Source organism: Mucilaginibacter sp. Mucisp86, from assembly GCF_047324315.1.
Classification (GTDB): domain Bacteria; phylum Bacteroidota; class Bacteroidia; order Sphingobacteriales; family Sphingobacteriaceae; genus Mucilaginibacter.
Window position 1 is genome coordinate 1,325,737 of sequence record NZ_CP168503.1, and the last position, 115,343, is coordinate 1,441,079.

Sequence of the window (115,343 nt, forward strand, 5' to 3'; positions counted from 1 at the left end):
AAAACCAAACAATAACCATAACGGGCTTTTTAGGTGGCTGCCTCACCGGTGCCCTGATGGCAAAGGACTTTGGCTTGCCCGTACTGATTGCCCCTGGCTTATTATTGATTATCTGTTACCTAAGCACTACCCGGCAGGCAGCCCGGCAGTTACAGTAAGCTTTGGGGTATCAATCTGTAGCCTCTACTTCGGGGAGAGACGTAAAATACAATACATGGACACGTCCAGAAATTCGACACAAAACATTACTGGTAACGAGACTGTTACACCCTAAGCAAAACCTAACCGGTAAATTTGAACAAAGCCTCCAGCAATATGAACCAAATTAAAAGAGAAGACATCAAACAGGAAGTGTTTGACCTGTACGATGATTATGCACATAATCGTCTCGACAGGCGCGCTTTTATGCAAAAACTGTCCTTGTATGCAGTAGGCGGTTTAACGGTAACTGCATTGATGAGTTTCATGATGCCCGATTACCATTCAACCGCAGAAGTGAAATCTGATGATCCGCATTTGAAATCAGGCTATATCAACTACCCCTCACCCAAAGGCGGCGGAACAATTAAAGGCCTGCTATCAGAGCCTGCCGACGCAAAGAAAAAATTGGGAGGCATTGTAGTTGTTCATGAAAACCGGGGACTAAACCCATATATAGAAGATGTAGCCAGACGCGCCGCCCTCGCCGGCTTTATTACACTTGCTCCCGATGCGCTAAGTCCATTGGGTGGTTACCCCGGCAATGATGATGAAGGGCGCGCCATGCAAGCCAAAAGGGACAAGGGCCAAATGGAAGAAGATTTTATAGCTGCCTTCGAATACCTGAAAAACCATAAAGACTGCAATGGTAAAGTGGGTGTTGTAGGTTTTTGCTATGGCGGAGGAATTGCCAATATGATGGCCGTACGTATTCCCGACTTGGCTGCCGCTGTTCCATTTTACGGAAGTCAGCCGGCCCTTGAAGATGTTCCTAAAATTAAAGCGCCGCTACAGCTGCACTATGCATCACTGGATACCCGCATTACAGATGGCTGGCCGGCCTATGAAAAAGCCTTAAAAGAAAACGGCAAAAAATATCAGGCTTTTATTTATGAAAATGCCAATCATGGTTTTCATAATAACACTACTCCACGTTACGATAAAGCCGCAGCAGAATTAGCCTGGAAAAGGACAATTGATTTTTTTACCGAATATTTAAACTAAAGGCCGGATACCCGGCCTTTTTGTTATTCAGTAATATTGTATAAGGGAAGATACCTTATTCTTTTGGTGTATCTTCTTTATCTTCCTCTTCCCGTTCTACAGTTATGGTACATTCTGTAACCAGGGCGGCCAGGGTGCCTACAGCAGCAAATACCGGTGCCAGTATCATCCCAAAAAGGCCTACGCTTAAAGGAAAAGTCATTAGCTCTTTACCATGTTTATCAGAAATGGTGATCCTGCTGGCTTTACCTTCGTTAATTATTTCTTTTATCTTTCCCAATAACGCTTCACCGTTAATTGAAAATGTTTCTTTGGTGCTCATGTTTTTTCTAAGTTTTTATATTTAGATGAGCACGCCGGCAGCTTGTTACAGGTTCTGCTAAATATGACACATCAAACCGAAGGCACCTCCGGTACACTTTACCCAGCCTGCTACAAACTCACTTCCACTTTTTTTCCGGTCTTAACGGCGAGATAAATGGCATCAATAATCTTAAGGTCTTTTACAGCTTCTTCGCCGTTCACAGGTACAACTGGCTTCTTGTTATTAAATATAATTTCACTCATCTCATCCATTTGAACGGTTTGATGGGTGGTAACAGGCAGGTTAAGCTCTCCCAAGTGGGTACGACCTCTGATTGGCCCGTAACCGGTAGAAGGCTGCATTTCGGCAAAGCCTTTTTCTCCATCAAGGAAAAAGCGATCGAGATTGTTCATATTGTAGGTGGACAGGCAAGAAGCTACCGCCCCGCTCGGAAAGCCAAACTGAAACTGGATAGTTTCGTCAACTCCTTCCTTAAATTTCACCGGATCGGTTTTGGTTTCCTGTGCGGTAACCCATATCGGTTCTTCCCCCGTCATGTAACGTGCGCCGTTGATAGCGTAAATGCCTATATCCATCATTGATCCGCCGCCGGCCAGTTTTTTATTCAGTCGCCATTGTGTAGGATCGCCAATGGTAAACCCGCATTGTCCCTGAAAAAACCTGATCTTTCCAAACTCCCCGCTTTGCCGCATCCTGATCACTTCAAGCGTTTTGGGTTCAAAATGCATGCGGTAGCCTACCAGCAGTTTTACATTGGCCTTTTTGCAGGCATCAACCATTGCCTGTCCCTCCTGCGCATTAACCGCCATTGGCTTCTCGCATATAGCATGTTTACCTGCCGCCGCTGTCCTGATCACAAAATCATGGTGCAGCCCGTTTGGGGTAATAACATATACGGCATCGATATCCGGATTATTTTTTATGTTATCGAAATTCTCATAGTTGTAGCAGTTTTTTTCGGGGATACCATATTTACTTTGCCATGCCTTAACTTTTGATGGCGTACCACTGACCACGCCTACCAGTTTAGCTTTGGTACATTTCCGCATAGCCTCTGCAACCATAGTTCCGTAACCTCCAAGCCCCAAGATGGCCACACGTAATAGTGGGCCGTCATAAGGTGGTTCAACATTATCTGCTCCTGCTGCCCAACCCGAAAGCGGGGCAAGCTGCAGGGCCAGGGCAGATAAGCCCAGTTTCTGCAAAAAATCACGACGAGAATTCATAGGTATGTTTTTGGTTGATGACAATTTACATATTTCCGGGAAAAATGCACCTAAGTCATCTGATTTTTACAGGGAAGCAGGGTTTGCTCTTAAAAGGTTTCAACAAAATAAAAAATGTCATTTCGACGAACCAAGGTGGAATTTGTGCGCAGGAGGTGAGGAGAAATCTTCTACGCCCTGCTTTTACAGCTATAGTTGTAGAGCCTGATGTAGAAGATTTCTCTTTCGCTCCACCACTCAGCCCGCCCTTGCTCTATCGAAATGACATTTCCCTTTTTTAAAATGTGTACACAGCAGTTCGAGAGGGGATTTTAAAAATCCCTTTCCCCTGCTTATTTCATTACATCCCTTTAGGCTGATTTGCCGGTTTAACTGCCCAGTTACTCCCCGGTTTATCATTCATATATATTTCAAGTTTGCCGCCGTTCCTGATATCGCTGTAACGGATAAAATTATCGGGCATTATTTTGCCATTCAATTTCACTGCACTGATATACATTGATTTCGGACTTGATTTATGGCAAATGATCTCAAACTTTCTTTCATTTTGAAGTGTAATAACAATTTTATCAAACAACGGCGAACACAGCAGGTACTCGCCCGAAACCGGGTTTACCGGGTAAAAACCCATCGATGCAAACAGATACCAGGCCGACATCTGACCGGCATCATCGTTTCCTCCCAAACCACCGGGACCATCGCTGTATTCGGTAGCTAAGATCTTGCGTACGGCTGCTTGTGTTTTCCATGGCGATGGCGTATAATTATACATAAAAGGAATCTGGTGCCCCGGCTCATTGCCGTGCCAGTATTCGCCCTTTTCAAACAGGCTATCTAAAGATTGTTCAAGCTTTTTTGTACCACCCATCAGCTTTGCCAAACCAGGCACATCCTGCGGCACATAAAACGTGTATTGACGTGCGGTGCCTTCTGTAATATAAGTTGCCTTTTTATCCGGATCAAAGGGAGATACCCAACTGCCATCAAGATGTTTACCGCGGACAAACCCCGTTGACGGATCAAACACATTGGTATAATATTTTGCCCGTTTGCTAAGCGCCGTATAATCGGCAGTATTTTTTAAAGCTTTTGCAAATTGCGCCAGCGCATAATCATCGTAAGCGTATTCCATGGTACGGCTCACCTGTTCCATTTTGTGGAAGGCATCACGTACACTATCTTCTAAGGGGATGTACTGATATTTCAAATAACTATCCAGTGCCCTGCGGCCTTTGCCTTCCACATAATCGGCCCTGTTAGCAGGCAGTTCAAAAGCATTACGCCTTAAAATCTGGTAAGCATCCTTAGCATCAAAATCAGTAATTCCTTTTAAATATGCCGAACTGATCACCGAAACTGTATGATCGCCGATCATTTCGGATGTATAGCTGTTCCAGCACGGGAATACAGGCATCCAACCACCTTGCTTACCTTTCAGGATCAGTGATTTTGCCAGGTTATTGATCAAAACCGGATTCAGGATCTCAAACAATGGCAATTGCGCCCGGTAAATATCCCACATCGAAAAATCATCATAATAATTACCGTTAGATAATTTTTCGATCTGGTAATTACCAGAAAACCGCGGATACTTGCCATCTACATCATTAAAAAGGCGCGGATGCTGCATGGCGTGATAAAATGATGTATAAAAGATCCGTTTATCCTGTTCGCTGTTTGTTGAAATGCTTATCTGCCCTAAAGCTTTTTCCCATCTTGATTTGCTTTTTGCTACAGCCCTCTCAAAATCAAACCCGGGCATTTCGGCTTGCAGGTTTTTGCGTGCCCCGTCCAAACTGGTAAACGATGTACCTATCCTTATGGTTAACTTTTCGCCTTTGTTGAATTTGAACCCTGCATAAATGCCCGTGCCTCCGTCGTTTTTGATACTATCGGCAGTAGATGTTTTATCGCCCGCAAACGTGCCTGTTTTACTCAAACTCCGTTCAAACCTGATCACAAAAAAACCACTGAAACCTGCGCTTTTGCCCCAACCCTGGTAAATGCGGTGCACCGGGTTATAGCCCGATATTTCACCGGTTTGTTTATCCACTTTTACAAAACCTTCATGATAATCACTATTGGCTTTGATCAATAAATAAAGGCTGTCGGCCTGTTCCATGGTAAACTGCATCATGCCGCAGCGTTCGGTGGAGGTTACTGCGGCATTCACTTTATATTGATTAAGGTTTACGCTATAAAAGTGCGGCGACGATAGTTCATCGGTATGTTTAAATGTCGCGCTATAATTAGTTGTTTTTAGTTTACCTGTGATGGGCATAATAGTGAAGCTGCCATAATCCTGGGTACATGAACCACTTAACCAATGCGAACCCCGCAGGCCGTTAAATACACTGTCTTTATAATAATAAGGGGGCACGCATTTAGTTTCGCCACTCTCGGTTTCGGGAGTCCATTGCGTCATTGCAAAGGGTGCGGTAACCGCGGGAATGGTATTGGCAAACCGCGTATCAGCCGCCTGGCCATGTTTTAGCGCCGAAGCTGTGGTAGCAATAGCTGTACCTGCCATCGGCTGTACATATTTAACCAGTTTTTGGGCAAAAACCGGCCGCGGAAGTACTAACAGCGCTACAGCAATAAAGTAATTTGTTAGTTTGGATATGAAGTTCATTTTAAAACGGCGTTAACAAAAAATTTCGTGGTAAAATACAGCAATCATTGTTAATTGTTACCTGCAAATAATTAAATAGTAGAATTTGAGATGAGCTACTCAAAAAAGGACTTAATATTATTCCAAACTGTCCGGCTATCTCCGGGTAATTTAAAATAACGGCAAATCCAACTGGGGGTATGTCTAACTGAAGTCACCATTTGTCCGGTTCATACATCACCCCCTTTCATAATCTGGATGGCGGCGTACTTTTGTTATGCCCAACGATGAGGAATGCATCTAAAGGTGAATTTATTAAACAAACTAATCTTGAAAAACATGAACAACGAAACAACCTTCAGCCGCCGCCGCTTTCTTGGTATTACCGCACTAACAGTTGCAGCAGCAGAATTAGGCGGTCTCGGTTTGCTTAAAGCCGAAACCAGGCATACTGATTCATCAAACCAACAAAATAACCATTTGTCTACCGCAACCTTCGATACCATTAAACAGGTAAAAACAAGCCTGCTTGATATTGGGTATGCAGAAAGTGGCCCGGCAACCGGACAGCCTGTTATTCTGCTTCATGGATGGCCATATGATATACATAGCTATACTGAAGTATCAGCTATACTTGCCAAAGCCGGGTACAGGGTAATAGTACCTCATTTACGCGGGCACGGCACAACACAATTCCTTTCGGCACAAACTTTCAGGAACGGGCAGCAGTCAGCAATAGCAACCGATATAATCGCACTGATGGACGCCCTGAAAATAGACAAAGCAATTATCGGCGGGTTTGACTGGGGCGCACGTACCGCTAACATTGTGGCCGCCTTATGGCCCGAACGCTGCAAAGCAATGGTTTCGGTAAGTGGTTACCTGATAGGCAGTCAGGAAGCTAATAAAAAACCGCTGCCTCCAAAAGCTGAGTTATCATGGTGGTACCAGTTTTATTTTAGTACCGAGCGCGGCCGCATGGGGTATGAAGCCAACAGGCGCGATTTTAACAGGCTTATCTGGGAAACAGCATCACCCAACTGGAAATTTGATGATGCAACCTTTGCACAAACAGTGCCATCATTTGACAATCCAGACCATGTTGACATCGTGATCCACAATTATCGCTGGCGCCTGGGACTTGCCGAAGGTGAGGCAAAATATGACGAAATGGAAAAAAAGCTGGCAACTGCTCCTCCTATCATTGTGCCCACCGTAACCCTCGAAGGCGATGCCAACGGAGCCCCTCACCCTATGCCAGCCGATTATGCAGCCCGTTTTAAAGGTAAATATGCACACCATACCATTACCGGAGGTATAGGCCACAATTTGCCGCAGGAAGCACCCAAAGCCTTTGCCGATGCGATTATCGAGGCCGAAAGCTTTGCAAAATAACCCTGATGACGCAGAGCATCAGGGCCCTCTGCGCGAGACCCTGAGTAGACAAAAACAAAACGTACAAAGCTTAAAGCTGATGATTGATCATAAATTATAAAATCAATTAATAGGCTTTTATACAACATTCTCAAAATTGAAACACTAAATATAATGGAAACAATAACAGTAATTGACGTTACCAATAACGCGCAGATCAATATAGACAAAGTACTATACACAGGTAAAGTAAAAACAACCGGTGGCCGTGAAGGTGCATCCAAAAGTACCGACGGGCGTTTGGATGTAAACCTGTCGACCCCGGGCGGGCCGGGCAGCGGGACTAATCCCGAGCAACTATTTGCAGCCGGATGGTCGGCTTGTTTTATCGGAGCAATGAGACGTAACGCCGCAGGATTGCAAATTGCCATTCCAAATGATACCGCTGTTGAAGCCGAGGTTGACCTGGCAACAACCGGCGAGGGCAGTAACCTGGCCTTTAGCCTTCAGGCACGCCTTCATGTATATCTTCCCGGCCTTACAAACGAACAAGCTCAAACTGTTGTAGCAGCAGCACATCAAACCTGCCCATATTCAAAAGCCACACGTGGCAATATTAATGTTCATATTAGTGTTTCTGTTTAAGAGCAGGTGCAACAAAAAATATCAATAAACCGGCTACAATATACCCTTCAAATTCGGGTTATGTTGCAGCCGGTTTTGTTTGCGTCCCATTGTGGTGTCGTGCAGATTTAATTAATCATGAGTAAATCCCCATTTAACTACATTTAACAACGCTTATTTTTATCTAACACATACATCTTTCAGGAATAAATAAATAGCTTTATAACATCAATTAGTTATACAACCTTCCTTAACGCTATCGAACTATGAAAAAACTTTTGTTCCTGCTACTCGCCGCCTTTCCTGCATTTAGTTATGCGCAAAAAGATTCGATATTGGTACTATCAGATGTACATGTACACCTGGACACAACATGGAGTACCTTTTATCATACAGACACAGATTCCTCGCTCTTTTTGTCGGCCATCAACAATATTAAACCGGGGAAATACCCATTTATCATTATGCCCGGTGATCTGCTTAAACATAAAGGTCATAGCAAGCAGGTAATGAAAACAACGTTTGCCTATATTATTAAACATGTCCAGAACATAGATAAACGCGCGATCATGCTACCTGCATTAGGAAATAATGATTGCATGGCACATAATATACCCAACGCTGAGACTTATGACGTTTTCTATAAATCCCTGCTCAAACCAATCGATCAGAATGGGAAAATAAAAAAGACATTTTATAAAGGAGGGTATTACGCTTACGAAAAGAATGACCTGTCAATTATTGTATTAAACACGGTGCTTTTTATGAGTGAAAATAAAAACCTGGCACCGGCAGCGCAAGCTGAATTAAAATGGCTGGAATACAAATTAAGTACACTTAAACGCAATCAATCGGTTTGGCTCGTTTATCACGTCCCTCCGGGCATCGATCGTTATTCAAAATCGCCCTCATGGCAGGATAGCATTCAGTTGGCGTACACACGCATTATAAAAAAGTATGCTTCGCTTATCAAATTTCAACTGGCAGGGCATACCCATATGGCTGACGTTAAATTAATGATCAATAACGGAAAGCTGCTCTCCCCTGTTGTGATAGCCCCGGGCCTCGATACACGGAACGGAAATAACCCAGCCTACCAGGTGATGCATTATAATAAACAGGATAAAAAGATAAACGAGATAAATACCTATTATACCGATTCCATAAGTAATCTTAAATGGCATTCCTTTACTTTCAAAGATCTTGGTTTTAAATTCCTGCTGGATTGTAACCACGGCAGCAGTATAGGAACCGGGTTTGTTAAGCATTACACTATAGATAGAGGCACAACAAAGTCTGCAGACGGATCAACCATCGCCTGGAATGAAGATTTTTGCACGACATCGAAAATAGACCATTGAGGCTTCAATGAAATGAATATACTATTTTTTCGTCCACTCAAGGTCTCTCATAGATTTAAGTTGACCCACAAAATCAATGGTCAAATTGGGTAATGTGCGTGAGTTGAACCCCTCTGGGGTTCGGGAACGGGTGTGACGTTTGTTTCTACAAACCTTTTCCCCCTCTGGGGATTTTTATAATTTAATAAACAGGTATTAATTGCCCAGGGATAGGCGCACCAGAGTTATAAAAGGTTTGAAATACCCCTGGGTAAAACAAAACGCCTTGCTGATTAAACTACAAAACATTTTTGTGGGTTAACTTAAATGTGCGAGAGCTCCTGATGGGATAAGAACATAATTACAATTTTGAACTATCTTCAAATTGTTCACCGTTTACCAAATAAAGTTCACATCTCTCATTTTAGGGATTTCCTAAAACGAAAAGGTTCAATAGCTTTGCTATCTAACAAAGAAGAACAAATTACTATGGAATACACAAAAACCTATATTGCAAAAGATGAACATATAGACGTGCAGGAAATTATGGATGGTTTATATTATCCATTTTATATGGAATATTGCAGGCACGATTATATCAGGGAAATACTGGGCTTTGATTTTGAAATCGAAGCTAAAAACGGTATTTACATGGTACTATCAAACTATAGCATCAGCTTTTTGAGGTCATTAAAAAAGGGGGACGAATTTAAGGTTACCTGCACCCTTTATACCGATAAAGGTGGTTTACCAAAACTGCATTTTAAACAATCTATCATATGCAATAATAAGGTGATGACTAAAGCCCTGTTTACAGGCACCTGCGTACCGGCAACCGGGGGCAGACCCTATTTACCTGCATCAGTATTGGAAAAGATAAAAGATGCACCTGTTCTTGAAGACTAAACTCCTGCACCGTTTTATACAAAAAGAGGCTATCCTTATCGGATGGCCTCTTTAATATTTTATAGATTCATGTGCTTTGTAAAACCGGTTTTGCTTTGCAACGCCAGTTTGTTACTTTTTACAACGCAGCTGGCTTTGCGTATGCTGCAGGATAAAGTTTACGGAACATTACGTAAGTAACCGTTACCATAATAAATGCAACGATAGCATCTATGGTAGCAAGAAAATTGAGTACGGCTATTTTAGATAAAAAGGCAAATATGATATCGAAGAAAATACCGGCAAATACCCACTCTTTTAACCTAAGGAATTTGTTGGGGGTTAAAAGCACCGCAACACCTGAAAGCTTAGCAACACCAAGGATATAAATAAAGTGTGGAGGGTAACCTAATTTTAGGGTGATATCCCATACAAACTGGTTTTTGGTGAGTTCTCCAAATCCGCTTGCGGCAAACCATAATGAAGTTAATGCTGCTCCTATCCAATAGATTGTTTTTACTGTTTTTGTTGTCATGATCGTAGTTTTTATTTTGTTTGATGACTCAAAATTGTAGCAAAAACAGCAAAAACCTAAGTGCTTTCAGAGCGAACCAGACAAATGGACCTTCCATCCAGACAATCTTAAACCTGAATACGTTATATCATTGATTCACTTTGGCTTACAAACGTAAAAAACCCGCTTAAAAAAGCGGGGGCTGAATGAATGCCTTCTCTATGATATTAAAAAAAACAAACCTATTTGTTCAGCAACTTGACTCTGATCCCGGCATTAACAACGGCACCATCCAATGGGGCATAAATGTCTTTGAAGTTGGGGTTGGTTAAACTTCCGGTATAGATACCGGCCCACCTGGTTTGGCGCTGATCGGTCAGGTTTTCTGCATTTACGAAAATGTCGAAGTGCTTCCACATCTTCTGTACCAGTAAGCCAAAGGTGGTATAGCCCTTACCAGTGGTACCATCCGACAATAATTGCGGCGCGGTATAAAAACTCTCGGCACCAAAACGGCAAACACCTTCTATCTCATAAGTGGCATCAAAACTTAGTTGATTTTTGGGTGTTAATGTTTGCGGTATGCTTAAGCCGTTAAAATGAGTTTTAGTATCCGTATAGGTATACCCCAGGTAAAACACCAGTTCGTCCATCACCAGTTTGATATTGGTTTCGGCTCCCTTTGAGTTTAAATAGCCCGGGCCATTAATAAAACTGTTGTTTTGCAAAATGAGCGGCCTATTTACACGGGTAAAAAAGAACAATTGATTAACATTAATAAATGCTTCATCGCCCAGCGCACTACGGTAATTAAGATCACCGTTTAAACCATATGACTGCTCAGCCCGGGTAGCACCAATATTCAAGGGCTGAATATGCCTATAGCCCTCCTGTTCGCTTTCATCATTAAACAACGATGGCATCTTGTAGCCTAAGCCACCACCTAAACGACTGCTCAACCGGTCATTGACCTTAAATAAAGCGTTTACTCTTGGCAAAATAAATAAACCCGACGATGGCTTTGCAGGTGCGGGGGTATTGTCATCCAGCCTCAAGCCGCTCTCAAGCGAAAACCAGCTATTGGCCTTAAAGGTATTTTGCACAAACGCCCCTAAAGTTGTTAAATCATAATTGAAGCTGCTTTGTGATGGTTGCGCTGTAAAATGATCCGTAACTAAATTTACACCGGCTACCCATGAGGCTTTTTCGCCATTGCGTACGTAATTTAATTCGCTAAATGAAGATAATTGCTTCCCTTTAAAGTCGAACCCGGGCTCACTTAACGTCCGGTCGAAATAGCCAAGGGCGTTCTTAAAATTAATGCGGCTTTCCCCGTTTATTTTATGAGTAAAGGATAAATAGGTTGAGAAACGCGTTGTTTTATTACGCTCAAAATACTGATGAATACCATTCGGTTTGCCGTCGATCACCTGCATATCGCCGCCGAACCTGTTTTCAGCGGTTAGGTTAACCCCCAACCAGCCCGAATTACGGTCATCCAGGTACAAAAACACTTTAGGGTTAATGCTGAAACGTTTGGTTAAGGGTATGGCACTCAATCCGGTACCTGATGGGTCATACGCACCGTTATAGTTATAAGAACCAAAGATAGTTGTACCTATATGCTGCCATTTCCGGCTGTAATAGCCGCTTGCATCAGCACCTTTTGCACTTGTACCGTTAAGCATAAAAGTTAATTCCGGATCTTTTTCCGGCACTTTGCTAATCAGGTTAACTAAACCGGCTATGGCGCCGCCGCCATAAAGCGTGGAAGCTGAGCCTTTGATGAATTCAACCTGCCTTAAATTGAGCGGGCTGATCTGTAATAAGCTCAGATTACCGGAAAAACCTGAGTAAAGCGGCATTCCATCCTGTAATAACTGTGTATACCGGCTATCCAGGCCCTGGATACGAAAACTGGCATTGCCGCTTACCGCCGAAGTTTGTTGAACATGGATCCCTGTTGCTTCGCCCAGCAACATCTTAATATCACCAGGCCTCATGGTACTCTTTTCATCCAGCTCCTCTAAGGGCAGCGCTTCAATCCGGGTGGGGATGTCGCGCAAATTTTGGTTGGTGCGGGTAGTTTGAACAGTAACCTCCGCCAGCTCACCTCCCGACGGCTCTAACCCTATAATTAAAAGCTTTTCGGAGTGCTGTGCAGGAAAGCTGTAAACTTTTTCGCTTTTAGTAAAGCCTACATAGCTTACCTCAATCTCGTATTTACCATTGGGGATATTGGTTATGGTTATTAAGCCGGCGTTATCGGTGCTTACACTGATCTTCAAATCAGGAATGGTTACGGTAGCGCCTATTAATGCACTTTTTGTTTGATTGTTGATCACCTTTGCCACAAAGGTATTTTGTGCCATTACCCAATGCGACAATAGCATACAAAGAAATAGCATGAAAACTCTTTTCATGAATATATAAATAAGTTAGCCATGGCATAGCTATGGCTTGCATAAAAAATTGATGGATAAAAAAACAGAAAAACCGATCAGGCTATCGGTGGCCTGAAATACTGATCGCGGTATTCTGAACTATGATAGCGGGGACGATAAATTGGCTCATCAGCCAGCTGTTGTCCGGTATCGCTAAGAAACAAGATGGTATGCTGAAGGAAAAAAATTGACAATGTGGCCTGATGCTGAAACTGCAAAGCATTTTCATTCCTGGGCTTTGCGTCATTTGCATTGTTTCCGAAAAGCTCTTTGCCGTGAAGTAAATAATCACCTACAAAATCACATATATCCGGCTCACCTGCCTTTACCTCACAGTATGACCGGTACATTGCAGGCAGATCCTGCATGAGCGAAAAATCACTCAAGGGAAAAATGATGCTTCCTGCTAAAAAATAGCAGGCCAGCAAAATCCCGGTGATTGAAACCCTCATGGGGCAAAGATAACAAACCTAATATTTATTTCGGCTGATAGAAAAACTTGCAATAAACACAATATAATGCCCCCGGGGCTGCACATAATTCGAACCAACTGATGGAATAACAGAAGGGTTAGATTCAGTCCCTTTTGGGTTATAAAAAATTAATTCTTTACCCTGTTCTGCTCACTTTCGGCACCACTGGCATCGTGCTGTCGCTGGCCGGATATGGTTTTCCCAAAACGGTAACTAAGCGATATCACGCCGGTACGGGTGTCACCCAGGTTTCGCCAGTTAGCCTGGGTTTGATTTAAGTTATTGATTACGCCAGTGTTTTTAAACGTATAAAAAATATCATTTACCACCAGTTTAAGCGTAGTTTTTGCCGAAAGTTTTTTAGAAACAGCCGCGTTCACTTTGCCCCTGCTGCCCATTACAAATTGTGCGCTGGTAACCTTGCTCTGGTAACCGCCATCCAACTGAATTGTCCAGTCGTTAGGCAGTTTAAAGGTAAAGATAGGCCTGATGAAGAAATATGTGCCCTTACTATCCAGCAAACCGGTATAAAAATTACTTACCGAATGGATTTGGGATACCCTTCCGTTAATATGAAAGTTAAGCCATTTGGCAGGATCAAATGTACCATCGAACGAAAGCGTTTTGATAGTATAGGTGCCAATATTACCGGGGCGGCTGTAGTAAATACCGTCAACAATTTCAATGGTTTCTTCTACATCATCTCTCGATCGGCTGTAGCTCAACGTTGTAGTGAACCTGTTTTTATAAGTGTGTGCCAGCTCAAAGTTATCTGTAAATGTAGGCCTTAAGAAAGGGTTGCCGGTATAGTAGGTGAACTTATCAAGCGGTGAAAGAAACGGGTTAAGATCCTGATAATAAGGACGGTCAATACGGCGGCCATAGTTCAGGCTCAATTGGTTCCGGTTAGCGGTATCCAGCTTGTATTGCAGATAAATAGTGGGGAACAGGTTGGTATAATTGCGCTTAAAGGCCGAATCCAGCTTTTGAGCGTTGCCCAGTTGATGCCCGTTTGATATGGTATTTTCCATACGGATACCAGCCTGTACCGACAGTTGCCTATAATCCTTAGTTGCATTGATATAAGCGGCATTGATGTTTTCTTTGTAGATAAAATGATTGGTTTTGCTATAATCCGGAGTCATGGTCCCTCCAGCAGAATAAAAGTAATCGGCAATATTGTCTGTATGGGTATAGCTTGATTTTAAGCCGGCCGAGAGTTTCACACCATTTTTCAGCGGATGATCGTAGTCTGTCTTAGCCGAATAGATGTGAATATGCGCTGGAAGCATCCCTGTCAGTACCTCGTTGCCAATCAGCGTGCCATCGGGCAGGAAGCTGCTGTTGTTAAATAATTGGTTATTATTGGTGTAATAGTCGAGATAATCAAGATCTGCAGAAAATTCATGCCCGTTTTTATCAAACTGGTGGCGATAGTTCAGGTTGGCGCCTCCATTTTTAAAAGTGCCGTGTTGCTGATTATGGGCGATAATGGTTGAGTCGGGCTGATTAGCCGCATTTGAAAACTGACTGGTTACCGGGCTTTTGGTATTGTATGGATTGTAAATACCGGTAAGGTTAATACCGATAGTGCTTTTATCGGAGATATAATAATCGGCACCAATTTTTGCAAAATAATTGTAGCTCTTGCGCCTGATATAGGAGTTTTGAATAAAGTTAGAGGTAATATTACCTTGTGCATTTTCAAAGTGGCGGTTGATATCCAAATCGCTGAAACCGTTGCCATTATTGAAACTCAGGTTACCAAATATGTTTACCCGGTTGTTACGGTAATTAAAATTGAGGCTGTTATTGGTTTTGGCGTAGCGCCCCTGGGTATAATTAAGGTTAAGGCTGCCGTTGAAACCTTTAACCTTATTTTTCCTGGTGCGGATATTGATCACTCCGCCATTACCGGAAGCATCATATTTTGCGGGCGGATTTGGCATGAGCTCAATCTGGTCGATGGCAGCAGAAGTTAGTGATTTAAGGTAATTTTCCAAATCCGGGCCTGAAAGGTACGTAGGCTTATCATCTATAAATATAGTCACTCCCTTTCCTTGTAAACTTATGGCAGCATTTTGATCAACGATAACGCCCGGCGCTTTCTCCAATACTTCAAGCGCGGTGCTGCCGCTGTTGCTGATCAGGGCTTCGGGGCTGATGATCGTCCTGTCTATCTTTTGCTGTACAAAAGGCCTTTGCGCACTTACGCTTACTTCTTTAAGCGCCGTGCCTGCCATCTGCAAAATAACAGGCTCCAAAACTTTATCCTGCTCCAATTGCAATATGCCTGATTGATATCGTTTATATCCCATCATGGTAACCGATAGTTTATAACTGCCCGGTTTCACTTTGAAGCTATAAGCCCCTGAAGCATCGGCAATGGCAGTTTTAACCAGGGCAGAATCCCGGCCATTGAGCAGATAGGCCGTTGCGCCGTCCAAAGGTTTATTATCCGCACCCATCACTTTACCGCTAAGGTTAACGGCGATGTTTTGGGCCGATGCAAAAGTTGAGGCAATAGTTATCCAGGCGACTAAAAAAGCCGCAATTTTTATTTTCATCATAAGGTGTATGGTTAAGTTTTAAATGCTGATCATATGTTCATTTATGGCAATAGTTATCCTGCTCATGCTTTAGCGCATAAATCAATTACTGTCGATATTGTATTTGTAGGTTATTGCGGCTGATCGCCGGCTGCCGTTTGTTCAGAATAGTTGAACATCCAGGCCCAGCTTCCCTGCTTACCTTTTTCGGGTTGCTTTACGTATGCTTTCTTAAATTTCTGATAAATGTCGTCGGGTATCCTTTTGCCGTTAACAATAAACTCTGTATCGCTTAATTTAAATGAGGTTAGTTCATCGCGGCTATGAATAATACCTTCGGTAATGAGATCATCGGTTAGCTTAGCCCGGTTAGAATCATCATGATAAGCTTTGTAATTGGCCGGATAAGGATTAACAGCACTATAATTTGCGGCTGTGGTATTATAAGCCTTACTGCTTGCATCATAAGCACTCAATGTTGGTTTAAGGCTGCCAAGGTTTCCATTAAGCTTCCTTAAAGCTGGCTGCCCGGTCGTATTGCCGGCCGCCCAATTGGCATTTATTGGGGTTATCGGATCAGCCTGCCGGGCCCCCTTTGCTGCCTTTGCAACATAGGCAACAGGTGCAACTACCGGCTTGCGTTGCATTTCCTTATCAACAATAAGCAAAAAAGGTGCATATTCATCAGGCCGTATAGTTTTGCCATTAACCTGCATGGAGGTAATTCTTTCATATAATGAATTCACCTGGTATAATACACCATCCATCTTGAGCAAGCGGGTTTGTACACCGCCATTAGATAAGGTTAGGGAAGTATGGTCGCTAACCTCATCAGGCCGGTAGATCCTGAACGGCGAGGTATCATACTGTGTTTTATAGGAAGTATCCTTTGCCGCCGACGAAACCGCATGTACATTTTTTTCAACGCGTTTGCGCCTAACAGGATTAACCGGCGATTTTGTTTGCTTGCGAGGCGCCAGCGCCGCTTTACCGGCATGCACCATCTTGTGAACTAACTGATCTATGTTTTCCCTGTTTGAAAAAGCCGTTGTGAGCAGGACTGTCGAAACCAGGGCAACAGCCAGCATTGACCGTTCCATTACGTTCAACGATTGATTATTATTAGAAAGGATCCGCTTTACCCGACCCATCAGTTGATTTTTGCTGCCACTAAGCGCCATCGCATAAGCAGGCGCGGCCAATTGGTATTCCTGACAAGCCACCAGTGCTTTAATATAAGTGACTTTATTAGCGGTATGCTTAATCACAATATCGTCGCAGCAGTTTTCACGTTCGGCACGGATAAGCGAGACTATCCATAGTACAGCGGGATTAAAAAATAACACCACCTCCATCATACTTACCAACAGGTTCATGATATAGTCGCGGCGGCGGATGTGTGCTAACTCGTGCACCAGGATGGCTTCGATCTCTGCCGGGGGCATGGCTGTGATTAGCCCTGCCGGGATCAGGATCAGCGGTTTTAGATGACCTATAACCATGGGCACTTTGGCTATTCCCGATTCGGCAATGTTAACCAGGCGTTTAATACCTAATTGCAAAGCCAATTGTTTTACCCGGCTTTCCCAATCCTTGCTTACAGCCAGGATTTGACGGCGACGCAGATAGTAAAGGCCCTGTAAACCGGTCATTAACTGCAAGGTGCGCACCATCACCACCAAAAACCAGATAAAAACAATGCCATTAGAATGCTCATTTAAAAAACCTGAGATAGCTTTATAATCGCTTGGTTTTGAACCGGATTGAGGCTGCGCAATAACATTTGCATTGATGGTGATCTGCCGACCGGCTACTGACGTTGCCTTAAGCGCCTTTTCCTGGTTTAATTCGTATACAAAAGTGAATGCAACTGTGCAGGCAAAAATTGCCAGCCCCGCTATTAATAAATTATACCTGTTTGCCGGGCTCGAACGCCGGGTGCAAACTATAATGATACCCGCCAATGCAGCAAGTAATACGCCCTGCCACAGCGATTGGATCAGCGTACTGCAAAGTGCTTTAACCAGGTAATCGGGCATTGCTTTTACAATGGTAACATCCATAACGATTTGGTTTACTGAATTAGTTATTCTTCCAGTTTTTTAAGCAGGTCTTTGATCTCCTGCAATTCCTCCTGCGAGGTTTTTTTGTTCCCTAATAGCTGCATCACCAGTTTACCGGCCGAGCCTTTATACATGGTATCCACAAACTTATCCAGCAGATGCGCCTTGGTTTGCTGCTCCTCCTCTACTACACTGTATATGTGCTTCATCTGGCTTTCATCGCGTTTCAGGATACCTTTATCGGCCATGATTTGCATGAGCTTTAACGTTGTGGTGTAGTTTACACCCTTTTGCTTCAACAACTCATCATTTACCAAACGTACAGTTAAAGGGCCTTTTTCCCATAATACCTGCAGTATTTCGAGCTCAGATTTAGTGGGTTCTATCGGTTTGTTTGGTGTATTCATATCTATCTCCCAAACAAAGGTAGAAAAGTTTTCGTACGAAACAAATATTAGTTAGGAAATTTTTCGTAGGTTTAAAATAACAGGGCCATTAGCTGAAAGTTAATGATAACGAGGAAGTTTTAATGTCGAGCTTTTAGTATTCGATTAATGAAATTTCAAATCTATTTTAGTTTCGACACACTTTTTTATCACTCTGAAAGTTACGGGCATAAAAAAAGCCCCACAAACATGTGAAGCTTTTTCGCTCCTGAGGCTGGGCTCGAACCAGCGACCCTCTGATTAACAGTCAGATGCTCTAACCGGCTGAGCTACTCAGGAATCTAATCCGGTTGGGGATTGCAAAAGTATAATTTTCATTGATATTTCACAATTTTATTCAACTTGTTATTGACATCATATTACCTGTGCTAACAATTGAGCTACAAGCCGCTGAAAACATGCAGGTTTACTTCTCTCCCTATAGTTAAATCTTCCTATGCCAAAAACAATTAAGCTAACAGCGAGAACATTTATTGATCATTAGTGAATTTAGCAATTAACTCAGAGGCTTCATCAACAGCTACTGGGGAGAGTTTTGGATCCTCTCTGTTAAATACCTTTTTACATAATCTCTTAATTTTTCCGCTCAAGCGGTAATAAAGATATAAGAAAGAGATAATACAAATTAACAGGATAAAAAGTGTGTCTATTTCGAAATAAAAAACATCACTTTTTAAACTTTTGAAATCGTTAATCCACTTAAGTATTGCTGCGCCGATAATAATTAATGGAAAAATCAGTACGTATATCCAGTATATAAGTGTTGTTAGCCATGGCATGTCATTGAAATAAAACTTCCCTTCCCGTGTTATTACCGGACTGGTTAACTTTTGACACAATTGATCTTCCAATTGATGAATATATTTATATAACCGCTCAACTGTTGTATTAACCTGAAAATAAAGCATTGAGGCCCATAACAACGCAAACGTGATAATATTACTAATAAAATTAAAGTTGATATGAATGTCGCCTATTTTGTTTTTAATAACCACTGCAGCTATTTGTTTTGCATTATCCGGACTGGTTAATTGCAAGGAGAATACAGCTATTATAATAAGACAAGTTAGGGTATATGCAAACCTTTTTTGTAGTGCTTCCTTAATCTGATCGAACGTATCCTTATAATGTTCGTATAAAATTTCAAGAGACTTTTCTTCCATTTTTGCTTTGCTTTAATGATATGGCATTAGTAAACCGTTGTTTTAGCAATAGTGAGCTTCTTTTTAATCTTACTTATTTCGGGATCATCACTCTGAATTATCCCCTCTTTTTCAAGGCTTTCTATGTCTTTTTGCAAGGCATCATTAAAACTATCAAAAAATTGCGAGTTGCCATAGTGGGTATCATTAGGAAAATAGAGCTCTGATAAGCTTTTCGCATATTTATTAATAATTGCCTCCGCATCGTTATAACGTTTTAAAACTATCAAAGCAACAGCGAGGCTTTTTTGGGAAATTAGTTCCGAATTGAGATTTGAAAAAATTGTTTTTATTCTTTTCTCGTTAGAAGATTTGAGCGCTGTTTGCAATGCGCTTTCAAAATCCTTGCTAAGTATTTGATACCAAACAATCTCACTTGAAATTAAAGCTCTATTGCCATTATTTATTGCAGAGGTATCTATATTCAGCAGGTGTTGGCATTTTTGTAATCTTTGTATAAATTTTTTATAATCTCTGCCCCCCGCCTTATAATCAATAGCATTAACTCTTAACGTTATAATGCTATTATTCTCTACGTAATTTCTGAAACCAATGCTACTTAAATTTTTCATTTGTTCATTAAGCCGGGTAATTGTATCCAACCGACTTCTTTTAGAAGCGTTAGATCGTGTTGTATCGCTTAATAATCTAAAATAACTCCATACAGTTCGCTCGATGTCATCCACGTCCTCGGATTTCTTTACATCATCTAATGTAATAAGTCCTGTTGTCAGTCCGTCATACAAAGACAAATAGGGTTTACTGGAAGAATTAAATGCCTGCGTAGCGTTTTCGTAACCAGGGCTTAACTGCCAAACTTTCAAGCCTAAAGTTGAAATTGTGATAATACTATTGTTAATGAAAACTGCAGAATAAAAACCGTCGACACTAAGTTTGCGCCCTTTGAGATAGCTACCGCTGAAGGCGTATCTGATGGCGTTTTTCCTGTCACTCAAATCATATAATATGCCGCCCCATGAACCATATAAAAAAACGAAATGCCCATCGGGAGATATTATAATTTTCGATGGTATATCTCCTCCAAATGTTGAAGGTAAAGAAATTGGGTTTGGTGGTGTTTGGTTACTATCCACCGTATTAAAAAATTTAATTTTATATCCTCTTGTTAGCACAGCTGCTAGTCCACGCTTAGATATATCAACATCTAAAATACCGTTATCCGGGCCATTGCCCTTTGCTTGAATAAGCAGTTCCGGCTTCCTGTCCTTGGCAAACTTTAGTAGGCCTAAAGAACCATCCTTCCACCCCAATATTACACGGTTACGGTATAAATCCGATTTCATAACCGTTATTTGTCCCAGCGGCATGCTGGCTTCTATCGGCATGATATTTAAACCATCAACCGTACATTTATACAAACTATATCTTGCTGTATCATACAGCATTTTTTTTGAACTTTCCGTTGCATTTTTGGCACTGCCCGATCTTGCAAATATGATCTGCCTCTCACCTGGTAAAAAGCAAGCTAAAGAAAATCGACCTTTAAATGGCGCGTCCACACTTTTAGTTTTTGCCGGAACCAGGCCTCGCTTATAAATTTTTTGCGACGAAAAAAAATAAAACATCTGCTGTTCCTTGTCATAATAATTATCTTTTATAGCTAAAGGTTCAAAATCAGTAGTATAAGCTCGGCGCACATCAGCAGCCAATGCGTTGTAATCTAAATATTGAATGGTGTCAACGGCTTCTAATTTTTTGCCTGCAAACCTATAGCGATAACTCGTTCGGGCATCGGATAAAACCATCGTTAATGAATCTAAAAGATAAATGCTTCCAGGGTATGAATATGAATATCTGCCAATTGAAAACTGCTGTTGATAGAATCGGTAATTTTTTAAAATATTTTGGGATATATTCTTAACTACCTCATTTGAATCTATTTTTAAAGCCATAACAGACCGTGCGAGGGCCAGATTTGTAGTTATGTTGCCTGAGTCGGCCAGGGCACTCACAGCTATATTTAATGATTTAATTATTCGCGCTGTATCTGCCCTTTCCTTTTCATTTAGGTCGTACAGATAATAGGGCTTCAGCAGTTTTATTGCCTTCTTCTGCAAATCCAACGATAGGCCGTTATAAAACTTCGAAAACGTTATTCTAAAAGAAGCTGATGCATCCTCCGCAGCCCGTTTTTGGTCCCGCACCTGTATGATAGCTATCAACAAAATCAACCCAATAATACCTCCGGCTACTGAAATTATTCGCCGGGTAAAAGTACGGCGCCTTTCTGCCGCCTCTTTTTTAACTGATTGTTCAGCTTTGTCCTCTTCTGCCGTTAAATAGTCTATATTCTTCTTGTAAAGCTCCAGTTTTAACTGCCTTATTTCTGTATCCGACTTTTGCTTATCCTCTTCATCAATTTTCTGATATCGCAATGCCCAATATGCATTGTGCTTTTCCTCATCTCTCCATCTTATAAGACCGTTCAACAGAAAACGCGATAAATCTTCACTATTCTTACGTCGTTCATCCAGGCGATTATAACGGTCGGCATTTTCGGCTTCTTGTTTTGCCCAGTCTTTTAACCGCAACCAGTTGCGCATTAAACTTTCGTGAACAATATCCAACATTATGAACCTGTGCAGATCCGTATCTGGTGGCGGCATAATAAACGATGTTCCCACTGCCCTAAATTCATTAATCACATCGTTAATTTGGCTGGTATCGCTTGTTATTACCTTAGCAATGTTATAAATATTAACAAGTTCGGTTGGCCGCCTACCTCCCTTTTCTTCAGACGAGGCATCAGTTAATGCCTGAAATATTATTTTTGCGATCTCCTGCTTTTCGGATAACCCATCTTTATTTTTAGGGGCGTCCTTGCCAATTTCCGTAAATACTTCTTCTGCATGCCATTCTATTGCTTCCTTAATGCCACCAATTTTCTCATAGTCGTAATTAGTTATCCTTTTATTTTCAGGATGATTGGCAACAGCATATTTAAAAGTGCGCATAAGGGCATGCTGCAATATGGGTAATTGGTCCTGGTTATCCTTTGCGCTGCCATTCTCTATTTCATTAACCAGCATTTCTGTTAATGACTGATCAATCTCCCAGCCGCTTCTTGTTATAGGACCGTTTATTACCTTCCTAACCTGGTCGCGTTCCAACTGCGGAACAAGATATTGGCTCTTATTTATGTCTTCGGGTAAGCCTCTAAATTTCACGCACTCACCTAAAAACTCCGACCGCATGGTGGTTACCAGGTATATATTGGGATTTAAGCCGGATGAAGCTTGCCTCAGTAATTTGACAAAATGCTGCTCTATGTCGCGCTTACTGATGTTTTTGCTCTTTAATTCCTTTCTGTCAAATCTGAATAATTCCTCAAACTGATCGATGATGATCAGCAATTTTTGCTTTTCATGAAGTAATTGGTCAAATACCTCCAAAATACCGAAAGTAGATTTCTGAAGCAGTACTTCCAGCTTATCAGACTTTTCAAGTATTTCCCGCTTGTAGCGCTCATTTAAATTTTCACCTTCAGGATACTCGGGAAAATCAATGTTTGCAAATGCAACAGATAGGTTTTTTATAGGATCCCGTCCGGGTCTGCATATAACAATTTTCCAATCGCTGCCTGTATTGCTAATTCGCCCGCCAAATAAAGCCGGGATGAGGCCGGCACGAACCAGCGATGATTTACCGGAGCCTGAACTTCCTAAAACGGCCAAAAAATTATTGGTATCCAGCCTTTTTAGCAACTCTTTCACCTGGTTATCTCTTCCATAAAACAGTTCGTGCTCGGTGGTTTTAAATGGACGCATACCCGGAAAAGGGCATTCAGCAATTGCCTCAGGAGATAACTGTATAAGTTTTGATCCTTCATACTGCACTCTCCAGTAAAACTCATCAACTTCAAATGGAGGCTCATTTTGATAAAGGTCGTTGTCGGCGTCAACCGATGAGGTTTGAGATGAAACTTTTATTTCAGATGCCATGACAGTTTGATGAGTTTTTAAGGTTAGTGATAAACTGATCTACATATTGCCTTATCAGGCCTTCCTCCTGCATTACTAAAAAAGCCTTATTGTTTACGTCCCGTTCCAACTTATCTATCTTATCCGGATTATCTATATAAACTGCCCTTGAACATCGACTAAACATTTTCTGAATCTGATCTTGCCAATGGCAGTACCAGTTAATGGTTGAATTACCATAAAATATAATTACACCTTCAGATATGTTTAGATAATTTTCAATAACATCGTTAGTATAGTTAGGCGGAGCAAAGTCGCTAAGTATCTCACCTCTTCCTTCCAGTTCCCGCTTTAGTTTTATTCTGATTGGCGACCCATGATCTTTTTCAAAATCATACATCATAAAAACACTTAATTTCGGCAGGAATATTTTCTTTTTGTTATCAATTATTTCCTGGCGCTTAATTTCGTTCACTTTAATATTGTCCGTCAAATCGCTTGGTAAGCCTTTGATAATGGTACATGCCTTCATTTCTGCAGGTAGCTTATCTTCCAGATCCGGCGAACTGAGCCAGATCAATGAAGATTTAAACTCCGAATTTTGAGTGTTTTTAAATGCAAAATCGAACATGCCCCGCTCCGCGCCATCATTTATTTCATTTTGTGATGTAAAAATGTGTACAGTATAAAGGGAGTTGGCCATCTCCTCTTCAAATTTGGCTTCATCAAAGGGCTGAATAAGCGTGAATTCCCAACTCTGATATTTTTTTTCCCGTTCTATTTGGCTAGCCAATGCATCGGCCAACATAAGCGCAATATGTGATTTTACCGGCGCCAGCAGTATCTTCTTTTGATAATTCTCCTGCTCCCTTATCGTAATTGCCTGCTCCTTTTGCTCAAGCCCTTGCCCCGATACTTCATGATCTTCCCCAACAATGCCAAAATTATTTATTCGTACCTCGCCTATCAGTGCAGTTATTTTGCGTTGAAATTCGGTATAGTACCTGTCAAGCTCGTGCGTAAGATCACTAAAAAAGGTGCCTTTTGGAAAGCCCTGGAATACCATTACCTCATCAAGTTCGTCGAGGATACAATGCCTTACAAAAACAGGTACTAAATAACATTTGCCAGCCCGGTGTCGGTCAAGAGCCTGCTTCAATTCTATTTCCTGAATATATCTTGATGAAAGAAAGTCAATACTGATTAGGAACAATACGATGTCTGCTTCATTAAGGCGAGCCTTTATAGTTTGATCCCAGCTTTTAGCCAAGCCAAGTTCACCATCGTCCCAAATGGTGATATTTTCATGTTGGGCGTACCTTAACCATTTCTTTATGTCCAGCAAATAATTTTTATCCTGAGACGCATAAGAAATGAATATTTTAACAGCATTTTTCATTTGTGCCATGATATTAAGGTTATAGGTGAATAAATTTTACGATATAAAACCGTATTAATTCTGAAAATATCTATAAGGTCTGATTCAACTTTTTGGCAAACTCTGATGATGCATTAAATCCAAGTCCATAAAAGCCCGGACCGGGTCACGCTTTTATCAGAATAATCGTCTCGGAAAATTTGTGATAAGACTTTCCAATTGATAACGCTTAGGTTATAAAGCTACAAAACGCCATATTTAATAACAAGGGATTTATAAAATAAATATCGAAAAAATACTACATAAAACATTGATAATCTTTAATATAACTAATTAACCAACAGGAAATAACAAGAAAAAAGACGATATATATTTTCCAGGCAGATAATATTTATTCTTTCGTTAAAAATTTAAACCAACGGATATCCTAACTGACATACACACTGAAGATCAATCGTTTACTATAAGTCTGTTCGATGCTATACCAATGCCTTGATATAGCACCAAAAGTTCACCCTGGACAACCTATAACATTAAGCCGGCAACACGAATGAACTTCTTAATTATATGGAAGAGTTAACAGGTAACAATAATTACTGAAATGAGGCTGTATCATAAATCAAATTGCCCCCTGGTGTTTTGTTACCTATGAATTGAAATTTAGCCGATAATATTTATCCAAAATGGGGGTTACATGTTTTTCAACAAAAACACAATCAATTAACTGATTATAAAATATATAAGTAAATATTAACCCTAAATTGTGTTAACCCTGTTAACCCCCTTTTTTAGTAGAGTTAATCCAACCAAAACCATATATCGTTTAAGTAGCTGAAAAGAAAAGAGGCTGATCATGGTGATTTATGATACAGCCTCGTTTATCAGGTATACTAAGCCCGCCCCCAGTCCGCTTTTTAGTCAAGCTTTTTCCGCAGCCATTTACGAACCGGCTCATCATACCATTTCAAAGTGATATACGCCAGGATAACTGCCCCTATCAAAATAGCTAAGGCATAAGGCCAGGCCTGTACAATAGTTACACCTTTATGATTGCTGATCCATGCCACATAAAAATAAACCAGCGGATAATGAACCAGGTAAAGCGGATAGGATATATCACCCAGGAATTTGCATATCCTGTTTTCTTTTTGAGTTTGTATCACGCCGCTGGCGCCAAAGTAAACGATAAGCGGGAAAACAATAATAATGCAAACTGATTCATAAATCCCGTTCATCCAAAGATGATTGGCGCCGCCGATGCGCGGCATGTATAGTACGATAGCCACTAACAAACTACACCACAAAAATGCATTTTTAATGCGGGTAGGTTTTACCACGCGTGAAAGCAACAGGCCGGCAAAGAAAGGGTATATTGTACGGGTTAACCCTACGCGTACCTGTTCTGCATTTAAAGTCCAACCACCGCTAACATCTCCATTAGTTATAGCCATATGCGCCAGTGTTACAGCTGCAATGCAAACTAATACTGTCAATGTTGTTTTTGAAAACTTTCTGATCCAAACCGCATAAAGAATATTGGCGATGTACTCAAAAAATAACGACCAACCTACACTATTCATAGGGTGCATCTCTTCCCAGCCACGTATATCAAGCGATAAAGGCACCGGCAGGATGGTATAACCAATCAGCATTACCAGCAGCATTTTCCACACAGGTACAGTATGGATAAGCGGCCATATAGTAGAGTCGGTAAAATAGAATCCGATAGCGCCCAGGGTCATCCCCAAAACCACCATGGGTTGAAGGCGCTCTATCCTGCGCTTAAAAAAACTGCCAACTGTCATTTTATCCCAGCGATCGTCATAAGCGTAGCCTATAACAAAACCTGATAACAGGAAAAAGAAATCGACAGCCAGGTAGCCGTGATTAACGATGATATCCAGGTGACCAGTCCCCAGCGGTTCGGTTAGGTGAAAGGTAACTACGATAATGGCTGCAACTCCGCGTAAACCATCCAATATCGGGTAATGTGGTTTAGTACTTAAGTTGTTATTATTCATTTTACAGGATAAAAGAATAGGGCGCTGATATTATAAGAGCCACATACAGTCCTGTCAATCTTAACAGAAAAGCCGTATGTGACTCTTAAATATTTACCCGGGAAATTACTTTGCGTTCAGTTTATCAGCCAGCATTTTCATATAAAAGCCACCTACTACACTCCTTGCTTTAAAGTTTTCCCTGATACCTGTATTTGAATCATAAAAATCATTGAGCGGCACACGTGACGGGGTTTCCAAAGCGTGGATATAAAGCGGCTTGATCAATGCTTCGAACTGATCCTTTTGAGGAGCAAAAGTTGCTGTCCAGGCTATCCAATCGTTCTTGGTATATGCTTTACGGCTATCCAGCGGAATACCGAACTTATTTATTTTAGTAAGGTAATACCGGGTTTCGGTATCATACACTTTCTGAGGGAATAAATGCAGCCCCAGCACCTTGTCCCAAACCAGGTTATATTTCTGGCTCCAGGTATCTTTGCTATCGAAAGTGAGCGCATAGTGATCGCCTGCATCAGCCATCTTTATCCACTCAGGTACCATGCCTTCGGCTATGGTGCGATATTTTTTAGCAGTTTCCGTTTCACCTAATGTTTCGGCCATTTGTGCATAACAAGCTATTGCAACAATGGCTTTTACCGATAAGTTGGCGTTACGTGCCAAATGTCCGGCAAAATCATCTGTACATAACTGGGTTTTCGGATCCAAACCTTCTTTGGCAAGGTAATCAACCCAGGTAGTTAACGTTTGCCAGTGTTTTTTTGCATAACCGGCATTGCCTTCCGCTTTGGCAATAGCAGCACAAAGGATGATCATGTTACCAGATTCCTCTACCGGCATTGGCTCGCCGTAAGTCTGCCCGTTGGCCTTTGGATAAGTGCCCAGATCGTGCGCAGCCCATGGGTGCGGATATTTGCCTGTTTCACTGAAATGAAATATCCCGTTTAACATGCCCTGTACCAGTTCCGGGGTATAGATAAGGTATAACGGGGCAGATGGGTAAGTGACATCAACGGTATTAATAAAGCCGCCGCTATTATTTTCTTTGGATAGCCATAAGGTTTCACCTGCAGGGCTTTTTACCAGCGCATGCGCAGCAATGCTTTGACGATAGGCCAATACGCACAAATGGGCATATTCTTTTCCTCCCGAGCGTAAGGCGTCCGCATAAACCTCTTTATCAAAGGCACTACACTTTTGCATAACAGCCTGGTATTCATTCAAGGCATCGGTCAATTCGCCTTCAATGGTAGCTTTACCCGAGTTATTCCACCATGGCCTTAAATTGGTATTGAAATACTGTACCGAAACCCCTTCGTCATAACCTAACTCAACAAAACGCTCAACAGCGGTTTTACCAACAGTGCCGAAAGGAACAATCGTATTTAATGAAAGTGAACGGCCTTTAGTTTCGGTTGATAAAACAGATCCCTTCCTGAATGCGTCGGCGGCTTCGCTGCCTTTGGTAATAAATTGAACCGCTCCTGCAGTTTTTGGCGTAGCTGCATAAAAATATCCCCAGTCTATACGCATATCATCGCCTCCCTTTTGAAGAACAGGCTGCTCAACAGTACCGGTTTTCAAGACTGAAAGCCTGGCAGTAACATATTTTTGTGCACTAACTGCCTGGGTAGGCTGATAGACTGCGATATCAGATGACGCACCGAGAAAAATCTTTACAGCGTGATTTTTTCCGTCGTTTGCATTCACTTTATAAGTGATATACGAAACCGGACGGGATAATAAATTCAGGTCATTCAACAACAGTGGTGAAGTAAATGTTAGCTGAAGATCCACTTTTCCGGCGGCGAAATTGTAAACGGTTTGCGTTGCCTTAACTTCTACATTTTTTTGTTCGGCCAGTGATATTTGAGCGGCATTGTCTTTCAATTTATCAACAAGGCCAAAATCTAAAAAGCGGCCCCCCGCCGAATTAGCGAGATGGATGGCAATCACGTTCTGCCCTGCATTAAGTGCGCTTTTATTGACCGGATAATATTGAAAACTACTTGTCCAGCCTTTCTTTTCGTAAACCCTGGTGCCATTCAGAAACACCTCAACATTATCGTCATGGTTCAGTTTCAGAAAAAGTTCATTAATGGCAGAGACCGAGTTAGGATTAAAAGTCCGCCTTACCCAAATGTCGTCCGATTTCCATAGCGTTTTTATGCTCTTCTCATCGTCGCCAATCGGTGCCTGTCCCGACTTCCAGCCGGTAGTACCATATTTTAACGAGGTCCAGTCGCCCTCTGGCTTATTTTCTGTATAACTAACGTTATAAGCCGCTTCATCAGAAGCGTTTAATATTGTTTTATATTTGGTTTGCTCTTTTCCCAGGAAACGATAAATCTTCCCATCCACATTAATCAGCCCCAATAGTGAGTGTTCGGCCCCTGTCCAATGTGTTGTGGTAGCGTTGTTCAGCTGATCGGTGTTTGACCAGATGCTAAAGTAGGTGTTGTGAGTGATCAGCGGATAAGCAGGTGCTTTTCTTTCCTGTGCCTGCATAGTACCGGCCGAATATGCACAGGCCAGTACGACCAATGACTTAAGTCGGTTAGATTGGTTCATGGATAGTATATAATTGATATTTTATTCAAATCGTAAAAGTAGGTAAAAGCATTGCCCGGATATCTTCATATTGTATCAAAGTGGGCGCATATTGTCTCATTTTCGCATGTTTCACTCAAAACCCGGGGGAGTTTACCGGGTTACAGCAAAAAGCTATGTGCATCAATTGGCAAGATAATAAGCTTTGAGATTAACGGTTTCCCATTCATTTATAGTAAGGCATTCTATAATTTTGATTTCAGCCTGCTTAAACCTTCTTGTGTAATATTCAAATAATTAGCCACCAATCTGTTGGGTAAACGTTTTATAATTTCAGGGTTTTCTTTAAGCAGTAGTAAATAGCGCTCGGTAGCATCATTGGTAATAAAACTCATCAACCGGTTGGTATTTATCACGTAGGCGTATTCCAGTTGATGGCGATAGAACTTTTCCCATGCGGGCAATGTTTCTACCAGGTGGTAAAAATCCTTCCTGTCCATATAAAGCAGCTCTGAATCCATTACAGCTTCAATATATTCATTCGAAGGGTTTTCGGTAATAAACGACACCATCGAAGATGATGCATCATTTTCAAATATGATCCTCCGGGTAACTTCTGTGCCAACGTCCTTTATAAAATAAATCCGCAAGCAACCCTTCACAACAAAATACATCCTGTTTGACAAACCACCTTCGTGTAATAAAATTTCTTTCTTTTTAACCGTACGCGATTTAAAATATGAAAGGATCAACTGCAAATCTTCATCACTCATTTTAACCTTTTTCAGGATGTATTTGGCCAATGCTTCTTTCATAAATATGCAATAGAGTTTATTACCTGATAAAATTATGCGTTTTGCTTAAAGAATTTGGGGTAAATTAACAACGCGGCAAACAACGCAATAAATGCGTTTATCAAAAATACTTTATCAAAGCCATATGTTATTGACTGTGGTGAACCGCCCATTTTTGAGGTACCCGACACACCCGACAAAACAGCGAATATAACCCCAATAACTGTTGTGCCGGTTATTTGCCCTAAAATCCGCGATAACGACAGAAAACCACTGAGCAGCCCGCGCTGGTCTGGCCGCGCTACTTCCATAACAACGGTGTTGTTAGGCGTTTTAAAAAAGTTTAACCCCAACGCAATTATTCCTATCCGCCAAAGGTAACCTGCAATATTTTGAGCCGGGGTAATTGTACTCATGCAAAAGCATCCAATTGCTATAGTAAGTACAGCATAAAACATCACATTTTTTGCACCATACTTATCTGCAATTTTACCTGCATAAATACTTAGCGCAACAGTTAATAAAGGCCCGAAAGACATAATTAATCCAACCTGTACCAGGCTGTAATTGGCTGCTTTTGAAAGATAGAACGGCGGCAATATTACTGTAGTAATAATTACTGTGTAAACAAGTACCGTACCAAGCAGATTTTTACTGATAAGCCTGTTTCTAAAAATAGCGACATTTATTAACGGATGGGTTATCCTTTTCTCCAATTCAATAAATGAAAATAAACCAACAACAGTAATTGCTAATAATATTAAAACTAAAGGGTTGCTAAAACCACTTTTTTCAATCATTGTCATACCAATACAATAGCACGATAAGGTTACTGCCAATAAAACTATTCCACCCCAATCAATAGAGATATTTTTTTTAATGGCAGGGCTCAATATATACTTGTAGCCCAATCCGTAAGCTACTATTCCAAACGGAACATTTACTAAAAACATAGACTGCCACCCAAAAGTAGAGAGCAATATGCCGCCAATGGTTGGCCCGCTTGCAATGCCCAGTGCGGTTATCGTTGATAAAATACCCATTATTTTGCCAAGCTGCTTTTTGGGCGTAAGCTCGGTTGCAATAGCCATACTTAAGGCCAATATTAAGGCTGCCCCCAAACCTTGTAAACCGCGAAATACGATAAATAACGTTGCGTTGTTTGATATGCCACAAAGCAGGGACGCCATTGTAAATATTACAATACCCGCCAGGTACAATTTCTTTTTACCTACAATATCGCCAAGCCTGCCTACAGCGGTAATTAAAGCGGTAAGCACAAGCAGGTAGGCCAGTACAAACCACTGCGCCGCGGCAAAAGTTGTTTTTAGCGTTTTGATCATGGTTGGCAATCCTACGCTCACAATACTTGTGTCAAGGTTCATCATAAACAAGCTAATGGAAATACCGGCAATAGCAATGTTCAGGTTGGCTATATTGTGGGTAGGCTTTTCTTCAATATCGATGTTATGTAAGGTTTCTAATGTTTCTGTTTTCATGCTACAAAATTGAAAAGCAGAAAATGAATAAACATTGATGTGTGTTAAAAAATGGAGGAAGATGGAAGTTATTTTAAATCCTGCTGATTTGCTGATTTACGAGATGAAAAGAACAAGAATCTGTGTCATGATTGACCGGCGTTGGCACGTATATTTCTCCTAACTTTTGGGGCCGGTCCTCCGGAATCACACTTTTGAGCAAAATATTATGGCATAAAAAAAGCCTCACAGACATGTGAGGCTTTTGCTCCTGAGGCTGGGCTCGAACCAGCGACCCTCTGATTAACAGTCAGATGCTCTAACCGGCTGAGCTACTCAGGAATCTAATCCGGTTTGGAGTGGGGCAAAGGTAAAAACTCGTCGGATATTTCACAATTTTTATTCAAAAAAATTTCAAATATTTTTTACCTGCTTTTTTACCTGCTGATTTCCTGGCATTTATCATTCCACCACATACTACAGGCTCTTCAACAACTGGTAAATTTCCCTGCAGATCTTGTTTTTTCCACTATTAAGCTCACAAAATCTGCCTGCATAATGTTTTAACTGATGAAAATTGGTGTTACAAATGGGCGCTGATGAATGATTATCCCTTAATTTTCGCAATATTTGCGGCGAAAAAATATAAATATCTTTACATGAGTTTGTTAGTTATTGGCACTGTGGCGTTTGATGCCATTGAAACCCCTTTTGGTAAAACCGATAAAATAGTAGGCGGCTCTGCAACTTTTGCAAGTTTGGGCGCTTCTTACTTTTATGATAAAATAAAAATTGTTGCTGTTGTTGGCGATGATTTTCCGCAGCACGAAATTGAAGACCTGCAAAAGCACAATGTCAATACTGAAGGTTTACAGATAAAAGAGGGCGAAAAATCATTTTTCTGGAGTGGCCGATACCATAATGACATGAACAGCCGCGATACCCTGGTTACCGAGCTTAATGTACTGGAAGCTTTTGATCCAATCATCCCTGACAGCTACCAGGATTGCGAATACCTGATGCTGGGCAATCTTTCGCCGCAGGTGCAGCAAACGGTTATCAATCGCCTTAAAAACCGCCCTAAGCTTATTGTAATGGACACCATGAACTTTTGGATGGACATCGCCCTTGATGAGCTTTTAAAAACCATCCAAATGGTTGATGTTTTAACCATCAATGATGCCGAGGCCCGCCAATTATCAGGTGAATTTTCACTGGTTAAAGCTGCCCGCAAAATATTAACCATGGGCCCTAAATACCTCATCATTAAAAAAGGCGAGCATGGTGCTTTATTGTTCCATGAAAATCAGATCTTCAGCGCCCCTGCCCTTCCGTTGGCCGAAGTATTTGACCCTACGGGCGCCGGCGATACTTTTGCAGGTGGCTTTATTGGCTATATGGCCAAAGTGGGTACCGTTAACTTCAACAACATGAAAAACGCCATCATCTTTGGTTCGGCACTGGCCTCATTCTGCGTTGAAAAATTTGGTTCAGAAAGATTAAGAAACCTTAGTGAAGAAGAGATAGCCAACCGCATACAGGAGTTTGTTGGTCTTGCTAAATTTGAATTGTAACACCCCACCTAAATCCTCCCCAAAGGGGAGGACTCAAAAAACATATTAACTCGTTCCTCCCTCTCCTTTGGAGAGGGCTGGGGTGAGCTGACCGACCTTTTTAAACTTCTCAAATACCGTTTCAGTATGCGGGGCATCGGCAAGTTCATCTGTCAGGTCCTGGCCCGCCCAGTGCTCATAATGTTTACCGTTACGCCATAAACGGCTTTCAGTAACGTCATAAATATCGCCTTTATAAGCCACCCAGATCTGGGGTTTATCCTGACCATTACGCAAGGCCAGCTGCGATTTAGTATATACTGGCAGCTCAATCATCAACTTAACTTTCGTTGTTTAAAGTACTCAAAGAAACCAATATTCATGAGCAATAAAGCCATCAGGTAAAAATGATCCTCAAATGGGATAGTACCAACGCGTTTCCCAATATTCTCGGCATTGTTATACAGCACAATGGGTATGGAGGTTAATATGCCATTTACAATATAAAACGGCAAAAGGGCCACAAAATAGGCCAGGTAATACCGGTTAAGCCAATCGGCTTTAAAAACGTACTGGATCAGTAAAACCAATACCAGCAATAATCCAAAAGTAACCGTGGTGTAAAGCCGGTCGTGATAAAATATCAGCATTAAAATAGCCAGTAATATCATCAGGCTGCTTATAATACTTGTAAGCCTGTATGGCATCAGCCATTTTACATAATAATTAAGGCAGGCATAAATGAATATGCAGGAAAAAGGCACTGTTAAAAAGAACAGAATTTCCTCTAAAGGCAAACCGAAAAACTTAATACCGATAATGTATGCCGAATTGAATGACCATACCCCCTTAATGGTAAAAAGCACGTCCCAAAACAAAAAAAACAAACCGGTTATGGCCATGCCCGGCCATATAAACTTCCAGCTTTTGTAAAAAGCTACCCTTTTATCAAACGAAAGCATCACCGGAAAAAAAACCGTGAGCAAATTGATCAATAAATAGGCGTGTCTCACGTAAGTTCGGTTAAATGTTTATTAAGGATTTGGTTTTGGGCGGGTGTACATCTTTTTGAATGGATCAGGAATTTGATGATCGCTATGGTCAATTCCTTATCAGCAGAGCCGTAATTCTTTTTATCCAGCTGCGCTATGATGTCTTCACTATCTACTGCAAGATCTTTGTTAAACCCTAAAATTGAAGGCACATTATGCTCGATGGAGAAGCGCATAAACCGGATCTCGATATTATGCGGATCGGCAGTTACGGCCTGTTTAAATACCTTCTCTGATCTGTTAAGATACTTTATTTTAGAATAGGGGTTCCAGGCATGTTTAGCTTTTAAGGCCAGTAACGCACCCACAAAGCCGTTCACAATGCCACTTTTTTCTTTAATATGATCAAGGCTGTTATACAATGAGTCGGTTAGCTGGCTTTTATCAATGGCAATAACCATTTGTTTGCGCAGTACTTTAAGATTAGGTTCTTCGGCTTTAACTGATTGCACAACGAATACCAGCGCCCAAATATTGGCTATAAAAAATATCTTTCTTAACATTAAATAGCATTTAATTTTTGCTGCAGCACAGCTTTGACATATAAACTCATTTTGCGCGCATCCGATACCCTGATGCGTTTTTGCAATATGACGCTGGCAGGTGTATAACTTATTTTTTTAAACAACTGCAGGTAGTAAATATAAGCAATATAAACTCCAAGCCGGGTGCCTACCGGTAAACGCTTAATACCTTCCAGTGCCTGGTCGAAGTCGTGTTTAATTTCGGCTTCAATGGCCAATTTATCCTCTTCGGTAAAATTATTGAAATCAATCCCCGGAAAATAGGTACGACCGCGTTCGGTATAATCGGCCTTAACATCGCGCAAAAAATTCACTTTCTGAAAGGCTGCACCCAGGCTCCTTGCATTGGGAATAAGCGACTGATACAAAGCATCATCACTGGTAAATATCCTTAAACACATCAATCCGATAACTTCTGCCGAACCGTAGATGTATGTTTGATAGGTATCCTTATCATATGCCTTATTATCCAGATCCATCGCCATCGACCTCAGGAAAGCCCTGATCAATTCATGATCGATATGATACTGATTTACAATCTGCTGAAACGAATGAATAACCGGGTTAGTGCTTATCCCCTCTTTAATAGCACGAAAAGTTTCATCGCTAAACCTTTCAATCAACTGCTGCTGATCATAATTGTGAAAAGTATCCACAATTTCATCGGCATAACGCACAAAACCATAAATGGCATAAATTGGGTACCGGAACCTTTTATCGAAGGTTTTAATACCGAGACTGAATGAAGTGCTGTATTTTTTGGTTATCAGTTTACTGCATTCAAAACATGCTTCATCGTATAGGTTCATCATTGGCCTTTGCGTGGTCATTTGTTCAAAAGTACAAATTCAAAGCCGGATTGTTTTTTAATGAGCCTAAAACAATTTGCTTACCTTGGGCTTCACATTAAACATGAACAGCAGCAAGCATATTATTGTTATAGGTTCGGGCTTTGCAGGTTTATCGGCAGCCTGTGTTTTGGCTAAAGAAGGATATAAAGTTACCATACTGGAGAAAAACGATCAGCCCGGCGGCCGCGCCCGGGTTTGGGAGCAGGACGGCTTCCGGTTTGATATGGGGCCAAGCTGGTATTGGATGCCCGATGTGTTTGAAAACTTCTTCGCACTGTTCGGTAAAAAAACTGCCGATTATTATCAACTTAAAAGACTTGATCCCGGCTATCGCATTTATTACAGCCAAAACGAAATATTGGATGTACCTGCAAACATGGTCGAACTCGAAGCCCTGTTTGAACAAACAGAACCGGGCAGCAGCAAAGCATTAAAAGCGTTTTTAGCCCAGGCGGAGTATAAATATAAAGTTGGCATGGGCGAATATGTTTTCCGCCCCTCCCACTCCATCACTGAGTTTATTGATTTAAATCTCATCAAAAAAAGCTTCAGTATTCAACTGCTTACCAGCATGAGCAGTCATGTACGTAAGTATTTTAAAAACCCCAAACTGGTTAAGTTGCTTGAGTTCCCGGTATTGTTTTTAGGTGCTACCCCACAAAATACCCCGGCCATGTACAGCATGATGAATTATGCCGATCTATCGCTTGGAACCTGGTATCCCATGGGCGGGATGAACGAGATAGTAAAAGCGATGGTAAACCTGGCTACCGAACTCGGGGTTGAAATTAAATTGGATACTGAGGTTATAAAGATCAACGTAAAAGATAAACAGGTTGATACTATACAAACCAATAAAGGCCTATTTACTGCCGATATGGTAATTGCCGGGGCCGACTATGAACATGTTGACCAGCATTTAATTGATGCGCCTAATCGTAATTACACAAGCAAATATTGGGATAGCCGGACCATGTCGCCATCGAGCCTGCTGTTTTATATCGGCACTAATAAAAAAGTGCCGGGCATACAGCATCATAATTTATTTTTTGATGAGGATTTTGAGCTGCATGCCAAAGAAATTTACACTTCACCGCAATGGCCAACCGATCCATTATTTTACGTATGCTGTGCTTCAAAAACAGACAGTACCGTAGCTCCCGAGGGAGGAGAAAATCTGTTTTTCCTGATGCCAATAGCTCCGGGATTAAATGATGATGACGCCATCCGTGAAAAATATTTTAACCTGATGATAGACAGGTTTGCCCACATTACCGGGCAGGACATCCGCGATTCGATAGTGGTGAAACGCAGCTATGCATTAAATGATTTCAAGGCAGACTATCACTCATTTAAAGGCAACGCCTACGGTTTAGCAAACACACTTGCCCAAACCGCATTTTTTAAACCCGCCATGCGGGCCAAACATATCAGCAACCTGCTGTATACCGGCCAGCTTACAGTGCCGGGGCCGGGTGTGCCGCCGGCTATTATATCCGGGCAGGTAGTGGCTGCGGAGGCGATGAAGAAATTGCCGATTAAGTGCAACTCTTGATAAACACTAAAAAACATGTCATTGCGAGCGTAACGCGGCAATCGCATGGAAGTATAGCCGCTCTGTATAGCATGCGATTGCCGCGTCGCGCCATGCTCATTCCCGTTTGGCTCCTCGCAATGACATTTTTGTTTATAACAAAAAACCCGCCTCATGGGGCGGGTTTCCTATTATATGTATATGATGGAGTTTAATTGAACATTAATTCTCGGCATAAACGGGTTTGGCGATTCCGTTATCGTATGCTTTAAGGTTTTTCTTCAGCAGCTTGCGTGCTACGTGAATGCGGGTTTTTACAGTACCGATCGGGATATCCAGGTGATCGGCAATTTCATGGTATTTATGACCTTCAAAATACATGGTGAAGGGTACATAATAATCTTCGGGCAGCCTGTCTAAAGCTTTTTTAATATCATCCATTACAAATTTAGCTTCGCCCTGGTTTTTGGTTGAACTGAATACCAGGTTTGGTGATGAAATTTCATCACTTTTAGTAACGAAGGTGCTCATTTTAACAAAACGGCGATAGTTGTTGATGAATGTGTTTTTCATGATGGTATATAACCATCCTTTTAAATTGGTGCCTTCCTTAAACTTGTTGTAATAAGTTATGGCCTTCAACATTGTATCCTGGACAAGGTCGTTAGCATCGTCTGCGTCGTGCGTGAAGTGTAAAGCGTATGATCTTAAAGAAGTCGCCTGACGTAGTACAAGGGTGTTAAACTCAATCTTTGTCATTTTGTTAAAGTTTTGTGTTAACAATTAGACAAGCATGATGCCACTAACCTAAAGTGTGTAGTAAAAACTCCACATTTAAATATCAGTATTAAAATCCAACAATTGTGTATTTTTTACACTTTAATTACAATTACCACACTGAAAAAGAGAAAGTTACGATCAAATAAAATAAGAAAACAAACTTATTAAGCGGTCATTTGTAACAGGAATGTTATCCAGAACAAATTTTATTTAAAACAAAAATTCACTTTAAATAAAGTTATTTAACTAATAATATTAACCTCGCGTTGTAGTGTAACGCCAAATTTAGTGTACACACTGTCTATGATTTGCGACGAAAAGTTATACACTTCCTGCCCGGTAGCGCCCCCATGGTTCACCAATACAAGGGCCTGATTCTTCCATGTTCCTGTGTGGCCAACAGTTTTTCCCTTCCATCCGCATTGTTCAATGAGCCATCCGGCAGCCAGTTTTACACCACCATCGGCAGCAGGATAGTTGACCACATCCGGAAATTTAGCCTGAACCACAGCAAATTCTTCAGCACTGATCACCGGGTTTTTGAAGAAGCTGCCGGCATTACCAATGGTTGAAGGATCGGGCAGTTTAGATACCCGGATGTGTGCTACCACCTGCGATACATCTTTTATAGTAGGGTTTGAAATCCCTCTGTTTTGTAGTTCCTGTTCGATAGCACCGTACCTCGTATTGATGCTGGGTACCAGCGAAAGATGAAATTTTACAGATGCTATAATATATAGTCCTTTCAACTCTGCTTTGAACACGCTTTCGCGGTAACCGAATTTACAATCCTCTTTGTTGAACTCCCTGAAAGTACCGGTGGCTATTTCAAAAGCGCGACAGCTATGAAAAACATCTTTCAGTTCCACACCGTAGGCACCTATATTTTGAATCGGCGATGCCCCCACAGAACCCGGAATGAGGCTCAGGTTTTCGATACCCGCATAACCGTGGTCAACACAATAGTTTACCAGGCCGTTCCATACTTCACCGCCCCCAACTTCCACATAAACATCATTATGACTGATGCGGTGCTCGATACCCCGGATATTCATACGGATCACCAGCCCGTCAAAATCATCAACCATTAACATATTGCTGCCGCCGCCAAGTATCAATCGCTCCGTTTGCTGCCATTGCGGGTCGGCAAACAGTTCTGTTAGTTCATCTTCATGGGCTATTTCTACAAAGTAGCGGGCGCGGGTATCAATACCGAAAGTGTTAAAATTTTTGAGGGATACGTTTTCCTGTATTTGCAGCATGGTTTTTTTATGTCGAATTTCGGATGTTCGATTTCGGAATTTTGATTTCCAAAGCTCTTCAGCGCAAAAGTAATTAAAAGATGATGATTGTTTTGATTTGGGATTTTGTCTGAACCTGGATTAAACGGATTTAGGGATTCATCGGATTACTTTTACGCTCTGTTAATTCTTAAATCCTGTAAATTCTGATTCAGACAGTTTTCTCGCAAAGGAGCCAAGCCGCAAAGGTTTTCTTCTTAGCGCCTCTGCGTCTTTGCGCGCCTAAAATAACCTCCTTGCATTATAAATATTCAATCTCACTAAACCACACCCTACCCCATCAGCGAAATCAACGTAATCATTCAAAAAATCAACGGTCAACCGTTAAAATTTGTTAAATATTTTTCAAACCCCTTGCAAATACGAAAATCATCGTAGATATTTGTACGAAGAAATTCGTAATAAAGAGAGACAGATGGAAATTAAACCAACAGAAAGCGAACTTGAAATTTTACAGGTGATCTGGAAAAAGGGCCGGTGCACTGTACGTGAAGTTCACGAGGAGCTTGCTAAAAACAAGGATGCCGGTTACACCACTACCTTAAAACTCATGCAAATTATGCATGATAAGGGAATGGTTGAGCGCGACACCACTTCAAAAACCCATGTTTACAAAGCTTTATTCACAATGGAGCAGGCGCAAAGCAACGCTCTGGATAAAATCTTGTCTACTGTATTTAAAGGCTCCACTTCCGATTTGGTGATCCAGGCGCTTGGCCAGCACCGCGCATCAAAAGACGAGATTGACGCTATTAAAAATTTTTTGAATCAATTTGATCAGGACAAAAAATAAACGTGATGGAAAATTTATTCTATAATATAAGCCAGGTGTTGGGCGTAACTATTCTGCAATCGTTATGGCAGGGTTTGTTAGTATGGTTTGCCTTAAGGTTAGTGTTTATTTGCAGGCCGCAATTATCGGCCATAAAAAAGCACAATTGGGCCATGGGCGCCATGCTTGCCATAAGCGCCTGGTTTATATACACGTTTATCCATCAGTTCAGGCTGCACGAGTGGATCAATTATACATCTGCCAATGCGCCATCTCTATTACCACGTTTCTACCTGCCGCTGCATGAAGTAGCAGCCAAACCGCGAAGCAACTATTACGAATACGTTATAAAAGGCTATCTGCCTTATATATCGGCCCTTTACTTTGTTGGTTTGGTATTTAACCTGCTTAAAGTAAGCTTAAGCTGGCAAAGGATCAGCCTGATAAAACGTACCATGGTACCTGCCGACAGGCTGCAGGACTTTGCCGATGAGCTTTGCCAAAAGCTGGGTATTACTAAAAATGTGTGGGTAAACTTTAGCCGTATGGTTGATGCCCCCTGTATGATTGGTTTTTTAAGCCCTATCATTTTGTTGCCGATAACCCTTACTACATACTTATCGGCTACCGAGGTTGAAGCCATTTTACTGCACGAGCTATCACACATTAAACGCAACGATTACCTGCTGAACCTGATGCAGCAATTTATTTCCATACTGTTATTCTTTAATCCCTTTGCCCAATTAATTAACCGCATTATTAACCAGGAGCGCGAAAACAGCTGTGATGATCTGGTTGTGGCAACAACACAACAACCGTTAATCTATGCGCATGCCCTCCTTAAACTGGAGCAAACCAGGCAACAGCATTTACAGCTGGCCCTGGCTGCTAACGGCAAAAAATATCATTTATTAAACAGAATTGAACGCATCATGAAAACCAAGAAACCTATAGGCAATATCCGCCACCTGCTTGTGGCCATTGCTATAATGACTGCCGGCGTTAGCAGCATTGCCTGGCTAAACCCCACCATAAAAGATGGCAAACTAACTGTTAAAAAGGTTAGTGCCCCTGCTGCCTTACATGCCATATTTGTAGAAGACACTACCCACAAGGTTAAAACAAAAAAAGCAGTAGCTTATAAAAAGAAAACAACAGCCGAAATAGTTAAGGCTAAACAACGTCATGATTCTTTTAATTACGACGGCTTTAATGATCCCGAACTTGAAAAATTAAGTGCCGAAGTAAGCAAACAAGGCGAATTAATTGGTAAGTACTACGCCAGCGACGATTTTAAAAAGCAACAGGATATGCTTGAAGCAAAAAGCAAAGCATTGCAGGCTTATTACAACAGCGATGGCATGGAAAAAATGAAGCTCGAAATGGAAAAGATGGGCGAAGATTTCCAAAAGGAATATGGCGAAACATCTGAAAGCAAAAAAACAAGCGAACAGATGGGCGAAATTGGCCGCAAAATCGGCGCTTACTACAACAGTCCCGACTTTAAAAAGATGAATGAAGAGCTGGAAAAAAAGTATGGCATTCCGCATAACCGTGGCTACAATAGCTATAATGACGACAGAGATCCTAATTACAAAAAATACCAGGACGAACTGCAAAGCAAGATCCCTGCTGATGTTAAAAAGCAAACAGAACTGTTGAAAACGTTGGGCCAAAAGATCCGCAGCCGTTATGATTCGCCGGAGTTTATTGCCAAAAGGGAGCGCATGCAGGCCATGGGCGATAGCATGAGGTTAGCTTACGATAATCCTGATATGAAAAAGCTACAGGAGGATATGAAAAATATCGGCAAGCAAATGCGTAGCTTTCAGGACAGCCCTGAAATTAAAGCTGCCCAGCAGCGCCTCAAAGAAGCCAGCAAAAAATTACAGGATTATATGAAAAGTCCGGCCTTTAAGCAAAAAATGAAACTGTACCGCGATAAAATGGATAAAGACTTTGATTACAAGTTTGACACCGACGACAAAGAAGACGTAAAAGCCGACACAGCTACTAATTGATGTTAAGTCAGAAGCCCTAAGTCCTGCTTCGACTTTGAACTTTGGACTTAAGGCTTTCGACTCATCTCAACAAAGACTAAATAAATTAGCAAACAGTATTAAAAAATATTTTTTAAAGAGCCTTAATTTGTAATTTAGTGTCCTCAATAAAATGAGGACACTTTTTTTATGCTTCAAAAGCTAACCATTAATAACTATGCGCTTATCGACAACCTGGAGATAGGTTTTGATAGCGGTCTGAACATATTAACCGGCGAAACCGGTGCAGGTAAATCTATTATATTGGGTGCCTTATCACTCATTTTAGGGCAGCGGGCCGAAAGCAAATATTTTTTCAACCAACAAAAGAAATGCGTTATTGAAGGTACGTTCAAGATCAGTGGCTTTCATTTAGCCGATTTTTTTGAAGATAACGACCTGGATTACGAAACGGAAACCGTGCTTCGCCGCGAAATTTCTGCCGATGGCAAATCCCGTGCTTTTGTGAACGATACCCCGGTTAACCTTACCGCCTTGAAACAATTGGGTGAAAAACTGATCGATATCCATTCGCAGCATGCTACGCTGGAGATCAACGATCCGGAGTTTCAGTTATTGGTGGTTGATTCGGTTGCCCGTCATTCGGATTTGCTGTTTGATTATCAAACCAAATTCAAGGCATATAAAAAGTCATTAAGCAAACTTAACCAGCTCATCGCCGAAAATGACAAAGCCAAAGCTGATCTGGATTATTTCCAGTTTCAATTTGATGAGCTTGAAAAAGGCGTCCTTGTGACCGATGAACAGGAGTTACTTGAGCAGGAATTAAATACCCTTAACAACGCAGAAGAAATAAAACGCGCCCTGCTAAACGCCAACTACCTTTTACAGGATGGCGAAGCCGCTGCGCTACTCCAGTTAAAGGAAGCGGGGCAGGCTTTAGGCTCGATAGAAAAATATAACCCGGCCCTCGCCGAACTTCACCAGCGCATCAGCATCACTATTATTGAGCTTAAAGATGTCGCCGCCGAAATAGATGCTATTGAACAGCATACATTTGTTGATGAAGCCCGCGCCGAAGAGGTGAACAATCGCCTCAGCATGATCTATAATCTGCAAAAAAAGCACCGGGTAAGTACCATTGCCGAGCTATTGCAGATCCAGGAAGAATTATCAGAAAAAATACAGCAAGCTCTTTTTGGTGACGAAGCCATCGAAAAACTGCAAAAACAAATAGCTGCCGATAAAGCCAATTTGGAAAAACTGGCGGCAGAATTATCAGCCAATCGGCAAAAAGCTATCCCGGATATTGAAAAACAGGTACTGGCTACGCTGGCCGAAATGGGTATGAGTAACTCGAGTTTGAAAATTGAGCAAACGCCCCCCCCGCCCCCTAAAGGGGGTGCTGATAGTCCTAAAGCCATGCTTACGGCTTCGGGGACTGATAATATCCGTTTTTTGTTTTCGGCCAACAAAGGGCATGCTTTGGCAGAGATGAGCAAGGTAGCTTCGGGTGGTGAGCTTTCGAGGTTGATGCTGAGCATCAAATCCATTGTAGCGCAATACACTGCTTTACCTACCATTATTTTTGATGAGATTGACACCGGTGTATCCGGCGAAGTAGCTAACAAGGTTGGGCAGATCATGGAACGCTTAGCACAAAACCTGCAGGTAATCACAATCACCCACCTGCCGCAAATTGCCAGCAAAGGCCAAAGCCATTATTTTGTTTATAAAGATGATAGCGAGGCTGCTACATTTACCCGTATCAAGCAATTGAGCAATGACGAACGCGTATTGGAAATTGCCAAAATGCTAAGCGGAGACAAGCCAGGCGAAAGTGCTTTGCAGAATGCACGGGAATTGCTGAGTATATAATCTCACTCAATTAAACATATAACCTAAACCGCAATGAGATTATTTTTGTGTGCGATGATGCTTTTGGCTTCGTTTAAGTTATTGGCCCAGAAAAGTAAACCTGATACAGTTATTAAACGGGATACCATTAATATTCGGGGATACATTTATGACAGAATGGGTAGGCCCATTAAACACATCGGTTTAGAATCAACCAACCCCTGGATGGAAGCCCCTTCATGGCACGTTGGCGCTACCACTGATAGTAGCGGCTATTTCGAATTAAAAGGGGCTAAGTTTAATGATACGCTAACTTTTGAAAAAAGTGTATTGTACAATACCGTACCTGTTTATAATAAAGGTAGCAGGTATATGATCATCTACCTTGCCTCGCTGCCTCCTATAGATATAACGGACAAAAAACCTATTGCCGTTACCGCTGTACGTAAGCACCGGAAAATAACGCCATCATTTGATGTGATTTATAGCACTGCTAATATTGATAAATTTAGTTTTCAAGCGCCTCCCAAATTTGAAGGCGGAAACGAGCATTTTATTGAACTGATAAAACAGCAGTTGCATTATCCCCAAAAAGCCATTGATAACAACATTGAGGGATTGATAACGGTTGGTTTTCAGGTTGAACGTGATGGCTTTCCGGTTAATTTTAAAATACTGAAAGGCATAGGTTACGGCTGCGAAGAAGCTCTGATCAACATCATAAAATCCCTCTCCTGCTGGCGACCGGCTATTGAAAACGGCCGACCGGTTGTGGCAGCGCAAACTGTTTCGGTTGAATTTATACTAACTGATAAATAATTATAACTTTGCCCTAATTATAAAAACTTAACAAATGGCTTATAATTTATTAAAAGGCAAAAAAGGCATCATATTCGGTGCACTAAATGAGCAATCAATAGCCTGGAAAGTGGCACAACGCGCTGTACAGGAAGGTGCTGAAATTGTATTATCAAATGCCCCTATTGCTTTACGCATGGGCGAACTCAATAAACTGGCCGAAGAATGCAATGCGCCGGTTATTGGTGCCGATGTTACCAATGGCGATGATATCAACAATCTGTTCACTAAAACGCTTGAACACTTTGGCGGTAAGGTTGATTTCATCCTGCACTCGATAGGTATGAGCGTTAACGTACGCAAAAACATTCCATACTACGAAAACAACTACGAATTTACCCACAAAGGGTTTGATATATCTGCATTAAGCCTTCACCGCATTTTGCAAGCGGCTATGAAACATGATGCTATTAACGAATGGGGGTCGGTACTGGCTTTAAGCTACATCGCTGCCCAACGTTACTTCCCTGGCTACAATGATATGGCCGATAACAAAGCGGTATTGGAAAGCATAGCCCGTAACTTTGGTTACGAGTATGGTATGGCTAAAAAAGTACGTGTTAATACCATTTCTCAGTCGCCCACCCGCACTACTGCAGGTTCAGGTGTTAAAGGCTTTGACGGCTTTATCGAATTTGCCGAAAAAATGAGCCCGCTGGGTAATGCCGATGCTGATCAGTGTGCTGATTACTGCGTAACCATGTTCAGCGATCTGACTAAAATGGTTACTATGCAAAACCTGTATCACGATGGTGGTTTCTCGTTCACCGGCGTAACCCAGGCAGTTATTGATCAGATGGCTAAGTAATCTTAAAATATATCTTTAAACAAAAAAGGAGCTTTGCGTATTGCAAGGCTCCTTTTTTTGTTAGTACGATTAAATTACGGTACTAATACTATTTTAAGTTTTAATGGGCCGGGAATACCGTTTCCTGTAGGCACGCTTCCATCAGCGTTTTGCGCATCAATATACAGCGTACCTTTGGTATATACAAACCTATAGCTTATACCACCATAAACATCCGGCAATTGTTCATAAGTACCATTATCTTCCAGGTATACTAATACAGCACCATGATTATTATAATAATCGGTGATTTCAGGCACCGCTAAGGTAGTGGTATAACCGTTGATACTATTGTCAAGTACAAAATTTGGAGTGGTGTCAAAAATGGTAGTAGCGCTTGGACTGGTGGTTACATACTCCTTTTTACACGATGTTGCGGCAAGTACAATAGTGCAGCAAATTAAAGTCAAGATTTTTTTCATAAAGTATTGCGTTAGTTATTATAACTGTATGAACAAATTTTTGTTCAAAGGTTTAAACGTTTTTTAAATTATTTTATTTCGGACCATACTTTCTGAAGATTTTTCATGCCGCCATATTGCTTAACTAATATTTCATGTCCCCTCAAGGTCTCTCGCAGAAGGACCCTGAGGAACGACGAATCTGCATACCGTAGACATCAGGGTCCTCTCCGAGAGACCCTGAGGGAAGGTTGGATCATACTTTCTGAAGATTTTTTATGCAGCCACATTGGAAAACTAATATTTTAGTTTAAATTTAACTATGCGTAAGTCCTTGTTGTTTTTATTGTTACTATTACCCATAGGTAGTTTGGCCCAGGTAAAAATTACCGGAAAGGTAATTAACATGACCGATACCAAACCCGTACCCAATGCCAGCGTATTTTTAAATAACGCCCAAGTGGGCAACAAGACAGCCGATGATGGCACGTTTACCCTAAGCAATGTGAAGCCTGGTAAATATGATTTTATCATATCTATAGTAGGTTATGAAACTTACACCTATAGCCTGCAGGCCGGCAATGTAAATATCGACCTCGGTACAATCAGCATTATTCCTAAAACCTTTCAACTTAATGAGGTAAAGATCAGGCCCGATCCTAACCGCGAAAGATACTACGCTATTTTCAGGCAACAGTTCCTAGGTAGTTCTGAAAACGCTGCCCAGTGTAAAATACTGAATTCGGATGTGCTGGATTTTGACTACGATGATGTTACCCGGATTCTAAAGGCCACATCTCATGATTTTATGGAGATTGAAAATAAAGCACTAGGTTATCACATCAGGTATAAAGTAACCAACTTTAATTACAATCCTGCAAAGGCAATGTTATATTATGAGGGGATGTCGACCTTCGAAGATCTGAAAGGCTCCGAAAAACAAAAACGTAAATGGCACAAGCAACGGCAATTAGCTTATCTCGGTTCAAATATGCATTTCTACCGGGCGGCTATCAAGGATAGTCTTACAAGCGAAAACTTTGTGGTGATGCACCTGATCCGTAAACCCAACCCTAATTACAAAGGCGGACCGAATAATAAATACCTTCAAAGTCTGATCAACAAGCCGCTGGACAGGGCCGACTTTTTCAAACTGACAGATCAGGAAGGCTTATTTGCCATAGGCTATACAGACTGCCTGTATATCATGTATACGAAAAAAGGGCAGGATCCATCAAGTAGTGTTGTCCAGGCCTTTAATATGCCTAACAACGCCACCACCATCGTTTCCTTTGATGAACCCACCGTCTTTTTCGACAATAACGGTATAGTTGTAAATCCGCATGCTGTTGTTTATGAAGGCGACTGGGGCATAAGCCGCGTTGCCGAAATGCTGCCGGTTGATTATGAACCGGTGGTGGAGAAGAAGTAAGGTCTGAACTCGAATTAAACGAATTAAGGGAATTTGCTTTGCATTCTACCCATTCATTTAATTCAAAAAATTCGAGTTCTGACAAAAACAAAAGCCCCGTTCCGAAAAATCGAAACGGGGCTTTAATATTATTTACAGTACCGCAAAATTACTTTTGCTCTTCCTGCTCAGGTTTTTTGCTTTCGCCTTTTCTGTCGGTGATTTTGATCTCTTTGGTCTCGGTATCAAAATCAACTACCATCACATCTCCTTCGGCTAATTCGCCTTTAAGGATTTCCTCGGCAATTGGGTCTTCCAGGTATTTCTGGATAGCACGTTTAAGCGGTCTTGCACCAAACTGCGAATCGTAACCTTTATCGGCAATGAAATCTTTAGCTGCTTCGGTAAGCTCAATTTTGAAACCTAAGCCATTTACACGGCTAAACAGGTAAGCAAGCTCGATATCGATGATCTTGAAGATCTCTTCTTTACCTAATGAGTTAAATACGATAACATCATCAATACGGTTCAGGAACTCAGGTGCAAAAGCACGTTTCAGGGCGTTTTCGATAACACCGCGCGAGTGACTTTCGGCCTGTAAAGTTTTAGCGTTGGTGCTGAAACCTACACCCTGACCAAAGTCTTTCAACTGGCGGGCACCGATGTTTGATGTCATAATGATGATAGTGTTCCTGAAATCAACCTTACGGCCTAATGAATCGGTAAGCTGACCTTCATCCAATACCTGTAAAAGAATATTGAATACATCAGGGTGAGCTTTTTCGATCTCATCCAATAAAACCACCGCATATGGCTTACGACGAACTTTTTCAGTTAACTGACCACCTTCTTCATAACCTACGTAGCCCGGAGGCGCACCTACTAAACGAGATACAGCGAATTTCTCCATGTACTCGCTCATGTCAATCTGGATTAGGGCATCTTCAGTGTCAAACATAAAGCGGGCAAGCTCTTTGGCAAGCTCGGTTTTACCAACACCTGTAGGGCCTAAGAAAATGAATGAACCAATTGGTTTTTTAGGGTCTTTCAAACCGGCACGGGTACGTTGTATAGCACGGGTTAGCTTTTTGATCGCATCATCCTGACCAATGATCTTGCTGGCAACGGTATCGCTCATGTGCAACAGTTTCTGACTGTCGGCCTGGCCAACACGTTGTACCGGGATACCGGTCATCATTGATACTACTTCAGCAACATTATCTTCGGTTACAGTGTAACGTTTTGATTTTGTTTCGGCTTCCCAAACAGCTTTTGCCTGATCAAGCTCCACTAACAAATTCTTTTCGGTATCACGTAACTGTGCAGCTTCCTCGTATTTTTGACTGCGAACAACTTTGTTTTTCTCAATCTTGATCTGCTCTATCTTTTGCTCAATATCCAAAATGTTTTGAGGCACGTGGATATTGGTTAAGTGAACACGTGAACCAGCTTCGTCAAGCGCGTCGATAGCCTTGTCCGGTAAAAACCTGTCGGTAATATAACGGGTGGTTAAGTTAACGCAAGCATTAATAGCTTCAGGAGTATAAGTAACACCGTGGTGTTCTTCATATTTATCCTTAATGCGGTTCAAAATCTCAATAGTTTCAGTCGGCGTAGCCGGTTCAACCATTACCTTTTGGAAACGACGGTCCAAGGCACCATCTTTTTCAATATACTGGCGGTATTCATCTAAGGTAGTTGCGCCAATGCATTGTATCTCTCCCCTCGCCAAAGCTGGTTTAAACATATTTGATGCATCAAGCGAACCTGAAGCACCACCAGCGCCTACTATAGTATGGATCTCGTCAATAAATAAAATTACATCAGGTGATTTTTCCAATTCGTTCATTACCGCTTTCATACGCTCTTCAAACTGGCCACGGTATTTGGTACCGGCAACCAATGAGGCTAAATCAAGTGTAACTACACGCTTATTGAACAATACACGTGATACTTTGCGCTGAACAATGCGTAACGCAAGACCTTCGGCAATGGCCGATTTACCTACACCCGGCTCACCTATTAATATAGGGTTGTTCTTTTTACGGCGCGATAGAATTTGTGATACCCTTTCGATCTCTTTTTCACGACCAACAATAGGATCAAGCTTACCATCTTCGGCGGCGCGGGTTAAATCGCGGCCAAAGTTATCAAGCACCGGTGTTTTTGATTTAATGTCAGATACTTTTTTAGGCTGACTAAATGACTCTTCTTCTTTAAAGTCGTCATCGCCACCTGTAGGTGATCCCGGCATTTCGTCAGTAACGTCGTTTTTATGCGATTCAACTTCGCCTTTAAATACCTCGTAGTTCACATTGAACTGTACCAGGATCTGTGAGGCAATGTTGTCCTCATCGCGAAGGATAGACAACAGCAGGTGCTCTGTACCAATCACATCGCTTTTAAATATTTTGGCTTCCAGATAAGTTATCTTCAATACCTTCTCGGCCTGTTTTGTTAACGGGATGCTGCCGATATGTACGTTTGTTCCAATAGTTCCCTTTACTGCATCCTCAACGGCGCGGCGAAGTTTTGCGGTATCAACGTTCAATCCCTTCAGCAATTTAATTGCTACACCATCCCCATCGCGGATAAGCCCAAGCAAAAGATGTTCAGTACCTATATAGTCATGCCCAAGACGTAATGCCTCTTCCCTGCTATATTGAATAACATCCTTTACCCTCGGCGAAAATTTAGCTTCCATATATACCTTTCTAATTATTGAACGCCCTAATGTATAAATTATGTTTTTACAAATTACGACGCCTGTTTACTTTCATCAACAATATTGCCAACATTTAGAGCTTTGCAGAAACAGACATTGTAATGATACGCAATGTATCAAAGTTTGGCATCAATCAACAGTTTTTATCTGAAAAGCCCGCTAACAAGCATTTTTTTTACAATATACGAACGAAACTTACCTGTTTGATATAAATATCCTAAAAAAGTTTAAACAAATTTCAAATATTTAATAACATTTCCACCTTTTAAGGCATTTCGTCATAAACATGACAATTAGGCATTAGCCTGTAATTATCGTCATATAACTATATACGGCTAACACATTATGATGGTTGTGTATCTTCGTTTAAGGTTCAATTAAATTTAAATTAACATTATAACTCCAAAATCAGTTTAAAATTACTACTCCTAATCAATTAATCTGAGGCTTCCTTTTCAGCTATTTTAGCCATATTTGAATTTCTATTTATCGATCAATTATAATGGCAGACGAAAAGATAATTTTTTCAATGGCAGGGGTTAGCAAAGTTTATCCCCCGCAAAAAACAGTATTAAAAAACATATACCTGTCGTTTTTTTACGGCGCTAAAATTGGCGTTATCGGCTTAAATGGCTCCGGTAAATCGTCGTTGCTGAAGATCATTGCAGGTATTGATAAAACCAATATAGGCGAGGTTGTTTTTTCGCCGGGCTATACCGTAGGCTACCTGAGCCAGGAACCGGAGCTTGATCCGGAAAAAACTGTGCGTGAAATAGTTGAAGAGGGTGTTGCCGAAACCACCGCCTTACTGAAAGAGTACGAAGAGATCAACGAGAAATTCGGTCTTCCGGAGTATTATGAGGATGCCGACGCCATGGAAAAACTCATGAACCGCCAGGGCGAATTGCAGGACAAAATTGATGCTGTAAATGCATGGGAACTGGATAGCAAACTGGAACGCGCAATGGATGCCCTTCGTTGCCCTGAGCCGGATACCAAAATTTCGGTATTATCAGGTGGCGAGCGTCGCCGTGTGGCTTTATGCCGTCTGTTATTAAAGGAACCAGACGTGCTATTACTCGATGAGCCTACCAACCACTTAGACGCTGAATCTATTGATTGGCTGGAGCAACATTTACAACAATATAAAGGAACAGTTATAGCAGTAACGCACGACAGGTATTTCCTTGACAACGTTGCCGGCTGGATTCTCGAGCTCGACCGTGGAGAAGGTATCCCATGGAAAGGAAATTATTCCTCATGGCTCGATCAGAAAGCCAAGCGTTTGGCGCAGGAAGAAAAGAGCGAGAGCAAACGCCAGAAAACCCTGGAGCGTGAGCTGGAGTGGGTACGCATGGGACCAAAAGGCCGTCACGCCAAATCAAAAGCCCGATTAGGCAATTACGAAAAACTGGCATCCGAAGAAACCAAAGAACGCGAAGAAAAACTGGAGCTGTTTATTCCGCCAGGGCCGCGTTTAGGTAATGTGGTAATTGAAGCCAATGGCGTAAGCAAATCATATGGCGATAAATTATTGTTCGACAACCTGAGCTTTTCCTTACCTCCGGCTGGTATAGTGGGTATCATCGGTCCTAATGGCGCGGGTAAAACCACACTGTTCCGTTTAATTACCGGGCAGGACCAGCCGGATGCCGGTACTTTCCGCGTTGGTGAAACTGTAGCCCTGGGTTATGTTGACCAAATGCATGACGACCTTGACCCTAATAAATCTGTTTGGGAAAACGTAACCGGCGGTTTGGAAACTATCATGGTAGGTAATCGCCCGCTTAACTCAAGGGCATACGTATCTAAGTTTAACTTTAACGGCGCCGATCAGCAGAAGAAAGTAGGTGTACTATCGGGCGGTGAGCGTAACCGTGTTCACTTATCTATCACCCTTAAAAAAGGATCGAACGTACTGCTGCTGGATGAGCCCACCAACGATATCGACGTAAATACCTTACGTGCTTTGGAAGAAGCCCTGGAAAACTTTGGCGGCTGTGCCGTAGTGATCAGTCACGACCGCTGGTTCCTTGACCGTGTCTGTACGCACATCCTAGCCTTTGAAGGCAACTCACAAGTTTACTTCTTTGAAGGCAACTATTCTGATTACGAAGAGAACAGGAAGAAACGTTTGGGTGACATAGCGCCTAAAAGGATTAAGTATAAGAAGTTGACGGCGTAAAACTGCCGCAGGTTTAGCGATAGCGTAACCCGTGGTATAACACACAAAAGCTTTCAGCTTTATAATTGCTGCGGGTTATATTAACTTGCAGCAATTTTTTGTTGAACTCAATTACCTAAACGTTGACAAAATTCAAATCGGTTTTAAAAGCCCTCGATATAACCGTCGAAAATACTTTTTTCACGATTGCGTTTTTTACCGGCATTACTCTAACCTGTTTCGAGATAGGCTTATACAGGCTAACCTTTATCAATTTCTCTATTCCATTTTTTATCTGGGTACTTTCGGGGCTTTCCGCAACACCATTTCTTTTTAAAATCTTACCCAGGTATTTAGCAATTGACTCTTTGTTTAAACAGCTTGTATTTAACATACTGACTTGGGGAGGCATAGTACTTTACTCATTTATGGCGCTTAATTTTTATTGCACCGATGCAAACCCCACGTCGCTTTCATTAATAATAAATGATAAAGGCATATTAGCCAAAGGCCGTTCAGGGTGTGGCGAACCTTATGTTATTGTCAAACATGACAATTTTGAAAAACAAATCGTACTTCCCTGCGGTACATCAACAGATGGGTTCAAAACCATTGATTTAACTTTACGCAAAGGCTTGTTCGGCTTTGATATTATTGAGCGTAAAACCTTATCTAAATAATAAAATGGAACAACTTGAGCTGCTATTAAACAAATACAAGTTTGAACTAAGGCCTAAACCTCTGGAACAGGGTATTTTGGAAGCTATCCCCTTTCAATTGCCCGACGATTACAAATTTTACCTGGAAAATTACGAAGCGTTTGAAGGTTCTATAGGCAACGAATATGTACAATTTTGGAAGACCGATGAACTTTTAGAAGCAAACCAGGGATATGGTATTGCGAAATATCTCCCTAATGTTTTTGGCATAGGAGGCAATGGCGGCGGCGAATTTATAGGTATTGAGTTTTTAAGCAACAGGTATCATCGCATAATTCTTTCCGACTTAGTGAGTCTGGAAGAAGAATATTTTATAGAGATAGGCACGTCTTTTCAGATATGCTTATCCGATTGGATAATGGCAGAGAATGGTTTGACTAAAATAGAACAATAAAGCCACTTAAAACAGGGTGGCTTTAATGTTTATGCATGATACCAAAACTTACTTTATCCCGTAATGATCATTCATCAGTTTCTCAAATAAACCACCCGGCAAAATAGCTTTCAACGTGGGTACAATGGTCTGCCCAACCTGCCCTACCAGGTAACGGTGTTTAGGGCTTGATGAACCTACTATCGAAACCAGCTTTTTAGCTAATGATTCAGGGCTTGGGGCGATGCTTTCGTCTTTTTCCATAGCGGCAACGGCAGCATTGTACTCGGTTTCCAGTTTATCGTTTTTGATAGGGAATTTAACTTTCGCGCGGTTCTGGCTAAAGTCTGATTTAAAGTCGCCTGGGTTAAGCAAGGTTACTTTAACACCGGTGTTGCGCAGTTCCATTCTTAAACTTTGCGAATAACCTTCAATAGCATATTTTGAGGCGCTATACATGCCCTGGTATGGCAAACCGAATAAACCGGCCAATGAACTGATGTTAACGATCAATCCCTGGCCTTTCTCGATCATACCAGGCAATACAGCCGAGCTAACACGGATCACGCCAAAAAAGTTGACTTCAAACTGCTGCTTGGCACTTTCAACTGGCATAGCATATGCCGGACCGGTTACGCCGTTACCCGCGTTGTTCACCAATACATCAATTTTTCCCTCGGCTTTAATAATGGTATCAATAGCTACCTTTACCGAAGCATCGTCGGTAACATCAAGCTGAACAGGTTTAAATGATACGGATTTCATACGGTCGAGATTACGCGACGAACCGTAAACCGTATGGCCTGCTGCCTGTAAGGCATTGGCACAAGCCAGGCCGATACCAGAAGATGCTCCTGTTACTAATATTACCTTTTTCATTGTTGTAAGGGTGAGTTGTTTTGTTTGATTGTTTATTGGTTTGCTTGTGCCGTTTTTCGGCAGCGTAAAGATGTGAATTTATATCCCAGCAAAACAAGGGGATAGGTTAAAAATAATGTTGGCTACATGAAAAATTCACTAAAGGAGAAAGAACCAATAAAAATTGTCATTTCGAAACGAGGAACGAGTGAGAAATCTTGTACGCCCTATTAAGCCGACAAGCAAGGCCGCTTTGCCACGCGTACAAGATTTCTCTTTCGCCCCGGCGCGCTATCCCTGCCCCGCTCTATCGAAATGACACTTTTTGAGTTTGCTTTTATTACTCTTACCCTTCTTTTATCCCCTCCTCGCCCGGAGCATGAATTTCCCGCAGTGACAATGGAATTAACTTTTTAGTTTTCAAATATGTAACTCCAACGATAAGCATGGTCATACTACCACCAAAAATTACCGATGGAACAGTGCCCAGCAGTTGTGCGGCAGTGCCCGATTCAAAAGCACCGATTTCATTTGAAGAACCGATAAACATCTGGTTAACCGCCGATACCCTGCCACGCATATGATCGGGCGTTAAAAGCTGCATCAACGTACCGCGGATAATCACACTGATACTATCAAAGGCACCTTCAGTAAAAATGAATAACAGCGACAAATAAAAATTAGTGGATAAACCAAAACATAAAATTGACAAGCCAAAGCCGGTTACGGCAATAAGCAGGTTACGCCACGGCTTGCCCATTGGCGAAAAACGCGTCATCACCAGCATGGTCAGCACCGCTCCCAATGACGACATAGCCCTCATGATGCCCAATCCCTCAGCACCTACCTTCAATATCTCGTTGGCAAAAACCGGCAGCAAAGCAACTGCACCACCAAAAAATACCGAAAACAAATCGAGACTCATAGCGCCTATCATCATCTTATTGCTGAATACAAAATGGATACCTTCTGAAAGACTTTTCCAGATACTTTCTTTAGGAACATATTGTGCCGGATATTTTCTGAGCATAAAAACCAGCACTAATGATACCAACAGCAAAAACAGGATACAGCCAAAAACGGCGGTAATGCCTGTTAAACCGGGTACTATCTTATCGGCATAACCATATATCAGACCACCTGCGGCCGGACCCAAAATAGAGGCTACCTGCCAGCTACTGCTACTCCAGGTACTACCATTAGGGTATAATTCTTTAGGGATACTGTTAGCATAAATGGTAAAAGTAGCCGGGCCATAAAAAGCGCGGGCCACACCATTACAAAATATCATGGAGTACATGATAGGCACTATCCATGCTGCATGAATAATATTGCTCATGCTTTTGAGCGTAACAGTAAACATAACCAGCGATGTCAGTAAAACGCCGCTAAAGATGAGCAAAAGCATTTTTCGCTTTTCAGACTTATCGGCGATATATCCGCCGTACAAAGCAATACCAATAGCCGGAATAGCCTCGCACAGGCCAATGTAGCCAAGCGCTATTTTACTATGGGTGATGCTGTAAATATAAAAGCCGAGGACTACGGCCTGCATGGAATATGCAAAGGTGAAACAAAAACGCATGCCTATGTAAGATCTGAAATCTTTATAACGCAATGCTGCAAAGGAGTCTACTTTCCGGGGTTTACTATCGCCTTCTTCGGTCACTATTTATTATTTTTTAGATGTGCCGCAAAGGTAGTAAAAAAAGAACCTTGATTAATAGGATTAGAGGATTGCCATGAGACGAAGACTTACGAAGTTTTAAAAACTTCGTAAGTCTGGGTTCGACGGTAACTGAGTATCATAGCCATCCTTTAATCCTAAAAATCACGATTACAACCCGTGCTGATCTATCAAATAAATTAATGCTGCCATGCCTGCCGCGCCAAGTTCAAGCTCGCGTTTGTTTACGTTTTCAAAAACGTCTTTAGCGGTGTGGTGCAAGTCGAAATAACGTTGCGAATCCGGGCGGAAGCCGATCAGCACTACGCCCGGCAAGGCTTCCTTCATCGGTTCTATATCGGTACCGGCACCGCCAATGGTCAACTTGTCAACATCGTAAGGTTCCAGTATTGATTTAAAGTTATCGTTAACTTTTTTAATAAAATCTTTTGATACATCAGCAAAGCTGAATCCGCGTGGCGTAAAGCCGCCTTCATCTGTTTCAATTGCTGCGATGTGCTGCTCCTTGTTTTGAGCAGCCAGTTCGGCATATTTGGTGCCGCCTTTATGGCCGTTCTCTTCGTTCATGAAAAGCACCGCACGTACCGAGTTTTTAGGTTTGTATCCTACGGTTTTAAAAATGCGTAGAACTTCAACCGACTGCATTACGCCTGTCCCGTCATCATGTGCGCCTTCGGCCAAATCCCATGAATCAAGGTGGCCGCCAACGGTGATAAACTTGTTGGGATTTTCAGAACCGGTTATCTCGCCAATTACGTTGTATGATTTTACATCGGGCAACAGCTCACAGTTTTGTTTAAAGTAGAATTTAGCAGCCGGGAATTTTCTTAGCTTAAGCATAGCACTCAGCTTATTGGCCGCTTTTGTAGAGATAGCCGCTGCCGGAATGATTTTGCTGCCAGGAGTAGCCAGTGTAGCGCCTGTATGCGGGTAATCGTCAATAATTTCGGTAAGGGAACGTACTATTGCACCAATCGCGCCAAGTTTGGCTGCTACAGCAGGCCCCATAAAACGCTGATCGCCGGCATTGCCGTAGGCTGCCCCCGTTTCAATAAAGCGAGGGTCAAAGGCGCGGTTAAAGAAAACGATCTTTCCTTTTACCACATTTTCGCCAAGGCTTTCCAGTTCCTTGATACTTTTAACTTCTATAACATTGGCAGTGATACCGGCTTTTGGTGTAGCTATGCTCATGCCCAGGGCAACAATAGGCACCGGGATGCGGGTTTTGCCATCAATAATGGCAGCTTCTTCTTTTGCTCCGCGAACCCAGTGCGGCACCATCACCTCCTGCAAATAAACCTTATCAAAGCCATAGTCTCCCATCAGCTTTTTGCTCCAGTCAACAGCTTTTTGCGCATTGGCCGAACCGCTGATCCGTTGGCCTATATTTTTACACAGGTAATGCAGATTTTCATAACATTGGCCGTTAACCAATGCTTCATCGTACATTTTTCGGATAGTTAAGGAATCCTGTGCTTTTACCTGAATACACAGCAACGCAGCAGCAGAAAATAGTAAGGAAAATTTCTTCATATATAAATAGTAAGATCAGTTTTAACAAATGTACTATTTGAGGGGCAAAGGGCGAAGGGCGGCGAAGCTTATTATTGAAGAAATTGGCGGTGATCCCGTTCTGTAGACAGTATTTCATAATAGACATATCTAAAAAATGTCATTGCGAGCGCAGCGTGGCAATCGCATGCTATTACAGGGCGGATTTACTTCTGTGCGATTGCTTCCTACCACGCAATGACATGCGGCTTGGGGTTATCAGTTTTATTTAAAGCCGCTACGATATCTTATCCCAGCTCAACCCGGCATTCTTTACTTCAAAGGCATGATGCAAAATCTGGTTTTCGGGATGGGCCAGTTGCGGGTCTTTTTCAAATATGGTTTCAACACACTTGCGCACCTTAAAAAGCAGCTCCTGATCGGTAGCCAGGTTAGCCAGCTTCAAATCAACCACACCACTTTGCTGGGTGCCTTCAATATTGCCGGGGCCACGCAATTGCAGATCGATCTCTGAAATTTCAAATCCATTATTGGTTTTCACCATAGTATCCAGACGAATCTTGCCATCATTACTCAGTTTATGACTGCTCATCAAAATACAATAGGATTGCTCGGCCCCCCGCCCTACCCTGCCCCTTAATTGGTGCAGTTGCGACAGGCCAAAGCGTTCGGCATTTTCGATAATCATTACAGAGGCATTGGGTACATTCACGCCTACTTCTATTACAGTAGTGGCTACCATGATCTGCGTTTCATGCTTGATAAAACGCTGCATTTCAAAATCTTTATCGGCAGGTTTCATTTTACCATGCACAATACTCAGGCGGTAATCAGGCAGCGGAAACTCGCGCGACATGGCTTCAATACCATCCTCCAGGTTTTTAAGGTCGAGCTTTTCACTTTCCTGTATCAGCGGATATACCACGTAGATCTGCCTGCCCAATGCTATTTCCTGTTTCATAAAACCAAACATGCGCAAACGCTGGTTTTCATAAAAATGAACAGTTTTGATAGGCTTACGCCCGGCCGGCAACTGGTCAATTACTGATACATCAAGGTCTCCATATAACGTCATAGCCAGCGTACGCGGGATAGGAGTAGCCGTCATTACTAAGATATGCGGCGGGACAATATTTTTACGCCATAGTTTCGAACGTTGCTCAACACCAAAACGGTGCTGCTCATCAATCACCACAAAACCAAGGTTTTTAAACTGCACTTTATCCTCAATGAGGGCATGTGTACCAACCAGTATCTTCAGATCACCATCTTCAAGTTTCTGGTGTAAAATCTTGCGTTCTTTTTGCTTGGTTGAACCTGTTAACAAAGCTACCTCAATAAAATCATCACCAACCAGGCTTTTAATTGTTTGATAATGCTGGGTAGCTAAAATCTCGGTAGGCGCCATAATACAGGTTTGAAAACCGTTATCAATAGCTATCAGCATGCTCATCAACGCCACCACAGTTTTACCGCTTCCCACATCACCCTGCAACAGGCGGTTCATTTGTATACCGCGCTGTGTATCCTGCCGAATCTCCTTCAATACCCGCTTCTGCGGATCGGTAAGGGTAAAAGGCAGCTTGTTATGATAAAACTCATTGAAATAATGCCCCACCTTATCAAACACATTTCCCTTAAACTTTTGGGTATGCAGTAGTTTATTCTTAAGCAATTTAAGCTGAAGGAAAAACAGCTCTTCAAACTTCAGGCGGATCAATGCCTCATTAAGCAACGTAGCATCGCCCGGGAAATGAATGTTCCGGTAAGCATCGGCCCGGTTAAGCAACTTAAACTGGTTGATGACATATAAAGGCAGGTTTTCGCGGATATCTTTAGCATGCAGATCAAGCAACACTGCAGTAAGCTTTTGAATCCCTTTAGTATCCAGCGAAAACTGCTTAAGTTTTTCTGTAGAGTTATAAACAGGTTGTAAGGAAAGATTACCCTGCTTTTGAGCCCCCGGCACATACAGTTCCATTTCGGGATGCGCCATCTGGGGCATCATGTTAAAAAAGCCGGGCTTGCCAAACAGTATATAAACCTTACCGGGGATGATGGTCTTCTCTATCCAGTTAATACCTTTAAACCATACCAGCTCAATAATGCCAGTATCATCTTTGGCCTTTACCACCAGGCGCCGGCTTTGTTTTTCACCTACAATGTCTTTGCTTACAATACGGGCCAGTACCTGTACATAAGGTAGCTCCTCCCGTATTTCCCTTACCTTGTAAAAGCGGGTACGATCAATATACCTGAACGGGAAATGGCGCAGCAAGTCTTCGAATGTATGCAGCTCGAGCTCCTTTTTCAAAACCTCGGCCCTCGACTGGCCTACACCTTTTAAATATACAAGTGGCGTTTGAAAAGGGTTCATTGATTAACTGTTTAACCTTTCGCTGTAGCGTTAGCGTAAAATTTTAGTTGATATAACTTTAAGTTCGATCCGGATGCAGATGTAGTCTGAACCCGAATTTATGGAATTAAAGAATTATTAGAAAGCGAGTAAAATTTCTTAATTAGTTTAATCAGGTCAGACAACAAAAAATGGCTGTAAACTGCCTACTCTAAACTATAAACTGAATTTGGGCATTCCTGTGGCCGGGCTATACGCTCATACGCCTGCAGGCCTTAGGCTCAGGCCGGTATCCGCTCCTATCCCTAACGCAACCCGGGTGATAAAAAGCCCTCCCTTTCGGGGAGGGTTGGGTGGGGTTTATTTAACTGCAATAACCGAGATCTCCACATTCACTCCTTTAGGTAAAGCGGATACCTGGATAGTTTCGCGGGCCGGAAAATCGGCAGTAAAATAGGTGCCGTATACTTCATTAACCTGTACAAAATTTTGCAGATCGGTTAAGAAGATACTTGTTTTTACTATGTTATCGAAACCTAAACCGGCTTCGGTTAAAATAGCTTTGATATTCTCCATCACTTGTGTAGCCTCAGCTTTGATGTCGCTGCTAATAAGTTCGCCACTTAGCGGATCGATAGGGATCTGGCCCGAAACAAATAAAAAACCACCAGCTAAAGTAGCCTGGCTATATGGCCCTATTGGGGCAGGTGCATTGTTGGTATTGATGATTGTTTTCATTTTTTAAGTATAAATACCTGTACCAGTTTCCAGATGATCCCGGCCAGGAACATAATAATAGCCAGTGCATTTATAAAATGCATCACCCTCAAATTAAAATTGTCGGGGCGGTTCGGATCTTTTTTCCTGAAGAAATACATTACACAAACTTACATAAAATTTCGCCGCTGTAAACCCATACTTATTATATAAGGTACAACTATAAAACACAAAACCTTATAAAAACAAAGAAGGCTCCGGGTTATCCGGAGCCTTCGCAAATAATATTTAATCAGATATTATTTCTTTTTGAATTGAACACGACGGTTAAGTACGCGACCTTCTTCAGTTGAGTTGTCAGCAATTGGGTTAGTTTCACCGTAACCTTTTACTTTCACTTTCTTAGCATCAACACCAGAGTTAACTAAGTAAGTTTTTACTGAGTTAGCACGGTCTTTAGATAAAGATAAGTTGTGAGCAGCAGTACCTTCAGATGAAGCGAAACCGTCAACTTCAATAGCTGAACCAGATGAACGTAAGTCAGCTGAAGTAGCATCTAACACAGGGTAAGATGAAGTACGTAATACTGAGCTATCAAATTCAAACTGGATGTTTGAGTAAGCAGCAGCAGCTGGAGCAGCAGCAACAGTATCTTTAGGGAATACGATAACGCAACCAGAACCATCAACTACGCTACCTGCAGCAGTACCTGGGCATTTGTCAAACTGATCAGCAACACCGTCACCGTCAGAGTCTTTTTTCAGGTCGTTAACAGCAGTTTCAACGTTAGCAACACGGCCTTTTAAAGCTTCAACTTCCTGACGTAAAGCTGCATCATACAGTTCGTCATACATCATAGCTACCGGGTTAACCCACTCTAATACTGGTTTTGATTTTGAACCTAAAGTAAAGGCTAAACCAGCATAAGCATATGAGTAGTGGTCTTTAGTTGGATAAGATTTGTTGTAACCGTCAAAGTTATCAGCATCAACATAAGTTTGAGTATAACCCAAATCTAATGCTACCGCATCGCTTAAACGGAACTTAACACCAGCACCAACTGGAACAACAAACTCTTTTACATAGTGGCTGCCACTAGATGTTGGGTTATGGAAATGAAATTCATCAGCACCTACCCTGGTTACTTTTGGATCATAAAAAGCCATACCGGCACCACCTTTTAAGTAGAAGTTAACTGCGTTTTTACGACGGATGAAATCGATGGTAGCAACGTTAACTACAGCACTTAAGCTTGCTTGCCAAAAGCGGGTGTCATAAGATACGTAATCGCCTGTTGCAGTAGGAGCAGGGTCATTTTTACCTTTAACTTTACCGCCAGTAACATCTAATTGTAAAGCGAAAGAATGTGCTAACTGCTCTTTTAAATAAATACCGTAGCCATAGCTAACAGAATGAGAGTTAAAATCATTGTTACGGCCACCGGTAGCAATAACTGGTGAAGTAACACCACCATTGATACCAATGCTAAATTTCCTGTACTGACCTAAACCACCAAATACCTTAGCGGTTTGGGTTTCAGATGACGTTGTAGTTGCTGTTGTTTTGGTTGAATCGGTCTGCGCTTGAGACAAACCAGCAACCATCAAAGAAGCAAATGACAATGCGACTGTTTTCTTTAATGTAGAATAATTCATAGTTTTTAAGATTAAACGATTTTAATTGTGATTTTTTTCAAATTTAGTAATTATGTTTGAATCCATGACCAAACATTGTTCCAAAAATTGTAATAGTTACACAAATAACTAAAAAAAAATGATTTAATAAAATAATCACCCGATAAATATGAAATATCTGCCGATCAAAAATAGCTTATTTACAAATAATAGAAAAAGTTTCGTTTCAAGAACAAAACCCAACTCAATCGCTATTTTTCATGCCAATGACGAATTTCCTCGCAGTGGTGACCAGGCTTTTATGTTTAAGCAAAACCCCGACTTTTTTTATCTGACAGGCATTGATCAGGAACAAAGTATCCTGGTTTTATACCCCGATTGTCCTAATAAGGCATACAAAGAAGTACTTTTTTTAAGACAAACCAATGAACACATCGCCATTTGGGAAGGTCACAAATACACCAAAGAAGAAGCGCGTGAAGCATCCGGTATCGAGAGTATTTTTTGGCTGAGCGAGTATGATACTATACTTCACAGCATTATTAACTATGCCGAAAATATATATATTAATACCAACGAAAATGATCGCTATACACATACCGTCCCCTATCGTGACTACCGGATGTATGAGGCACTTAAATTAAAGTACCCGCTCCATAATTATACACGCTCGGCACCCATTTTACGCGACTTGAGGGTAATAAAATCAGACATAGAGATTGAGCTTACGCAAAAAGCCTGTGACATAACGCATGACGCTTTCGTACGCGTTTTGAAATACACGAAGCCCGGCGTAACCGAATACGAAATTGAAGCGGAGATTATCCATGAATTTATCAGGCAGCGGGCTACAGGCCACGCCTACAATCCAATCATTGCTTCGGGCGCCAATGCTATTGTATTGCACTACAATGATAACAACCAGGTTTGTAATGATGGCGATATAATACTACTTGATTTTGGCGCCGAATATGGTAACTATAATGCTGATATGACCCGCTCGATACCGGCCAACGGTCGTTTTACCGCACGTCAGCGACAGGTTTATAATGCCGTTTTAAAGGTGATGCGCGAAGCTACAAAACTCATTGTTGCAGGAACAATACTGAGCGAATATCAGGACGAGGTTGGCAAGATCATGACCAACGAGCTAATTGGACTGGGCTTACTTGACAGACATGATGTTGAAAAACAGGACAAAAACGCACCACTGTATAAAAAATATTTCATGCACGGCACCTCTCATCACCTTGGGCTGGATGTCCACGATTACGCAAGCAGATATAAGCCTTTTGAAATTGGCAATATATTAACCTGCGAACCAGGTATTTATATTGCAGAAGAAGGATTGGGCATTCGCCTTGAAAACAATATTCTCATTACCGGTAATGGCAATATTGATTTAATGGGCAACATTCCGGTTGAAGCAGAACATATTGAAGAGATAATGAACAGCTAATAATTTACATTAAGCTTATATAAATAAAATGGCCGGATTTGCTTTCCCTTTACATTAAGCTAATCAAATACTATACATAGGTATCCACAAAACTATACAGGTTAAAATTATCGCCTTCTAAGGCTTCAGCTATATCAAGCTGAAGCTTTTTTTTGTCTATTCCCGCCATCTTCCTTTGCTCAATAAGTTTGTATACTTTTTCGGTCAGCAATAATTTACGCCTGTGGTTTTGTTTTAAATTGCTTTGTTGTATAAAGGTAGCTATATCAGCTATCCCCCGGGTTTGTGAAGCTATAGTTTTAAACACGGGCGGTTGCCCATTAACATTATGTCCAATAATTTTTTTTAAATTATTGGCAAACACGTCGGCTCCCTCTCGGTCGGCTTTGTTAATAACAAAAGCATCTGCAATTTCCATCAATCCCGATTTAATGTGCTGAATCTCGTCGCCTGCTTCAGGCACCAATACAACCAGGGTAATATCTGCAAGACCGGTAATTTCAATTTCAGACTGGCCAACGCCCACTGTTTCAATCAGCACGTAATCAAAACCGGCTGCCCTTAATACATCGGCCATCTCAATAGTCTTTGCCGATAATCCACCTAATGAACCCCGCGTGGCCAATGACCGGATAAAAACATCCGGATGGTTAAAATGCGTGGCCATCCTGATCCTGTCGCCAAGCAGGGAGCCAAAATTAAAAGGCGAGGTTGGATCAATAGCCAGCACAGCTATTTTTTTTTTCTCTTTTAAAAATATATCGATAATACCGTTTACAAGCGTGCTCTTACCGGCCCCGGGTGGCCCAGTAATACCAATGACCGGGCAGCTTTTATCAAATTTGAGGCTTTTAAGCAAGGCTTTGCTGCCATAAAGATCATTTTCAACAACAGTTAAAGCACGCGCAATTGCACGAAAGTTTAATTGACCGATGCTATTTTGATATAAATTCAACGCAAATGATGATAAAGTTCAAATCTATTCATTATGTAGCAAACACTTTATAACAATATTTAAACTATCCTATATGGCTATTAGCTCATTTATTACTTGCACGATATATAGCTAACATAAGCAGCTAATATTTAAGCAAAAGGCTAATACTTGAAAACTATAAATTATTGATCAAATAAATAAGATATCTATAAACCACCTTCAATAAAAGATACAGATTAAACATAACAATGATATAAAATTACATTAACCCTGTAACAGATTTAATCTTATCATTGCAAATTAATGTGTAGCATTTTATCAATCTGCCCGTATAATTCATTAAAACAATGGCCGATATCAATCATATAAAAACACCGCACATCTTAATAAGCAGGGTTGACGCCATTGGCGATGTTGTACTTACTTTACCCGTAGCAGCATACATTAAGCAATTGTTCCCAAAAGCCACGGTTTCATTTTTAGGCCGTACCTATACGCAGCCGGTAATTGATACAATGGCTTCGATAGATGCATTTATAAATTACGATGAGTTAAAAAAACTCTCCGAAGCACAACAGATCGAATATCTGCAAAAACAAAACGTAGATGCAATTATTCATGTTTTGCCCAATAAACATATTGCCAGGATAGCAAGACAGGCTGGTATTAAGCTCCGGATAGGAACAACAAACAGGGTATTTCATTGGTATACCTGCAATAAGCTGGTAAAATTAAGCCGTAAAAAGTCGGATCTGCATGAAGCACAGCTCAACCTGGTTTTATTAAAACCACTGGGGCTTAAGCATGTACCATCTTTAGCAGAAATTATATCTCATAATAATTTTCATAGTAAAATTGAACTTACCCCGGCTTTAAGTGCAATACTTGTAAACGATAAGTTTAACCTGATTATTCACCCAAAATCGCACGGCAGCGGCATGGAATGGGGTCTGGATAATTTTGCCGAATTGATACACATCCTTCCACCCGAAAAATTCAACATCATTGTAACAGGTTCTGAAAACGAAAAGACATTGCTTGCAACTTGGTTAAAAACACTTCCGCCAATGGTACAAGATATGACCGGAAAAATGTCGCTGGGGCAATTAATAACTTTTATAAGTAAATCTGGCGGGCTTATTGCTTCAGGTACTGGTCCGCTGCATTTGGCCGCCCTGACCGGGATCAATACCCTCGGATTATTTCCCTCGTTAAGGCCAATACACCCGGGCAGGTGGTCACCTGTTGGCAAAAAGGCAGGCTATATTGAAAGCGGGACAAACAATTTACAAACAATTACGCCGTTTATGGTGTCAGAGAAAGTTAAAACATGGATATGAATAAACCTCGCGTATTGGTAACGTTTGATTCGATGCAGTACCCCAATACAGGCTTATTTTATTTTGGAAGAAGCCTGGGAAAAGCACTGATAAAAGAAAATGAAGATTTTGATTTGAGTTATTTTTTATATGATGCTACAGCTGATTTTGATAACGATGAGGTGAAGCGGCATTTCCGTCAGAAATATCATAAGTTCTTTTTCATAAACCGGGATAGTATAAAACTTTTCCATTTTACCGATCAATTTTCAAGACTAAAACCCAAAAAAGTACATAGCAAGTACAAAAAGATCATGACCATTCATGATATTAATCAGATACATGAAAATATCGGCGAAAAAAAGTTAAAGCATTATCTTAAAAAACTGGGCGAACGTATTAACAAATGCCATCGGATAGTAACCATCTCGAAATTTGCAGCCAGGGATGTTGTTACTTATTTCCCCCAGGTAGCTAATAAATTAACTGTAATTTACAATGGTGCCGATAAAGTTGAATCGCCTGACGGCCACTTACCCGCATATCACCCTACACGCAATTTCCTGTTTACTATAGGCATTGTATCTGCAAAGAAGAACTTTCATGTTTTACCTGCTCTATTGGCCAATAACAACCTTGAACTCATTATAGCCGGAATAAAAACTCCATACGAAGATGAAGTTATGGCAGAAGCAAAAAAATATGGCGTGGAAAGCAGAGTGAAAATAATTGGAACAATATCAGATAATGACAAAGCATGGTATTACAAACACTGTGAAGCCTTTGTTTTTCCTTCCATAGCTGAGGGTTTTGGCCTGCCGGTAATAGAAGCTATGCACCATGGCAAGCCGGTTTTTGCTTCAACCCACACTTCGTTACCCGAAATTGCAGGGGATTGCGCTTACTTTTTCCCAAGTTTTGATGGCAAGGAGATGCAAAAAGCATTCAATGATGGCATGCGACATTTTCGTCAACATAACCCATCGGAAAAAATTAAGGCTCATGCACAAAAATTTAACTGGGATGAAACGGCAAGGCAATATCTGCAGCTTTACAGCGAAATGCTTGATGAAGAATAACCAGCTACATAGTCAACAGCCGCATCAAATTTATCCAACACTTTTATCCAGGTGTAATTTTCAGCTACATATGTTTTGGCCTTTTCACCCAGATCCGCAATATTTGTATTACTGCTGAAAGCTGTTTGAATTGCCGCTGTAAAAGTTTCCTGGTTGTTATACAGGAACCCAGCCCCGCTTTTATCAATATGATCTTTAATAACTTCGCATTTTTCATTGGCGATAACGGGGATGCCATAAGCCATGCTTTCAAGCGTTACTAATGATAAGCTTTCAAATATTGAGGGGATTACCAACGCCCTGGCATTTTTGAGCAGATTAAATTTAATATGCTCATCAACAAAACCGGTATAAATTATTGACGGGTGTTCCGTAACGGGCATAAATGCCCTGCCTACAAACACAAGTTTAATGTCATTGTGAGTATTGGCCTTAAACTTTATAAAGTTGCTGATAAGTTCATCACAAGCTTTGGCAACCTCTATACGCCCGATATAAATAATATAATTTCCGGCTTGTTTAATCAAAGCTTCGGCATTGGGGCTGGATTGTAATGCAGGCACTTCAATTCCAACCCCAACAACATCCGAATAAATAGCCTCGTTATCAAAAAGTTTGTTAACGAAGCGCTTTTCGCTTTCGGTATTATAAAGGATGGCCTTAGGCAGTTTAAAGAAGCTTCTAAAAAATTCGAGATATATCGGTGGCTCGTCGTGAGCAGTAGGTATCAGTATAGATTTATGGGGAGCAACTGAAATACCTATTGCCGTAGGGTAATACAAATAGGTAAAAAAGATAAAAGCATCATAATTTTCCTGGTTTGCTTTCAAAAACGTGATGAGCTCGGGTACATAAGGCCCCTGCTCATTTATCCACGCTAATTCGTTTTCGGCCCGGGATTTAACTTTGGTTAATTTTTCAAAGTTTTTGAGCTGCCCGAAATAGCTGAGCAACTTTTGATACCTCTTTTGTTTTCTCTTCCGTAACCTGCGCCCTGCGAGTTTAAATTTTTTTAAGTCCCTTGGGTGTTCAACGCCAAAACGAGTCACTTTAACGCCATTTATAAATTCGGTGCCGGCAGTATACTCATTTGCCCATGACATATAATCTTTGGCACAGGTAGTAAGCACCTCAACATTAAAACGGTCGTTAAGTTTTTCGGCAACTAAACGGCAATGGTACTCGGCACCGCCATTAACCTCGATGCCATACCGTTGAACAATAAAAGCTATACGTTTCACTAAAATAATTGTGTTTGGTCAGGATTGTAAGGTATCATAAAAATTATTCTGGGCTTCCTGCCGTTCAAGGTTTTTAATGTGCATCAGGCAATACTTCTCATTTTTGCGGGGCAAATAGCAGCTTTTTTCAAAGCCATAAAGTTCTTCATGTACCTTATTTTTCCATTTAATATGCCCGTTTAACTTGAGGATTCTAAACTGGTAATCCGGAAAATTAACGCGGTTAAGTTTATCAACCGTCCAGTTCCATTTTTGTATATGCGCTTCTGTAAGCCCCTCAACAATATTAACCCTCGGCACCAGGAAGCAATCGCAATCGCGCTTTCGGTGCAAACGCTTTTTTATACGTTTGATGAGCGTTTTTTCAGGTATTTCATCAGCATCTATCTGAAACAGATAATTGCGGGATGCATTTTGTACCAGGTTATTTTTAAACGATGCAAAATCGCCATTAAGCTTTGCCTTTAAATGTAATACCTGATGCTTATACCTTTCAATTACTGCGGTAGTTTTTTCATCCTCGTTAGTAATATCCTGCAATATTATTACCTCATCATTTTTATCAATGTTTTTGAGCAAATGAGCCAGCAATTTGTTTAATTGCTCATGTTCATTACAAACGGTTACGCCGTACGATATGCTTATTTTATTTTTATAAAAACTGAAAAACATTATTTCCTTTTGATGAGCAGGTGTTGATAAGTTGCAAAGTTAGCTATCCTGATCCGGAAAATATGCTTTCTGAATATCATATTGCCCAATCCTAACAGCTTGTAAATTATTGCCGCTCGTTTCTGCCTTTTGCGGGTAATTATGCTGCTCAAATTTTCGAGGATATCCAGCGAATGCGCACCAAATTTCTTACCATCAAAAAAAACAAGGATGTCATTTTCCTTTTTTTGATGGTATGGCTTTATCTTATCATTTAATTTGAACAAAGTATTTCGTTGCTCGCGATCAATATATTCGTTAAAACCGCCATCGATATAAACAGCAGCACAAAGTGGTTCTATTTTTTCAAGCAGTTCTGTACTTCCATTTTTTACCACAAACCCTATATCATATTTTATTTTTACTGCCGATGAATTTCTGAAGCCCCATTTCCTAAAAAAATTACGATTGGAATTTCGTTCAATCTGCCTCGTTCTGTTCTGATATTCGTCTGAAAACCGGGATGTTTTACTAACAAAGTGATAACACAAAGCATTAACGGTTACAGATCCTGTTAGCCCAAGCAACCCCAGCCTTATAATCATATCGTCATCTTCACAAAACATCGGGTTGTATAAAGGATCAAAGCCACCGATATCCAGCAATGTTTCCCTCAACATACAAAAGAAAAAAGTTGTAGCATCATTTTTAACATCAGGCTGGTTCTTGTTTTGAATATCTGTAGCATACTCATAAAACCCTGCAATATCAAAGGTGTTAATGTCAGCTCCGAAATCTTTTACAAGTTTGCCAGGCCTTTCATCATCAGCAAAAACCGGGGGCTCAACAGTTGTAAATTTGGTGATCTTTTGTTCCGATATACTTTTCTCCAGATATTCAATAAAATTGGGAGCAATTATAGCATCGTTATGTAATAAGGCAACGTATTCTTTTGTTGCTATTTCAATACACTTGTTATAGGTATCTGAAAATGTCTTCTCTTCATCTGAACAGTAATACCTGACATTGCTGTCATTCAAACTATCCAACCATAAATGAGTTCCATCGGTACTATTGTAACTTGTAAAAACAATTTCAACATCAGGATAAAGCGCGCGGGTTGTAGCATAAAAGTTTTTACTGTAGTCTAAATTATTCTTAAGTCCTACCAGTAATGCTATATTATTATTCATTTTTTTAACGTTGATATGCCTGATGTAATTAAGCACAATCTGTGATAAAGGTATAACAAAATCGGATAGTTTTTGACAGGCCCGGCTCCGTCAGCTATAGGTATTATTAAATGCCCCCGGGCAGCTTCTATATTTTTGATCGTTTTAATTACTTAATTACTATTAGCTTTGCACCTTTAAAGTTATTTGATGAAGATATATTTCAGGCTTCTTTCCTTTGCACGACCTATAGGTAAATTCGCAGTCCCTTACTTTATATGTACTTTATTTTCGGTAATATTTAATACCCTCAACCTTGCCTTGCTGGCGCCATTGTTAAAAACAATTTTCGACCCCAAAACTGCCCAGGTAGTTACCAAACCAGAAAACTGGTGGAACCCGTTAAAAGATTTCGACTATTTTGCGCATGAGGCTAATTTAATTTACGGGCCGCTGGGTGCGTTGAAATTTGTCTGCGTGGCTATAGTTGCTTCGGTATTGCTAAGCAACCTGTTCCGCTATTTTTCGCAGCGGATTATGGAAAACCTGCGGATATATACCCTGCTTAATCTGCGCCGCACGGTTTTCAATAATGTCATGAACCTGCATTTAGGCTATTTTAGCAATGAACGCAAAGGCGATATCCTTTCAAAAATCTCTGCCGACGTGCAGGTTGTACAATTTTCTGTTACGGGTACTTTGCAGGTAGCCTTTAAGGAACCATTCCAGCTGATAACCTATCTTGTATTCTTATTTGTAATATCGGTTAAGTTAACACTGTTTTCTATGTTGATAATACCTGTATCGGCATTTGTGATATCAAGGATAGTTAAGCGCCTTAAAGAGCAGGCTGCCGAATCACAGCAAACCTACAGTAATATGATCAGTAATCTTGATGAAGCCTTATCGGGCATTAAGATCATAAAGGCATTTAATGCTGTTACATTTATCAAAAATCGTTTTGACCGCGAAAACAAGGAATATTCAAGAATTACCCGTTCTATGGCGAAAAGGCAGCAAATGGCATCGCCGGTATCTGAATTTTTGGGGGTATTAATGGTTGCCGGTATTGTGTTATATGGCGGCTCGTTAATTATCAAAGGTCAAGGCACCCTATCTGCCGATAATTTCATTGTTTATATTGCTATGTTTTCACAGGTTATGCGTCCGGCAAAGGCTATATCTGATTCTTTTAGTAATATCCATTCGGGTATTGCCGCGGGTGAACGTGTGTTGGCACTGATTGATGAAAAACCACTAATTGTAAATGCCCTCAATGCAACAGAACTTACTGGCTTTGAGGATAAGGTTAAATTTGAAAACGTATCATTTGCGTATACTGTTAAACCCGGCGCTAAACAAATAGCAGATGCCGGAAAGCCTCAGGCTGACACCGAAAAATATGTATTAAAAAACGTTAATTTCGAGATCCAGAAAGGAAAAACAGTAGCCCTCGTTGGGCCTTCAGGTGGTGGAAAATCAACCTTGATGGATTTGCTACCCAGATTTAGCGAACCACAGTCGGGCATCATTTCTATTGATGGTAAAAACATTCAGTCTGTTACGATGGAATCGTTAAGGTCATTAATGGGTATAGTTAACCAGGAGTCTATTTTATTTAATGATACTATTTTCAATAATATAGCCTTTGGCAAACCGGATGTAACTATAGAAGAGGTTGAGGCTGCGGCACGCATAGCCAACGCACATAATTTTATTATGGATACGCCAAACGGATATCAAACCAATACCGGCGACCGCGGCACAAAACTATCAGGCGGTCAGCGCCAGCGCATCTGTATAGCCCGTGCGGTGTTGAACAATCCGCCAATCATGTTATTAGATGAAGCAACATCGGCATTGGATACCGAATCGGAAAAACTGGTGCAGGAAGCTTTGAATAACCTGATGCAGAACCGCACCTCGCTTATTATCGCGCATCGTTTAAGCACCATACAAAATGCAGATATCATTCTTGTTCTGGAAAATGGTTGCATTGTTGAACGGGGCTCACACATCGAGCTATTACAAAACAATGGCCTTTATAAAAAACTGATAGATATGCAGGCATTTAACAGTGTGGAGTAAGTTCTAAGGACTAAGTCGAAAGTTTTAAGTCATAAGTCATATTTCCCCGGTGGCCTCTACAAGTTTCAGTTAACCCACAAAATTCACCAAACTGAAATTTCAGTAGGAGGCACCTATGGAGCCAAAAAACGTATTCTTTTAGAGCTATAAACACGTGGCCCCGCTGGGGCCTGCAATGTCTTATATGTAAACTTTTTTTAGGACGAGACAGTTTGTAGCATAAATATCCCTTTGGCCCAGAGGGACAAAACTTAAATCTACAAGAGACCTTGAAGAGACGAAAGTTATAAGTTCAGGTATTGATTTAATTATATCCGATAAATCTCAGCCTTAAGACTTAAGGCTTAATACCTCAAACTTAATACTCCCCTACCGATAACATGACCAGCGTACAAGCGTACTCTGTTTCAATGCCTTTTTCATTCGCTTTACGCCGCAACTCGGTATTTTCGGTTCCGGGATTAAATATGATCCGTTTGGGGTTTGTATTCAATATATAATCATACAACGGCGGCTGGTTTTGCGGACCAACGTACAGCGTTATGGTGTCAATATCATGATGTATTGTTTCGGGCTTTTCAATAGCTACGCCGGCCACCACGCCTGTTTTTATACCAACGTTAACAATAGTATGCCCGCGTTCAACTAAACGGGTAGCCGCAAAGTTGGCATACCTGCTGGTATCGGGCGTTGCTCCTAATATTAATGTTTTTTTATTAGCCATTGATCATCCTGTTTAATAAGGCAATTTGCGCGGAATGATAAATATGGTGCTGTATCAAACCCGCTACCTGGTACTCGTAAGTTTCGCCGGCCTCATCAGCTCCCGGTTTACCGGCAACAATTTCGCTCCATCTTTCTTCCGGAAAATTTTGGATAAAGCCTGCCAGGTTTACATTCACCAGCTTTATATCTTCAACAATCCATTTCCATTTTTGTTCGTCGGGCAGCCCGGGCTCAGGCCAGTCACCACGAACCGGCAGTTGGGCATCCATACCGTTCATGCGGTCCATTACTTCCTCAGTCCAACCGGTCATGTGCAAAATAATGGCGGCAATATTATGCACCGAGCCTGTGGGCTTTTCATAAGCTGCTTCAAAGCTGATGCTATCCACGATAGCATAAACCGAAGGACCATACCATGGTTCGCCCGACAAAACACTTTGAAGCTGGTTAAATAGTTTTTGAGATGTGGTCATGATAATATTTTTAAAGCAGCAGTTGCGCAGTTAATCCCATCAATAGCAGCAGAAATTATACCACCAGCATAGCCGGCACCCTCTCCGCAGGGAAATAATCCTGAAACCTGCGGGTGCTGTAAGGTTTCTCTGTCGCGCGGAATTTTTACCGGAGACGATGTGCGCGATTCAACACCAACCAAAATTGCTTCGTTGGTATAATAACCTTTCATTTTTTTACCGAATACAGGCAGTGCTTTGCGTAAGCGCTCGTTGATCCACCCTGGTAAAACTTCTTTCAGTTCAACGCTTTTAGTACCGGGCAGGTATGAATTAACCGGCAAATCAACCGATAAACGGTTCTGCACAAAATCAACCATCCGTTGTCCGGGAGCTACAAGGTTACCACCACCGGCTGTAAAAGCTGCCTGTTCAACCTGTTTCTGAAAGTTGAGCATTTTAAAGGGATCATTGTCATCGCCGGCAACATCTTCCAGGTTAATTTGTACCACCGTGCCTGAATTAGCAAAAGGATTGTTCCGTTTAGATGGACTCCAGCCGTTCACCACAATTTCACCTGCTTCTGTTGAGCAAGGCGCGATGATACCACCGGGGCACATACAAAACGAAAATACTCCACGGTCGTCAACCTGTTCAACCAGGCTGTAATACGACGGTGGCAAATCGGGACCGCGAAATTCGCAATGATATTGTGCGCGGTCAATTATTTCCTGTGGATGCTCTATCCTTACACCCAAAGCAAAAGGTTTGGCCTCAATCAGGATATTTTGGCTGTGCAACATTTCAAACACATCCCTTGCCGAGTGACCTGTTGCCAGGATCACAGCGTCAGACATTACCTTTTCGCCTGTTGCTATTTTAACACCTTTAATTTTCCCAAACTCAACCAGTAACTGGATTACTTTGGTGTCAAACAGAATCTCTCCCCCGGCATTCAGCACGGTTTCGCGCATAGCGGTGATGATCTGCGGCAGTTTATTGGTGCCTATGTGGGGCCGTGCATCAATCAATATATCTTCGGCGGCTCCATGTGCTACAAACATTTTTAACACCTGGTTTACATCGCCGCGTTTGGTTGAGCGGGTATACAGCTTGCCATCTGAATAGGTACCGGCCCCTCCCTCGCCAAAGCAATAATTTGATTCGGGGTTAACAATACCTTGTTTATTAATATTAGCCAAATCCCGGCGGCGTTGTTTAACATCTTTGCCACGTTCAATAACAATTGGTTTTAATCCAAGCTCAATACATTGCAGGGCAGCAAATAACCCGGCAGGGCCCGCGCCTACAATAATTACCGGCCGGCCAAATTGTACATTGGGATAGTTGACGGTAAAAACTTCGGGCTGATAAGCCTCCTGCATAAAAACCTTCACCTGCATGCGGTAAACCACACGACGGCCGCGTGCATCAATAGAACGCTTTAAAATTTTTAATGCAGTAATATTTTTCAGGGGGATTTTAAGTGCCGATGCTGCCAGTTGTTTTAAAACTGCTTCATCCTCGTGCTGTCCGGGCGGGCAAACTATCTCTGTTTCTTTTGTCATGACTGATGCCGGGTTTTTATCCCGGATGGTGCAAAGTTAAGAAAAAAACTGCCCCCAGCCCCCTAAGGGGGAGCTTTTGACAGGCTATTTTACCTGCGCTGATTCTCACCTTGTGGCTGTATCATAAATAACTATCAGGCTATTTTTTCCTTATTCAGTTACTCAGGCGATATCGTTTTGGGTTGGATTGACTCTACTTACAAGGGGGGTAACAGGGTTAACAGAATTCAGGGTTAACATTTGCATATATAACTAACAATCAAATGATTATGCGTTTTTTTGTCCAAAAAAGTGTTAACCCCCATTTTGTATAAATATTATCGGCTAAATTTCAATTATTCCCCCCGTTTTAATGATGTTCAATATGCTCAAAACCGTTCGGCTTTGCACAATGACCGTACGCTATCGGACAGTTTTAAAATCAAACAAAAAATAAAACATTAAAAATCAGCAACTTACAAAATGGCACTTAGATTGGCATGCACTCCATGTATTTAAATAATAAAAATATGACTACCGCCGACGAACGCTTACACACAATATGGAATGGCTGCCTGAGCAACGACAGGAAAAGCCAGGAACAATTATACAGGTTATTAGCGCCCCGCATGCTTGCAGTTTGCATGCGTTATGCAACCGACAAAGACGAGGCACAGGATATATTGCAGGAGGGATTTATAAAAATGTTCCGCAATATGAAAAACTATCGTGGCGAAGGCAGTTTGGAGGGATGGATCCGCCGCATTATGGTGCATTGTGCTATATCACGCTACCGCAAATTAAAACCAATGGTTTTGGTTGATGATTTTGCAGCAGAGGAAGCTTCAGCAGTACCAATCAGCAGCTCATATAATGATAATGGCCTTGAAGCTAAAGACCTGATGAAACTGGTACAAAAATTACCAAAAACATATCGTTCTGTTTTTAATATGTACGCCATTGAAGGCTACTCACACCAGGAAATAGGCTCATCGCTGGGTATGAGCGAGCTGTTATCGCGCACTACCCTTCACCGCGCCCGTACATTGTTAAAAGATATGGTAGCCAAACTAACCATGCGCGAAGAACATTGCCTGGCAGGATAAGCCGGTTCTACCATTAACCTTATACAAATCATTTACAAAGCTACAGCCCCTGATGGGGCTTTCTGCTTTTATAGGGGAAGCATGGACTCAAAATTTCTCATTTTCCAACAAACTGCATCTAATATTAGCATCCCCGGTCCTGAAAACAACCCTGACACTTAGCACATTTGCCACCAGAACAGCCTTACTGCAGTCATCGCAAAATTTCTCATATCTCACGTCTCATATCTCACACCCTTTCATAATTTACCGAAAAGCCGTAACTTGACACCTTGTCAGCAGCTCAGGCCTTTTGTAACAACGGTACGTGATTTGCACTCTAACCCAAAACATCACAAAAACACACGAAAAACAAAATGAAAAAGTTATTCTCAGTTATATTAATCATAGCAACAGCTATGTCGTTAAGTTCATGCAGCTATAACAGCATGGTTAAATTGGATGAGTCTGTTAAAGCCAAATGGGGTGCTGTACAAAGCGACTACCAACGCCGCAGCGATCTGATCCCTAATTTGGTTAATACTGTAAAAGGTGCCGCCAATTTTGAAAAAAGCACGCTAACTGCGGTGGTTGAGGCACGTTCAAAGGCAACTTCGGTACAGGTTGACCCCAATAAGCTTACGCCCGAATCAATTAAAGCTTTTCAGGCATCACAAGGGGAGCTAAGTGCTGCGCTTGGCAAATTACTTTCTATTACCGAAAACTATCCCGACCTGAAATCGAACTCTAACTTCCATGACCTGCAAATTCAACTGGAAGGTACCGAAAACAGGATCAACGTATCGCGTAAAGATTTTAACGATGCTGTTCAGGAATACAACAGCAAGATCCGCTCGTTCCCGGCCAACATTACTGCCAAAATGTTCGGTTTTTCTGAAAAGGGTTATTTCACCGCCGAACCAGGCGCCGATAAAGCCCCTAAAGTAGAGTTTAATTAATTTGATGGGATTACACCGATTGTTTTGTTTTTTTGATTACACCGATTTTTCCTGGCAAATCGAAACAATCGGTGTAATCAAAACTAATCGGTGAAATCATAATTAAAATATATGGCTGTATTTAACGAAGAGGAACAGCAGCGCATCCGCAAAGCTATTGAAGATGCCGAGCACCGCTCATCGGGCGAGATCAGGGTTTGTATCGAAAAGCGGTGCAGCGAGAATGTTCTTGACCGTGCTGCAAAATATTTCCAGCAGCTCAATATGCATAAAACCAAGCTCAGGCATGGCGTGCTCGTATACGTGGCTACTGTCGACCGTAAGTTTGCCATCATAGGCGATGCCGGTATTAACCAGGTAGTCCCCCCCGATTTTTGGGATACCACCCGCGACGATATGCTCCAGCATTTTAAATACGGCGATATTGTTGAGGGAATTGTTACAGGCCTTAAAATTGCCGGTGAACAGCTACAAAAATATTTCCCTCATCAGGATGGTGATCAAAACGAACTACCGGATGATATAGCCTTTATGGATGGCGATTAAAAATTAAAAACATGTTCAAAAAATTTATACTGTTTTTCGGATTTATACTTTGCGTTGTTGCCGCAATAGCCCAGGATTTTCCGGAACGCTCTAATACCCTGGTTACAGATTATACCAACACCTTAAACCCGGCCGAAAAACAGCAGTTGGAAACCAAACTGGTTGCTTTTAATGATTCTACATCAACTCAAATTGCTGTAGTGATCTTAAAATCTGTTGGCAACTACGATATTAACGACTATGGAGTTCAGCTGTTACGCAAATGGGGCATAGGTCAAAAAGACAAAAACAATGGTGTATTGATGCTTGTTGCCATCGGCGACCGTAAAATGAGCATCCAAACCGGCTACGGCGCCGAAGGCGCCTTGCCCGATATCGTTACGCAGGACATTATCCAAAACGACCTTAAACCACACTTTAAGCAAGGCGACTATTATGGCGGACTTGATGCCGGTACCAATAGTATCATCAAAGCCATGAAGGGTGAGTATAAGGCGGCAAAAAAACAAAAGCAAAGTAATGGCGGTCCGGCCGGTTTTATATTTATTGTTATAGTTGTAATTATCCTGATCATTGTGTTCCGTAATCGCGGCGGCGGTGGCGGCAGGCAGATCATCGGTCGCCGGGGTGGCGCAAGCCCCTTCTGGTGGTTCCTGGCAGGTAACATGCTTGGCGGAGGAGGCCGGAGCAGCGGCGGCGACTGGGGCGGCTTTTCCGGTGGCGGCGGAGGTGGTGGCTTCGGCGGTTTTGGCGGCGGAAGCGGCGGCGGCGGCGGTTCAAGCGGCAGCTGGTAACCATTGATTGGTTAGATTGATTCCGTTGATTTCGCTGATGCTATCACACAAACAAAATTATCTTAACATCACATTTACTTTTATTCATTATTTTTCGATCATTGATTTTAGTTTGATCTAACAAAATCAAAATAATCATCGAAATCAAAACATCAACGGTTAAATTAATGAGCAAAGATCTCACCTGGAAACTACTTTCATCATCATACATCCATAAAGGCCCCTGGGCTACCCTCCGCATCGATAAATGCGAAATGCCCAACGGCAAAATAGTTGAAGATTATTATGTGCTCGAATATCCCAACTGGGTTAACGCGGTAGCCATAACCGAAGACAACAAGGTGCTGATGGTAAAACAATATCGCCATGCTGCGGGTATTATTTCGCTCGAAATTCCGGGCGGCGTAATTGATGCCGGCGAAGAGCCAGTTCATGCCATACGCCGCGAATTACTGGAAGAAACCGGCTACCAATTTGACGAATTTGAACTGATCTGCACCGTATACGGCAACCCGTCCACTGCCAACAATCAAACGTTTACCTACTTTACCAAAGGTGGTAAGAAAGTGCAGGGCCAGCACCTCGACGAATTGGAGGACCTGATTGTTGAAGAATATACCATTGAACAAGTAAAACAACTGTTGCTCAATAACGAAATAAAACAGGCCATGCATTGTGCCGGTTTGTTTTATGGCATGATGAAGCTGGGAGTGATGTAGCATTACTCCGGGCAATTATCCTTCCGCCGGGTATCAACTATGTAAATGATCTTCCAGCCGTCGGCAGTTTTCATTAGTTGAAAAACATCGACACCGCAATGGCTGTATTTATCATCTAAATAAAACTTATATGGCGCCCAAACGCTGGCCAATGGGCCATCAATCTTGATATCGGTAAAGGTTATACGTTCATCATAAATATCTTTATGCGGGGTACCGATCAATTTTATAAAGTCATTAGGATTTTCGATCTCTAAAGCTGTGGAGCCATCTTTTTTATTGGCCACACTATGAAATGCAATTCCTTTAGCAAAAGTGGATCTAAGCATTGTGCTATCGCCCTTACGCATAGCATTAAACATGGTGTTGATGGTTTGCTTAATAGCCTCCTGCTCCGTTTGCTGGGCGGAGGATTGGAACGACAATAAAGTAAATACAGCGAGGATAAATTTTTTCATAGCTAAATATACCTTATTTGCAATCAAGTTGATATGCTGATTTAATCATTTGCCGATAACAGAAAACAGCAAAACAACTCAATTTAGACCTTCTTCATTTTTAAACTGCGCTGACATTTAATATGAAGGCCTTCACTACTTTGCGATAAACAAAAATCTATCAAATGAAAAAGTTACCCTATTATATACTTGATGTATTTACCAACCAACTATACAAAGGCAACCCATTGGCGGTAGTGAGGTGCGAAGGCGAGCTGGAATTATCTCAATACTATAACATAGCCCGCGAATTCGGTTATTCAGAAACATCCTTTGTGTGGTATTCTGACGCCGAAAAGTCACTTAAGGTACGCTCATTTACCCCGGGTAATTACGAGGTTGGAGGCGGCGGTCATAATTTCCTTGGGGCCGTATCATTGGCCTTATTACAAGGATGGGATATTTTTAGCGGTCAGGGTGATGAGCATTGGGTAACCATGAAGAATGAAAAATTACCTGTTGTCATCAATGAAGAAAATGGCCTTATATTGGTAGCGGTAAAGCAGCAGGCTGCGAAGAATCTTGGCACTATTAACCCGGAAATCATAGCAGCGGCGCTCAGTTTAGAAGCTGCTGATCTGGAGCTAAATAATTGGAAGCCCACCATCATGAAAACAGAAGTAGCCCACACCATGGTTCCTGTAAAAAACAGGGCACTTCTTAATCAGGCTACCCCGAACCCAGACAAGCTTAAAGAAATTTCAAAAGATTACGGCTTTGAAGGCTTTTACTTGTATACCACTGATGTTTCGGAGATTGGCTATCTAACTGAAACCCGCTTTTTTAACCCGGCATATGGCATTGACGAAGACCCTGCCACAGGAACAGCTGCCGGTCCCCTCGCTGGATTTTTGCAGCAGGCCAATTACATAAACGCCAACCAGGATTACAAAATTTTGCAGGGTGTATTGGTAAATCATCCATCTACCATTCACGTAAAGGTAACACCCAATAATGTGTTGGTGAGCGGCTCGTCGGTGATTGTAATGGAGGGGACATTATTTCTATAAAAACCAACCACAATCGCCTGCTTCAAAGTTAATGTTTCACAAAAAAAGCCCTGCATAAATGCAAGGCTTTCATATTTTCAGAGTCGGTTATTATGACATTTTCAATTTCTTCTGAATATCAGCCACGTAACCTTTAAATTTCTTATCGGTATCAATCAAATCCTCCACGGTTTGGCAGGCATAGATCACGGTTGAGTGGTCGCGGCCACCAAAGAAATGACCAATTGATTTAAGCGAGCTTTTGGTATGGGCTTTGGCCAGATACATCGATATTTGACGAGCCTGTACAATTTCGCGTTTACGGGTTTGTGATTTAACCATTTCGATAGGCACTTCAAAATACTCGCAAACCAAACTTTGGATATACTCCATCGAAATTTCTTTAGATGAGTTCTTCACAAAGTTTTTCAACATTTGTTTAGCCAGGTTCAGGTCAATCTCCTTGCGGTTAAGGGTTGACTGTGCCAGTAATGATACCATTGCCCCTTCCAGCTCACGTACATTATTGTCGATATTGTGGGCAACGTATTCAATTACGTCATTTGACAGGTCGATACCATCCTGGTAAATTTTATTTTTAAGGATAGCCATACGGGTTTCCAGGTCAGGAATCTGCAAGTCGGCAGATAAACCCCATTTAAACCTCGAAAGCAGACGTTCTTCCAAACCGGCCAGATCCTTAGGCGCTTTATCTGATGTGATGATCAGCTGCTTGCCCGATTGATGCAGGTGGTTAAAAATATGGAAGAAGAAATCCTGTGTTTTTTCTTTACCGGCAAAGTTATGCACGTCGTCCATGATGAGCACGTCAATGGCCTGGTAAAAGTTAACAAAGTCATTAATGTTGTTGTGCTTCAAGGCATCAACAAATTGTTGCGTAAATTTTTCGCATGATACATACAGTACCAGTTTATCCGGCAGGGTGCGCTTAATTTCGTTACCAATAGCTTGTGCAAGGTGGGTTTTACCCAACCCAACGCCACCATAAATCATCAGCGGGTTAAAAGAGGTACCTCCTGGTTTAGCCGCTACCGCATAACCGGCCGAGCGGGCCAGGCGGTTGCAATCACCCTCAACAAAATTTTCGAAGGTGTAGTTACGGTTAAGCTGAGGATCTACATTCAACTTTTTAAGCCCGGGTATAACAAAGGGGTTTTTAATATCCTTGTTAATTGAAATAGGTATCGGCATACTCTGATGTTTTGCATCGGCGCCATTTCCGTTTGAAGGCATGTTAGTTGTGTATGGTTTACTTGATGATTGCTCAACAACTATATTATACTCTAAACGTCCTTCATCGCCCAATTGTTTCTTAATTGTTTTGCGCAGTAACCCTACATAGTGCTCTTCAAGCCACTCGTAAAAGAATAAACTTGGTACTTGTATGGTTAATACGCTTCCTTCCATCCTCAAAGCTTTTATCGGCTCAAACCAGGTTTTAAAACTCTGGGCCGGTATGTTGTCTTTGATGATCTGAAGGCAGCTATTCCAAACGTTCGTACAAGTTTTTTCCATATAGATAAAAAGTAAAATATTGATTTCCAACCCCCAGCGAAACAACTTTTGGCCTTGCTACGGAACATCGAATATTGCCAAAAAAAGCTTATAAAAAAATTAAATTTTCACTTTTTTAACATTTGGCTTTTTACTAACAAATTCGATTTTTTAATGAAATTTTTGTATGGATAACATAATTTTTTATATAAAAATCACAATCCGAATATTTCTCAATTGTTTTTTTCTTTTTTTGAAATTTCAAGAAAAAGAATAACAAAACCGCGTGCTTCAACCCTTAGTTATACGCCAAAACACGGGCAATGTTTGAGCCTTTTAGGCCGTTATTGCAAACAAAAAAATAACACACTGGTTTAGTGCCTTATAAAAAATAAAAACCAAGTTTGCTGATTTGTGGCACGCTATAAACACATGCAAGGAAGCCACACCACGATGCTAATATTCCCCAAAAACACCGCGCAGTACGTCGGCGATCTCTCCCAGGGTTGCATAGCTTTCTACCGAAGTTACGATAAAAGGAATTAAGTTTTCAGTGCCCGCCGCCGCTATTCCCAAAAGATGTAAACTTTTCTCAACATCTTCACTATTACGCGTGACTTTTAGCTCTGCAATTTTCTCAGACTGCATTTTTCTGATAGCGTCATCTACTCTGAACACACTACCAGGAGCTTCTTCTTGCTGGGCAAACCGGTTAACACCAACAATCACTTTTTCGCCGGTTTCAATTTCTTGCTGATATTGATAAGCCGAAGCTGCAATTTCCTGCTGAATGTAATCCTGCTCAATAGCTTTTACAGCACCGCCCATGGCGTCTATCTTATCTATATATAATTGAGCAGCGGCTTCTATGTCATCTGTCAGGGCCTCTATAAAGTATGAACCCGCCAGCGGGTCGACCGTGTCGGTAACGCCGCTTTCAAACGCGATAATCTGCTGGGTACGCAGGGCAATTTTGGCAGCAGCCTCAGTTGGTAACGACAATGCTTCATCATATCCATTGGTATGCAATGATTGTGTCCCCCCCAATACCGCAGCCATAGCCTGGTTACTTACCCTTATAATATTATTAAGCGGCTGTTGAGCGGTTAAAGTAGAGCCGCCTGTTTGCGTATGAAAACGAAGTTTTTGAGCACCGGCGTCGGTAGCACCGAGTTGTTGGGTAATATGCGCCCACATACGCCTCGCAGCTCTGAACTTGGCTATCTCTTCAAAAAAATTACTGTGACAGTTAAAAAAGAAGGAAAGTCGTTTGGCAAATACGTTAATGTCAAGCCCTTTATCCAAAGCTGCCTTTAAATAAGCTTTACCATTGGCTAATGTAAAGGCCAGCTCCTGCACTGCGGTCGAACCTGCTTCGCGGATGTGATAACCTGATATGGAAATGGTGTTCCATTTGGGCACTTCTTTACTGCAATATTCAAACACGTCGGTAATGAGCCGCATGGAAGGCGCAGGCGGGTATATATAGGTACCACGTGCAGCATACTCTTTTAATATATCGTTTTGGATTGTACCTGAAATTTGTTTCAGATCAGCCCCCTGTTTTTTTGCCAGCGCAATGTACATGGCCAGTAAAATAGGAGCCGTAGCGTTGATGGTCATGGAGGTGGTAATATCCTTCAGTTCAATACCTGCAAACAGGATCTCCATGTCCTTTAACGAATCAATGGCTACACCTACCTTGCCTACCTCACCTTCTGCAAGTGCGTGGTCGGAGTCGTAGCCTATTTGTGTGGGAAGATCGAATGCTACCGAAAGGCCGTTTGTACCCTGGCTTAATAAATAGTGATAGCGCTTATTTGACTCCTCGGCAGTTGAGAAGCCTGCGTATTGACGCATGGTCCAGGGTTTGCCCCGATACATATCTTTCTGGATACCACGGGTAAAAGGGAACTCACCGGGCAATTCATTCATATTTGAAGGTTCGGTATAAACCTCTTTTATTTCGATACCCGATGTAGTAACAATCTTTTTATCCGCGGCCATAAGCTTAGTATAATTCTTCCATATCCTGCCTGATCAATCCCAGCGCTACATCATAAGGATTATCTTCAAGCTTACTTAAATGCACCAGGATAACCTTGCTTAGCTCAAGCGCCGATGTATCCGGCGGCAAGGCCTTTACAGCGTTGTTGATCATATTAATGGTATCATCCTTTACTCTTTTCACCACATTCCAAACCCTGGCACTTACATAAATTTGCTGGGTAATGTTATGCTGAAATTCATTACGAACTTCGTTAATAATAATGGCCTGCAATTCGGCGGCAGTATCGGCCGATCCGTTAAGGCGGATAAGTAAGCTTGCCGGGTTAACCCTTTCAATGAATAGTACAACCCTTTCATAGGCTTGCAATCGTAACGGCAGGGTTTGGTTACTGATAGTACGTTTTAGCTCCAATAGCTGAATGCTTTCTGATTTATCAAGATATGGCTTAAACAGGTAAAAAGCGATATACACAACGCCTAAGCCCGAAATAGTATACTTTATAATATCAAATAAAAGAGAGAGAGTAGGCATGTTTATAATGTTATACAGGGGTCATAAAATTATGACACTAACAAAAATCTGCATTTTACGTTATATTTGTGTAGAATAAATAAAAATAAGATGAGTATAGCTGTTGAAACTGCCCCGGTTTCTTTTACTCCGGGAGCCGTAAAAGAACTTTTTAAATTAAAAGACCAGCAAGAAATAAACGACGAATTTGGCTTACGTGTTGGTGTTGAAGGCGGTGGCTGTTCTGGCATGAACTATATTTTAGGCTTCGACATGAAAAAAGACGGCGACCAGGAATACATTATTGATGGTATTAAAGTTTTTATGCACAAAGCCCACGGTTTATACCTGGCCGGTATGCAAATTGATTACCAGGACGGATTAAATGCCCGTGGTTTTACTTTCAACAACCCTAACGCTGCCAGCACCTGCGGCTGCGGCTCTTCTTTCTCGGTTTAAAGCAAGGCCGCTTAAAATACTGAAGGCCGTTTCATATTGTTATGAAGCGGCCTCTTATTTGCTGTAGCGTTTCAATCCTACTTTAATCCTTCGTTAATCGTTTTCCGCATCCAGTACGGCGAGTTTACTGCGAAGCCTACCGTATGAAAAGCAACTTTTCCTTCCTTATTTAATATAACGCTGGTTGGATAAAGGCCTATTTTATACCCGGCGGCTATATACCGGCCGTCATCTATAATATCATACTTAAACTCCGTTTGCTTTAAAAATTTCTTCAGATCATAGCGATCATCCAGGGCAATCGCCAAAAAAACTACATTTGCGTTATCCTTATAATCATCAACCAGTTTATTTAACTCCGGAATCTCCTGCATACAGGCCGGGCAACCAATGAACCAAAAATTGAGCACCACTACTTTGCCACGCAAATCTTTCAGTTTGATTTTGTTACCGTTGATATCATGCGTACTAAAAGGTTCCATTACCTCGCCTGTATTAAAATAAGCAGATTCGTAAGGCTTGGGAAGAGAGGCCATGTACTGCTCTTTGGCTTCTTCGGCCGAAAGCTGTTTGGGGATATTTGCAGGAGCTCTATCTGTAGGTGTGGTATTGGGCTTTATGTATCGCACCTCCCGCTCATCTTTCCTGCTAAGTATAAAGGCAGTTTTGGTGTCTTCCATATTTTCGGGCAATAAAACATATTGTCTTGTACGCATCAGATTACTCCACTGCTTATAAGTAAGTTGTTTTCCCGTCGAATCCTTTACAACCGAATGGTCATCAATTCTGAAGGACCGATTAACAACTTTACGCACCAGCGTATCCTGCGACCATGCACCGAAACTCCATGTTATAAATAAAAGCAAAAGGAAGATATGTTTCATGACAGGCTTAGTTTATATTTCATAAATATACCTGAAGATATTTAATATACAGCGATCAAATTGTAACAAACAGGCAATATAATTAACGCCGGGTTATACTATCTGTCAAAAAGTTTATTGTTCAGCAGTTGTAACAAATTGACATGGTGCATAGTCATACCAACAAGTTTTTTATATTTATACCATGCCGGTAAAAACCTCTTACAAAGAAAACATTTCCATTGCATTACAGTCTATAGCCGGCAACAGGCTGCGCACCTCGTTAACGGCGCTTATCATAGCCATAGGTATCATGGCACTGGTTGGTATTTTGACAGCCATTGAGGGCATCAGGCAGTTTACCAATGATGCTTTTGCCGATCTTGGCGCCAATACCTTCACCTTACAAAACCGCGGCGAAGGACTAAACTTTGGCAATGGCGGGCACCGCAAGGTTTATCCGGCCATTACTTATGATCAGGCCGTACGTTTCAAAAATACTTTCAAACTACCGGTGGCCGTAGCCATCAATTTAGAGGTAACTGGTACAGCAGTAGCCAAATACGGCAACCAAAAAACCAATCCAAACATATCTATTTCAGGCTCGAATGAAAACTACCTGGTTACAGCCGGCAAAAAACTGGCTTTCGGCCGTAATTTTTCAACTTCTGAGCTGGAACATGGCTCAAACGTGGTCATCATTGGCGACGAGATTAAAAAGAAGCTTTTTAAAACTGAAGACCCGATCAATAAATTGGTATATCTTGGCACCAACAGGTTCAGGATCGTGGGTGTGTTTGCGTCAAAGGGTTCAAGCTCATTTGGAGGCGATAAATTTTGTGTGATCCCGGTATTGAAAGCCAAACAAATAGACAGTACCAAAAACGCATCATTTACGGTAACAATTAAAGTAGCCACTCCCGGTGCTCTCGATGCTACCATTGGCGAAGCCACTTCCCTGTTCAGAAATGTAAGGGGATTAAACGTTGTTAACCAGGATAATTTTGAAATAAGCCGGAGCGATTCGATCCAAAAAGAACTTTCAGGCCAGCTTGCAGGCATTACTGCAGCCGGTTTCGCAGTGGGCATTATCACGCTTATCGGTGCAGCCATCGGTCTTATGAATATCATGCTGGTATCGGTAACAGAACGCACCCGCGAAATTGGTGTGCGTAAAGCTATTGGGGCAACGCCCGCAATTATCCGCAAACAGTTTCTGATTGAGGCCATAGTAATCTGCCTTATAGGCGGCGCGGCGGGCATGATCCTCGGTATGGCTGCCGGAAACCTTATCGCCGTTCAAATAAGCGGATCATTTGTGGTGCCGTGGGCGTGGCTATTCTTTGCAGTGGTGCTGTGTACCTTTATCGGTTTGATATCGGGTTATTACCCCGCAAAAAAAGCGGCAAAGCTTGACCCGGTTGAGGCGTTGAGGTATGAATAGAGAATTATTTCAAAATCTTAGAGGCTGTTTGCAAACAAAAAAAGTCATTGCGAGTATCCTCCAGCCCCCCGGAAAAATTCGTAACGACGTGTAATATATATATAGTGATATTGTGCGGGGGCCGCGTTAGGGATAGTAGCGGATACCCGCCTGTGGCTAAGGCCTTGTGGAGTATGAGCGGATAGCCCGGCCGCAGGCAACGCCCATATTATAAAACTGCTGAAAAAATACACCTAATAATCAATAACTTACAATCAAGTTACTATTAGGCAAGAAACAGAACGACTTTGTAAGTCGGGGCTTGCTTCGTACCTCGCAATAACGGTTCTTTTTAGCTATATCACCATGTCCCATCAGGCTTTTCGGCGAGAGCTCCTAAGAAGGCGTAACATATTACCCAACAAAAAAGGCGCATTGAATGCACCTTTTTCGTAACAAATATTTTTACTAAAACAACATCTTATTTTTAAGCGGATAATCAACCAGTACTTTCTCAATGTAAGTTGTCCTGAGTGCATCGCTTAATGCTGCGGCATGCTTTAGATGGTGCATATCGCTCGATATATAATCAATTAAGCTATTATCGATCAGATCTTCGGCCATCTTTTTGATGTCCTTGCCATAGTACCCGGTAAGTGATATCGTGTTAAGCTGAAAATCAACACCCCAGCTATGCAGATTTTTTAACTTATCTAAATCAAGATATTGATAACGCTCCGGATGGGCCAAAATAGGTTTATACCCCTTATCGTGAAGTTTTTGAATTACACTATAAGTATTTGGCGGTTGATTGATGAATGAAAACTCAAATAACACATGGTTATCACCCATGGTCATCACCGGACCATTTTCTACGCGTGCCTCAAACGTTTCATCAAAATAATGTTCGGCAGCAGCTTCAACCGGGATATCAATTTCTTGTTTCACCAGTTCGGCTTTTAGCAAAGTAAGCGCATTACCTATAGTTTCGGGCGTATTGCGATAAAAATCAATCATGATGTGAGGTGTGGCAATAATTTTTTTTATGCCCAGTTCCATCATCTTTTTTATCAATTCTACCGACTCTTCCGGCGTTTTGGCGCCATCGTCAATTCCCGGTAATACATGCGAGTGCATATCAACCATGATCCCCTCATAGTTGCGCTTTGCTTCCCTTACTTCCTTTTTCTTCTTAAAAAGCCCGAACATTTTTTATCTATCGTTATACTGACTGCTGTAATACTGCTGGTAATGTCCCGACGTTACATCATTAAGCCATTCCTCATTAGCCAGGTACCAATCAACTGTTTTTTCCAACCCTTCTTCAAAAGTTATGCCCGGCACCCAACCCAAATCATTTTTAAGCTTGGTTGCGTCGATGGCATATCTTAGATCGTGCCCGGCCCGGTCTGTTACAAAAGTGATCAGTTTAGCCGATTCTCCTTCGGCCCTGCCTAATTTTTTGTCCAATATACTGCAAAGCAATTTGATCAGGTCAATATTTTTCCATTCATTATGGCCGCCTATATTATAGGTAGAGCCCGATTTGGCATTATGAAATATCACATCAATTGCACGGGCATGGTCTTCAACCCAAAGCCAATCGCGGATGTTTTCGCCTTTACCGTATACGGGGACAGGCTTATTTTGTTTGATATTATTGATTGCCAGTGGAATAAGCTTTTCCGGAAAATGAAATGATCCATAATTGTTTGAGCAATTGGATATTACCGTATCCATACCATAAGTATCCTGGTATGCCCTTACAAAATGATCAGAACCTGCTTTTGAAGCCGAATAAGGAGAATGAGGGTCATAGGCAGTTTCTTCGGTAAACATGCCATCTTCACCAAGGGTACCGTACACTTCATCCGTAGATACATGATAAAAACGGGTTTGATCATATCTGCCTTTCCAGTGCTCGCGGGCGGTGTTTAGTAAGTTTACTGTGCCAACCACATTGGTCATCACAAAATCAAGCGGATTAGTGATTGACCTGTCTACATGCGATTCGGCAGCAAGGTGGATCACTGCATCGGGGTTCTCGACTGCAAAAAGCTCATTAATAAAGGCAATGTCAACAATATCGCCTTTTACAAACTTGTAATTAGGCTCGTTCTCAATATCTTTTAAATTGGCAAGGTTACCCGCATAGGTAAGTTTATCTAAGTTAACAATGCTGTAATCAGGATAGTTTTTAACAAACCTGCGCACCACATGCGAGCCAATAAAACCAGCACCGCCTGTAATAATGATCTTTTTTTTCATTCCCTGCTGTTAGTTTTAATTAAACGGATTTTGAGCAATATACTTTTCCCACTCCCAGGCCGATGACATCATTTCGCCAATACCGAGTTTAGCTGTCCAGCCAAGTTTGGTTGATGATTTGGTAACATCGCCCCAAACCTGCTCCACATCACCTTCGCGGCGCGGGCCAATTTCGTAGTTTAGTTTTTCGCCTGTAGTGCTTTCAAAAGCATGAATTACTTCCAACACCGAAGTGCCGTTGCCGGTACCCAGGTTAAATACGTCATATCCTTTAAATTCGTCTTTTTCGGCAAGTTTTAACGCCGCTACGTGAGCCTTGGCCAAATCAACTACGTGAATATAATCGCGGATACAGCTGCCATCCGGCGTATTATAATCATCGCCAAATACGGTTATTTTTTGGCGTTTGCCTATAGCTGTTTGTGTAATAAAAGGTACCAGGTTTTGCGGCACGCCAATTGGCAACTCACCAATCAGGGCCGACTCGTGGGCACCTACCGGGTTAAAATAACGTAATGATATTACTTTATAGTTGGTACCGGAATTTACCATATCAACCAAAATTTCTTCGGCTATCTGCTTGGTATTACCATACGGCGATTGCGCAGGTTGTACCGGTGCATTTTCGGTAACAGGTAGTTTTTCTGGCTGACCATAAACTGTACAGCTTGATGAAAATACAAAATTGATAGCCTTACCGTAATAAGCTTCCAATAAATTAATAAGCGAATAAAAGTTATTCCTGTAGTATTTCATCGGTTTTTTCACCGATTCACCAACAGCCTTAAAAGCTGCGAAATGGATGATTCCACCTATTTCGGGCTCAGCAAGTGCAAGTGACCTAACACCCGCCTCATCGCAAAGATCAAGCTTATGAAACGTTGGGGTAAAGCCTAAGATTTTGGTAAGCTGATCTAATATTTTAGGATCAGAGTTTGACAGGTCATCAACAATAACCGGATCGTAACCCGCATTAACCAGTTCAACAACTGTGTGCGAGCCAATAAAACCTAAACCGCCTGTTACTAATATTTTCATAGTTTAAATAGAGTGTGTGTGTTTGAATGTTCGGCAAAGTAAGCAGATTGTAACAATTCATCCGCTTTTATATTATAAAAAAGGCCAAAAATTAATTTCCGGCCTTGCTACCTTATTTATTGTAATAAGTAAAGTCTTTATGATGTATTTCCTGCTCGGGTAATGATTTGAAGTATTCATAAGTGATCTTCAAACCTTCGCTCCTTGATACCTTTGGCTCCCAGCCCAGTATAGCTTTGGCCTTGGTAATATCCGGACGGCGTTGTTTAGGATCATCTGTTGGTAAGGGCAGGCTGATCAGTTTCTGATCCGTACCTGTTAATTTGATAATCTCCTCGCCAAATTGTTTGATCGTGATCTCATCAGGGTTACCGATATTCATTGGCTGTACATAATCGCTCAGCAATAAACGGTAAATACCTTCTATCAAATCATCTACATAACAAAATGAACGGGTTTGAGAGCCGTCACCAAACATCGTTAACGGTTCGCCACGCAATGCCTGCCCGATAAATGCCGGCAATACCCTGCCGTCATTCAGGCGCATCCTCGGCCCGTAGGTGTTAAAAATCCTTACAATCCTGGTTTCAACACCATGGAAAGTATGGTAGGCCATCGTAATAGCTTCCTGGAACCTTTTGGCTTCATCATATACCCCTCTCGGACCTACAGGGTTCACATTACCCCAGTACTCCTCCGGCTGAGGGCTGATGTTCGGGTCGCCGTACACTTCTGATGTCGAAGCGATCAGCATCCGGGCCTTCTTGTTCCGCGCCAACCCCAGCAGGTTATGCGTACCCAGTGAGCCTACTTTTAATGTCTGGATCGGGATTTTCAAATAATCAATCGGGCTGGCCGGCGAGGCAAAGTGCAAAATATAATGCAAATCCCCGGGAACATACACAAACGTGGATACGTCATGGTTATAAAACTCAAAGTTCTCCAGTTTGAACAAATGTTCGATGTTTCTCAGATCTCCCGTGATCAGGTTATCCATACCTATCACATGATATCCTTCTTTAATAAACCTGTCGCAAAGGTGAGAGCCTAAAAAACCAGCTGCTCCCGTGATCAGGATCCTTTTTCTTTCTGTCATATTGATACTGTTTTACGGCCTATGCTGTTATAATAAAATCCATGATCTTTCATCCTGTCCAAATCATACAGGTTACGACCGTCAAAAATCACTGCCGACTTCAGTTTTTCCTTCATGAAGTCAAAATCCGGCGTACGAAATACCGGCCATTCAGTCACTATCAGCAGGGCATCTGCTTCATCCAGCGCATTATATCTGTTGGCTGCATAAGCTATTTTATCACCCAGCAGTTTTTTTACGTTTGGCATCCCTTCCGGATCATAAGCAGTTACTGTTGCACCTGCTGCTAACAGCTCATCAATGATGTATAGCGCCGGTGCTTCGCGAATATCGTCTGTTTCTGGTTTAAAGGCCAGGCCCCACAGTGCAAAGTGTTTGCCTTTCAAGCCATCCGCTCCATAATATTCACGCATTTTCACCACCAGGCGTTTCTTCTGCGTTTCGTTCACCTCCATCACCGAGTTCAGGATCTTGAAATCGTATTTATTTTCTTCGGCTGCTTTAGATAAAGCCTGCACATCTTTGGGGAAACAGCTACCACCGTAACCTACGCCAGGGAAAAGGAAGCGTTTACCAATACGGGCATCTGCACCTACACCTTTGCGCACCATGTCTACATCTGCCCCTACCAGCTCGCACATATTGGCAATCTCGTTCATAAACGTGATCTTAGTGGCCAGGAATGAGTTGGCTGCATATTTGGTGAGCTCTGATGAGCGTTCGTCCATGTATAAGATAGGGTTGCCCTGGCGCACGTATGGCGCATAAAGGTCGCCCATCACCTGGCGTGCTTTCTCGTCGCTCGTACCAATCACCACCCTGTCAGGTTTCATGAAATCTTCTACAGCAACACCTTCACGTAAAAATTCAGGATTGGATACCACTGCGAACGGCACATCGGTATTGGCTTTCATTACGGCCGTTACCTTATCGGCTGTGCCTACCGGTACAGTTGATTTGGTTACGATCACTTTATATTCAGTGATCAGTTTGGCTATATCGCCGGCTGCCCCAAGCACGTAGCTCAAATCGGCTGCTCCATCAGCTCCCGGAGGCGTTGGCAGGGCTAAAAATATCACCTTTGCCGGTGCTATGGCTTCAGCAAGATTGGTAGTAAACGTTAACCGTTCCTGTTTGATATTGCGCAAAAATAAAATGTCAAGACCCGGTTCATAGATCGGCATTTCGCCATTGCGCATCTTGTTTACTTTTTCCTCAACTATATCTACACAGGTTACTTCATTGCCCGTTTCGGCCAAACACGTACCTGTTACCAAACCTACATAACCCGTACCAATTACTGCAATTTTCATAGTGTTAAATGTATTTTAATTTAAGGTAAGCATTTGTATAATGAACCATATCGACAGCTTATTATGGCACCGGGCGGACCATAAAACCAATATTGTAATTATTGTTATTACTTTTATGCCCGGCTAAGATAATCATTCGGCGTTAAAATTGATGGTATTATATAATATAGGTATCAAATTATATTCCCTTTTTATCCGTTTTGCCGCGTTGTTTAACAACAAGGCAAAACTTTGGGTTGCAGGACGTAAAAACCCCGTCTTTGTACGTATAGAAAGCAGTATTTGGTTTCATTTTGCTTCATTGGGCGAATTTGAACAAGGCCGTCCGATACTGGAAGCAATCAGGACATTGCACCCCGGCAAAAAAGTAGTAGTTACTTTTTTTTCCCCTTCGGGATACGAAATCAGGAAAAACACCCCGCTTGCCGATTATGTTTATTACCTGCCTTTGGATACAGCCCCAAACGCCCGCAAATTTGTTGATGCTATCAATCCCGAACTTGTCGTTTTTACCAAGTACGAATACTGGTTTCATTTTTTTAACGAAGCACATAAGCGCAACATTCCTTTATATATAGTATCGGGAATATTCAGGCCCGGGCAAGTGTTTTTTAGATGGTATGGTGGTTTTAACCGCAAAATATTAAGGCTCGTAAGCCATTTCTTTTTACAGGATGAGGCATCTGAAGAATTATTACAGGGTATTGGCATCACCAATACTTCGGTAAGCGGCGATACCCGGTTCGACCGCGTTTGGGCCAACGCGCAAAATCCGAAAGCTTTGCCTTTAATAGCTGAATTTAAAAACGGTCACAAACTATTTATTGCAGGCAGCACCTGGCCACAGGACGAAACCCTGTTGGCGAAACTGGTAAGCCAGTATCCCAACTGGAAATTCATCTTCGCCCCGCATGAAATACCGGATGAGAAGATCAACAACCTGATAGAGTTGCTTCCTGAAGGAAAAGCGATCACTTTTTCTCAATTAAAAACCGAAGCCGAAGGTTTGAAGTCGGGAGATTTTATTAACCAATCGCTAACATCTAACAATCTCCAGGCACTCGTAATAGACAACATCGGTATGCTGTCGTCCCTTTACGCTTATGCCGATATTGCCTATATAGGCGGCGGTTTTGGGGTAGGTATCCACAATACGCTGGAGGCGGCAGCTTTTGGCCTGCCTGTTATTTTTGGCCCTAATTATCAGAAATTTAACGAGGCCAGGGAGCTTATCGCCCTTGAGGCCGGGTTTAGCATCAGCAATGAAACAGAACTGAAAGACATTGTTGAAACGCTTGTTAATGATGAGACTTTTTATGATACAACCCGTAAAAAGATATCCAATTACGTAAAAGATAATGTTGGGGCCACGGAAATGATCATGAGGTATATTACCAGATAAAATATAAAGTGTCATTTCGAACAAGGTACGAGTGAGAAATCTTATACGCTGGTTAGTAAACCATGTATGGTGATTTACGAGAAGTAGAAGATTTCTCCTCACGCCCCCTTCGCCCTCTCCGCCGTTCATCGAAATGACAATTTTTATAAAAAGACTATTCCATTGTCCAAAACAAAACAAATGTGTTTACTGTACAAAAGCCATAAATTCTTAATATTGCCTTAATGGGTTTTTTACATCTGCCTGGTTTGGGCAAAGCACATTTTCACGAATATGGCACCGGCAGAAAGCCACTGTTGGCCTTTCACGGTTACGGTATGACGGGAAAGCAATTTCACGTGCTTGATCAATCTATTTTGCCTCAATATCATATCTACGGCTTCGATCATTTTTTTCATGGCGAAAGCCGGCTCGACGGCTGGACAGAACAACAGATCCTGGCCGGGATGCCCAAAGCAATGGTACGCAACTACATGGAAGAATGGTTTAAGCTATACGGCCGGCAGCGCTTCTCGGTAATGGGTTATTCCATAGGCGCCAATCTGGCCCTGATATTAGTTGAAGAATATGCCGATATGATTGATGATATCATATTAATGGCCCCCGATGGCCTGGCCGTTTTTAAAGGCTTTCATTTTATGCTGCACAACAAACTTGGCCGCGCTATTTTCCGTACAGCTACCAAAAGCAGATGGCTTGCACCTTTTTTGGTTAAAAGCGTAAAAAGAGTTGGGGTTATCGACGAAAGCTTATACAAGATAGCTTATAATGAAATTGACACCGAACAAAAAAGGCTTGATACCTATTATACCCTAAATTTGATCAGGCTATTAAAACCCGATGTGCAGAAAATAGCCCGGCTGATCAATCAGCATCAAATTAAATGTTTGCTGATATTTGGCAAGCACGACAAACTGTTCCCTAAATCGGCAGCGATGCCATTTTTAGGAATGCTTCATGATGCCGAAGTGCATGAAGTTGAGCTTGGGCATTGGCTGGTTACAAAGGCACTGGATGAGTATTTAGTTAAATAAAACATGGTACCCTCTCGTAAAAAAAAATTCTGGAGTAAACTATATATCAGCTACGTAAGGTGGTGGATCAGCCGCAACTTTAAAGAGGTTAATGTACAGCCTTTTGAACCGCGACCGGGCCACTCGATATTACTTCTGAGTAACCACTTTAGCTGGTGGGATGGCTTTATTGCCAACTGGACGGCTGTTTATAACCTCAAAAAACAATATTATGTAATGATGCAGCAGGATCAGTTTGATCAGCGTAGCTATTTACGATATATCGGCGCTTACTCCATCCAAAAAGGATCGAGGGCTATGTTGGAATCGCTCACCTACTCGGCTGGGATATTGGATAAGCCGGATAACCTGATCGTGATATTTCCGCAGGGCGAACTGTTTTCGAACCATGAAACGCATATTCATGTTGAAAAAGGTGTTTATAAATTAATGCAGCAAATAAAAGGCCCGTGCCAAATTGTTTATCACTGTATTCTGATAGATTATTTTGAAAGCCTGAAACCCCGAGCCTATGTTCATCTCTTTGATTTAGGTGTGGCTAACGAACTTACATTTGAGCAGTTAAAAGAGAACGTTAACCAGGCGCATCAGCAGGCATTGAAAAACCAAATCAATATAGAACACTAACTTAATTGACACTAATTTCCCGAATTGTTTGGAATTGACGCTAATTCCATTTGAGATATTCATTACTTAATTCGTGTAATTCGATAAAATTATACAAAAGCAAAGCATTCGTGCCAACTGCTTTAATTCGTGTAATTCGATAAAACTATCGCCTACATACGATACATTCGTGTCAAAATATGATCCGCAATAAAAAGAACTTTTTCTTGAACCGTATTGTCCACTACTATATCAAGTGGGCTGTTGGCAAAACGTTTCACGAGTTATTGTTTAACGATGTTGCGATTGATAAAAGCAAGTCGGTGTTGCTTATCGGCAATCACTTCAGTTTTTGGGACGGATTGATTTTATATTGTGTCAACGAAAAACTATTGAAAAAAAAACTGCATGTCATGATACTGGAAGAAACCGCCCGTAAAGAACGGTTTCTGAAATATGTGGGTGCATTTTCAGTAAAAAAAGACTCGAGAAGTATTTTTCAGTCACTGGATTACGCTGCCGAATTACTTGCCGATCCTGCAAATTTGGTTTTAATGTTTCCGCAGGGCAAACTGTATGCTAACTTTGTTACAAACATAAAATTTGAAAAAGGCATTATGAGAATAATTGAAAAAGCCACCGGGAATTTTCAACTTGTTTTTGCTTCAACTTTTATTCAGTACTTTAAACATAAAAAGCCAACAGTAACCGTTTACTTAAAAGGCGAACCCGAAAATTACACAGGTAAAAGCATAGATAAATTACAGGAAGCATACCAAAGGCATTATGAATCCTCCAAATTACAACAAACCGAAATTGATATATAAAAAGTGATAATAGCCATATTAATAACCCTCTTTTTTATCATACTCAGGTTTGCGGTAACGCTGTTCAATTACATATCCAACCCTAAGCTACCCCACATAGGCCGGTATTATTCGGATAAGGTATCCATCCTGATCCCTGCACGCAACGAGGCTGGTAATATATTAACCCTGTTAAACTCCATCCATCAGCAGGATTACGACAACTATGAGGTTATTATTTATGACGATGATTCGACCGATGATACATACCAGGTTTGTAACGAGTTTGCAGCCGGGCACCCACATTTCAGGGTAATAAAGGGTAATAAATTACCCGATGGCTGGATGGGTAAAAATTACGCCTGCCACCAGATGGCCAAACAGGCCGAGGGTAAATACCTGCTGTTTTTGGATGCCGACGAGCAGATCAGTAACCGGCTGATCAATAGTGCTGTACATCGCATGCACCTGCATCAGCTGGGATTACTAAGCCTGTTTACCAATCAAATCATGCTTACTACAGGTGAAAACCTTGTGGTACCGCTTATGCATTTCATATTGCTTAATCTGCTCCCTTTACGCCTGGTGTATATCGTTAAAAATGCTTCGGTAGCGGCGGCCAGCGGTCAGTTCATGCTATTTGATGCCGCTATTTACCATAAACACCAGTGGCACAAAGCTGTGAAAAACAAAGTGGTGGAAGATGTGGAGATCATGCGCCTCATTAAAGCCGAAAGTTATAACGGCGAAGCACTGCTGGCCAACGGCATGATCAGCTGCCGCATGTACCAGGGGTACAACGAGGCAATAAACGGGTTCAGCAAAAATTTCCTGGCAGCTTTTAATTACAGCGTCATTGGTTTTTTGGTATATATCACCATCATTATTGCCGGTCCGCTCATTATCCTTACTACCTTAAACCTGCCGCTCATATTTTTCACCATGGGCTTAATTTTGCTTACGCGGATTATGATCTCGCTTTCGGCCGGGCAAAAGGCCGGGTATAATATCCTTTTGCACCCCGCGCAAATGTTCAGCCTCCTTGCAGTAGCAATTTTATCCATCCAACGATACCTCACCAAAACCACCACGTGGAAAGGGCGAAAGATTTGACGACTCTATTTACCAATATTGCTATGCCGACAAAAAACAGAATCTGTATAGCTGTGATAGTCCTGTTTCATCTGGTAGGGTTGATAGGTTTTATAATCCCATCATTAACTGTATTATTTATAGCGCTGGTACCCTGGCATTTGCTGTTAATGCAGGGGGTGATCATTTATAGCTATGAACATTTTAACAGCAGATTTTTACTGTTTGGGTTAATTACTTTTATTATTGGCTTTATGGCGGAATATGCAGGCGTACATACCGGCTGGGTTTTCGGCCATTACCGGTATGGCGGCACACTCGGTGCCAAACTGCTTGATATCCCTTTAATGATCGGGGTGAATTGGTTCCTGCTCATTTATGCCATGGGTGTTACCCTGCAACGAAGCCGTCTTAAAAGCATCATGATAAGGATACTTTCGGGAGCCATCATCCTTACGCTGCTTGATGCACTAATTGAACCTATTGCCATACGCTTTGATTACTGGCATTGGCTGGACGGCAACATTCCATTTAAAAACTATGCTTGTTGGTTTGGCTTGAGTGCGTTATTGCTTTTTATATTTGAGCAGTTTAAATTTAAGCGGCAAAGCATTGTTGCCCCGGCACTGCTGATGGCGCAATTTGTGTTTTTTGCGGTTTTGAATTTGGTGTATTAAGCCAGTTGGTTATTTGATAATTATTAGGTTAAAACACCTATTGCAAATATCATCAGATAAGACTTACTTGCTTACCTAAACCACCACAATGGAAATAATCCGACTAAAACATTTACTTGATCAGGTTAAAGCTTTAAATGATCGATATAAAAAAATCAATGAACTCACAGGCGAGAACTTCAATGTATTTAGGATACTTAAACTGGAATCATCCGAAGTAAGGATGCATTCTGCTTTTTTAGCGGAATTATTGAACCCCAATGGTAGCCATGGCCAAAAAGATGCATTTTTAAAATTGTTTTTAAAATCGTTTTGTTTCAAAAATAATCCCATCAACTCCGAAAGCTGTAAAGTAGAAGTTGAAAAACACACCGGTTTTATTAATGAACAAGGAACCGAAGGTGGTAGAATTGATATAGTGATTACTGACACCGAATCCAAACATCAGATAATAATTGAAAACAAAATTTACGCTGGCGATCAGGCTAATCAACTGTTTCGTTATCACAAATACTCACCTAATGCCGACTTAATTTATTTAACATTGGAGGGTAATGAACCAAGTGAATTGAGTAAAAATGAACTATCAATTGATATTGATTTCAAATGCTGCTCCTATGCTGTTCATATAACAGAATGGCTCGAACAATGCAGAAAAGAAGTCGCTGTTCTTCCAATCATTCGAGAATCAATAACTCAATACTTAAACCTGATAAAATACTTAACCAATCAAACCCTTAACGATGCTATGACGGAAGAACTTTACACTTTATTATCGTCGAATCTTGAATCATCATTTATAATTGCGAATAATCTTAATTATTCATTATTAAAGTTATTTGAGAAGCTAAATCAGGAACTTAGCGTTGTTGCCGAAGAATTAGGATTAGGTTACATGAATAACATTGAAATTGATTTTAAAACTAACTACAGGGGCTTTTGGTTTTGGAAAAACGACTGGCAACATGTAAGCATCGGATTTCAATTTTGGGACAAAAACAAGGACCTCACATATGGCTTCAGTGCAAAAAAGGAACCTGAAAAATTACCATTGACATTAAGAGAAGATTTTAAACTAAGAAATAATTCTTTACGGCAAAATATATGGTGGCCGATGTACGAAAAACTACAATCCCCGCTTGATAATTGGGCTAAGTATGAGGCATGGAAAGCTATAGAAGATGGCACTATGCGATCAGTTATGAAAGAAAAAATTGAATACCTGCTAAAAGTAGCAGATAATATGGAATTATAAATAAAGAACTGCATCATAAAAATCAGCGAAATCAACGTAATCATTACAATCAACGGTTATTTTTGCCGTAAATTTGCAACACCATGGGAGATTATCAGTTACAGGTTACTATCGATCAGGATTCGGGCTTTTGCTTTGGAGTGGTTTATGCCATTGACATGGCCGAGGAGATTTTAGAAGAGGATGGCTACTTGTACTGCCTTGGCGATATTGTGCATAACGATGAGGAAGTTGAACGCCTTAAGGCACGTGGCTTGCGTATTATAGAACACACCCAGCTTAAAAATCTGCATAACGAAAAGGTACTGATCCGAGCCCATGGCGAAGCACCGGATACTTACCGCACGGCTTTAGAAAACAATATTACCCTTATTGATGCCTCATGCCCGGTAGTGCTTAAACTGCAAAACCGTATCAAAACCTCATACGACTCGAACGAGAAGATCCTGATTTTTGGTAAACATGGCCACGCCGAAGTAGTTGGCTTACAGGGGCAAACAAATGATGAAGCCATCGTTTTCCAGGATATTGCCGAGCTGGATAATGTAGAACTTCCGCATAACATCACGCTATACAGCCAAACCACCAAGAGTATGGATAAATTTTACTCGGTGAAGGATGAGCTTATTGCGCGTGGATATGCCCTTAAGGCCAATGATACCATTTGTCGCCAGGTTAGTAACCGAGATAAGGACCTGCCCAAATTTGCAACCCGTTTTGATAAGATCGTTTTTGTATCGGGCAAAAAATCATCAAACGGCAAGGTATTGTTTGAGGTATGCCGTAAACATAACCCCAACACCTACTTCATATCATCAACCGATGAACTGGAACAAAACATGTTTGCTCCTAATGACACTGTAGGTATTGCCGGCGCTACATCAACCCCCATGTGGCTGATGCAAAAGGTAAAAGCCGCTATAGAAAGTTTTTAACAGCACGCTTTTTGCTGTAACACCATAGCATGCAAAAAAGCCCTTCACATACCGGTTTATTGATAGCCTCCCTGGTAATTGGCAGTTGGGCAACAAGCATTATATTATTGATGCAATGGCATTTCAGTTTCACCAATCCCCTGGTTTACATTTTCATGCTGGTACAGATGCACCTGTATACCGGATTGTTCATTACCGCGCATGATGCCATGCATGGTACAGTTTCGCCCAATAAGGGTTTAAATAACTTTGTCGGCTACCTGAGCACCTTTTTGTATGCCTCGTTCTGGTACCCACAGCTGTATACTAAACATCATAAGCATCACCGCCATGTACATACCCACGATGATCCGGATTATCACCACGGTGGATTTTTTGCCTGGTATGTGCAGTTCATCCGCAATTATCTGTCGATATGGCAAATTGTTGTAATGGCGATAGTTTTCAATATCCTGAAAATCTGGATCCCGCAGCCAAACCTGATCATGTTTTGGGTAGTGCCGTCCCTCCTAAGTACATTGCAACTATTTTACTTCGGAACCTACCAACCCCATAAAGGCGAACACAATAACCGGCACTTTGCCCGGAGCCAGCGCCGTAACCACTTTGCTGCGTTTTTTAGCTGTTACTTTTTCGGGTACCACTATGAGCATCACGAATCGCCGGGAGTGCCATGGTGGAGGTTGTGGAAAGTTATTAAATAAGACATAAAGCAAGCCGCGTTAGGGATAGTAGCGGATACCGGCCTGTGATTAAGGCCTTGTGCAGTATGAGCGGATAGCCCGGCCGCAGGCAACGCCCATATTTATAGTATCGATCAAAAAACACATTTAATAATCAACAACTTACAATCGTCCCATTATAAGACACAAAGTAATACCCCATTTATAGGTTAGCCATTCAATTCTCTCTGTACAGTTCGCGATTGCTTCGTGCCTCACAATGACGGGAGTGTAAACGCCAGGAATATAAACGATGCTTACACCTCATTTATTTGTAAATTGTGACCGCCGTCATTAGTTATGGGGCATTTTTTGTTACTTTTGTACCTCATAATTATGGCTAAAAAAGGAATTTTACTGGTTAACCTGGGCACCCCGGATAGCCCAAGTACAGCAGATGTTAAGCGTTATTTGAATGAGTTTTTGATGGACCCCCGGGTTATTGATATTGGAACCCTTTCACGTACCATTTTAGTAAAAGGCTTAATTGTTCCTTTCAGGGCACCTAAATCAGCTAAATTATACCAGGCCATCTGGGATCCTAAAACAGGATCACCGCTGTTACATTACAGTATTTTACAACAAAAAGCCTTACAGCAACGCCTCGGCGATGGGTATATGGTTGAGCTGGCTATGCGTTACCAAAACCCTTCTATCGAATCGGCTTTGGAGAAACTGAAGGCAGCCCTCGTTGAAAGTATCCAGGTAATCCCTTTGTTTCCGCAATACGCTTCGGCCAGTACCGGATCTGTTTATGAAAAGGTGATGGATATTGTTGGTAAATGGCCAACATCACCAAATATCACTTTCATCAACTCTTTCCATGATAATGAGCTGATGATTGAAACCTTTGCCGATAATGCTCAAAAATACAATCCGGATACCTATGACCACGTTTTGTTCAGCTTCCATGGTTTACCGCAAAGGCAACTGATCAAAGCAGATCATACACATAATCACTGCCTTAAATCTCCCGGTTGCTGCGAAACACTTACCGACGCTAACCGCTTTTGTTATTCAGCACAATCGCACCATACGGCGAAGCTGATAGCTGAGAAAATGGGGATCCCGAGAGAGAAATATACCATCTGCTTTCAATCGCGCCTGGGTAACGACCCCTGGGTACAGCCTTATACCAGCGAAATCATAGCCAAATTGGCCAACGAAGGTAAAAAGCGCCTGTTGGTATTTTGCCCGGCGTTTGTGGCCGACTGCCTTGAAACTGTTTACGAAGTAACTACCGAATATGGTGATGAGTTTAAAGCACTGGGTGGAGAGCATGTTCAGCTGGTTGAAAGCTTGAATGATTCACCAAAGTTTATTGATGCTTTAGTGCAGATGGTAAACCCATCTTAAGAATACTTCAAATCGAAAAATAATTATAGCCTGACGGAATGCATACGTTAGGCTTTTTTATTGCATAAAAAAAGCATCTGCTCATTGCTGAACAGATGCCGTACGATTTTTATATAATTAATAGTTTAAGCTACTTTTACATTCACCGCATTTGGACCTTTACGGCCTTGCTCTACATCGTAGGTAACGCTATCGTTTTCACGGATAGTGTCAACCAAACCTGATACGTGTACAAAAACTTCAGCACCACCATCAGTTGGGGTAATAAATCCGAAGCCTTTAGTTTCATTAAAGAATTTTACTGTTCCTTGCATTATATTTTTATTTAAGCCACAAAGGTAATATTAATAATCAATAAATTATTAAAAATAAGGCCATTACACTTTTATAGTTTCCACAAGCATAATTGTAGGCTTAAAAACATCGCCTAAAAATAATGTTTCACTATATCCGGAAGCCTTAATACTTAGCATTTTAGCCGGTTACTCCTGCAGTGCAACACTGCTGTAAACATGATATTCGCCGGGTTGCAGGGTCATGGAATATGGCAATGATGTTACACTAAGATTGGTTTTGCTAATGTTATCATACCAGGTTCCGGTTGCAGGGAAGCTAATGTTGCCGGTTTGTTGTACCACGTCAAAGTTGCCTACCACTTCTACATTTGCGCTGGCATCTTTTAGCTGAATGGTTTTAATAGCGCCCGCAAGACTATAAGTATAATTAGTTGAGGCAAACACGGCATTCTTCTCTTTCATCTTAATCATTTTGGCGTAAACACCATATAAATGCCTCCTGTTAGGATCGGTATTATAGTTCCAGTAGATAGGCTTATTACTGGTACGGCCGCCCTGATCGATACTTACATCATAACCGAGCTCGCCAAACTGCCATAACATTTTAGGGCCTGGAACAGCGAACAGGAATGCCGCTGCCATTTCTTCGCGTGCCAATCCTGTATTTTTGTCTTTTACATTGTAGCCGTTATAGCTGTTACCATAACTCTCGTTTTTAAACTGCAGGCGTTCTTCATCATGGCTTTCAAAATAGCTCACCAAATTATAAGGCTGGGTAAACGTATGCTGATCATAAAATAAGCCCTGGAAGTTAGAGTTGGTTAACCAGCCCATGGTAGCTTCGTTGGCATTATAGTTAAGGTTGTTCCAAAGCATCATGCCTTCGCCGGCCAGTTCTTTCTCTTCCTGATTGGCCGCAAAGTGCTCCAGTATCACGTAAAAGTTGTTATTGTCGATGCTTTTGATATAGTTATTATAGTCTTTCCAGATAGCTACACGACTGGCATCGTACTGGCTCCAGGCGTTCACGGCGGCATCTGATGTGCCATAGTTAACCTGCGTAAAGCCTTTTGAAAGATCAAAGCGGAATCCATCGATCTTATACTCCGTCATCCAGAATTTGAGCACATTCTTCACAAAATATTTGGTATCGGCACTTTCGTGGTTAAACTGGTAGCCTATATTGTAGGGGTGCGTTGGGTCGACATTATACCAGGGATTATCGGCCGATGGCTTACCGGCAGTTGTATTAAAATACATCTGTACCATAGGCGACTGGCCGAACGAGTGATTTAAAACAATATCCTGGATCACAGCTATACCGCGCGAATGACACTCATCTATAAAAGCCTTCAAAGCATTTTTGGTACCGTAATATTTATCCGGCGCAAAATAAAATGACGGATTATAGCCCCATGAAAGGTTGCCTTCAAACTCATTAATCGGCATCAGTTCAACAGCATTAACACCTAAGTTTGAAAGGTACTTTAACGTATCTGTAAGGGTTTGATAGTTATGGGCATCAATAAAATCGCGCACCAATAGTTCATAAACAACCAGGTTCTTTTTATCCGGGCGGGTAAAACTGGTATTTTTCCAGCTGTACGCAGGCTGATTGGCCTGGAAAACGCTTACGTTACCGGTAGTTTTCCCGGTTGGATATTTCTTTAAATTGGGATAAGTATCTGACGATATGTACGAATCGTTATCAGGGTCCAGCACCTTTTCGGTATAAGGATCTGCCACTTTTAAGGATTTATCTATATAAAACTGGTAACCGTATTCGGTGGCGGGGTCTATATTATCAATTTGTACCCACCAGCGTTTGCCGTCCGGCGTGTTATTCATCACTGCTTTGGTATCATTAGCATCCCAGCCATTAAAATCGCCAATAACTGATACAGATTTTTTGCCGGGTGCGTACAGGTTAAAAATTACCGATTTGCCGGAGTTGATAAAAGTAACGCCATCCTTTGCTCCTGCAGGTAATGCCTTCCCGGTATTCACCGTTGTATCACCGGGAACGTTCCCGGTATTGCCCGGCAAAACGTCCTTCTTCTTGCATGAAGTAAAACCGGCCAATAAAAGTCCGGCAAGTAATAAGTAAACATTCTTGATTGTCATATCTCGTTATAATTGGTTCTTTGTACCGAAACAACTCATAGCCAACTGGTTTACAGGCCACATCGTATCAGCACCGCAATATCTGTAAAATAATTGATAAAATTATCTTTCGTTAAAATTATGTATTTATCATTCAGGGATAAACAGATTTGCAGTGAACCCGATACCGGGACGGCTTAAGAAATTGTGTACCTCTGGCACACCAAAAATCTATCGGTATTTTGCTTCTACAAACCTTTTGCACCTCTGGTGCAACCTTCTTTTAGGGATAAACTTGTTTTACGAACTATATCTTTTAAGCAATCAGCTCACTCACAATTTTTGCCGATAACAAACAAAGCGGGATACCCCCACCCGGATGCACACTTCCACCACAAAAATACAGACCTTCTACTTTCGATGATTTATTGGCATGCCGCAAAAACGCCGCAAACTGGTTGTTGGAACTGGTACCATAAAGCGAGCCCTGGTATGACGATGTGCGGCTTTCTATATTTCGCGGATCAAGGATATTTTCATTAGCTATCAACGGGCTGATATCTTTACTTAACAGGCGGCTTAACTTGCTCAATATGTTCTTCCTTGCTTCTGTTATCAGTGTATCCCAGTTTTGCCCCGAATTAGCGGGTACATTGATCATTACAAACCAGTTTTCGCAACCTTCAGGTGCATCATCCGGCTTATATTTTGAACTGATATTCAGATAAATAGTAGGATCATCATAAATATCTTTTTCGTGCCAGATATGATCAAATTCCGATTCGTAATCTGCACTAAAAAAAATATTATGCAGGTCAAGTTCTTTAAACTGAGCTTTTATTCCCCAGTAAAATATCAGTGCCGAACTGCTCCGCTCCTGGTTTAATATTTTTTGAGGATGAAGCTTAGGATAACCGCTTAACAACTTGTAATAGGTAAACCAGATATCCATATTGGATACCACAATATCCCCCTCTACTGTTCCCTCTTTAGTACTGATGCCTTTTATCGCTCGTCCATTCAAAATAATTTCCGTTACCGGATTATTGTAATAAAATTTTACCCCCACAGATTCGGCCAGTTGCACTAAGCACCAAGTAATACTATACATCCCCCCGTCGGGGAAATACGCGCCAAAATGCTGTTCCAGGTGAGGGATCACGTTTAAAGTAGCCGGAGCTGCGTAAGGGTTTGAGCCGTTATAGGTTGCATATCTGTCAAAAAACTGCACTATTCGTTTATCCTTAAAAAAGCTTTGGTTGGCCTTATGCATACTGCGAAAAGCATCAATCTTCCCAAATCTGAATATTGATTTAACAGTATCCCACCGCAGATAAGTTTTAAGCCGGTGCAGCGAGCGCTCCAAAAAAACATGATTGGTAATATCGTAGATCCGCCTGCTATTTGCAAGATATTGATTCACAGCCATAGCAGGTTCGCCGGTTTGTGCCTGCACCTCTTTGCCAAATTTATCAACATCTGCATAAGCGGTTAATCGGGTGCCATCTTCATAAAAGTACCGGCAAACGGTATCCAACTTTTGGTACCTGAAATAGTCAGAAGGATTTTTACCGGCCAGCTCAAAAAGTTCGTCAACGTATTGGGGCATCGTAAACAAACTTGGCCCGGCATCAAAGCGGTAGCCATCCTGTTCAAACTGGCTTAGCTTCCCCCCGGGATAATTATTGGCCTCATAAACCTCAACCTGGTAACCTTTAACCGCCAGCCTGATAGCGCTGGCTATTCCGGCTATTCCGGCACCGATGATTAAAGCTTTTTTAGAGGAGGGCATGGGGGTAAAGATAACCGGGATTTTGGGGGATTTTTAGGATTAACAGGATTTTCTTTGATTTGATACTAAAAATCCGGGCAATCAGAAAAATCCTATAAATCCCGGTTCAGAAACTACACATGATGAACGCCTTCACTTATCTCTTCTATCGCTTTTCGGTTAAATGCTTCCAAGTCGTCCGGACGGCGACTGGTCACCAGCCCATTATCAACCACAACTTCTTCATCAAGCCAATCAGCACCTGCGTTTTTAAGATCAGTTTGTAATGATGGATATGAAGTTAGCCTCCTTCCCCTGATCATGCCTGTTTCGATTAGTAATTGCGGGCCATGGCATATTGACGCAACCGGCTTTCCTTCATCCAAAAAAGCTGATGCAAATGCTACAGCATCTTTATTTTGCCTCAACTTATCCGGGTTAAGCACACCGCCCGGTAAAACCAGCGCATCATAATCATCCGGACTTGCATCATTTAATTGCTTATCAACGTCAATTTCGATACCCCAGTCGGTTTTATCCCAGGCTTTGATCTTTCCGCTTTGGGGTGATACAATATGAACTGTTGCACCTGCCTGTTCAAGTGCCTCCTTTGGGCTTGTTAATTCCACCTGCTCAAATCCTTCTTCGGTAAGGATTGCCACCTTACGACCATGTAAACTTGCCATAATTACAATTTATTAATTAATGATTATAAAAATTAAATATAATATAAATACAGGCCAGAATTGGGATAGTTTTAGGAAATTAAAAAGAGGTTATAAGATCTTGTTACCCAAGTCTAAAGCATATGAATTTCATTTAACTCCAGCATCAAAAAGTTGCCTTTCTGCAGGATTTTGAATGTGACAGAAAGATCGCTCCATGCGCCATTTATAGGCAAATCATAAATGATATTTCCTACTATGGTCATGCCGTGGCGTTCATCAACCTTTCTAAAAGCATCGTCAAAAAAGTCAATATCTTTATATGGATTGATATTACTATTAACTATTGCGGATTCCGGAGACGTGACCTTATGCTTTTCTTCTAAATCTTCATCAGGTAATCCATACCCATGGATTACTTCTTTGATATTTGAAGGGCTCCACTGATAATAAGGATCATGAAGAGTTAACTGATAAGCTTCATCATATTTTTCCTCCGCCAACAATTCAATCCAATAAAGAACTGCTTTTTCTATTTCAATCTTATCAGTCGAATATATCTTAATAGGCATCGGTTGAAATTAAAACAGCATTACCCCTGGATATGCTGCAACGCGTAATTGATAAAATTACTTGTCAACCCATAATCCTCAGTGCCCTTGCGGCGGATAAAGAAGAAATCGCGCGTGATTTTCAACCCTTCAATAGGTACCTCAACCAGGTCGCCCTCAGCTAATTGTCGGATAATTGACGGCCGCGGCATAAAGCCAAGGCACTGGTCGGCCAAAAGGAAGTTTTTCAATGCCTCTGTACCCCCGAGACGGATCTTTACCGACAGATCGGCCGGTTTGATGTGTAATGCCGAAAGAGCTTTCAATACGGCATTTAGCGTACCCGAACCACGTTCTCTTACAGCTAAAGGCGTTTTTACGAACTGCTTTAAGGTTAATGATTTTCCAGCCAGCGGACTCTTAGCCGAGCAAACCGGGATCACCTCATCGCTCATGAAAGGTTTGTATGATACTGTGGTGAGCTTATTATCAACTTCAATAATACCAATATCAACTTCATGGTTAAGCAAAGCATTCAGGATGTACTCGCTGTTACGGTTTACCAGTTGCACATCAACGTTGGCATACTCGCGCTGGAAACCTGAAAGTATCTGTGGTAAAATGTAAAGAGCTATGGTTGTACTGGCCCCCAACCGTAAATGTCCCACAGCCTGCGATAGGTTACTTAATACCGAAAGATCGTATTCAACCTTCCGTTCTATCTCTGTTGCCTGCTGCAGGTATTCGTTTAGCTTATTGCCGGCTTCCGTAAGCAAAATACTATTTCCCTTACGCTCAAACAAGGGCACTTTGTATTGATCTTCAAGTGCCTTAACGTGTTTGCTGATGGCCGGCTGCGTGATAAACAGTACCTGGGCAGCCTTACTGAAACTCAGGTTAGCGGCAACTTCCATAAATACACGGTGGGCGAAGGAGATCATAGGGCAAAGTTAATTTTTTACCCGTTCAAAAAACTTACCTGTAAATTTATATACGATATAGTCGCGGGTAACCTGTCGTTTTGCATTAACTAACGGACTATGGATGGTTTGTGTTTTGGCATCATAATAAATAGTTGGGATCACCTTCATATTAACCACCGACAGGAAATCATAATCAAAATACAACTTGCTATGCATACCGCTTGGAGTTTTGACCAGCAATACAGTGCCATTTAGCTTATCCTTTTCAACAGTAAAAAACTGGATGCCCTGTGTAGCGTCATTACTCGAACGTACCGAATTATACGCCGCCAGGTAGTAAACCTTACTGTTTGCCCGGAGGGTATAGATCTTGGAATACCAGTAAACAGGGTTATGCTTTTTTCCTACCGAATCCATTTTTAACGAAGAAAATATTTTGCCATTAACTTTGTATTGCAAAACATTATCAAAGTCGTACCCGGTGCTGCCCAGCTTAGTATCCCATGAATAGGTGCGAAACAAACCATCGGCAGATGTAGCAATCACAACCCGTTCTTTAACCAGTTCGGTAAAAGGATAGCTAATTGTTTCGGGATATTTGGAGGTATAATACTTTAGCTTAAAGCCGAAGATCTTGTTCATTTTCTCTAATGAATCAATAGCCTTCCACTCTTTTTTGTGGGAGCCGTAGTAGTTCACCCGTTTAAAAATCCGTAGCAGGTCGGCTTCAATGGCCTGCGGACTTTGGGCAAACAAATTTGCTGAGTAAAAACAGCAGCAGAAAACAATTATTAACTTAAAGGTTTTCATCGGTAAACAAGATACGCAAAAAAAGCAAATCCGGCAGATATTCTGTTACGATGGTTGCCATTAACCTGTTTTTTAGCTTTTTATTTTTTCAAAATATTGGCCGTTGAATTTGTAATTAACATACTTACCAGTAATTTTTCCGTCTGTTAAAATTAATGGCAAATGAATTGTTTGTGTTTTAAGATTAAATGACAAATACGGCACTTCTTTCACATTACGATTAACTAATGAGGTGCAGTCATACTGTGCACTCAGGCCATTTTCTAATCCGCCTTCTGTTTTTATAATTTTAAGCTTATCGTTAAGCTTCTTATTTTCAATCGCAAAAGCATTTATAAAATCAGCTGTATAGCCACTCCATAAAACAGCCATACTGATTCCTAAATAGTATGTCTTATAATTTGTTTTAACTGTATATAATTTAAGATAGATCGACTCTCCATCAACTTCTTTATAAGAAGAAAAATCAGACCTTATTCCATAAGATGTTTTATATTGAAATAAGTTTTTGTGTACATGCATTGTGCCACCCAACTGTGTATTCCATGAATAAATTCTAAATAATCCATCAGCAGACGTAACTATGCTAACCCGTTCTTTTACCAAGGAGTTAAAATGCATGTTAATGGTAAAGGCACATTTTGCAGTATATTTTTTCAGCTTATTCGCAAAGCTTTCGTTTGCTAAAACCAACGAATCATTCGCGTCGTCGCAACCATTGCTTTGTTGCAAGTCCCAATAGTCTATCTTTTTAAATGATTTGAGTAAGTCGGCTTCAATAGTTTGCGGTGTTTGCGCTAAGAGTTTAACCGATGTAGTAAAACAAAAAATAGCAATCAGGTTTAAGGCTTTCATAATGAAATATCACTGCATAAAAATAGGGATAATCAAATGACTATCCCTATCTTATTCTTTGAAAAGAAATATTTTACTTACGCCTCAACCGGCTGACCAATCAAATGCTGAGCAGCCAAATACTCGGCAATCTGCACGGCATTGGTAGCTGCACCTTTACGCAGGTTGTCAGATACTATCCAGCAGTTAAGTGTATTATCCTGAGTTTCATCACGACGGATGCGGCCTACAAATACCTCATCTTTATCATGCGCGTCGAGTGGCATTGGGTATTTCAGGTTAGCAGTATCGTCAACCACAACAATGCCCGGAGCGTTAGCCAATAACTCACGCACTTCGGCCAGGTCAAAATCGTTGGCAAACTCAATGTTAACCGACTCAGAGTGGCCGCCCATAACCGGGATGCGCACAGTGGTAGCAGTTACTTTGATGCTGTCATCGCCCATGATCTTTTTGGTTTCGAGGATCATTTTCATTTCCTCTTTAGTATAACCGTTTTCGGTAAATACATCAATCTGCGGGATCACGTTTAAATCGATAGTGTAAGGGTAAACTTTAGGTCCGTCGATACCTTTACGCTCGTTAAATAACTGATCAACAGCTTTAACACCAGTACCGGTAACCGATTGGTAGGTTGAAACTACCACCCTTTTAATTTTATATTTATCGTGCAGCGGCTTTAAAGCCACTACCATTTGTATAGTTGAGCAATTTGGGTTAGCAATGATCTTATCATCGGCAGTAAGTACATCAGCGTTTACTTCAGGCACAACCAATTTTTTGGTTGGGTCCATACGCCATGCCGATGAGTTATCAATAACAGTTGTACCAGCAGCTGCAAATAAAGGAGCCTGCTGTAATGAAGTGCTTCCGCCGGCCGAGAAAATTGCTACGTCCGGCTTCATCTTAATCGCATCCTCAACAGAAACCACCTTAAACTGCTTACCCTTAAAAGTAATTTCTTTACCAATACTTTTTTCTGAAGCTACGGGAATTAATTCTGTAACGGGGAAGTTGCGTTCTGCAAGAACCTGCAACATTTTGGTGCCTACTAATCCTGTAGCACCTACTACTGCGACTTTCATTTTTAAATTGTTTTTGAAATGTATCAGGCTGCTTCACAGCGCCTGTTTTTAATTAATTATGTGTTTTAAAAGTTAAACCCTCAAATATGCACATTTTTTTGGTATCCTGAAAATATAAAGTCTATGGTTTTTATGGGGAATTAGTGAGTGGTTGATTAGGTGAATAGTTGGTTGTCTGAATCAGAATTTTCAGGATTTGAGAATTAACAGAATAAAAATAATGATAAGTAATTCTGATTGTCCCTTGATTCTGTAAATTTTGATTCAGATAACATCCGGACAATCCTTAAATCCTAAAAATCATAGTTCCGATACTGGCGCAAGTTCTGAGCGAAAGCCAACGGGTAGCGGACTTGTGACTTCTCCGCTCGTTTGGATCTTTTTCTGTTTGAACCTGAATTTTCAGGATTCGAGAACTAATATAATGAAAATAAAAATAGAAAGGAATTCTGATAATTATTTAATTCTGAAAACTCTGATTCAGACAATATCCTGGCAATCCTAAAAATCATGATTCAGAACCAGGGCGTTACCTCCGGCCCGCGCTATACGCTCATACGCCTGCAGGCCTTAGTCACAGGCCGGTATCCGCTACTATCGCTAACGCAGCATCCGCTATTATTCAACCAACTGTCAAACAAAAAAATCGGTGTAATCAAAAATCAATCGGCGTAATCCCCAAAAACAAAAACAACTATTCACCTAATCCAACCCAATCAACCACTCACTTAAAAACCCTACCTTTGCGCGGTAAACTCAAAATTGCATGAGCGAAAAGATCTTAGTGATAGGCGCCAATGGCCAGATCGGCACCGAACTGGTAATGGCTTTGAGAAATATACATGGGGCCGAAGCAGTTATAGCTTCGGATATTAACAGTCCCACCTATGCTATGCGTGGCAGCAGCGGCCCCTTTGAATTGATCAATGTACTTGATAAAGATAACCTGCACCACATATTTGATAAACACCGCCCCACGCAGGTTTACCTTTTAGCTGCCATACTATCCGCCGTAGGCGAGCAAAAACCCAAAATGGCCTGGGACCTGAACATGACCGGCTTGCTGCATGTACTTGATTTTGCGGTTGAATTTAAAGTAAATAAAGTTTTCTGGCCAAGCTCAATAGCCGTTTTCGGTCCGCATTCACCACAGCATAATACACCGCAGTATTGTGTGATGGACCCTAACACGGTTTATGGTTTCAGTAAACTGGCCGGCGAACGCTGGTGCGAATACTACTTTAATAAATATGGTCTTGACGTACGCAGTATCCGTTACCCTGGACTGATAGGCTGGAAAGCTAACCCAGGCGGTGGCACTACCGATTATGCTGTACACATATTTCACCATGCTTTAAAAACCGGCTGCTACGAAAGCTTCTTAGCCGAAGGTACCGCCCTGCCCATGATGTACATGGACGATGCCATCAGGGCAACCATCAGTTTGATGGACGCACCCGCCGAAAAGATCAGCATCCGGTCATCATATAATCTTGCAGGCATCAGCTTTACGCCTGAGCAATTGGCAGCAGAGATCAAAAAACTGATCCCTAAATTTGAGATCAGCTACAGCGAAAATGATCCGCGACAGGCCATCGCCGATAGCTGGCCAAAATCAATAGATGATAGTTACGCGCAAAACGACTGGGGCTGGAAACTGGAGTATGACCTGCCTAAAATGGTAGCAGATATGCTGACTAATTTGAAAACGATAATTTAAGGTTAAAGGCGAAAGGATAAAATTTAAAGGTTTTTATCTATCGTTATATAAATATTATATTTACCGCCTTGTCTTTATAGGGCAAAGCTTTGTAAAACAACAAGGTTGATCTATCACTATCAACCATGAACAATGAACTAAAAAAACATGGGAAGAGCATTTGAATTCCGCAAAGAAAGAAAGTTTAAGCGCTGGGCCAAAATGGCGGTGCAGTTTACCCGTTTAGGTAAGGAAATTGTAATGGCTGTAAAAGCCGGCGGCGGCGATGTTAACACCAACTCGCGCTTACGTACTGCAGTACAAAACGCCAAGGCTGTAAACATGCCTAAAGACCGTGTTGAGGCAGCTATTAAACGCGCCAGCAGCCGCGATGAAAAAGATTACGAAGAGCTTGTTTACGAAGGATACGCGCCTTACGGCGTTGCTGTTTTGGTTGAAACCGCTACAGATAATACCAACCGTACCGTAGCCAACGTACGCAGTTACTTTACAAAATATGGTGGTTCGTTAGGTAAAACAGGCTCGCTTGATTTTATCTTTACCCGTAAATCGGTATTTACTTTTGAACCTGGCGACCGCGACCTTGAAGAGCTTGAATTTGAATTGATTGATGCCGGGCTGGAAGAAATATTTGTTGAAGCGGATGAAAATGGCAACGATATTGCAGTAATCCATACAGCTTTTGAAGATTTTGGTAAAATGCAAAAAGCATTGGAAGAACTGGGCATCGAAGTAAAATCGGCCAAATTGGAGCGTATTCCACAATCATTCCATGCTGTTAACGAAGAACAGGTTACCGATATCATGAAACTGATTGACCGTTTGGAAGAGGACGACGACGTGCAGGCGGTTTACCACAATATGGCGGAATAATAGATCTCTTAATTTGAAGATGTGTTAATTTGAAGATTTGAAAATAATCTTGAGTAAGGCATCTTCAAATTTTCAATTTAATATGAGCCGTTTAAAATGTAGCCGTTTGAAGATTTGAAAATAACCTTGGGGCAAAGCATCTTCAAATTTTCAAATTAAAAAATTTTCAAATTTATATCATGCCATTATTAAACACACGAAAAGGCGAACGGAAAGTAAAAGTAACTTTTGCTAACGGGCTTCTTTTTGTTGAAACCGATGGTGGCAAACCCCAGGCTTTCCCGTTAGAATGGTTTCCGAAGTTACTTAACGCTACCGACGAGGAACGTGAAGACTGGAGCCAGACCGAAAAAGGCATCCGGTTTAATAAGCTGGATGTGGACGTAACCCTATAATTGATTTGAAAATTTGAAAATGTGCTAATTTGAAAATGAGAAATCAAACCGGCATTTTCAAATTTTCAAATTCACTAATTTTCAAATTGACTAATGGTTTTTGAAGAATTTTTAAAGAAGAAAAGAATTGACCTTGCAGCGCTTGAACAAGGCGAACCGGCATTGTTTTCTGAATTTAAAGACCATTTTGAACAGATGGGTGAAAAAAGTTTCGACCATACCAAAAAGTACTGGTTTAATAAACTCAGGAGGCAGTTCCCTATTCCGCTTGAGGTGAAAACCGAAAAGGTACACATCAAAAACCCACTTGCCGAACAAACCATTACCGAAAGTTTGATAGAACCCGGCACAGCGGCCAAAATTGGTTTCACACCGAAGTTCCGTGCAGCGGCAGCACCAAAACCAGTGCCTCCTGTTGAAGAGCCTAAAAAGGAGTCAACAGAACCGGCAACACTGGAACCCCCATCGGCAGAAACTTCGCCGAAACCGGCGTTCAAACCACGCTTTAACGCAGGCATGGTAAAACCAAAAGCTACAGAAACAGAGGCACCGGCAGAGGGTAAAAAAGAGGAAGCTGCGGCTACAGAACCTCAAACTCCTGCCTCGGAAATACCCGCGACTAAAATGGGCTTTAAGCCCCGCTTCAATGCCGGCATGGTAAAACCAAAACCCGCAGAAACTGAAGGGCCGGCAGAAGATAAAAAAGAAGAAGGGGCGAATACTGAACC

General features: G+C 41.5%; 100 protein-coding genes and 2 tRNA genes (2 of these 102 only partly in view). 43 read left to right on the forward strand and 59 right to left on the reverse strand.

Translation table 11 applies throughout. The annotated features are described in order from the left end of the window. Together ACEN9X_RS05390 and ACEN9X_RS05395 are read left to right on the forward strand one after the other, a co-directional pair. Positions 1 to 158, forward strand: the 3' end of a protein-coding gene (locus tag ACEN9X_RS05390) for a YoaK family protein (protein ID WP_413669431.1). It extends 523 nt beyond the left edge of the window; only the last 158 of its 681 coding nucleotides appear in the window; its start codon lies off the left edge, out of view; it ends in the stop codon at positions 156 to 158. Between the two features lie 157 nt (positions 159 to 315). Then, the gene (locus ACEN9X_RS05395; protein ID WP_413669432.1) at positions 316 to 1,203 is read left to right on the forward strand and encodes a dienelactone hydrolase family protein; all 888 of its coding nucleotides are present in this window, start codon (positions 316 to 318) and stop codon (positions 1,201 to 1,203) included. Between the two features lie 55 nt (positions 1,204 to 1,258). Here ACEN9X_RS05395 and ACEN9X_RS05400 read toward each other — a convergent pair whose 3' ends face one another. The 3 genes from ACEN9X_RS05400 to ACEN9X_RS05410 form a co-directional block, all read right to left on the reverse strand. Beyond that, positions 1,259 to 1,525, reverse strand: a complete 267-nt coding sequence (locus tag ACEN9X_RS05400) for a DUF4342 domain-containing protein (protein ID WP_090534028.1) — start codon at positions 1,523 to 1,525, stop codon at positions 1,259 to 1,261. A gap of 110 nt (positions 1,526 to 1,635) precedes the next feature. Then, positions 1,636 to 2,754 (reverse strand): Gfo/Idh/MocA family protein, encoded by a 1,119-nt coding sequence (locus ACEN9X_RS05405; RefSeq protein WP_413669433.1) that lies wholly within the window; start codon positions 2,752 to 2,754, stop codon positions 1,636 to 1,638. A 340-nt stretch (positions 2,755 to 3,094) separates the two neighbouring features. Next, the gene (locus tag ACEN9X_RS05410) at positions 3,095 to 5,386 is read right to left on the reverse strand and encodes a GH92 family glycosyl hydrolase (protein ID WP_413669434.1); all 2,292 of its coding nucleotides are present in this window, start codon (positions 5,384 to 5,386) and stop codon (positions 3,095 to 3,097) included. Positions 5,387 to 5,704: 318 nt separating this feature from the next. Between ACEN9X_RS05410 and ACEN9X_RS05415 the strand changes: the two genes are divergently transcribed. The 4 genes from ACEN9X_RS05415 to ACEN9X_RS05430 all read left to right on the forward strand — a co-directional run bounded on the left by ACEN9X_RS05415 (position 5,705) and on the right by ACEN9X_RS05430 (position 9,609). Then, on the forward strand, positions 5,705 to 6,760 hold the full coding sequence (locus ACEN9X_RS05415; RefSeq protein ID WP_413669435.1) for an alpha/beta fold hydrolase: 1,056 nt from the start codon (positions 5,705 to 5,707) through the stop codon (positions 6,758 to 6,760). Positions 6,761 to 6,913: 153 nt separating this feature from the next. After that, positions 6,914 to 7,384, forward strand: a complete 471-nt coding sequence (locus ACEN9X_RS05420) for an organic hydroperoxide resistance protein (RefSeq protein ID WP_413669436.1) — start codon at positions 6,914 to 6,916, stop codon at positions 7,382 to 7,384. 245 nt (positions 7,385 to 7,629) lie between these two features. Then, positions 7,630 to 8,724: a hypothetical protein gene (locus ACEN9X_RS05425; protein WP_413669437.1), complete on the forward strand. Its 1,095-nt coding sequence runs from the start codon at positions 7,630 to 7,632 to the stop codon at positions 8,722 to 8,724. Between the two features lie 468 nt (positions 8,725 to 9,192). Continuing rightward, the gene (locus tag ACEN9X_RS05430; RefSeq protein WP_413669438.1) at positions 9,193 to 9,609 is read left to right on the forward strand and encodes an acyl-CoA thioesterase; all 417 of its coding nucleotides are present in this window, start codon (positions 9,193 to 9,195) and stop codon (positions 9,607 to 9,609) included. Between the two features lie 118 nt (positions 9,610 to 9,727). On the opposite strand, the gene ACEN9X_RS05435 is transcribed toward ACEN9X_RS05430, so the two are convergent. The 15 genes from ACEN9X_RS05435 to ACEN9X_RS05505 all read right to left on the reverse strand — a co-directional run bounded on the left by ACEN9X_RS05435 (position 9,728) and on the right by ACEN9X_RS05505 (position 31,783). Next, entirely contained in the window at positions 9,728 to 10,123 is a 396-nt protein-coding gene (locus ACEN9X_RS05435) for a DoxX family protein (protein ID WP_413669439.1), read from the reverse strand. Positions 10,124 to 10,344: 221 nt separating this feature from the next. Further along, the gene (locus ACEN9X_RS05440) at positions 10,345 to 12,525 is read right to left on the reverse strand and encodes a TonB-dependent receptor (protein WP_413669440.1); all 2,181 of its coding nucleotides are present in this window, start codon (positions 12,523 to 12,525) and stop codon (positions 10,345 to 10,347) included. 77 nt (positions 12,526 to 12,602) lie between these two features. Then, the gene (locus tag ACEN9X_RS05445) at positions 12,603 to 12,998 is read right to left on the reverse strand and encodes a hypothetical protein (RefSeq protein ID WP_413669441.1); all 396 of its coding nucleotides are present in this window, start codon (positions 12,996 to 12,998) and stop codon (positions 12,603 to 12,605) included. A gap of 149 nt (positions 12,999 to 13,147) precedes the next feature. Beyond that, a complete protein-coding gene (locus tag ACEN9X_RS05450; protein WP_413669442.1) occupies positions 13,148 to 15,589 on the reverse strand; it encodes a TonB-dependent receptor domain-containing protein in 2,442 nt (813 codons plus the stop codon). Between the two features lie 110 nt (positions 15,590 to 15,699). Then, positions 15,700 to 17,631: a M56 family metallopeptidase gene (locus ACEN9X_RS05455; RefSeq protein ID WP_413669443.1), complete on the reverse strand. Its 1,932-nt coding sequence runs from the start codon at positions 17,629 to 17,631 to the stop codon at positions 15,700 to 15,702. 23 nt (positions 17,632 to 17,654) lie between these two features. After that, positions 17,655 to 18,038, reverse strand: a complete 384-nt coding sequence (locus tag ACEN9X_RS05460; RefSeq protein WP_413669444.1) for a BlaI/MecI/CopY family transcriptional regulator — start codon at positions 18,036 to 18,038, stop codon at positions 17,655 to 17,657. A gap of 244 nt (positions 18,039 to 18,282) precedes the next feature. Beyond that, positions 18,283 to 18,356: transfer RNA gene (locus tag ACEN9X_RS05465), tRNA-Asn, on the reverse strand. A gap of 191 nt (positions 18,357 to 18,547) precedes the next feature. After that, positions 18,548 to 19,240 carry a hypothetical protein gene (locus tag ACEN9X_RS05470; RefSeq protein ID WP_413669445.1) on the reverse strand — a complete coding sequence of 231 codons (693 nt, stop codon included), beginning with the start codon at positions 19,238 to 19,240 and terminating at the stop codon, positions 18,548 to 18,550. A 26-nt stretch (positions 19,241 to 19,266) separates the two neighbouring features. Next, on the reverse strand, positions 19,267 to 23,241 hold the full coding sequence (locus ACEN9X_RS05475) for a hypothetical protein (protein ID WP_413669446.1): 3,975 nt from the start codon (positions 23,239 to 23,241) through the stop codon (positions 19,267 to 19,269). Continuing rightward, positions 23,231 to 24,628: a toll/interleukin-1 receptor domain-containing protein gene (locus tag ACEN9X_RS05480; protein WP_413669447.1), complete on the reverse strand. Its 1,398-nt coding sequence runs from the start codon at positions 24,626 to 24,628 to the stop codon at positions 23,231 to 23,233. The genes ACEN9X_RS05475 and ACEN9X_RS05480 overlap by 11 nt, the downstream gene beginning before the upstream one ends. 884 nt (positions 24,629 to 25,512) lie before the next feature. Beyond that, on the reverse strand, positions 25,513 to 26,619 hold the full coding sequence (locus tag ACEN9X_RS05485) for an acyltransferase family protein (RefSeq protein ID WP_413669448.1): 1,107 nt from the start codon (positions 26,617 to 26,619) through the stop codon (positions 25,513 to 25,515). A gap of 105 nt (positions 26,620 to 26,724) precedes the next feature. After that, positions 26,725 to 29,190, reverse strand: coding sequence for a glutaminase domain-containing protein (locus tag ACEN9X_RS05490; protein ID WP_413669449.1), 2,466 nt, complete (start codon positions 29,188 to 29,190; stop codon positions 26,725 to 26,727). Positions 29,191 to 29,414: 224 nt separating this feature from the next. Beyond that, a complete protein-coding gene (locus ACEN9X_RS05495) occupies positions 29,415 to 29,984 on the reverse strand; it encodes a Crp/Fnr family transcriptional regulator (RefSeq protein WP_091217519.1) in 570 nt (189 codons plus the stop codon). Between the two features lie 32 nt (positions 29,985 to 30,016). After that, positions 30,017 to 31,462 (reverse strand): MFS transporter, encoded by a 1,446-nt coding sequence (locus ACEN9X_RS05500; protein WP_413669450.1) that lies wholly within the window; start codon positions 31,460 to 31,462, stop codon positions 30,017 to 30,019. 247 nt (positions 31,463 to 31,709) lie between these two features. Further along, positions 31,710 to 31,783 (reverse strand) — tRNA-Asn (locus tag ACEN9X_RS05505). A 317-nt stretch (positions 31,784 to 32,100) separates the two neighbouring features. On the opposite strand from ACEN9X_RS05505, the gene ACEN9X_RS05510 reads away from it, so the two are divergent. Then, positions 32,101 to 33,015, forward strand: coding sequence for a PfkB family carbohydrate kinase (locus ACEN9X_RS05510; RefSeq protein WP_413669451.1), 915 nt, complete (start codon positions 32,101 to 32,103; stop codon positions 33,013 to 33,015). Positions 33,016 to 33,060: 45 nt separating this feature from the next. On the opposite strand, the gene ACEN9X_RS05515 is transcribed toward ACEN9X_RS05510, so the two are convergent. The 4 genes from ACEN9X_RS05515 to ACEN9X_RS05530 are packed head-to-tail and all read right to left on the reverse strand — an operon-like array spanning position 33,061 to position 35,400. Next, entirely contained in the window at positions 33,061 to 33,330 is a 270-nt protein-coding gene (locus ACEN9X_RS05515; protein WP_413669452.1) for a cytochrome b5 domain-containing protein, read from the reverse strand. Then, positions 33,330 to 34,007: a lycopene cyclase domain-containing protein gene (locus ACEN9X_RS05520; RefSeq protein WP_413669453.1), complete on the reverse strand. Its 678-nt coding sequence runs from the start codon at positions 34,005 to 34,007 to the stop codon at positions 33,330 to 33,332. Before ACEN9X_RS05520 ends, ACEN9X_RS05515 begins: the two co-directional genes overlap by 1 nt. Beyond that, positions 34,004 to 34,549: a hypothetical protein gene (locus ACEN9X_RS05525; RefSeq protein ID WP_413669454.1), complete on the reverse strand. Its 546-nt coding sequence runs from the start codon at positions 34,547 to 34,549 to the stop codon at positions 34,004 to 34,006. Before ACEN9X_RS05525 ends, ACEN9X_RS05520 begins: the two co-directional genes overlap by 4 nt. Further along, positions 34,549 to 35,400: a phytoene/squalene synthase family protein gene (locus ACEN9X_RS05530; RefSeq protein WP_413669455.1), complete on the reverse strand. Its 852-nt coding sequence runs from the start codon at positions 35,398 to 35,400 to the stop codon at positions 34,549 to 34,551. Before ACEN9X_RS05530 ends, ACEN9X_RS05525 begins: the two co-directional genes overlap by 1 nt. Before the next feature lie 82 nt (positions 35,401 to 35,482). Here ACEN9X_RS05530 and ACEN9X_RS05535 point away from each other — a divergent pair, with 82 nt between their 5' ends. After that, entirely contained in the window at positions 35,483 to 36,976 is a 1,494-nt protein-coding gene (locus ACEN9X_RS05535) for a phytoene desaturase family protein (protein WP_413669456.1), read from the forward strand. A 201-nt stretch (positions 36,977 to 37,177) separates the two neighbouring features. Here ACEN9X_RS05535 and ACEN9X_RS05540 read toward each other — a convergent pair whose 3' ends face one another. Both ACEN9X_RS05540 and murB read right to left on the reverse strand, forming a co-directional pair. Beyond that, positions 37,178 to 37,714 (reverse strand): RNA polymerase sigma factor, encoded by a 537-nt coding sequence (locus tag ACEN9X_RS05540; protein ID WP_090528721.1) that lies wholly within the window; start codon positions 37,712 to 37,714, stop codon positions 37,178 to 37,180. 263 nt (positions 37,715 to 37,977) lie between these two features. Then, the gene (gene murB / locus ACEN9X_RS05545; RefSeq protein ID WP_413671113.1) at positions 37,978 to 39,015 is read right to left on the reverse strand and encodes a UDP-N-acetylmuramate dehydrogenase; all 1,038 of its coding nucleotides are present in this window, start codon (positions 39,013 to 39,015) and stop codon (positions 37,978 to 37,980) included. Between the two features lie 436 nt (positions 39,016 to 39,451). Here murB and ACEN9X_RS05550 point away from each other — a divergent pair, with 436 nt between their 5' ends. From ACEN9X_RS05550 to ACEN9X_RS05570, 5 genes are all read left to right on the forward strand, one after another. Further along, positions 39,452 to 39,829 carry a BlaI/MecI/CopY family transcriptional regulator gene (locus ACEN9X_RS05550; protein WP_090528727.1) on the forward strand — a complete coding sequence of 126 codons (378 nt, stop codon included), beginning with the start codon at positions 39,452 to 39,454 and terminating at the stop codon, positions 39,827 to 39,829. Between the two features lie 5 nt (positions 39,830 to 39,834). Continuing rightward, complete coding sequence (locus tag ACEN9X_RS05555) at positions 39,835 to 41,829, forward strand: M56 family metallopeptidase (RefSeq protein WP_413669457.1); 1,995 nt, start codon at positions 39,835 to 39,837, stop codon at positions 41,827 to 41,829. Positions 41,830 to 41,997: 168 nt separating this feature from the next. After that, entirely contained in the window at positions 41,998 to 43,686 is a 1,689-nt protein-coding gene (gene recN / locus ACEN9X_RS05560; RefSeq protein WP_413669458.1) for a DNA repair protein RecN, read from the forward strand. A gap of 33 nt (positions 43,687 to 43,719) precedes the next feature. After that, complete coding sequence (locus tag ACEN9X_RS05565) at positions 43,720 to 44,484, forward strand: energy transducer TonB (protein WP_413669459.1); 765 nt, start codon at positions 43,720 to 43,722, stop codon at positions 44,482 to 44,484. A gap of 34 nt (positions 44,485 to 44,518) precedes the next feature. Further along, positions 44,519 to 45,331, forward strand: a complete 813-nt coding sequence (locus ACEN9X_RS05570; protein WP_091217560.1) for an enoyl-ACP reductase — start codon at positions 44,519 to 44,521, stop codon at positions 45,329 to 45,331. Positions 45,332 to 45,405: 74 nt separating this feature from the next. Here ACEN9X_RS05570 and ACEN9X_RS05575 read toward each other — a convergent pair whose 3' ends face one another. Then, complete coding sequence (locus ACEN9X_RS05575) at positions 45,406 to 45,792, reverse strand: hypothetical protein (protein WP_121223957.1); 387 nt, start codon at positions 45,790 to 45,792, stop codon at positions 45,406 to 45,408. 301 nt (positions 45,793 to 46,093) lie between these two features. On the opposite strand from ACEN9X_RS05575, the gene ACEN9X_RS05580 reads away from it, so the two are divergent. Further along, positions 46,094 to 47,203, forward strand: a complete 1,110-nt coding sequence (locus ACEN9X_RS05580; protein ID WP_413669460.1) for a carboxypeptidase-like regulatory domain-containing protein — start codon at positions 46,094 to 46,096, stop codon at positions 47,201 to 47,203. A gap of 148 nt (positions 47,204 to 47,351) precedes the next feature. On the opposite strand, the gene ACEN9X_RS05585 is transcribed toward ACEN9X_RS05580, so the two are convergent. Beyond that, positions 47,352 to 49,886 (reverse strand): ATP-dependent Clp protease ATP-binding subunit, encoded by a 2,535-nt coding sequence (locus ACEN9X_RS05585; RefSeq protein WP_413669461.1) that lies wholly within the window; start codon positions 49,884 to 49,886, stop codon positions 47,352 to 47,354. Positions 49,887 to 50,409: 523 nt separating this feature from the next. Between ACEN9X_RS05585 and ettA the strand changes: the two genes are divergently transcribed. From ettA to ACEN9X_RS05600, 3 genes are all read left to right on the forward strand, one after another. Then, on the forward strand, positions 50,410 to 52,092 hold the full coding sequence (ettA, locus tag ACEN9X_RS05590; RefSeq protein WP_413669462.1) for an energy-dependent translational throttle protein EttA: 1,683 nt from the start codon (positions 50,410 to 50,412) through the stop codon (positions 52,090 to 52,092). A 122-nt stretch (positions 52,093 to 52,214) separates the two neighbouring features. Further along, positions 52,215 to 52,751: a hypothetical protein gene (locus ACEN9X_RS05595; protein ID WP_413669463.1), complete on the forward strand. Its 537-nt coding sequence runs from the start codon at positions 52,215 to 52,217 to the stop codon at positions 52,749 to 52,751. 4 nt (positions 52,752 to 52,755) lie between these two features. Further along, positions 52,756 to 53,184 (forward strand): SMI1/KNR4 family protein, encoded by a 429-nt coding sequence (locus ACEN9X_RS05600; RefSeq protein ID WP_413669464.1) that lies wholly within the window; start codon positions 52,756 to 52,758, stop codon positions 53,182 to 53,184. Between the two features lie 48 nt (positions 53,185 to 53,232). On the opposite strand, the gene ACEN9X_RS05605 is transcribed toward ACEN9X_RS05600, so the two are convergent. The 7 genes from ACEN9X_RS05605 to ACEN9X_RS05635 all read right to left on the reverse strand — a co-directional run bounded on the left by ACEN9X_RS05605 (position 53,233) and on the right by ACEN9X_RS05635 (position 61,948). Then, entirely contained in the window at positions 53,233 to 54,042 is an 810-nt protein-coding gene (locus ACEN9X_RS05605) for an SDR family oxidoreductase (protein WP_413669465.1), read from the reverse strand. A gap of 325 nt (positions 54,043 to 54,367) precedes the next feature. Further along, positions 54,368 to 55,690, reverse strand: coding sequence for an MFS transporter (locus ACEN9X_RS05610; RefSeq protein ID WP_413669466.1), 1,323 nt, complete (start codon positions 55,688 to 55,690; stop codon positions 54,368 to 54,370). 168 nt (positions 55,691 to 55,858) lie between these two features. After that, the gene (locus ACEN9X_RS05615) at positions 55,859 to 57,241 is read right to left on the reverse strand and encodes a M20/M25/M40 family metallo-hydrolase (protein WP_413669467.1); all 1,383 of its coding nucleotides are present in this window, start codon (positions 57,239 to 57,241) and stop codon (positions 55,859 to 55,861) included. Positions 57,242 to 57,497: 256 nt separating this feature from the next. Further along, entirely contained in the window at positions 57,498 to 59,597 is a 2,100-nt protein-coding gene (gene recG, locus ACEN9X_RS05620; protein ID WP_413669468.1) for an ATP-dependent DNA helicase RecG, read from the reverse strand. 339 nt (positions 59,598 to 59,936) lie between these two features. Further along, complete coding sequence (locus ACEN9X_RS05625; protein WP_091217590.1) at positions 59,937 to 60,314, reverse strand: RidA family protein; 378 nt, start codon at positions 60,312 to 60,314, stop codon at positions 59,937 to 59,939. Next, the gene (locus ACEN9X_RS05630; RefSeq protein WP_162997005.1) at positions 60,311 to 60,454 is read right to left on the reverse strand and encodes a DUF6728 family protein; all 144 of its coding nucleotides are present in this window, start codon (positions 60,452 to 60,454) and stop codon (positions 60,311 to 60,313) included. The genes ACEN9X_RS05625 and ACEN9X_RS05630 overlap by 4 nt, the downstream gene beginning before the upstream one ends. Positions 60,455 to 60,592: 138 nt before the next feature. Next, on the reverse strand, positions 60,593 to 61,948 hold the full coding sequence (locus tag ACEN9X_RS05635; protein WP_413669469.1) for an OmpA family protein: 1,356 nt from the start codon (positions 61,946 to 61,948) through the stop codon (positions 60,593 to 60,595). 148 nt (positions 61,949 to 62,096) lie between these two features. Here ACEN9X_RS05635 and ACEN9X_RS05640 point away from each other — a divergent pair, with 148 nt between their 5' ends. Continuing rightward, entirely contained in the window at positions 62,097 to 63,386 is a 1,290-nt protein-coding gene (locus ACEN9X_RS05640) for an aminopeptidase P N-terminal domain-containing protein (protein WP_413669470.1), read from the forward strand. A gap of 70 nt (positions 63,387 to 63,456) precedes the next feature. Here the strand turns inward: ACEN9X_RS05640 and meaB are convergent, their stop codons facing one another. After that, entirely contained in the window at positions 63,457 to 64,341 is an 885-nt protein-coding gene (gene meaB / locus ACEN9X_RS05645; protein ID WP_413669471.1) for a methylmalonyl Co-A mutase-associated GTPase MeaB, read from the reverse strand. Positions 64,342 to 64,670: 329 nt separating this feature from the next. On the opposite strand from meaB, the gene ACEN9X_RS05650 reads away from it, so the two are divergent. Together ACEN9X_RS05650 and ACEN9X_RS05655 are read left to right on the forward strand one after the other, a co-directional pair. Next, positions 64,671 to 65,663: a glycosyltransferase family 9 protein gene (locus ACEN9X_RS05650; protein WP_413669472.1), complete on the forward strand. Its 993-nt coding sequence runs from the start codon at positions 64,671 to 64,673 to the stop codon at positions 65,661 to 65,663. Further along, positions 65,660 to 66,721 carry a glycosyltransferase family 4 protein gene (locus ACEN9X_RS05655; RefSeq protein ID WP_413669473.1) on the forward strand — a complete coding sequence of 354 codons (1,062 nt, stop codon included), beginning with the start codon at positions 65,660 to 65,662 and terminating at the stop codon, positions 66,719 to 66,721. The genes ACEN9X_RS05650 and ACEN9X_RS05655 overlap by 4 nt, the downstream gene beginning before the upstream one ends. Here ACEN9X_RS05655 and ACEN9X_RS05660 read toward each other — a convergent pair. The 3 genes from ACEN9X_RS05660 to ACEN9X_RS05670 are packed head-to-tail and all read right to left on the reverse strand — an operon-like array spanning position 66,694 to position 69,806. After that, positions 66,694 to 67,962: a glycosyltransferase family 4 protein gene (locus ACEN9X_RS05660; RefSeq protein WP_413669474.1), complete on the reverse strand. Its 1,269-nt coding sequence runs from the start codon at positions 67,960 to 67,962 to the stop codon at positions 66,694 to 66,696. The two genes, ACEN9X_RS05655 and ACEN9X_RS05660, sit on opposite strands and share 28 nt — an antisense overlap. 18 nt (positions 67,963 to 67,980) lie before the next feature. Continuing rightward, the gene (locus ACEN9X_RS05665) at positions 67,981 to 68,634 is read right to left on the reverse strand and encodes a glycosyltransferase (RefSeq protein WP_413669475.1); all 654 of its coding nucleotides are present in this window, start codon (positions 68,632 to 68,634) and stop codon (positions 67,981 to 67,983) included. Beyond that, complete coding sequence (locus ACEN9X_RS05670; RefSeq protein WP_413669476.1) at positions 68,634 to 69,806, reverse strand: glycosyltransferase family 2 protein; 1,173 nt, start codon at positions 69,804 to 69,806, stop codon at positions 68,634 to 68,636. The genes ACEN9X_RS05665 and ACEN9X_RS05670 overlap by 1 nt, the downstream gene beginning before the upstream one ends. A 189-nt stretch (positions 69,807 to 69,995) precedes the next feature. Here ACEN9X_RS05670 and ACEN9X_RS05675 point away from each other — a divergent pair, with 189 nt between their 5' ends. Next, complete coding sequence (locus tag ACEN9X_RS05675) at positions 69,996 to 71,873, forward strand: ABC transporter ATP-binding protein (protein ID WP_413669477.1); 1,878 nt, start codon at positions 69,996 to 69,998, stop codon at positions 71,871 to 71,873. 358 nt (positions 71,874 to 72,231) lie between these two features. On the opposite strand, the gene ACEN9X_RS05680 is transcribed toward ACEN9X_RS05675, so the two are convergent. From ACEN9X_RS05680 to ACEN9X_RS05690, 3 genes are read right to left on the reverse strand one after another with little or no spacing between them, the layout of a single operon-like run. After that, positions 72,232 to 72,597, reverse strand: a complete 366-nt coding sequence (locus ACEN9X_RS05680) for a CoA-binding protein (RefSeq protein WP_413669478.1) — start codon at positions 72,595 to 72,597, stop codon at positions 72,232 to 72,234. Beyond that, entirely contained in the window at positions 72,590 to 73,072 is a 483-nt protein-coding gene (locus ACEN9X_RS05685; protein WP_413669479.1) for a DinB family protein, read from the reverse strand. Before ACEN9X_RS05685 ends, ACEN9X_RS05680 begins: the two co-directional genes overlap by 8 nt. Beyond that, on the reverse strand, positions 73,069 to 74,619 hold the full coding sequence (locus ACEN9X_RS05690) for an NAD(P)/FAD-dependent oxidoreductase (RefSeq protein WP_413669480.1): 1,551 nt from the start codon (positions 74,617 to 74,619) through the stop codon (positions 73,069 to 73,071). The genes ACEN9X_RS05685 and ACEN9X_RS05690 overlap by 4 nt, the downstream gene beginning before the upstream one ends. Before the next feature lie 509 nt (positions 74,620 to 75,128). Here ACEN9X_RS05690 and ACEN9X_RS05695 point away from each other — a divergent pair. From ACEN9X_RS05695 to ACEN9X_RS05715, 5 genes are all read left to right on the forward strand, one after another. Continuing rightward, positions 75,129 to 75,704: an RNA polymerase sigma factor gene (locus ACEN9X_RS05695; RefSeq protein WP_413669481.1), complete on the forward strand. Its 576-nt coding sequence runs from the start codon at positions 75,129 to 75,131 to the stop codon at positions 75,702 to 75,704. Positions 75,705 to 76,060: 356 nt separating this feature from the next. Further along, complete coding sequence (locus ACEN9X_RS05700; RefSeq protein ID WP_091217765.1) at positions 76,061 to 76,642, forward strand: LemA family protein; 582 nt, start codon at positions 76,061 to 76,063, stop codon at positions 76,640 to 76,642. A 111-nt stretch (positions 76,643 to 76,753) separates the two neighbouring features. Next, on the forward strand, positions 76,754 to 77,188 hold the full coding sequence (locus ACEN9X_RS05705; RefSeq protein ID WP_090528810.1) for a TPM domain-containing protein: 435 nt from the start codon (positions 76,754 to 76,756) through the stop codon (positions 77,186 to 77,188). Between the two features lie 11 nt (positions 77,189 to 77,199). Continuing rightward, on the forward strand, positions 77,200 to 77,982 hold the full coding sequence (locus tag ACEN9X_RS05710; protein ID WP_413669482.1) for a TPM domain-containing protein: 783 nt from the start codon (positions 77,200 to 77,202) through the stop codon (positions 77,980 to 77,982). 167 nt (positions 77,983 to 78,149) lie between these two features. Further along, positions 78,150 to 78,701 carry an NUDIX hydrolase gene (locus ACEN9X_RS05715; protein ID WP_413669483.1) on the forward strand — a complete coding sequence of 184 codons (552 nt, stop codon included), beginning with the start codon at positions 78,150 to 78,152 and terminating at the stop codon, positions 78,699 to 78,701. A gap of 2 nt (positions 78,702 to 78,703) precedes the next feature. Here the strand turns inward: ACEN9X_RS05715 and ACEN9X_RS05720 are convergent, their stop codons facing one another. Continuing rightward, positions 78,704 to 79,159 carry a nuclear transport factor 2 family protein gene (locus ACEN9X_RS05720; protein ID WP_413669484.1) on the reverse strand — a complete coding sequence of 152 codons (456 nt, stop codon included), beginning with the start codon at positions 79,157 to 79,159 and terminating at the stop codon, positions 78,704 to 78,706. 164 nt (positions 79,160 to 79,323) lie between these two features. Between ACEN9X_RS05720 and ACEN9X_RS05725 the strand changes: the two genes are divergently transcribed. Next, positions 79,324 to 80,208, forward strand: coding sequence for a PhzF family phenazine biosynthesis protein (locus ACEN9X_RS05725; protein ID WP_413669485.1), 885 nt, complete (start codon positions 79,324 to 79,326; stop codon positions 80,206 to 80,208). Positions 80,209 to 80,298: 90 nt separating this feature from the next. Here ACEN9X_RS05725 and dnaA read toward each other — a convergent pair whose 3' ends face one another. From dnaA to ACEN9X_RS05740, 3 genes are all read right to left on the reverse strand, one after another. Continuing rightward, on the reverse strand, positions 80,299 to 81,723 hold the full coding sequence (gene dnaA, locus ACEN9X_RS05730) for a chromosomal replication initiator protein DnaA (RefSeq protein ID WP_413669486.1): 1,425 nt from the start codon (positions 81,721 to 81,723) through the stop codon (positions 80,299 to 80,301). A 435-nt stretch (positions 81,724 to 82,158) separates the two neighbouring features. Next, positions 82,159 to 83,709, reverse strand: a complete 1,551-nt coding sequence (locus ACEN9X_RS05735) for a methylmalonyl-CoA mutase (protein ID WP_413669487.1) — start codon at positions 83,707 to 83,709, stop codon at positions 82,159 to 82,161. A gap of 4 nt (positions 83,710 to 83,713) precedes the next feature. Further along, positions 83,714 to 84,244, reverse strand: a complete 531-nt coding sequence (locus ACEN9X_RS05740; protein ID WP_091217671.1) for a hypothetical protein — start codon at positions 84,242 to 84,244, stop codon at positions 83,714 to 83,716. A 90-nt stretch (positions 84,245 to 84,334) separates the two neighbouring features. Between ACEN9X_RS05740 and ACEN9X_RS05745 the strand changes: the two genes are divergently transcribed. After that, positions 84,335 to 84,682, forward strand: a complete 348-nt coding sequence (locus tag ACEN9X_RS05745) for a HesB/IscA family protein (RefSeq protein ID WP_413669488.1) — start codon at positions 84,335 to 84,337, stop codon at positions 84,680 to 84,682. Between the two features lie 77 nt (positions 84,683 to 84,759). Here ACEN9X_RS05745 and ACEN9X_RS05750 read toward each other — a convergent pair whose 3' ends face one another. Further along, positions 84,760 to 85,566 carry a redoxin domain-containing protein gene (locus ACEN9X_RS05750; protein ID WP_413669489.1) on the reverse strand — a complete coding sequence of 269 codons (807 nt, stop codon included), beginning with the start codon at positions 85,564 to 85,566 and terminating at the stop codon, positions 84,760 to 84,762. A 184-nt stretch (positions 85,567 to 85,750) separates the two neighbouring features. Between ACEN9X_RS05750 and ACEN9X_RS05755 the strand changes: the two genes are divergently transcribed. Next, complete coding sequence (locus ACEN9X_RS05755; protein ID WP_413669490.1) at positions 85,751 to 86,989, forward strand: ABC transporter permease; 1,239 nt, start codon at positions 85,751 to 85,753, stop codon at positions 86,987 to 86,989. 447 nt (positions 86,990 to 87,436) lie between these two features. On the opposite strand, the gene ACEN9X_RS05760 is transcribed toward ACEN9X_RS05755, so the two are convergent. The 5 genes from ACEN9X_RS05760 to ACEN9X_RS05780 form a co-directional block, all read right to left on the reverse strand. After that, positions 87,437 to 88,177, reverse strand: a complete 741-nt coding sequence (locus tag ACEN9X_RS05760; RefSeq protein ID WP_413669491.1) for a tyrosine-protein phosphatase — start codon at positions 88,175 to 88,177, stop codon at positions 87,437 to 87,439. A 3-nt stretch (positions 88,178 to 88,180) separates the two neighbouring features. After that, the gene (gene rfbB / locus ACEN9X_RS05765) at positions 88,181 to 89,236 is read right to left on the reverse strand and encodes a dTDP-glucose 4,6-dehydratase (protein WP_413669492.1); all 1,056 of its coding nucleotides are present in this window, start codon (positions 89,234 to 89,236) and stop codon (positions 88,181 to 88,183) included. 15 nt (positions 89,237 to 89,251) lie between these two features. Then, entirely contained in the window at positions 89,252 to 90,274 is a 1,023-nt protein-coding gene (gene galE, locus ACEN9X_RS05770; protein ID WP_413669493.1) for a UDP-glucose 4-epimerase GalE, read from the reverse strand. 112 nt (positions 90,275 to 90,386) lie between these two features. Then, complete coding sequence (locus ACEN9X_RS05775) at positions 90,387 to 91,370, reverse strand: UDP-glucuronic acid decarboxylase family protein (protein WP_413669494.1); 984 nt, start codon at positions 91,368 to 91,370, stop codon at positions 90,387 to 90,389. Beyond that, positions 91,367 to 92,683, reverse strand: a complete 1,317-nt coding sequence (locus ACEN9X_RS05780; RefSeq protein WP_413669495.1) for a UDP-glucose dehydrogenase family protein — start codon at positions 92,681 to 92,683, stop codon at positions 91,367 to 91,369. The genes ACEN9X_RS05775 and ACEN9X_RS05780 overlap by 4 nt, the downstream gene beginning before the upstream one ends. A 151-nt stretch (positions 92,684 to 92,834) precedes the next feature. Here ACEN9X_RS05780 and ACEN9X_RS05785 point away from each other — a divergent pair, with 151 nt between their 5' ends. The 10 genes from ACEN9X_RS05785 (at position 92,835) to hemH (ending at position 102,568) form a co-directional block, all read left to right on the forward strand. Next, positions 92,835 to 94,085 (forward strand): 3-deoxy-D-manno-octulosonic acid transferase, encoded by a 1,251-nt coding sequence (locus ACEN9X_RS05785; protein ID WP_413669496.1) that lies wholly within the window; start codon positions 92,835 to 92,837, stop codon positions 94,083 to 94,085. Between the two features lie 224 nt (positions 94,086 to 94,309). Further along, positions 94,310 to 95,119: an alpha/beta fold hydrolase gene (locus ACEN9X_RS05790; RefSeq protein WP_413669497.1), complete on the forward strand. Its 810-nt coding sequence runs from the start codon at positions 94,310 to 94,312 to the stop codon at positions 95,117 to 95,119. 3 nt (positions 95,120 to 95,122) lie between these two features. After that, positions 95,123 to 95,746 carry a lysophospholipid acyltransferase family protein gene (locus ACEN9X_RS05795; protein WP_413669498.1) on the forward strand — a complete coding sequence of 208 codons (624 nt, stop codon included), beginning with the start codon at positions 95,123 to 95,125 and terminating at the stop codon, positions 95,744 to 95,746. A gap of 179 nt (positions 95,747 to 95,925) precedes the next feature. Beyond that, entirely contained in the window at positions 95,926 to 96,552 is a 627-nt protein-coding gene (locus ACEN9X_RS05800; protein WP_413669499.1) for a lysophospholipid acyltransferase family protein, read from the forward strand. A gap of 3 nt (positions 96,553 to 96,555) precedes the next feature. Then, positions 96,556 to 97,644 (forward strand): glycosyltransferase, encoded by a 1,089-nt coding sequence (locus ACEN9X_RS05805; RefSeq protein WP_413669500.1) that lies wholly within the window; start codon positions 96,556 to 96,558, stop codon positions 97,642 to 97,644. A 23-nt stretch (positions 97,645 to 97,667) separates the two neighbouring features. After that, complete coding sequence (locus tag ACEN9X_RS05810; protein WP_413669501.1) at positions 97,668 to 98,300, forward strand: carotenoid biosynthesis protein; 633 nt, start codon at positions 97,668 to 97,670, stop codon at positions 98,298 to 98,300. An 88-nt stretch (positions 98,301 to 98,388) separates the two neighbouring features. Continuing rightward, a complete protein-coding gene (locus ACEN9X_RS05815) occupies positions 98,389 to 99,555 on the forward strand; it encodes a PD-(D/E)XK nuclease family protein (protein ID WP_413669502.1) in 1,167 nt (388 codons plus the stop codon). A gap of 83 nt (positions 99,556 to 99,638) precedes the next feature. Next, the gene (locus tag ACEN9X_RS05820; protein ID WP_413669503.1) at positions 99,639 to 100,490 is read left to right on the forward strand and encodes a 4-hydroxy-3-methylbut-2-enyl diphosphate reductase; all 852 of its coding nucleotides are present in this window, start codon (positions 99,639 to 99,641) and stop codon (positions 100,488 to 100,490) included. A 29-nt stretch (positions 100,491 to 100,519) separates the two neighbouring features. Next, positions 100,520 to 101,194, forward strand: coding sequence for a fatty acid desaturase (locus ACEN9X_RS05825; RefSeq protein ID WP_413669504.1), 675 nt, complete (start codon positions 100,520 to 100,522; stop codon positions 101,192 to 101,194). 354 nt (positions 101,195 to 101,548) lie between these two features. Next, positions 101,549 to 102,568 (forward strand): ferrochelatase, encoded by a 1,020-nt coding sequence (gene hemH / locus ACEN9X_RS05830; protein WP_413669505.1) that lies wholly within the window; start codon positions 101,549 to 101,551, stop codon positions 102,566 to 102,568. Positions 102,569 to 102,693: 125 nt separating this feature from the next. Here hemH and ACEN9X_RS05835 read toward each other — a convergent pair whose 3' ends face one another. From ACEN9X_RS05835 to ACEN9X_RS05875, 9 genes are all read right to left on the reverse strand, one after another. Further along, the gene (locus ACEN9X_RS05835; protein WP_091220527.1) at positions 102,694 to 102,885 is read right to left on the reverse strand and encodes a cold-shock protein; all 192 of its coding nucleotides are present in this window, start codon (positions 102,883 to 102,885) and stop codon (positions 102,694 to 102,696) included. Between the two features lie 165 nt (positions 102,886 to 103,050). Next, on the reverse strand, positions 103,051 to 104,988 hold the full coding sequence (locus ACEN9X_RS05840; RefSeq protein ID WP_413669506.1) for an alpha-amylase family glycosyl hydrolase: 1,938 nt from the start codon (positions 104,986 to 104,988) through the stop codon (positions 103,051 to 103,053). Positions 104,989 to 105,283: 295 nt separating this feature from the next. Further along, the gene (crtD, locus tag ACEN9X_RS05845) at positions 105,284 to 106,759 is read right to left on the reverse strand and encodes a 1-hydroxycarotenoid 3,4-desaturase CrtD (protein WP_413669507.1); all 1,476 of its coding nucleotides are present in this window, start codon (positions 106,757 to 106,759) and stop codon (positions 105,284 to 105,286) included. Positions 106,760 to 106,872: 113 nt separating this feature from the next. Continuing rightward, positions 106,873 to 107,424: a type 1 glutamine amidotransferase domain-containing protein gene (locus ACEN9X_RS05850; protein WP_413669508.1), complete on the reverse strand. Its 552-nt coding sequence runs from the start codon at positions 107,422 to 107,424 to the stop codon at positions 106,873 to 106,875. A 113-nt stretch (positions 107,425 to 107,537) separates the two neighbouring features. Next, positions 107,538 to 107,975 (reverse strand): hypothetical protein, encoded by a 438-nt coding sequence (locus ACEN9X_RS05855; protein WP_413669509.1) that lies wholly within the window; start codon positions 107,973 to 107,975, stop codon positions 107,538 to 107,540. A 20-nt stretch (positions 107,976 to 107,995) separates the two neighbouring features. Then, positions 107,996 to 108,895 carry a LysR substrate-binding domain-containing protein gene (locus ACEN9X_RS05860; RefSeq protein ID WP_413669510.1) on the reverse strand — a complete coding sequence of 300 codons (900 nt, stop codon included), beginning with the start codon at positions 108,893 to 108,895 and terminating at the stop codon, positions 107,996 to 107,998. Positions 108,896 to 108,904: 9 nt separating this feature from the next. Further along, positions 108,905 to 109,687, reverse strand: coding sequence for a hypothetical protein (locus ACEN9X_RS05865; protein ID WP_413669511.1), 783 nt, complete (start codon positions 109,685 to 109,687; stop codon positions 108,905 to 108,907). A gap of 72 nt (positions 109,688 to 109,759) precedes the next feature. Continuing rightward, a complete protein-coding gene (locus tag ACEN9X_RS05870; protein WP_413669512.1) occupies positions 109,760 to 110,542 on the reverse strand; it encodes a hypothetical protein in 783 nt (260 codons plus the stop codon). Between the two features lie 77 nt (positions 110,543 to 110,619). Then, positions 110,620 to 111,627 carry an aspartate-semialdehyde dehydrogenase gene (locus ACEN9X_RS05875; protein ID WP_114936523.1) on the reverse strand — a complete coding sequence of 336 codons (1,008 nt, stop codon included), beginning with the start codon at positions 111,625 to 111,627 and terminating at the stop codon, positions 110,620 to 110,622. 766 nt (positions 111,628 to 112,393) lie between these two features. Between ACEN9X_RS05875 and ACEN9X_RS05880 the strand changes: the two genes are divergently transcribed. From ACEN9X_RS05880 to ACEN9X_RS05895, 4 genes are all read left to right on the forward strand, one after another. Further along, a complete protein-coding gene (locus tag ACEN9X_RS05880) occupies positions 112,394 to 113,347 on the forward strand; it encodes an NAD-dependent epimerase/dehydratase family protein (RefSeq protein ID WP_413669513.1) in 954 nt (317 codons plus the stop codon). A gap of 147 nt (positions 113,348 to 113,494) precedes the next feature. Beyond that, positions 113,495 to 114,220, forward strand: a complete 726-nt coding sequence (locus tag ACEN9X_RS05885) for a YebC/PmpR family DNA-binding transcriptional regulator (RefSeq protein WP_091220508.1) — start codon at positions 113,495 to 113,497, stop codon at positions 114,218 to 114,220. A gap of 179 nt (positions 114,221 to 114,399) precedes the next feature. After that, positions 114,400 to 114,615, forward strand: a complete 216-nt coding sequence (locus ACEN9X_RS05890; RefSeq protein WP_112572358.1) for a DUF2442 domain-containing protein — start codon at positions 114,400 to 114,402, stop codon at positions 114,613 to 114,615. A gap of 93 nt (positions 114,616 to 114,708) precedes the next feature. Then, positions 114,709 to 115,343, forward strand: partial view of a hypothetical protein gene (locus ACEN9X_RS05895; protein WP_413669514.1) — the 5' portion only. The gene runs 511 nt beyond the window's last position; the window shows 635 of its 1,146 coding nt (coding positions 1-635); the start codon lies at positions 114,709 to 114,711; its stop codon lies beyond the right edge, outside the window.

Coding starts and splice junctions, on each gene's coding strand:
- ACEN9X_RS05695 (WP_413669481.1), top strand. CDS start 75,129: ATGACTACCGCCGACGAACGCTTACACACAATATGGAATGGCTGCCTG.
- ACEN9X_RS05755 (WP_413669490.1), top strand. CDS start 85,751: ATGCCGGTAAAAACCTCTTACAAAGAAAACATTTCCATTGCATTACAG.
- ACEN9X_RS05425 (WP_413669437.1), top strand. CDS start 7,630: ATGAAAAAACTTTTGTTCCTGCTACTCGCCGCCTTTCCTGCATTTAGT.
- ACEN9X_RS05580 (WP_413669460.1), top strand. CDS start 46,094: ATGCGTAAGTCCTTGTTGTTTTTATTGTTACTATTACCCATAGGTAGT.
- ACEN9X_RS05555 (WP_413669457.1), top strand. CDS start 39,835: ATGGAAAATTTATTCTATAATATAAGCCAGGTGTTGGGCGTAACTATT.
- ettA (WP_413669462.1), top strand. CDS start 50,410: ATGGCAGACGAAAAGATAATTTTTTCAATGGCAGGGGTTAGCAAAGTT.
- ACEN9X_RS05860 (WP_413669510.1), bottom strand. CDS start 108,895: ATGATCTCCTTCGCCCACCGTGTATTTATGGAAGTTGCCGCTAACCTG.
- hemH (WP_413669505.1), top strand. CDS start 101,549: ATGGCTAAAAAAGGAATTTTACTGGTTAACCTGGGCACCCCGGATAGC.
- ACEN9X_RS05565 (WP_413669459.1), top strand. CDS start 43,720: ATGAGATTATTTTTGTGTGCGATGATGCTTTTGGCTTCGTTTAAGTTA.
- ACEN9X_RS05570 (WP_091217560.1), top strand. CDS start 44,519: ATGGCTTATAATTTATTAAAAGGCAAAAAAGGCATCATATTCGGTGCA.
- ACEN9X_RS05815 (WP_413669502.1), top strand. CDS start 98,389: ATGGAAATAATCCGACTAAAACATTTACTTGATCAGGTTAAAGCTTTA.
- ACEN9X_RS05460 (WP_413669444.1), bottom strand. CDS start 18,038: ATGAATACACCAAACAAACCGATAGAACCCACTAAATCTGAGCTCGAA.
- ACEN9X_RS05705 (WP_090528810.1), top strand. CDS start 76,754: ATGGCTGTATTTAACGAAGAGGAACAGCAGCGCATCCGCAAAGCTATT.
- recN (WP_413669458.1), top strand. CDS start 41,998: ATGCTTCAAAAGCTAACCATTAATAACTATGCGCTTATCGACAACCTG.
- ACEN9X_RS05445 (WP_413669441.1), bottom strand. CDS start 12,998: ATGAGGGTTTCAATCACCGGGATTTTGCTGGCCTGCTATTTTTTAGCA.
- ACEN9X_RS05750 (WP_413669489.1), bottom strand. CDS start 85,566: ATGAAACATATCTTCCTTTTGCTTTTATTTATAACATGGAGTTTCGGT.
- ACEN9X_RS05475 (WP_413669446.1), bottom strand. CDS start 23,241: ATGGCATCTGAAATAAAAGTTTCATCTCAAACCTCATCGGTTGACGCC.
- ACEN9X_RS05405 (WP_413669433.1), bottom strand. CDS start 2,754: ATGAATTCTCGTCGTGATTTTTTGCAGAAACTGGGCTTATCTGCCCTG.
- ACEN9X_RS05550 (WP_090528727.1), top strand. CDS start 39,452: ATGGAAATTAAACCAACAGAAAGCGAACTTGAAATTTTACAGGTGATC.
- ACEN9X_RS05710 (WP_413669482.1), top strand. CDS start 77,200: ATGTTCAAAAAATTTATACTGTTTTTCGGATTTATACTTTGCGTTGTT.
- ACEN9X_RS05780 (WP_413669495.1), bottom strand. CDS start 92,683: ATGAAAATTGCAGTAATTGGTACGGGTTATGTAGGTTTGGTAACAGGT.
- ACEN9X_RS05485 (WP_413669448.1), bottom strand. CDS start 26,619: ATGAATAATAACAACTTAAGTACTAAACCACATTACCCGATATTGGAT.
- ACEN9X_RS05450 (WP_413669442.1), bottom strand. CDS start 15,589: ATGATGAAAATAAAAATTGCGGCTTTTTTAGTCGCCTGGATAACTATT.
- ACEN9X_RS05430 (WP_413669438.1), top strand. CDS start 9,193: ATGGAATACACAAAAACCTATATTGCAAAAGATGAACATATAGACGTG.
- ACEN9X_RS05525 (WP_413669454.1), bottom strand. CDS start 34,549: ATGTTAAGAAAGATATTTTTTATAGCCAATATTTGGGCGCTGGTATTC.
- ACEN9X_RS05740 (WP_091217671.1), bottom strand. CDS start 84,244: ATGCCTACTCTCTCTCTTTTATTTGATATTATAAAGTATACTATTTCG.
- ACEN9X_RS05625 (WP_091217590.1), bottom strand. CDS start 60,314: ATGAAAACAATCATCAATACCAACAATGCACCTGCCCCAATAGGGCCA.
- ACEN9X_RS05715 (WP_413669483.1), top strand. CDS start 78,150: ATGAGCAAAGATCTCACCTGGAAACTACTTTCATCATCATACATCCAT.
- ACEN9X_RS05890 (WP_112572358.1), top strand. CDS start 114,400: ATGCCATTATTAAACACACGAAAAGGCGAACGGAAAGTAAAAGTAACT.
- ACEN9X_RS05670 (WP_413669476.1), bottom strand. CDS start 69,806: ATGAATAATAATATAGCATTACTGGTAGGACTTAAGAATAATTTAGAC.
- ACEN9X_RS05720 (WP_413669484.1), bottom strand. CDS start 79,159: ATGAAAAAATTTATCCTCGCTGTATTTACTTTATTGTCGTTCCAATCC.
- recG (WP_413669468.1), bottom strand. CDS start 59,597: ATGAACCCTTTTCAAACGCCACTTGTATATTTAAAAGGTGTAGGCCAG.
- ACEN9X_RS05875 (WP_114936523.1), bottom strand. CDS start 111,627: ATGAAAGTCGCAGTAGTAGGTGCTACAGGATTAGTAGGCACCAAAATG.
- galE (WP_413669493.1), bottom strand. CDS start 90,274: ATGAAAATATTAGTAACAGGCGGTTTAGGTTTTATTGGCTCGCACACA.
- ACEN9X_RS05885 (WP_091220508.1), top strand. CDS start 113,495: ATGGGAAGAGCATTTGAATTCCGCAAAGAAAGAAAGTTTAAGCGCTGG.
- ACEN9X_RS05455 (WP_413669443.1), bottom strand. CDS start 17,631: ATGGATGTTACCATTGTAAAAGCAATGCCCGATTACCTGGTTAAAGCA.
- ACEN9X_RS05400 (WP_090534028.1), bottom strand. CDS start 1,525: ATGAGCACCAAAGAAACATTTTCAATTAACGGTGAAGCGTTATTGGGA.
- ACEN9X_RS05510 (WP_413669451.1), top strand. CDS start 32,101: ATGAGTTTGTTAGTTATTGGCACTGTGGCGTTTGATGCCATTGAAACC.
- ACEN9X_RS05760 (WP_413669491.1), bottom strand. CDS start 88,177: ATGTTCGGGCTTTTTAAGAAGAAAAAGGAAGTAAGGGAAGCAAAGCGC.
- rfbB (WP_413669492.1), bottom strand. CDS start 89,236: ATGAAAAAAAAGATCATTATTACAGGCGGTGCTGGTTTTATTGGCTCG.
- ACEN9X_RS05785 (WP_413669496.1), top strand. CDS start 92,835: ATGGTATTATATAATATAGGTATCAAATTATATTCCCTTTTTATCCGT.
- ACEN9X_RS05855 (WP_413669509.1), bottom strand. CDS start 107,975: ATGCCTATTAAGATATATTCGACTGATAAGATTGAAATAGAAAAAGCA.
- ACEN9X_RS05690 (WP_413669480.1), bottom strand. CDS start 74,619: ATGACAAAAGAAACAGAGATAGTTTGCCCGCCCGGACAGCACGAGGAT.
- ACEN9X_RS05540 (WP_090528721.1), bottom strand. CDS start 37,714: ATGACAAAGATTGAGTTTAACACCCTTGTACTACGTCAGGCGACTTCT.
- ACEN9X_RS05435 (WP_413669439.1), bottom strand. CDS start 10,123: ATGACAACAAAAACAGTAAAAACAATCTATTGGATAGGAGCAGCATTA.
- crtD (WP_413669507.1), bottom strand. CDS start 106,759: ATGCCCTCCTCTAAAAAAGCTTTAATCATCGGTGCCGGAATAGCCGGA.
- ACEN9X_RS05800 (WP_413669499.1), top strand. CDS start 95,926: ATGATCCGCAATAAAAAGAACTTTTTCTTGAACCGTATTGTCCACTAC.
- ACEN9X_RS05605 (WP_413669465.1), bottom strand. CDS start 54,042: ATGAAAAAGGTAATATTAGTAACAGGAGCATCTTCTGGTATCGGCCTG.
- ACEN9X_RS05495 (WP_091217519.1), bottom strand. CDS start 29,984: ATGAAAGAAGCATTGGCCAAATACATCCTGAAAAAGGTTAAAATGAGT.
- ACEN9X_RS05640 (WP_413669470.1), top strand. CDS start 62,097: ATGAAATATCTGCCGATCAAAAATAGCTTATTTACAAATAATAGAAAA.
- ACEN9X_RS05615 (WP_413669467.1), bottom strand. CDS start 57,241: ATGAAGAAATTTTCCTTACTATTTTCTGCTGCTGCGTTGCTGTGTATT.
- ACEN9X_RS05440 (WP_413669440.1), bottom strand. CDS start 12,525: ATGAAAAGAGTTTTCATGCTATTTCTTTGTATGCTATTGTCGCATTGG.
- ACEN9X_RS05870 (WP_413669512.1), bottom strand. CDS start 110,542: ATGAAAGCCTTAAACCTGATTGCTATTTTTTGTTTTACTACATCGGTT.
- ACEN9X_RS05685 (WP_413669479.1), bottom strand. CDS start 73,072: ATGACCACATCTCAAAAACTATTTAACCAGCTTCAAAGTGTTTTGTCG.
- ACEN9X_RS05395 (WP_413669432.1), top strand. CDS start 316: ATGAACCAAATTAAAAGAGAAGACATCAAACAGGAAGTGTTTGACCTG.
- ACEN9X_RS05470 (WP_413669445.1), bottom strand. CDS start 19,240: ATGGAAGAAAAGTCTCTTGAAATTTTATACGAACATTATAAGGATACG.
- ACEN9X_RS05655 (WP_413669473.1), top strand. CDS start 65,660: ATGAATAAACCTCGCGTATTGGTAACGTTTGATTCGATGCAGTACCCC.
- ACEN9X_RS05840 (WP_413669506.1), bottom strand. CDS start 104,988: ATGACAATCAAGAATGTTTACTTATTACTTGCCGGACTTTTATTGGCC.
- ACEN9X_RS05490 (WP_413669449.1), bottom strand. CDS start 29,190: ATGAACCAATCTAACCGACTTAAGTCATTGGTCGTACTGGCCTGTGCA.
- dnaA (WP_413669486.1), bottom strand. CDS start 81,723: ATGGAAAAAACTTGTACGAACGTTTGGAATAGCTGCCTTCAGATCATC.
- ACEN9X_RS05410 (WP_413669434.1), bottom strand. CDS start 5,386: ATGAACTTCATATCCAAACTAACAAATTACTTTATTGCTGTAGCGCTG.
- ACEN9X_RS05865 (WP_413669511.1), bottom strand. CDS start 109,687: ATGAAAACCTTTAAGTTAATAATTGTTTTCTGCTGCTGTTTTTACTCA.
- ACEN9X_RS05500 (WP_413669450.1), bottom strand. CDS start 31,462: ATGAAAACAGAAACATTAGAAACCTTACATAACATCGATATTGAAGAA.
- ACEN9X_RS05680 (WP_413669478.1), bottom strand. CDS start 72,597: ATGGCTAATAAAAAAACATTAATATTAGGAGCAACGCCCGATACCAGC.
- ACEN9X_RS05415 (WP_413669435.1), top strand. CDS start 5,705: ATGAACAACGAAACAACCTTCAGCCGCCGCCGCTTTCTTGGTATTACC.
- ACEN9X_RS05635 (WP_413669469.1), bottom strand. CDS start 61,948: ATGAATTATTCTACATTAAAGAAAACAGTCGCATTGTCATTTGCTTCT.
- ACEN9X_RS05775 (WP_413669494.1), bottom strand. CDS start 91,370: ATGACAGAAAGAAAAAGGATCCTGATCACGGGAGCAGCTGGTTTTTTA.
- ACEN9X_RS05515 (WP_413669452.1), bottom strand. CDS start 33,330: ATGATTGAGCTGCCAGTATATACTAAATCGCAGCTGGCCTTGCGTAAT.
- ACEN9X_RS05675 (WP_413669477.1), top strand. CDS start 69,996: ATGAAGATATATTTCAGGCTTCTTTCCTTTGCACGACCTATAGGTAAA.
- ACEN9X_RS05850 (WP_413669508.1), bottom strand. CDS start 107,424: ATGGCAAGTTTACATGGTCGTAAGGTGGCAATCCTTACCGAAGAAGGA.
- ACEN9X_RS05535 (WP_413669456.1), top strand. CDS start 35,483: ATGAACAGCAGCAAGCATATTATTGTTATAGGTTCGGGCTTTGCAGGT.
- ACEN9X_RS05700 (WP_091217765.1), top strand. CDS start 76,061: ATGAAAAAGTTATTCTCAGTTATATTAATCATAGCAACAGCTATGTCG.
- ACEN9X_RS05810 (WP_413669501.1), top strand. CDS start 97,668: ATGCCGACAAAAAACAGAATCTGTATAGCTGTGATAGTCCTGTTTCAT.
- ACEN9X_RS05530 (WP_413669455.1), bottom strand. CDS start 35,400: ATGACCACGCAAAGGCCAATGATGAACCTATACGATGAAGCATGTTTT.
- ACEN9X_RS05420 (WP_413669436.1), top strand. CDS start 6,914: ATGGAAACAATAACAGTAATTGACGTTACCAATAACGCGCAGATCAAT.
- ACEN9X_RS05630 (WP_162997005.1), bottom strand. CDS start 60,454: ATGTATTTCTTCAGGAAAAAAGATCCGAACCGCCCCGACAATTTTAAT.
- ACEN9X_RS05880 (WP_413669513.1), top strand. CDS start 112,394: ATGAGCGAAAAGATCTTAGTGATAGGCGCCAATGGCCAGATCGGCACC.
- ACEN9X_RS05795 (WP_413669498.1), top strand. CDS start 95,123: ATGGTACCCTCTCGTAAAAAAAAATTCTGGAGTAAACTATATATCAGC.
- ACEN9X_RS05820 (WP_413669503.1), top strand. CDS start 99,639: ATGGGAGATTATCAGTTACAGGTTACTATCGATCAGGATTCGGGCTTT.
- ACEN9X_RS05480 (WP_413669447.1), bottom strand. CDS start 24,628: ATGGCACAAATGAAAAATGCTGTTAAAATATTCATTTCTTATGCGTCT.
- ACEN9X_RS05665 (WP_413669475.1), bottom strand. CDS start 68,634: ATGTTTTTCAGTTTTTATAAAAATAAAATAAGCATATCGTACGGCGTA.
- ACEN9X_RS05575 (WP_121223957.1), bottom strand. CDS start 45,792: ATGAAAAAAATCTTGACTTTAATTTGCTGCACTATTGTACTTGCCGCA.
- ACEN9X_RS05725 (WP_413669485.1), top strand. CDS start 79,324: ATGAAAAAGTTACCCTATTATATACTTGATGTATTTACCAACCAACTA.
- ACEN9X_RS05600 (WP_413669464.1), top strand. CDS start 52,756: ATGGAACAACTTGAGCTGCTATTAAACAAATACAAGTTTGAACTAAGG.
- ACEN9X_RS05745 (WP_413669488.1), top strand. CDS start 84,335: ATGAGTATAGCTGTTGAAACTGCCCCGGTTTCTTTTACTCCGGGAGCC.
- ACEN9X_RS05825 (WP_413669504.1), top strand. CDS start 100,520: ATGCAAAAAAGCCCTTCACATACCGGTTTATTGATAGCCTCCCTGGTA.
- ACEN9X_RS05585 (WP_413669461.1), bottom strand. CDS start 49,886: ATGGAAGCTAAATTTTCGCCGAGGGTAAAGGATGTTATTCAATATAGC.
- ACEN9X_RS05790 (WP_413669497.1), top strand. CDS start 94,310: ATGGGTTTTTTACATCTGCCTGGTTTGGGCAAAGCACATTTTCACGAA.
- ACEN9X_RS05650 (WP_413669472.1), top strand. CDS start 64,671: ATGGCCGATATCAATCATATAAAAACACCGCACATCTTAATAAGCAGG.
- ACEN9X_RS05735 (WP_413669487.1), bottom strand. CDS start 83,709: ATGGCCGCGGATAAAAAGATTGTTACTACATCGGGTATCGAAATAAAA.